Origin of the sequence: Flavobacterium litorale (assembly GCF_019613795.1) — a bacterium.
GTDB classification, from domain to species: Bacteria; Bacteroidota; Bacteroidia; order Flavobacteriales; family Flavobacteriaceae; genus Flavobacterium; species Flavobacterium litorale.
The window spans coordinates 1662501-1777843 of the sequence record NZ_CP080429.1 but is presented as its reverse complement, the minus strand read 5'-3'; the positions used below and the strand labels follow the sequence as shown (position 1 = coordinate 1777843).

Annotated in this window: 98 protein-coding genes (1 of these 98 only partly in view); 50 read left to right on the top strand and 48 right to left on the bottom strand. The window is 36.0% G+C overall.

All coding sequences use genetic code 11. The annotated features are described in order from the left end of the window. From folE to lgt, 4 genes are all read left to right on the top strand, one after another. Window positions 1-505: the 3' portion of a GTP cyclohydrolase I FolE gene (gene folE / locus K1I41_RS08040; protein WP_220639850.1), read on the top strand. The gene continues 167 nt to the left of window position 1, outside the view; only the last 505 of its 672 coding nucleotides appear in the window; its start codon lies beyond the left edge, outside the window; the stop codon is at window positions 503-505. 35 nt (window positions 506-540) lie between these two features. Next, window positions 541-2022, top strand: coding sequence for a cysteine--tRNA ligase (gene cysS / locus K1I41_RS08035; RefSeq protein WP_220639849.1), 1482 nt, complete (start codon window positions 541-543; stop codon window positions 2020-2022). Window positions 2023-2027: 5 nt separating this feature from the next. Beyond that, complete coding sequence (gene yidD / locus K1I41_RS08030; RefSeq protein WP_220639848.1) at window positions 2028-2279, top strand: membrane protein insertion efficiency factor YidD; 252 nt, start codon at window positions 2028-2030, stop codon at window positions 2277-2279. 64 nt (window positions 2280-2343) lie between these two features. Continuing rightward, window positions 2344-3285, top strand: coding sequence for a prolipoprotein diacylglyceryl transferase (gene lgt / locus K1I41_RS08025; protein ID WP_220639847.1), 942 nt, complete (start codon window positions 2344-2346; stop codon window positions 3283-3285). A 76-nt stretch (window positions 3286-3361) separates the two neighbouring features. Here lgt and K1I41_RS08020 read toward each other — a convergent pair whose 3' ends face one another. The 10 genes from K1I41_RS08020 to K1I41_RS07975 form a co-directional block, all read right to left on the bottom strand. Then, the gene (locus tag K1I41_RS08020; protein WP_220639846.1) at window positions 3362-4162 is read right to left on the bottom strand and encodes an energy transducer TonB family protein; all 801 of its coding nucleotides are present in this window, start codon (window positions 4160-4162) and stop codon (window positions 3362-3364) included. 6 nt (window positions 4163-4168) lie between these two features. Beyond that, window positions 4169-4561, bottom strand: coding sequence for an ExbD/TolR family protein (locus K1I41_RS08015; protein ID WP_220639845.1), 393 nt, complete (start codon window positions 4559-4561; stop codon window positions 4169-4171). A gap of 2 nt (window positions 4562-4563) precedes the next feature. After that, on the bottom strand, window positions 4564-5271 hold the full coding sequence (locus K1I41_RS08010; protein WP_220639844.1) for a MotA/TolQ/ExbB proton channel family protein: 708 nt from the start codon (window positions 5269-5271) through the stop codon (window positions 4564-4566). A 152-nt stretch (window positions 5272-5423) separates the two neighbouring features. After that, on the bottom strand, window positions 5424-8399 hold the full coding sequence (gene secDF / locus K1I41_RS08005) for a protein translocase subunit SecDF (RefSeq protein ID WP_220639843.1): 2976 nt from the start codon (window positions 8397-8399) through the stop codon (window positions 5424-5426). 138 nt (window positions 8400-8537) lie between these two features. Continuing rightward, on the bottom strand, window positions 8538-9473 hold the full coding sequence (locus tag K1I41_RS08000; RefSeq protein ID WP_220639842.1) for a malate dehydrogenase: 936 nt from the start codon (window positions 9471-9473) through the stop codon (window positions 8538-8540). Window positions 9474-9509: 36 nt separating this feature from the next. Further along, complete coding sequence (locus K1I41_RS07995; protein ID WP_255566901.1) at window positions 9510-10535, bottom strand: DUF6588 family protein; 1026 nt, start codon at window positions 10533-10535, stop codon at window positions 9510-9512. Then, window positions 10516-12462 (bottom strand): DNA topoisomerase (ATP-hydrolyzing) subunit B, encoded by a 1947-nt coding sequence (gene gyrB, locus K1I41_RS07990; RefSeq protein WP_220639841.1) that lies wholly within the window; start codon window positions 12460-12462, stop codon window positions 10516-10518. The genes K1I41_RS07995 and gyrB overlap by 20 nt, the downstream gene beginning before the upstream one ends. 188 nt (window positions 12463-12650) lie before the next feature. Continuing rightward, window positions 12651-13103: a hypothetical protein gene (locus tag K1I41_RS07985; protein WP_220639840.1), complete on the bottom strand. Its 453-nt coding sequence runs from the start codon at window positions 13101-13103 to the stop codon at window positions 12651-12653. 61 nt (window positions 13104-13164) lie between these two features. Then, window positions 13165-14916: a porin family protein gene (locus K1I41_RS07980; protein WP_220639839.1), complete on the bottom strand. Its 1752-nt coding sequence runs from the start codon at window positions 14914-14916 to the stop codon at window positions 13165-13167. Window positions 14917-14947: 31 nt separating this feature from the next. Further along, a complete protein-coding gene (locus tag K1I41_RS07975) occupies window positions 14948-17962 on the bottom strand; it encodes a tetratricopeptide repeat protein (RefSeq protein ID WP_220639838.1) in 3015 nt (1004 codons plus the stop codon). Window positions 17963-18151: 189 nt separating this feature from the next. Here K1I41_RS07975 and K1I41_RS07970 point away from each other — a divergent pair, with 189 nt between their 5' ends. Further along, complete coding sequence (locus tag K1I41_RS07970; protein ID WP_220639837.1) at window positions 18152-18835, top strand: cell division ATP-binding protein FtsE; 684 nt, start codon at window positions 18152-18154, stop codon at window positions 18833-18835. A 27-nt stretch (window positions 18836-18862) separates the two neighbouring features. Continuing rightward, window positions 18863-19747, top strand: a complete 885-nt coding sequence (locus tag K1I41_RS07965; RefSeq protein WP_220639836.1) for a glycosyltransferase family 2 protein — start codon at window positions 18863-18865, stop codon at window positions 19745-19747. Here K1I41_RS07965 and K1I41_RS07960 read toward each other — a convergent pair. From K1I41_RS07960 to K1I41_RS07950, 3 genes are read right to left on the bottom strand one after another with little or no spacing between them, the layout of a single operon-like run. Next, complete coding sequence (locus tag K1I41_RS07960; protein ID WP_220639835.1) at window positions 19744-20829, bottom strand: glycosyltransferase family 4 protein; 1086 nt, start codon at window positions 20827-20829, stop codon at window positions 19744-19746. The genes K1I41_RS07965 and K1I41_RS07960 overlap by 4 nt on opposite strands. Beyond that, a complete protein-coding gene (locus K1I41_RS07955) occupies window positions 20826-21236 on the bottom strand; it encodes a sugar 3,4-ketoisomerase (protein WP_220639834.1) in 411 nt (136 codons plus the stop codon). The genes K1I41_RS07960 and K1I41_RS07955 overlap by 4 nt, the downstream gene beginning before the upstream one ends. Then, complete coding sequence (locus K1I41_RS07950; protein ID WP_220639833.1) at window positions 21233-22048, bottom strand: glycosyltransferase family A protein; 816 nt, start codon at window positions 22046-22048, stop codon at window positions 21233-21235. The genes K1I41_RS07955 and K1I41_RS07950 overlap by 4 nt, the downstream gene beginning before the upstream one ends. 43 nt (window positions 22049-22091) lie before the next feature. On the opposite strand from K1I41_RS07950, the gene K1I41_RS07945 reads away from it, so the two are divergent. Continuing rightward, window positions 22092-23231 (top strand): glycosyltransferase family protein, encoded by a 1140-nt coding sequence (locus tag K1I41_RS07945; RefSeq protein WP_220639832.1) that lies wholly within the window; start codon window positions 22092-22094, stop codon window positions 23229-23231. Between the two features lie 53 nt (window positions 23232-23284). On the opposite strand, the gene K1I41_RS07940 is transcribed toward K1I41_RS07945, so the two are convergent. The 4 genes from K1I41_RS07940 to K1I41_RS07925 all read right to left on the bottom strand — a co-directional run bounded on the left by K1I41_RS07940 (window position 23285) and on the right by K1I41_RS07925 (window position 28537). Continuing rightward, entirely contained in the window at window positions 23285-25246 is a 1962-nt protein-coding gene (locus tag K1I41_RS07940) for a S8 family peptidase (RefSeq protein WP_220639831.1), read from the bottom strand. Window positions 25247-25254: 8 nt separating this feature from the next. After that, entirely contained in the window at window positions 25255-26178 is a 924-nt protein-coding gene (locus K1I41_RS07935; protein ID WP_220639830.1) for a hypothetical protein, read from the bottom strand. Window positions 26179-26271: 93 nt separating this feature from the next. Then, window positions 26272-27558: an O-antigen translocase gene (locus K1I41_RS07930; RefSeq protein WP_220639829.1), complete on the bottom strand. Its 1287-nt coding sequence runs from the start codon at window positions 27556-27558 to the stop codon at window positions 26272-26274. A gap of 10 nt (window positions 27559-27568) precedes the next feature. Beyond that, window positions 27569-28537: a GNAT family N-acetyltransferase gene (locus K1I41_RS07925; protein ID WP_220639828.1), complete on the bottom strand. Its 969-nt coding sequence runs from the start codon at window positions 28535-28537 to the stop codon at window positions 27569-27571. A 173-nt stretch (window positions 28538-28710) separates the two neighbouring features. On the opposite strand from K1I41_RS07925, the gene K1I41_RS07920 reads away from it, so the two are divergent. Next, window positions 28711-33063: an FIDD domain-containing protein gene (locus tag K1I41_RS07920; RefSeq protein WP_220639827.1), complete on the top strand. Its 4353-nt coding sequence runs from the start codon at window positions 28711-28713 to the stop codon at window positions 33061-33063. Window positions 33064-33117: 54 nt separating this feature from the next. Continuing rightward, window positions 33118-34389 carry a MutS-related protein gene (locus K1I41_RS07915; RefSeq protein ID WP_220639826.1) on the top strand — a complete coding sequence of 424 codons (1272 nt, stop codon included), beginning with the start codon at window positions 33118-33120 and terminating at the stop codon, window positions 34387-34389. Here the strand turns inward: K1I41_RS07915 and K1I41_RS07910 are convergent, their stop codons facing one another. After that, window positions 34390-34995, bottom strand: coding sequence for a trimeric intracellular cation channel family protein (locus K1I41_RS07910; protein WP_220639825.1), 606 nt, complete (start codon window positions 34993-34995; stop codon window positions 34390-34392). Then, complete coding sequence (locus tag K1I41_RS07905) at window positions 34995-35738, bottom strand: RDD family protein (protein WP_220639824.1); 744 nt, start codon at window positions 35736-35738, stop codon at window positions 34995-34997. Before K1I41_RS07905 ends, K1I41_RS07910 begins: the two co-directional genes overlap by 1 nt. Before the next feature lie 23 nt (window positions 35739-35761). On the opposite strand from K1I41_RS07905, the gene K1I41_RS07900 reads away from it, so the two are divergent. From K1I41_RS07900 to K1I41_RS07830, 15 genes are all read left to right on the top strand, one after another. Next, window positions 35762-36742, top strand: a complete 981-nt coding sequence (locus K1I41_RS07900; protein ID WP_220639823.1) for a stage II sporulation protein M — start codon at window positions 35762-35764, stop codon at window positions 36740-36742. Beyond that, complete coding sequence (locus tag K1I41_RS07895; protein ID WP_220639822.1) at window positions 36726-37670, top strand: hypothetical protein; 945 nt, start codon at window positions 36726-36728, stop codon at window positions 37668-37670. The genes K1I41_RS07900 and K1I41_RS07895 overlap by 17 nt, the downstream gene beginning before the upstream one ends. After that, a complete protein-coding gene (locus tag K1I41_RS07890) occupies window positions 37663-38412 on the top strand; it encodes a DUF4129 domain-containing protein (RefSeq protein WP_220639821.1) in 750 nt (249 codons plus the stop codon). The genes K1I41_RS07895 and K1I41_RS07890 overlap by 8 nt, the downstream gene beginning before the upstream one ends. Before the next feature lie 3 nt (window positions 38413-38415). Beyond that, entirely contained in the window at window positions 38416-39609 is a 1194-nt protein-coding gene (locus tag K1I41_RS07885; RefSeq protein WP_220639820.1) for a DUF4350 domain-containing protein, read from the top strand. Window positions 39610-39641: 32 nt separating this feature from the next. Then, window positions 39642-40688: an AAA family ATPase gene (locus K1I41_RS07880; protein WP_220641836.1), complete on the top strand. Its 1047-nt coding sequence runs from the start codon at window positions 39642-39644 to the stop codon at window positions 40686-40688. Further along, on the top strand, window positions 40688-42019 hold the full coding sequence (locus tag K1I41_RS07875; RefSeq protein WP_220639819.1) for a DUF58 domain-containing protein: 1332 nt from the start codon (window positions 40688-40690) through the stop codon (window positions 42017-42019). The genes K1I41_RS07880 and K1I41_RS07875 overlap by 1 nt, the downstream gene beginning before the upstream one ends. A 37-nt stretch (window positions 42020-42056) precedes the next feature. Further along, a complete protein-coding gene (locus K1I41_RS07870) occupies window positions 42057-42845 on the top strand; it encodes a TrmH family RNA methyltransferase (protein WP_220639818.1) in 789 nt (262 codons plus the stop codon). A gap of 117 nt (window positions 42846-42962) precedes the next feature. After that, a complete protein-coding gene (locus K1I41_RS07865; RefSeq protein WP_220641835.1) occupies window positions 42963-45182 on the top strand; it encodes a RelA/SpoT family protein in 2220 nt (739 codons plus the stop codon). A 131-nt stretch (window positions 45183-45313) separates the two neighbouring features. Continuing rightward, a complete protein-coding gene (locus K1I41_RS07860) occupies window positions 45314-45766 on the top strand; it encodes a Fur family transcriptional regulator (protein WP_220639817.1) in 453 nt (150 codons plus the stop codon). A 104-nt stretch (window positions 45767-45870) separates the two neighbouring features. Then, window positions 45871-47142 (top strand): adenylosuccinate synthase, encoded by a 1272-nt coding sequence (locus K1I41_RS07855; protein ID WP_220639816.1) that lies wholly within the window; start codon window positions 45871-45873, stop codon window positions 47140-47142. Between the two features lie 131 nt (window positions 47143-47273). Further along, on the top strand, window positions 47274-48932 hold the full coding sequence (locus K1I41_RS07850; RefSeq protein ID WP_255566900.1) for an OstA-like protein: 1659 nt from the start codon (window positions 47274-47276) through the stop codon (window positions 48930-48932). A 66-nt stretch (window positions 48933-48998) separates the two neighbouring features. Continuing rightward, window positions 48999-50195, top strand: a complete 1197-nt coding sequence (locus K1I41_RS07845) for an aspartate aminotransferase family protein (protein ID WP_220639815.1) — start codon at window positions 48999-49001, stop codon at window positions 50193-50195. Window positions 50196-50297: 102 nt separating this feature from the next. Next, on the top strand, window positions 50298-51695 hold the full coding sequence (locus K1I41_RS07840) for a tetratricopeptide repeat protein (protein ID WP_220639814.1): 1398 nt from the start codon (window positions 50298-50300) through the stop codon (window positions 51693-51695). 149 nt (window positions 51696-51844) lie between these two features. After that, window positions 51845-52588: a shikimate dehydrogenase family protein gene (locus K1I41_RS07835; protein WP_220639813.1), complete on the top strand. Its 744-nt coding sequence runs from the start codon at window positions 51845-51847 to the stop codon at window positions 52586-52588. Window positions 52589-52735: 147 nt separating this feature from the next. Continuing rightward, entirely contained in the window at window positions 52736-54811 is a 2076-nt protein-coding gene (locus K1I41_RS07830) for a DUF349 domain-containing protein (protein WP_220639812.1), read from the top strand. Window positions 54812-54847: 36 nt separating this feature from the next. Here K1I41_RS07830 and mazG read toward each other — a convergent pair whose 3' ends face one another. From mazG to def, 3 genes are all read right to left on the bottom strand, one after another. Next, entirely contained in the window at window positions 54848-55621 is a 774-nt protein-coding gene (mazG, locus tag K1I41_RS07825; protein WP_220639811.1) for a nucleoside triphosphate pyrophosphohydrolase, read from the bottom strand. A 79-nt stretch (window positions 55622-55700) separates the two neighbouring features. Next, window positions 55701-56147 (bottom strand): DUF5606 family protein, encoded by a 447-nt coding sequence (locus K1I41_RS07820; protein WP_220639810.1) that lies wholly within the window; start codon window positions 56145-56147, stop codon window positions 55701-55703. A gap of 54 nt (window positions 56148-56201) precedes the next feature. Next, window positions 56202-56789 carry a peptide deformylase gene (def, locus tag K1I41_RS07815; protein WP_220639809.1) on the bottom strand — a complete coding sequence of 196 codons (588 nt, stop codon included), beginning with the start codon at window positions 56787-56789 and terminating at the stop codon, window positions 56202-56204. A 191-nt stretch (window positions 56790-56980) separates the two neighbouring features. Between def and K1I41_RS07810 the strand changes: the two genes are divergently transcribed. Beyond that, entirely contained in the window at window positions 56981-59182 is a 2202-nt protein-coding gene (locus K1I41_RS07810) for an FUSC family protein (RefSeq protein ID WP_220639808.1), read from the top strand. Between the two features lie 11 nt (window positions 59183-59193). Here K1I41_RS07810 and ruvX read toward each other — a convergent pair whose 3' ends face one another. Next, on the bottom strand, window positions 59194-59601 hold the full coding sequence (gene ruvX / locus K1I41_RS07805) for a Holliday junction resolvase RuvX (RefSeq protein ID WP_220639807.1): 408 nt from the start codon (window positions 59599-59601) through the stop codon (window positions 59194-59196). Window positions 59602-59985: 384 nt separating this feature from the next. Between ruvX and K1I41_RS07800 the strand changes: the two genes are divergently transcribed. Then, entirely contained in the window at window positions 59986-60801 is an 816-nt protein-coding gene (locus K1I41_RS07800; RefSeq protein ID WP_220639806.1) for a 2,3,4,5-tetrahydropyridine-2,6-dicarboxylate N-succinyltransferase, read from the top strand. 9 nt (window positions 60802-60810) lie between these two features. Next, window positions 60811-62682 (top strand): glycosyltransferase, encoded by a 1872-nt coding sequence (locus tag K1I41_RS07795; RefSeq protein ID WP_220639805.1) that lies wholly within the window; start codon window positions 60811-60813, stop codon window positions 62680-62682. Here the strand turns inward: K1I41_RS07795 and K1I41_RS07790 are convergent. Both K1I41_RS07790 and K1I41_RS07785 read right to left on the bottom strand, forming a co-directional pair. Next, the gene (locus K1I41_RS07790) at window positions 62642-63460 is read right to left on the bottom strand and encodes a glycosyltransferase family 2 protein (RefSeq protein ID WP_220639804.1); all 819 of its coding nucleotides are present in this window, start codon (window positions 63458-63460) and stop codon (window positions 62642-62644) included. The two genes, K1I41_RS07795 and K1I41_RS07790, sit on opposite strands and share 41 nt — an antisense overlap. Before the next feature lie 52 nt (window positions 63461-63512). Beyond that, entirely contained in the window at window positions 63513-64277 is a 765-nt protein-coding gene (locus K1I41_RS07785; RefSeq protein ID WP_220639803.1) for a lipopolysaccharide kinase InaA family protein, read from the bottom strand. Window positions 64278-64368: 91 nt separating this feature from the next. Between K1I41_RS07785 and K1I41_RS07780 the strand changes: the two genes are divergently transcribed. Further along, window positions 64369-65223: a glycosyltransferase gene (locus tag K1I41_RS07780; RefSeq protein ID WP_220639802.1), complete on the top strand. Its 855-nt coding sequence runs from the start codon at window positions 64369-64371 to the stop codon at window positions 65221-65223. Between the two features lie 9 nt (window positions 65224-65232). Continuing rightward, window positions 65233-66030, top strand: coding sequence for a glycosyltransferase family 2 protein (locus K1I41_RS07775; protein ID WP_220639801.1), 798 nt, complete (start codon window positions 65233-65235; stop codon window positions 66028-66030). A 5-nt stretch (window positions 66031-66035) separates the two neighbouring features. Here K1I41_RS07775 and K1I41_RS07770 read toward each other — a convergent pair whose 3' ends face one another. Next, entirely contained in the window at window positions 66036-66896 is an 861-nt protein-coding gene (locus K1I41_RS07770) for a glycosyltransferase family 17 protein (protein ID WP_220639800.1), read from the bottom strand. A gap of 85 nt (window positions 66897-66981) precedes the next feature. Here K1I41_RS07770 and K1I41_RS07765 point away from each other — a divergent pair, with 85 nt between their 5' ends. The 6 genes from K1I41_RS07765 to K1I41_RS07740 all read left to right on the top strand — a co-directional run bounded on the left by K1I41_RS07765 (window position 66982) and on the right by K1I41_RS07740 (window position 72347). Then, a complete protein-coding gene (locus K1I41_RS07765) occupies window positions 66982-67905 on the top strand; it encodes a glycosyltransferase family 2 protein (protein ID WP_220639799.1) in 924 nt (307 codons plus the stop codon). Window positions 67906-67912: 7 nt separating this feature from the next. Further along, entirely contained in the window at window positions 67913-69019 is a 1107-nt protein-coding gene (locus K1I41_RS07760) for a DegT/DnrJ/EryC1/StrS family aminotransferase (RefSeq protein ID WP_220639798.1), read from the top strand. Between the two features lie 7 nt (window positions 69020-69026). Further along, window positions 69027-69602, top strand: a complete 576-nt coding sequence (locus tag K1I41_RS07755; RefSeq protein WP_220639797.1) for an L-threonylcarbamoyladenylate synthase — start codon at window positions 69027-69029, stop codon at window positions 69600-69602. After that, window positions 69602-71050, top strand: a complete 1449-nt coding sequence (locus tag K1I41_RS07750; protein WP_220639796.1) for a CCA tRNA nucleotidyltransferase — start codon at window positions 69602-69604, stop codon at window positions 71048-71050. The genes K1I41_RS07755 and K1I41_RS07750 overlap by 1 nt, the downstream gene beginning before the upstream one ends. A gap of 4 nt (window positions 71051-71054) precedes the next feature. Further along, window positions 71055-72074 (top strand): COX15/CtaA family protein, encoded by a 1020-nt coding sequence (locus K1I41_RS07745; RefSeq protein WP_220639795.1) that lies wholly within the window; start codon window positions 71055-71057, stop codon window positions 72072-72074. Window positions 72075-72164: 90 nt separating this feature from the next. After that, window positions 72165-72347, top strand: coding sequence for a CsbD family protein (locus tag K1I41_RS07740; RefSeq protein WP_220639794.1), 183 nt, complete (start codon window positions 72165-72167; stop codon window positions 72345-72347). A gap of 84 nt (window positions 72348-72431) precedes the next feature. On the opposite strand, the gene K1I41_RS07735 is transcribed toward K1I41_RS07740, so the two are convergent. The 10 genes from K1I41_RS07735 to K1I41_RS07690 all read right to left on the bottom strand — a co-directional run bounded on the left by K1I41_RS07735 (window position 72432) and on the right by K1I41_RS07690 (window position 85369). Further along, window positions 72432-73190 carry a LytR/AlgR family response regulator transcription factor gene (locus tag K1I41_RS07735; RefSeq protein WP_220639793.1) on the bottom strand — a complete coding sequence of 253 codons (759 nt, stop codon included), beginning with the start codon at window positions 73188-73190 and terminating at the stop codon, window positions 72432-72434. A gap of 55 nt (window positions 73191-73245) precedes the next feature. After that, the gene (locus K1I41_RS07730) at window positions 73246-73566 is read right to left on the bottom strand and encodes a 2TM domain-containing protein (RefSeq protein ID WP_220639792.1); all 321 of its coding nucleotides are present in this window, start codon (window positions 73564-73566) and stop codon (window positions 73246-73248) included. 5 nt (window positions 73567-73571) lie between these two features. After that, the gene (locus tag K1I41_RS07725; protein ID WP_255566899.1) at window positions 73572-73883 is read right to left on the bottom strand and encodes a 2TM domain-containing protein; all 312 of its coding nucleotides are present in this window, start codon (window positions 73881-73883) and stop codon (window positions 73572-73574) included. After that, a complete protein-coding gene (locus K1I41_RS07720) occupies window positions 73874-75223 on the bottom strand; it encodes a 2TM domain-containing protein (RefSeq protein WP_220639791.1) in 1350 nt (449 codons plus the stop codon). Before K1I41_RS07720 ends, K1I41_RS07725 begins: the two co-directional genes overlap by 10 nt. An 11-nt stretch (window positions 75224-75234) precedes the next feature. Beyond that, window positions 75235-75858, bottom strand: a complete 624-nt coding sequence (locus K1I41_RS07715; RefSeq protein ID WP_220639790.1) for a hypothetical protein — start codon at window positions 75856-75858, stop codon at window positions 75235-75237. Between the two features lie 128 nt (window positions 75859-75986). Then, complete coding sequence (locus K1I41_RS07710; RefSeq protein WP_220641832.1) at window positions 75987-78140, bottom strand: TonB-dependent receptor; 2154 nt, start codon at window positions 78138-78140, stop codon at window positions 75987-75989. Between the two features lie 151 nt (window positions 78141-78291). Then, the gene (locus tag K1I41_RS07705; protein WP_220639789.1) at window positions 78292-79140 is read right to left on the bottom strand and encodes a hypothetical protein; all 849 of its coding nucleotides are present in this window, start codon (window positions 79138-79140) and stop codon (window positions 78292-78294) included. A gap of 80 nt (window positions 79141-79220) precedes the next feature. Then, window positions 79221-80189, bottom strand: coding sequence for a hypothetical protein (locus tag K1I41_RS07700; protein WP_220639788.1), 969 nt, complete (start codon window positions 80187-80189; stop codon window positions 79221-79223). A 113-nt stretch (window positions 80190-80302) separates the two neighbouring features. Then, a complete protein-coding gene (locus tag K1I41_RS07695; RefSeq protein ID WP_220641831.1) occupies window positions 80303-83743 on the bottom strand; it encodes a methylmalonyl-CoA mutase family protein in 3441 nt (1146 codons plus the stop codon). A gap of 147 nt (window positions 83744-83890) precedes the next feature. Beyond that, complete coding sequence (locus K1I41_RS07690) at window positions 83891-85369, bottom strand: catalase (protein WP_220639787.1); 1479 nt, start codon at window positions 85367-85369, stop codon at window positions 83891-83893. 271 nt (window positions 85370-85640) lie between these two features. On the opposite strand from K1I41_RS07690, the gene K1I41_RS07685 reads away from it, so the two are divergent. Further along, window positions 85641-86357 carry a DUF4197 domain-containing protein gene (locus K1I41_RS07685; protein WP_220639786.1) on the top strand — a complete coding sequence of 239 codons (717 nt, stop codon included), beginning with the start codon at window positions 85641-85643 and terminating at the stop codon, window positions 86355-86357. Between the two features lie 162 nt (window positions 86358-86519). On the opposite strand, the gene K1I41_RS07680 is transcribed toward K1I41_RS07685, so the two are convergent. Beyond that, a complete protein-coding gene (locus tag K1I41_RS07680; RefSeq protein WP_220639785.1) occupies window positions 86520-87317 on the bottom strand; it encodes an ABC transporter substrate-binding protein in 798 nt (265 codons plus the stop codon). A 12-nt stretch (window positions 87318-87329) separates the two neighbouring features. Further along, the gene (gene pyrF, locus K1I41_RS07675) at window positions 87330-88148 is read right to left on the bottom strand and encodes an orotidine-5'-phosphate decarboxylase (protein WP_220639784.1); all 819 of its coding nucleotides are present in this window, start codon (window positions 88146-88148) and stop codon (window positions 87330-87332) included. A 268-nt stretch (window positions 88149-88416) separates the two neighbouring features. Between pyrF and K1I41_RS07670 the strand changes: the two genes are divergently transcribed. From K1I41_RS07670 to K1I41_RS07655, 4 genes are all read left to right on the top strand, one after another. Further along, entirely contained in the window at window positions 88417-89937 is a 1521-nt protein-coding gene (locus K1I41_RS07670) for a hypothetical protein (protein WP_220639783.1), read from the top strand. A 10-nt stretch (window positions 89938-89947) separates the two neighbouring features. Beyond that, entirely contained in the window at window positions 89948-90553 is a 606-nt protein-coding gene (locus tag K1I41_RS07665; protein ID WP_220639782.1) for a DUF6705 family protein, read from the top strand. A 139-nt stretch (window positions 90554-90692) separates the two neighbouring features. Then, window positions 90693-91241, top strand: coding sequence for a hypothetical protein (locus K1I41_RS07660; RefSeq protein WP_220639781.1), 549 nt, complete (start codon window positions 90693-90695; stop codon window positions 91239-91241). A gap of 218 nt (window positions 91242-91459) precedes the next feature. Then, a complete protein-coding gene (locus tag K1I41_RS07655) occupies window positions 91460-91879 on the top strand; it encodes a hypothetical protein (RefSeq protein WP_220639780.1) in 420 nt (139 codons plus the stop codon). Between the two features lie 30 nt (window positions 91880-91909). Here the strand turns inward: K1I41_RS07655 and prfA are convergent, their stop codons facing one another. Then, complete coding sequence (gene prfA / locus K1I41_RS07650; protein ID WP_220639779.1) at window positions 91910-92983, bottom strand: peptide chain release factor 1; 1074 nt, start codon at window positions 92981-92983, stop codon at window positions 91910-91912. An 82-nt stretch (window positions 92984-93065) separates the two neighbouring features. Continuing rightward, window positions 93066-93440, bottom strand: a complete 375-nt coding sequence (locus K1I41_RS07645; protein ID WP_220639778.1) for a Fur family transcriptional regulator — start codon at window positions 93438-93440, stop codon at window positions 93066-93068. A gap of 91 nt (window positions 93441-93531) precedes the next feature. Here K1I41_RS07645 and K1I41_RS07640 point away from each other — a divergent pair, with 91 nt between their 5' ends. The 4 genes from K1I41_RS07640 (at window position 93532) to K1I41_RS07625 (ending at window position 96456) form a co-directional block, all read left to right on the top strand. Beyond that, entirely contained in the window at window positions 93532-94434 is a 903-nt protein-coding gene (locus K1I41_RS07640) for an NAD(P)/FAD-dependent oxidoreductase (RefSeq protein WP_220639777.1), read from the top strand. A 34-nt stretch (window positions 94435-94468) separates the two neighbouring features. Further along, window positions 94469-95287: an AraC family transcriptional regulator gene (locus tag K1I41_RS07635; protein WP_220639776.1), complete on the top strand. Its 819-nt coding sequence runs from the start codon at window positions 94469-94471 to the stop codon at window positions 95285-95287. A 65-nt stretch (window positions 95288-95352) separates the two neighbouring features. Continuing rightward, window positions 95353-95862: a DUF6265 family protein gene (locus K1I41_RS07630; RefSeq protein WP_220639775.1), complete on the top strand. Its 510-nt coding sequence runs from the start codon at window positions 95353-95355 to the stop codon at window positions 95860-95862. A 30-nt stretch (window positions 95863-95892) separates the two neighbouring features. Next, a complete protein-coding gene (locus tag K1I41_RS07625) occupies window positions 95893-96456 on the top strand; it encodes a pentapeptide repeat-containing protein (RefSeq protein WP_220639774.1) in 564 nt (187 codons plus the stop codon). A gap of 1 nt (window position 96457) precedes the next feature. Here K1I41_RS07625 and K1I41_RS07620 read toward each other — a convergent pair whose 3' ends face one another. From K1I41_RS07620 to K1I41_RS07610, 3 genes are all read right to left on the bottom strand, one after another. Then, entirely contained in the window at window positions 96458-98785 is a 2328-nt protein-coding gene (locus tag K1I41_RS07620; protein WP_220639773.1) for a hypothetical protein, read from the bottom strand. Beyond that, the gene (locus K1I41_RS07615; protein WP_220639772.1) at window positions 98745-99776 is read right to left on the bottom strand and encodes a hypothetical protein; all 1032 of its coding nucleotides are present in this window, start codon (window positions 99774-99776) and stop codon (window positions 98745-98747) included. The genes K1I41_RS07620 and K1I41_RS07615 overlap by 41 nt, the downstream gene beginning before the upstream one ends. A gap of 133 nt (window positions 99777-99909) precedes the next feature. Beyond that, entirely contained in the window at window positions 99910-101370 is a 1461-nt protein-coding gene (locus K1I41_RS07610; RefSeq protein ID WP_220639771.1) for an aminoacyl-histidine dipeptidase, read from the bottom strand. A 100-nt stretch (window positions 101371-101470) separates the two neighbouring features. Between K1I41_RS07610 and K1I41_RS07605 the strand changes: the two genes are divergently transcribed. The 5 genes from K1I41_RS07605 to K1I41_RS07585 all read left to right on the top strand — a co-directional run bounded on the left by K1I41_RS07605 (window position 101471) and on the right by K1I41_RS07585 (window position 106768). Next, a complete protein-coding gene (locus tag K1I41_RS07605; protein ID WP_220639770.1) occupies window positions 101471-102532 on the top strand; it encodes a DUF3810 domain-containing protein in 1062 nt (353 codons plus the stop codon). A gap of 43 nt (window positions 102533-102575) precedes the next feature. Then, the gene (locus K1I41_RS07600) at window positions 102576-103070 is read left to right on the top strand and encodes an RNA polymerase sigma factor (protein ID WP_220639769.1); all 495 of its coding nucleotides are present in this window, start codon (window positions 102576-102578) and stop codon (window positions 103068-103070) included. A gap of 7 nt (window positions 103071-103077) precedes the next feature. Next, window positions 103078-103719, top strand: coding sequence for a DUF8845 family protein (locus tag K1I41_RS07595; protein ID WP_220639768.1), 642 nt, complete (start codon window positions 103078-103080; stop codon window positions 103717-103719). Window positions 103720-103730: 11 nt separating this feature from the next. Next, window positions 103731-104588, top strand: a complete 858-nt coding sequence (locus K1I41_RS07590; RefSeq protein WP_220639767.1) for a TraB/GumN family protein — start codon at window positions 103731-103733, stop codon at window positions 104586-104588. A 74-nt stretch (window positions 104589-104662) separates the two neighbouring features. Further along, a complete protein-coding gene (locus K1I41_RS07585) occupies window positions 104663-106768 on the top strand; it encodes a TonB-dependent receptor domain-containing protein (RefSeq protein WP_220639766.1) in 2106 nt (701 codons plus the stop codon). Window positions 106769-106826: 58 nt separating this feature from the next. Here K1I41_RS07585 and K1I41_RS07580 read toward each other — a convergent pair whose 3' ends face one another. From K1I41_RS07580 to K1I41_RS07565, 4 genes are all read right to left on the bottom strand, one after another. Continuing rightward, entirely contained in the window at window positions 106827-108116 is a 1290-nt protein-coding gene (locus K1I41_RS07580) for a T9SS type A sorting domain-containing protein (protein ID WP_220639765.1), read from the bottom strand. 1 nt (window position 108117) lies between these two features. Next, window positions 108118-109260: an autotransporter outer membrane beta-barrel domain-containing protein gene (locus tag K1I41_RS07575; RefSeq protein ID WP_220639764.1), complete on the bottom strand. Its 1143-nt coding sequence runs from the start codon at window positions 109258-109260 to the stop codon at window positions 108118-108120. A 185-nt stretch (window positions 109261-109445) separates the two neighbouring features. Beyond that, window positions 109446-110249 (bottom strand): lysophospholipid acyltransferase family protein, encoded by an 804-nt coding sequence (locus K1I41_RS07570; protein WP_220639763.1) that lies wholly within the window; start codon window positions 110247-110249, stop codon window positions 109446-109448. Window positions 110250-110292: 43 nt separating this feature from the next. Then, window positions 110293-110931, bottom strand: coding sequence for an NUDIX hydrolase (locus K1I41_RS07565; RefSeq protein WP_220639762.1), 639 nt, complete (start codon window positions 110929-110931; stop codon window positions 110293-110295). A 54-nt stretch (window positions 110932-110985) separates the two neighbouring features. Between K1I41_RS07565 and K1I41_RS07560 the strand changes: the two genes are divergently transcribed. Continuing rightward, window positions 110986-111429, top strand: coding sequence for a DUF4268 domain-containing protein (locus tag K1I41_RS07560; protein WP_220639761.1), 444 nt, complete (start codon window positions 110986-110988; stop codon window positions 111427-111429). Window positions 111430-111486: 57 nt separating this feature from the next. On the opposite strand, the gene K1I41_RS07555 is transcribed toward K1I41_RS07560, so the two are convergent. Continuing rightward, window positions 111487-114747, bottom strand: coding sequence for a T9SS type B sorting domain-containing protein (locus K1I41_RS07555; RefSeq protein WP_220639760.1), 3261 nt, complete (start codon window positions 114745-114747; stop codon window positions 111487-111489). Window positions 114748-115343 lie beyond the last annotated feature (596 nt).

The following is a 115343-nucleotide window of genomic DNA, read 5'->3' as shown; positions in this document are numbered from 1 at the left end:
GGACGATAGTATTAAAGGTACTCCCAACCGTGTGGCCAAAATGTTTGTAACAGAGATATTTGGAGGTTTAAACCCGAAAAGAAAACCGAGCTCCTCTACTTTTGATAATAAATACAAGTACGGGGAAATGTTGGTAGAGAAGAACATAACGGTATACTCTACTTGCGAGCATCACTTATTACCCATTGTTGGTAGAGCTCATGTGGGTTACATATCTAACGGTAGTGTAGTAGGACTATCTAAAATGAACAGGATTGTAGATTATTTTGCAAAACGCCCGCAAGTACAAGAACGTCTTACAATACAAATAGTACAAGAACTTAAAAAAGTACTTAATACAGAGGATGTAGCGTGCGTTATAGATGCTAAGCACCTGTGTGTAAACTCACGTGGTATACGCGATATTGAAAGCAGTACTGTTACTGCCGAATTTGGCGGTCAGTTTAAAGATGAAAAAGTAAGAAGGGAATTTTTAGATTATATTAAGCTCGATACACAGTTTTAATATATCTTGCGTTACAAAAGCAAACGTATTTTAGCATGCACTTATATCAAAACCAAACGTTAAAGATATACAACTCTTTAACTGGAGAGAAAGAACTTTTTAAACCCATACACCAAGGTAATGTTGGCATGTATGTATGTGGCCCAACAGTATACAGTAATGTACACCTTGGTAACTGCCGTACGTTTATCTCTTTCGATTTGGTTTTTCGCTACCTTAAACACTTAGGGTATAAAGTGCGCTATGTTCGTAATATAACTGATGTAGGACATATTGAAGATGATGCTGACGAGGGTGAAGACAAAATTGCAAAAAAAGCACGTATTGAAAAGTTAGAACCTATGGAAATTGTACAGCAGTACGCTGTAGATTTTCATCAGATAATGGAACTTTTTAACGCCTTTCCTCCTAGTATAGAGCCTACTGCTACTGGACATATTATTGAACAAATACAAACCATACAAAATATTATTGATAATGGTTTCGGTTACGAGTCCGAAGGCTCAGTTTACTTTGATGTTGTAAAGTTTAATAAAGATTACAACTACGGGAAACTTAGCGGACGTAATATTGAAGATATGATAGCCAATACCCGTGAGCTATCGGGACAGACGGAAAAAAGAAATCCGCAAGATTTTGCACTTTGGAAAAAAGCCGAACCGCAACATATTATGCGTTGGCCTTCGCCTTGGGGCGACGGATTCCCAGGTTGGCATTTGGAGTGTACAGCTATGAGCACCAAATACCTTGGTGATAACTTTGATATACATGGTGGTGGTATGGATTTAAAATTCCCGCACCACGAATGCGAAATTGCACAAAACGAAGCAAGCACAGGCAAGTCGCCCGTTAACTATTGGATGCATGCCAACATGCTTACGCTTAATGGCAAAAAAATGTCAAAATCTACAGGGAATAATATATTACCCCGCGAAATATTTTCGGGTAACAACACCATACTAAGTAAAGCTTTTAGCCCATCTGTAGCCCGCTTTTTTATTATGCAGGCACATTACAGAAGCATCTTAGATTTCTCTAACGATGCCATATTAGCTGCCGAAAAAGGTTTTAACCGATTAATGGAGGCGTTGGACAATTTAAAAACGATAAAACCTAGTGCAACATCCTCATTAGATATCGCTGCATGGAAACAATCTTGCTACGATGCCATGAACGACGATTTTAACAGCCCTATACTTATTGCACAACTGTTTGAGGCCGTTCGTTACATTAACCTAATAAAAGAGGATAAAGAAACTATTACCGCTAGTGACTTTGAGGTACTAAGCAAAACATTAAATGCCTTTGTATTTGATGTACTCGGACTTAAAAAGGAAACAGAGAATAATAGCAATAACGATAAGATGGAAGGCTTAGTTACTATGCTTATAGGCATGCGAAACGAAGCCCGTGCCAATAAAAATTTTGCACTCTCTGACCAAATAAGAGATAAGCTTAACGATTTAGGTATTGCTATTAAAGATACTAAAGAGGGTACTACTTTTTCAATACTATAAATAATATGAAATTGGGTAAAATAGCCATACTACCTTTTGTAGCATTGGTGCGCTTTTACCAGCAAGGCATATCTCCCTTTTTACCTTCTGCGTGCAGGTACTCCCCTACCTGCTCACACTACACTATTGAGGCTTTACAAACACATGGTTTGTTTAAAGGCGGATGGCTAGCCACAAAACGTATACTAAGTTGCAACCCTTGGGGTGGAAAAGGGTATGACCCCGTACCTACAAAAAAATGCAACCATAAACATTAGTAGTTTTTTATAGGTAGTAAAAAGCATTTATTTAAATTTACAACAAAATATTAATCGTATAAAAATGGCACACGCTTTAAGCATTGTTTGGAATCCTTCGGAAGGTATAGATCTCGGTTTTTTTATGATACGCTACTACAGCCTAATGTTTGTAATAGCCTTTGGTTTAGGATGGTATTTAACTAAAAAGATATTTGACCGCGAAGGTGAGCCTGTAGAGATGTTAGATAAGTTATTTATTTACACCCTAGTAGCTACACTTTTAGGAGCAAGGTTAGGGCATGTTTTCTTTTACGATTGGGATTATTTTAGCCAACACCCCGAAGAGATACTACTCCCCTTTAGGTTTAAACCTGAGTTTGAATTTACTGGGTTTGCAGGGCTTGCAAGCCATGGTGCCGCTATAGCCATTATTATTACTATGGTATATTACAGCAAAAACATAATTAAAAGACCTTTACTATGGGTGTTGGACAGAATTGTAATAGCTGTAACTAGCGGTGGTGTTTTTGTACGCTTTGGTAATTTTATGAATTCTGAGATACTAGGCGAAAAAACCGATAAGAGCCTAGCTACTGCAGTAAAGTTTGTTAGGAGTGAGGACGACATGAGTAAGTCCAAAGCCATGAGCATCACCAAAACAAATGATTACAACCAAGCGTACAACCTTATTGAAAAAGACCCACAGTTTTCGGATGTATTAGCAGGCATACCCTATCGTCATCCAGCACAATTGTATGAAGCTGCAGGTTATGTTATTGTGTTTATTATTATATACTACATGTACTGGAAAACCGATGCTCGTAAAAATCGTGGGCTTATATTTGGTACTTTCTTGGTATTGTTATGGACGGTACGATTTATGGTGGAGTTTGTAAAGAAAAGCCAAGGTGGCTTTGAAGGCGAAAATCCAATACTGTTAACAGGGCAATGGTTAAGCATACCCTTTATACTAGCAGGAATTTACTTTATAGTAACTGCAAAAAACCGAAGAGAAACGTTATAATTTTCCACATAACATTGCTACAAACAAAAACCGCCCAATTGGGCGGTTTTTTAGTTTAAACTATTTACTATTTAACTTATTCTGTTAACTTAAAGTTGTACTCTATTGTACCTACCTGCTTGTCGGCATCGCCTTCATCAAACTTAGCATTTAATGCCGCAGCTCGGGCTTGGTCTTGTAAGCATTTAGCCGTATTTGTAGTGCCTCTGGCACCTGGCGTAGCCGATGTTACTTTACCATTTTTATCAACTGTAATTTGTACTACTACCTTACCCTGCTCGTTACAGGTATAATCAGGGTTAGGCAATGCTAGTGCTTTACGCCCTTCAAGGTTATATTTACCTTTGCCTGTTCCTGTAGTACCTCCGCCTTGACCATAACCTCCACTAAGGCTACCATCTACTTTACCAGCATCACCAGGCTTATCATCTTTACCTTGTCCTCCTTCTGATTTTCCATCTGATTTTGGACCATTTAGGATGCTCGACAGGGCATCTGTTGTACTTTTAGAGGGTGTTGGTGGTTCAGGGTCTGGTTTGGGTTTTACAGGCTCTTCTTTAGGCTTTTTTTGTTCTTTGGGTTTTTCCTTTGTAATTACAGGGGCATCATCAACGTCTTGCGTTACTACATCATCTACCGTAGGGGTAGGCTCTGTAGGGGTCGATTCTGTAGGTTGTGGTGCCGATTTTATCGGTTCGGTAGGTTGTACATCGCCCATACCCGTATCAGTAGTACCAAAGTTAATGGCAATACCGTTTTCGGGTGGCGGATCCATGTAGGTCATTCCTAAAAATAGGCACAAAAGGAGGAGCAGCGCAAAAATGGCTGCCGTAATACCAAATGATTTTTTTTCTTCTTTTGTTTCCAAATATTTCATAACCACTTATTTTGGGTCTACTGCCAATACTATTTTATACTGGTTTCTGTAAGCTATATCCATAACTGCAACTGCTTTCTCAATAGGTACGCCTTGTTCTGCACGTAGCACTATCGCTTTACCTTCTGTACCAGAAAGCAAGCCTGTGAGTGTTGCTTCTAAATTATCAGCAGCTACAGGTTCGGTATCTATATAATACTCTAGGTCTTTTGTTATGTTTACCGATACGTTTTGGTTATTCTCGGTTCTGCCTTTTGCTTTTGGTAAGTTTAGGTCGAGCGCACTGGTAGTAACCATAGTAGAGGTAATCATAAAGAATATCAATAACAGGAATACAATATCCGTCATTGATGACATATTAAACTCGGGTGTTACCCTATTTCTACTTCTAAACTGCATAATTATACGGGGTCGTTTAACAGGTCTAGAAACTCTACTGCAGTAGCTTCCATCTGGTTTACAATTTTATCCGTTTTAACTACAAGGTGGTTGTACCCTATGTAGGCTAATACACCTACTATAAGCCCTACTACAGTTGTAGTCATGGCGGTATATATACCACCAGCCAAAAGGTCTATTTGTATTTGCCCTCCGCCCTTTTCTATCTCAAAAAATACTAGTATCATACCTACTACGGTACCCAAAAAACCAATCATGGGTCCTGCACCCGATATAGTAGCTAGTATACTTACGTTTTTCTCCAAATTATATATTTCTAGCTTACCTGCATTTTCTATAGCTGTATTAATATCTTCTAGTGGTTTACCTATGCGCGATATTCCTTTTTCTACTAAACGTGATACGGGTGTGTTGGTGTGTTGGCAAAGTAGCTTAGCACTATCAAAACGTCTGTTGGTAATATGGTCACGAATTTGGTTCATAAACCCTTTATCTATTTTAGAGGCTTCTTTTAGTGCCAATGTTCTTTCGATGTACAAATAAATGGCTACGAACAATAGTACTGCAAGCACAATTACAATAATCTGCCCACCAATACCACCACTAGTTAGTAAATCCCAAATAGATAATGTTTTTTCAACAGGTTCGCCTCCTTCTAAAAGCGCTTCGTTAGCTACTGCTAGGCTGTCGGGATCTTGAATGTTTAGCATAGAAAAATAATACTTTAAATTGTTTTATAATTTAACGCTAATATAGCTTAAAAATTGTTTTTATGCACATTGGTATGCAGTAAGTACTATATAAACAAAAAAACCTGCTTAAAAAATAAGCAGGTTTGTAATTTTAGTAATGTGCTATTTGTTTATTCGGTAGCAGTAGCATCAACCTGTGGGTTGCGCTCCTCCTCCATTTTAGCTTTATCTTTTTCCGATACTGTATCTACTAGTATTGGGGTTGCAATAAATAGTGATGAGTATGTACCTACTAGGATACCTACAAGCATTGCGAATATGAATCCTTGTATTGACTCGCCACCAAATATAAACATGATTAATAATACGAATATTACCGTAAGCGATGTATTAATTGTTCTGGCAATGGTAGCATTTACTGATGTATTTACTACTTGTTTAAATGTACCTGGCATTTTGCTAGCAAGGAACTCTCGTACCCTATCAAACACAATAACGGTATCATTTAAGGAGTAACCTATAACGGTTAGTATGGCTGCAATAAAGTGCTGGTTCATTTCCATTTGGAATGGTGCAAACTTATAGAATGCAGAGTAGATACCTAGTACTATAATAACATCGTGTGCTACGGCTGCAACGGCACCAAGGCTGTACTGCCATCTTCTAAAACTTATCATTAGGTACAGGAATACCATAGCTAACGAGCCTGATACTGCCCAATACGAATTGGTTTTAATATCGTCTGCAATAGTAGGTCCTACTTTTGCCGCTTGCATTATACCTACTTCTTTACCTTCGTAAGTGTTTACAAATTGGTCGTATGTAATATTGTTTGTGTAATGTTTTTTAAGGTTATCATACATTATTCTGTTAACTTCTTGGTCGGCTTCAATACCGTGCTCATCTACTTTATACTTTGTTGTAATACGTAGCTGAGATGATTCTCCAAATACTTTAACATCTACACCGCTATTAAAAGCCGTTTCAGAAGAAAGATCGCTCTTAATCTCTTCAATAGGTGCTTCCTGCTCAAAGCGTACTTGGAATGTTCTACCTCCTACGAAATCAATACCTTGGTCAAGACCATTGGTAAAGAATGAAACAAAACTAAGTGCTATTAATACTGCAGAAACAGCATAGGCAATTTTTCTTTTGGCAATGAAATTAAAGTTGAAGTTTCTGAACCAGTTTTTAGATAATTTGGTATCGAAGGTAAGGCTTTCGTTTTTACCCATATCTAAAAGCATTCTTGTTATAAATATGGCTGTAAATAAAGAGGTAACAATACCTATAAGTAATGTAGTTGCAAAACCTTTTACTGGACCTGTACCAAATAATAACAGTACTAAACCTGTTAGGAATGTGGTAACGTTAGCATCGGTAATGGCAGACATTGCTCCTTTCCAGCTAAATGCAATTTTAATGGATTCGTCTACTGTTTTACCCGAGCGTAATTCTTCTTTCGCCCGTTCGTAAATAATTATATTGGCATCTACGGCGGTACCCATAGTAAGTACAATACCTGCAATACCTGGTAATGTAAGTACAGCACCTATACTTGCAAGGAAACCAAATAGTAATAAAAGGTTTACAATAAGTGCAATGTTGGCGTATAAACCAGCTTTACCGTAGTATATCATCATCCATAGTGAGATTAATAATAATCCTACTACGGCAGAGTTAATACCGTTATCAATAGCTTCCTGACCTAATGATGGTCCTACTACTTCTGATTGTATAATATCAGCAGAGGCAGGAAGTTTACCTGCTCTTAATATGTTAGCTAAATCTTCTGTTTCTGAAATATCAAAAGAACCTGAGATTACAGAGTTTCCTCCAGAAATTGCTCCTGTGGTAACACTTGGTGCAGAGTATACTACATTATCGAGCACAATGGCTATATAGCCTTGTTCTGAAAATGCTTTTCCTGTCATTTTCTCCCAAATTTGTGCTCCTTTAGTATTCATCTGCATTTCTACAGATGGTTTACCCAATTGGTCAAAAGTAGCTCTTGCCCCTGTTATAACGTTTCCGCTTAATTGTGGTATGTTTTGTCTGTTGCTTTTTAATGCATAAAGGTCTAAACTATCTTTAGAACGTTTTGCATCCTCTTTACCCCAAGCAAAACGTGCAAAACGTTGCTCGCCTGTTAATAATGAGCGGATATCCGAACGTTGCAACCAACTGTTAATTTTAGCAGTATCTTTTACAGCAACTTTACCAAGTACTGGACCTCCTACAATTTGTAATTTATCAAATAACGGATTGTTAGCCTCTTCAGTAGCTGTAGAGTCTTCAGCAGCATCGGTAAGTAAAGCATCAATATCAGAGGCTGGTTGCTCCTCATCTGTAGTAACTTTTTCTTCTTCTTTTTCTGTTTCTTTTAGCGTTTGGTTGGCTGCAAATAAAAAGTTTTGCATATCGGTTACTCTGTATGCTTCCCAAAACTCTAATTGTGCTGTACTTTGTAGTAGTTTTTTAACACGGTCTATATCTTTAGCACCTGGTAATTCTACCAATATTCTACCCGATTCTCCTAAACGTTGGATGTTGGGTTGTACTACACCAAATTTATCAATACGCTCAGAAAGTACTAAGAAGGCACTATTTATTGACTCACTTACTTTTCTTTTGATAACATTTTTAACTTCCTCATCAGTCATTTTAATGTTAACATCATCTCCCATTATTCTGTTGGTAAACAGCTCTGGAGAAGCAAGTTTAACGCTACCGTTAGACTCTTTATCAAAAGCAATAAAAAAAGCATCTATATAATCCTGATTACCTTGTCTTTCCTCAGTCGCTCTATCCAACGATTTGTTTAAAACAGCGTTAGACGAGTTATTGGCAAGCCCTTTAATGATATCTTTTACAGATATTTCTAGAATAACGTTGATACCTCCCTCAAGGTCAAGTCCTTTATTTATTTGCTTATCTCTTACTTCGCTATAGGTATATCCTAAAACTGGATAAACTTCTATATCTTTTATCGAGTCTAAGTATCTGCGTTCTGCCTTAGCATCGCCATTAGCATATTCTTTCGCATCATCTTGTATTCCGTTAGAAACGAATGTAAAAGAAAGCTGGTAAATACATACTAGCGCAAGTAAAATTGCGAAAAATTTAATGAGTCCCTTATTCTGCATTGGTACTAAAAATTAATTATTCCATTTTTTAAAAACGAGCAAATATATAATTTACCCAAAGATTAAACAATATATTTGCTAATTATATCTTAAAAAAAAGGCTGCCATTGGCAGCCTTAAGTTTTCTGGTTATATGCGTTACGCTAATACTGATTTTAGCGCATCGTTCATATTGCGTACAGCGTCGGCACTTTTACTAAATAATGCCTTCTCTTTATCATCAAGATTAACATCTACTATAGCCTCTATACCGTTTTTACCAATAAGGCAGGGTACACCCATACATATATCTTCTTGTCCGTACTCCCCTTCTAGTAACACAGAGCAAGGTATCATTTTCTTTTGGTCGTTTAATATACTGTCTACAAGGTACGCTACTGATGCTCCTGGAGCATACCAAGCCGAAGTACCTAGTAATCCTGTAAGTGTAGCACCTCCTACCATAGTATCGGCAGCTACTTTATCCAACACATCTTGTGCAAGGAAATTAGATACTGGGCTACCGTTGTATGATGCAAGTCTTGTAAGTGGTATCATAGTAGTATCGCCATGTCCACCAATAACCATACCTTGTACATCATTAGCAGGTCTGTCCAAAGCTGTAGATAGGAAGTATTTAAAACGTGAACTATCTAGTGCACCACCCATACCTATAATTCTATTTTTAGGTAATCCTGTAGCCTTTAGTGTTAAATACGTCATGGTATCCATTGGATTAGATACTACTACAATAATTGCTTCTGGTGAGTGCTCTAATACATTATCTGATACTGATTTTACAATTCCTGCATTTATACCTATAAGCTCCTCACGCGTCATGCCTGGCTTTCTTGGTATACCCGATGTAATTACTACCACATCACTACCTGCTGTTTTCGTATAATCGTTAGTACTCCCTATAACTCTGGTATTAAAACCAGTAGTGGTAGCACATTGCATAATATCCATAGCTTTACCTTCGGCAAAACCCTCTTTAATGTCTAGTAAAACGACTTCGCTAGCAATACCTCTATACGATATAACATCTGCACAGGTAGCTCCTACATTACCGGCTCCTACAATTGTAACTTTCATATTAAAATGTCTTTTTAAGAAATTGGTTAATTTTTATTAAAATAAATATTGCAAAGAAATATTTGTGTTTACAAATTTACCAAAAGCAAGGATAGATTGTATAGAAAAATTATTAATTTTATAAGAAATCGAGCCTTCTCCTATATAATTTACCTTTGTTTTGTATATTTCGCGTAACCTAACGTTGAGTACTTGTTGTAAAGGCAATAGCTCTTCTATACTTCCTTTCTCGCCTCCTACAGCATATTCTATATCACTTGTAGTTATTATAAAACCTCCCATAAGCTCAAAATCGCCTAACTCTTTAGCGCCGTTTAATTGGAATTGCCACGTATCTACAAGCCCATTTATTTCGCTTATACCGAGCGTACCATAATTGGTTTCGATATCTAAAAAATTAAACGAAACTTCTTCTTTAGAATATCCTGCTAAAATGGCTAAATGTATTTTTTTACTCTCCAAGCTTTTAAAGTAATTGCTAATATTGTGTTTTAGCCCCACTCCGTATACTTGGTAGTTACTTTTTTTAAGCCTTACTTTTGATGAGTACTTTACAATTACCTCAGTATCGAACCACAAGGCTAAAGAGGCTTGCAAGTAAGGGTATACTACTGTTTGCATATCGATGCCTTGAGGAGTTTCTAGACGCACCTCATCATCTCCTAATTGCCCCGATAAATACACTTGATTATCGTTACCCAGAGCCGTAGGTACAGTTGCTGATGTTCCTTCTTCTAACTGAAAAAAAGTAAAATCGTTGTTGTTAATGGTAAACTCCCTATCGCGCTTAGGCGTAAAAAAGATATTGGTATGAATACCTACAGATACATCCCAAAGCTCATGCGCCTGCGGTGTGGTAACCCAACCCGAAACGGATTGGTATATGGCAGCATCAGTAGCGGGTGTTATGTATTGGTCCGAAAAAAATAGGGCATCGTTAATTAGATGCCCCATTTGTTCTATAACAGCAGTATCCGACTGCGCTGTAACTTTACCTGTAGTAACAAGTAAAGTTGCAGTAAATAATACGGTATGTATCGACTTACGCATCAATATTCGCATAGGCTGCGTTTTTCTCTATAAATTCTCGTCTTGGCGGTACTTCATCGCCCATAAGCATCGAGAATATTCTGTCTGCTTCTGCAAGGCTATCAATATTTACCTGACGTAGTGTTCGGTATTCTGGATCCATAGTAGTATCCCAAAGCTGCTCGGCGTTCATCTCTCCAAGACCTTTATAACGCTGAATGTTGGCACTACCGCCCATTCTCTCGTTAATCATATCCCGTTGGTTGTCTGTCCAAGCATATTCTTTCTTATTTCCTTTTTTAACTAGGTATAAAGGTGGTGTTGCTATATAAACGTGTCCACTCTCTATCAATTCCTTCATAAATCGGAAGAAGAACGTAAGTATTAGTGTAGAAATATGGCTACCATCAACATCGGCATCACACATAATTACTACTTTGTGGTAACGTAGCTTTTCTAGGTTAAGTGCCTTGCTATCTTCCTCTGTACCTACGGTTACGCCTAATGCAGTAAATATGTTACGTATCTCTTCGTTTTCAAATACCTTGTGTTGCATAGCTTTTTCAACGTTAAGTATTTTACCGCGTAAGGGTAATATGGCTTGGAAAGCTCTGTCTCGACCTTGCTTTGCTGTACCCCCTGCCGAGTCTCCCTCTACAAGGAATATTTCGCATTTTGCAGGGTCTTGCTCCGAACAATCGGATAATTTACCCGGCAATCCGCCACCGCCCATAACGGTTTTACGCTGTACCATTTCGCGTGCTTTTTTAGCAGCGTGGCGCGCTTGTGCAGCTAATATTACTTTTTGTACTATTAGTTTAGCATCGTTAGGGTTTTCTTCGAGATAATTCTCCAGCATTTCAGACACTGCCTGGCTTACAGGAGCAACAACCTCACGGTTACCTAACTTGGTTTTGGTTTGCCCTTCAAATTGTGGCTCTTGTACTTTAACGGATATAATAGCGGTAAGCCCTTCACGGAAATCATCTCCTGATATTTCGAACTTCAGCTTATCCAACATACCAGAACTATCGGCATATTTTTTAAGGGTATTGGTAAGCCCTCGTCTGAATCCAGAAAGGTGTGTACCCCCCTCGTGGGTATTAATGTTATTTACGTACGAGAATATATTCTCCGAGTAGCTTGTATTGTATATAAGGGCAACCTCTACAGGGATGTCGCCTTTATCGGTTTCCATACTAATAACGCTAGATGTAATCGGCTCGCGATTACCATCCAGAAAACGTACAAACTCTTTTAGTCCTTCATCAGAATGAAAAACTTCTGACAAATACTCACCCTTTTCGTTTTTCTCACGCTTATCTGTAAGTGTTACCGTAATGCCTTTGTTAAGGAAAGATAACTCACGCATACGTGATGCAAGTGTATCGTATGAAAACTCGGTAGTTTGTGTAAATATAGAATCGTCAGGATAAAAAGTTTGTATTGTACCTTTTTTATCTGTTGTTCCTATTTGTTTTACAGGGTATAACGATTTACCTCGCTCGTACTCCTGCTCGTATATTTTACCGTCTCTGTAAACGGTAGAGCGCATGTGTTTGGATAATGCATTTACTACTGATACACCAACACCGTGCAAACCTCCAGATACTTTGTAAGAATCTTTATCAAACTTACCGCCCGCACCAATTTTGGTCATTACAACCTCTAGTGCCGATACGCCTTCTTTTTTATGTAAATCTACAGGGATACCACGTCCGTTATCTTCAACGGTTACAGAATTATCTTCGTTTATAGTAACGCCAATAGTATCGCAGTAACCTCCCATAGCTTCGTCAATGGAGTTATCTACTACCTCGTACACTAAATGGTGTAAACCACGTACGCCTACGTCTCCAATATACATGGAAGGGCGCATCCTTACGTGTTCCATTCCCTCTAGCGCCTGAATACTATCTGCTGAATAATTATGCTTCTTTATTTCTTCATTTTCACTCATAAAAAACGGGTCTTAACGAAATTTTAAGTTTAACGAACAAATATAACAAAACACAAGGGATAATGCTATTTTTAGACCTGTTTTGATGGTTGAGTTATTAACAATTTATTAATAATTGATGCAGGTTGAATTATATTACGAGCCTCGACGTAAATATAATAGCAGGCTGTTTAAATTATTGTAAAAAATTAGGCTATAGCTTTAATACAATATGTTGTTGTACCAATCTCAAAACTATCTCCTATTTTCATACCCATAACTTTACTTCCTAATGGCGATTGTGATGATAGGGCAATTATAGTATGCCCATCTACCGTTATTTTGGGTAATGCTAGACTAATAAACAAGTACATGGTATTGGCTTTTACCAAGCCACCTATGGCTATTTTATTATGAACAATTTTAGCATCTATTTTTTCGAGAAATGCTTTTTGTTGTAGTATTTCACCTAATTTAGCATTTAGTTTTTCCTGTTCTAAATGCATCATCGATAAGGCTGTTTCGTGCTTGTCGCCTGCTGAGCCTTTGGCATCGTTTTTAGCATCTTCGGTAAGGGCAGCAATCATATCTCTAAAAGCATCCTCCCTGTCCTGTACTTGCTGCTTATAATAGTGTACTACTTTTTGTTTTAGGTCTTGCATTAGTTTATAAAACCTACAAGGACTTAAAGACCTTGCAGGATTAGATTATTTTGTAATTACATTAAAAATTAAACTTGTACGATGCTCCTAGCATAAATTGGAAGCTCTGTACGGGATAATTTACCCATCGCTGATAGTCTTGGCTTGCTATATTGTTGAGCCTTAAAAACCCTGAAAGGCGCTCGTTATAATTATAACCTACATTAGCATTAATATCAAAAAAGCTATCAAGTGTTATAACTTCATTAGAACCTTCTGGCGTTGCATCTAAAATTCGGATTATATCTTTTCTTTCGCCCACAAAAAATAAATTAGCACCTGCGTACCATTTTTTGGTAATATCTACATCTAAAGTAGCTCCTATTTTAATTTCGGGTAAATTCCAAGCTTCTTGTAAATCGGTATCGTAACTGTAGTACGTACCGTTAATACCTGCACGTACCGTTTTAGAAAAATCGGCTTTTAACTCCCCAAAGAAACTAATTGTTGTTAGTTTGTTGTACACTACATTAAACGAATTGCCGTATTCGTACCCCTCAAACTGAGAGGGTGTAAAAGCAGATGAAAGAATATTATTTACAAAAAAGGCTCTGTTATCTTCATTCATATACGAACCACGAACGTTGTACGCTACGTTACTGGCTAACTTACCTTTTAACCCTACATATACATCATACTGTTGGTCGGTTGGGGCTATACCAAATGTTGGTGATACAAATGGGTTTTCCATAACAAATTGTTCGTAAGAGTTTTGCCTTAACTCACCCTCTGCACCTGCATAGGCTACCATAAGGTCGCCCACTACTTTGTATGAGGCTTGTACTTGAGGGTAGATATAAAAGTTACTATCGCTTTCGCCATTGGTGTCGCCTATACTGTAAAAAAGGGCTGCTCCTAAATTAACCGATAAATCGTCGCGCTGAAATATTATACTTGGTTTTGCACCAAAATTAAAGTAGCTATAATCTTGCCCCTCCTCGGTTAGGTAGCCTTTATTGAATGTTGTACTTACATAATCGGCAATAACATCCAATTTTATTTTTTCGCTCATCACACTCACGTCGAATGAGGGGTTGAGTATAAATCGGTTTTCTGCCGAATCGAAAGCATCCCAAAAACGTTTAAATTGTAACGAAGCTCCTTCAAAAACACTTTCTTTCATACTAATATCTCCTGCTATGTTTAGGGTATGGTAGGTTTGGGTTTCATCAATCCCCTTAACAGCATCTTCGGTAAATGTTACATAATCTACAGGTAAACCGTACCAATTATAGGTTTGGTTTTGGTAACCTAAATCGGCATTCCAGCTGTAACCTTGTTGCCTGTTACCGTACGTAAGGTCGATACCTGTGTTGTAATACTGGTCGTCCAATACAATATCGTCAATACCACCTTGCGATGATAGGTGGCGTAACATACCGCCTATATATTCGTTTCTGTTTAAGTTTTCGGTAGCAAAAAGTTCGGCATTTATAGTACCATAATTACCAATACCTAACAAGGCATAGTTATTAAACAGCTTTTCGCGTTTAGGGCGTTCTACCCCCGCTGCTTTACCTTTTGCTGGTGTAAAGGTTGAGGCTACTGGAAACGAAAAAATATTGTACTCTATAACTTCTTTTTGCATATTCTCGTCGTCCTCTATTACAGGGGTTTCCTTTACCTTAAAAGCGTCGGATACCGTTGGTGTATAGGGGCGCACCACATTTACCACTTCTGTACCTATATTTTCATCTTTCTTTTGCGCATGTGTAACCTGAAAAATTCCTAATGTTACAAGTATTGCTATAGTATATCTGAATTTGATTTTCATAATCAATAATTATAAGATGCTTGGATTAAATTTAATTTTGGATTGATGAGTTTCGTTTCGCCTCTTCTGCTTTAATGGCATCAAGCTCTGTTTGTGCCTCTGCTATCACATCAGGATAATCGGTAAAGTTTTTAACGATACTTTCCAGAATGTAAGTAGCCTGGAAGCTATCGTTTAATCCGTAAAAGTTTTTAGCCATTACAATAAGCCCCTTTGCGCCAAAGTATTTGTACCCCGAGTAATCTTTAGAGAGTTGTTGTACCGATTGGTTGGATGCTTCGTACTTTCCGTCTTTATTTTTAAAATAAGCATCGTAATACAAGGCTTCGGCTGCAAGTTCGCCTTTAGCAATGGTAAATAATTTGGCGTAAGCTGTTTTGGCTTTTTCCATATTATTTGTTTTTACTGCCGAACGTGCAATTATTATTTGGGCATCACTTTTAATCCTGTCCTCAATTTTGTCATTTGCCATTACCTTTTCAGCATATACTACAGCATTGGCGTACTCTTTTTGGTCGTAGTAACTCTTCATTAAGTTGGACTGTGCAAAGGTTACGTTTTGCGGGTACTCTGCTTCTGTTTCCAGTCGTTTTAATACTGGAATGGCTTTGGGGTAATCGTTATTCTTTAAATGTATTTGCGATAAGCGTGCTAAGGCTTGCTCGGTAAACTCATTTCGAGATTTTGAGATTACAAATTCATAATGCGGTACAGCATTGTTTTCTAATGCGTCAGAAAAATAGGCTTGCGCCAGATAAAAATGTGCTTTTAATAATGAAATACCATTTGGAAACTTGGCAATGTAGCTGTTTAACGACGATATGGCTTGTTTGGTGTTGTTTTGCAGGTATTGCTTTTCAGCAGCCTCAAAAGCAGTATTGTCCAAATCAGCATCGCTAACATCAACAAAATTGAGTGTTTTTACCCACGCGGCATACTCATCGGTACGCCCGCTATCTACATAAATTAATCGTGCTGTCGATACGGCTTCCATAGCTTCGGGTGTATTCGGAAAATCGGCAACTACTTTCTTAAACTTAGCAAGTGCTTTATCGTCCTCCTTAGCATTGTAATAAATTAATGCTTCACGCATTATTGCTCTGCTTACGTACGAGCTATTTTTATAATTGGTAATAAGCCTATCGTATGTTTGTATGGCTTTGCTTGTATTGTTCTCGGTAACGTAAGTATTCCCTAACTCGTACAGTGCATCATCAGCATACTTGGATTTTGGATACGATTGTACAAATTTGGTAAGGTCTTCTATCTTTTTTTCATTACGTGCTACAAAACCATAACTAATTGCTTTTTGGTACAACGCATAATCGGCATCAATACCTTTCATATCAATTGCCTTATTGTAGGCTTCCATTGCTGGCCAATATTTACCCGAAACAAAGTGGCTGTCGCCCAAACGTAAATACGCGTCGTTTAAACGAACGTTGTCGTTTTTATTGGTATCAATATACGTTTGGAAGTGTTTTGCGGCTTGCTCATACTCTTTAAGTTTAAAATAGGTATACGCTATGTTGTAATTAATGTTTTTATACTCGGGTGTGCCTTTTGCTTCGGCAAACTGCATGAATTGTTTAAAACTTAGTAAAGCCTCACTAAACTGGTCTAGCACATACTCCGTTTCGCCTTTCCAGAATGTAGCACGCGCCGTAAATCGAGCATCGCGTCGCTCTGCCAACGATTTTTTAAATAAATCGTAAGCGGCTTGGTAATTGCCATCGGTGTACAACTCCATCCCTCTGTAAAAAGCTACTTTTTGGTATGCTAATCTATTTTCGGGCGATTTATTTTTTTCTAAAAGTGTAAGGGCTTCTTTATAGTTTTTAGAGGTAATGTACGAACTGATTAATAGGTTTTGTACTTCTTGCTTAAAGGGCGTTTGCGGATATTTGGATATAAAGGAATTTAGCACCTCAGGTACACTTTGGTAAGGGTTACCAATTTCGTAGCTTAATTTAGCGTAGTTTAGGTAAGCATCCTCTTGTATTTTAGCATCAAAATCCATTTCAGATGCATTTTTAAATGCATTAAGTGCCTGCTGTTTTTTATCGGTTTTTAAATAGCTTTCTCCTAAGTGGTAGTAGGCGTTTTGTGCTACAGCATCGTTACCGCTTACAATTTTATTAAACTCGGCAATAGCACTTTCATAATCGCTTTGCATGTAATAAGCATAACCTAGCTGGTAAAAATCGGTATTGTTCCAACGCCCTTTTTTACCTCTGTATTCTTTTAAATACGGTATAGCATCATAATACTGCTTTAAGTTAAAGTAACTCTCTCCTATTATTTTATTCAGTTCCGATTTTTCTGCAGGACTGGATTTTGCCAACTGCTCTTTACCTAAATCAATTGCTTTTTGGAATTTACCCAACTTAAAATTCATATCTGCCTGAAAATAGGACATCTTCTCTTTGTACCTATCTTGGTCTTCTACCTGCTCAAAATAATCAGTAGCATCTTTATAGTTATCACTCTCATAGGCTATAAAACCCAAATAATATTTTGCCTGCGAGCCGTATTCTTTAGAATTAATAACTTTATTCAGGTACTTACTCGCCTGCTTTTTATCGCCCGCTTTAAAATAGCCATATCCTTTCTGGAAATTGTAACGCTCTTTATCGGTAGTACTCATATCGCCCTCATCAACTTTTTCGTACCATTTTAGGGCTTGCGCGTACTTACCTTGCCCAAAATAATAACTTGCTACCTCTATATACGCCTGATTTTGCTTGGTACTGGTAGGGTAATCCTCAACAAAATCCTCCATAAGCATATCCGCATTCATTTGGTTAAGTCGTATGGCGCAATTGGCAATATAATAGGCACAGTCTGATTGCACCTCCATATCCTGATTTTGTTTCTTTGTTTTTTCAAAAAGTATTTGTGCTGCCTGATATTGTTTTTGATTGTAGAGCACTACACCTTTTTCAAAATCTTTAAGGTCGTGCGTATAAATGCTGGACTGTTGTGCCGAAACGTGTATGCCATAAAGGGATACGGCAATTAGTAATAGCCTGTTTATTTTGCGCATAAGTTGTTATTTTATTAGGATAGCCAAATATATCAATTCTTATTTGTATTTAACGGATGTTAACAGGGTTTTAGTATCGCAATTGTAAATTGTACAGCAGCAAGTAGCAGAGCTTTTTGGTCTCTGAAACAAAAATTTTGAATACAGCCGTTATCTTACTACTTTTACCACACTAAATACGCCCTATATATGTTGCAACCCGTATTATCGTTACAAGATGTTACCGTTTACCAAGGTAACAATGCCGTACTTACTAACGTGAGCTTAGAGGTTAATTATGGTGAGTTTATTTACATAATTGGTAAAACAGGTACGGGCAAGAGTAGCTTTATGAAAACGCTATACGGCGACTTACCTTTAAAGAAAGGAAGTGGTTATTTTGTAGATTACGATTTATCTAAACTAAGAGAGCGCGATATACCTTACCTCCGCAGAAAAATAGGTATTGTATTTCAAGACTTTAAGCTACTCCCTGATAGAAATGTGTACGATAATTTGCTTTTCGTGCTTAAAGCTACAGGATGGAGCGAAAAGCGCGAAATGGAGGTAAAAATAAACGAAGTACTGGATAAAGTGGGCATGAAGAATGCCGTACACAAAATGCCCCACCAAGTATCGGGTGGTGAGCAACAGCGTATAGCAGTAGCGCGTGCTTTATTAAACGACCCTGAAGTGATTTTAGCTGATGAGCCTACTGGAAACCTCGACCCACAAACCAGTGTTGAGGTTATGCAACTGCTTAGGGAAATTAACCAAAATGGTAAAACTATAATTATGGCAACGCACGATTATGCTTTGCTAATGAAATTTCCATCTAAAACACTTAAATGTGATAGCGGTACACTCTTCGAGGTGGTACAGCGTACTGTTTAGTAACTTATTGCACATTCGTAGTCGCCTATGCTATCCATACTAATACCTACTTACAACTATAATGTACTGCCGATGGTAGAACAATTATACAGGCAGGCAGAAAGTTGTAACATAGCCTACGAAATACTTGTTTTTGATGATGCTTCGGCAGATGAAATTCAACAAGCAGAAAATCAGAAAATAAACCAGCTCCCGCACTGTAACTATACTATTTTACCAAAAAACATTGGGCGCAGCGCCATACGCAATTTACTTGCCCAAAAGGCAAATTACGATTGGTTACTGTTTTTGGATGCTGATACTATACCTGTATCTGACACGTTTATTAAGAATTATTTGCCCCATTTAAATGATGATGAAAAAGTAGTATACGGTGGCATTAAATATCAAGAGGAAAAGCCTGATACCGATAAACTCTTACGGTGGGTATATGGCAACGAGCGTGAGGCGCTACCTGCCGAAGAGCGAGTTGAGAATCCTCATTTATCCTTATTAACCTTAAACTTTGCTATAAAAAAAACAATTTTTAGTAAAGTGGCGTTTAACGAAACCATACCCAACTTACGCCATGAGGATACGTTGTTTTCTTACGATTTAAAACAAGAGTTTATAACGGTTGAGCATATTGATAATGCCGTGTACCATTTGGGGTTGGATACGAGCAGTATATTTATAAAAAAATCGGAAGAAGCCGTTATAGGCTTAAAATATCTTTTGGATAATAATCTTTTAGGAAAAGACTATTTGCGCCTTACTAAAATGTATTATAAACTAATTAAATGGCACCTAAAACCCATTGCAGCTTGGTTTTTTGGCATTTCAAGAAAAACATTCATCCGAAACTTTACAAGTACTTACCCTTCCATGTTTTTATTCGATATATATCGTTTATGCTATTTGTGTTCGCTTTAGTTTTTTACTAAGCTCTTAAACAATGTATCCCATTGTTCCATAATGGGCGCTATAGCAAATTGTTTTGCTTTTTGTATAGCATTTTTTCCCATTTCAATACGAAGTTCTTCATCTTGAATTAGCTTTTCTACTGCACTAGCAAAAGCCTCAATATCGCCATCCGTTATCAGTAAGCCATCTTTACCATCTGTTATAATATTTTTAGGTCCTACAGGGCAATCAAAAGCTACCGAAGGTACACCACAAGCTGCAGCCTCTAATAGTACCATCCCAAACCCCTCATAACGTGAGGCTAAAAGGTTAATAGAAGCTGCCTCAAAAACTGCTTCTACATTGGTGTTTGGTTCACAAAATAATACGTTTTTGGTTATATTAAGCTCCTCAGTAATTTTAGATATATCATAATCAGTATTTGAATCTCCATAGATTTTTAAAGTCCAATCAGGGTGTTTATCAACTACAATCTTCCATGCCTGTAACATTCTATCATATCCTTTTTCGCGCACCTGCCTACCTAAGGCTACAGCTATTTTGTTATGCAAATTACTAACGGAGGGATTTACAATCCAAGTAGGGTTTGGTATTACGTTAGCATTATTTAGCTTCCACTCTTTCAACCCTGAATTCGTCAATACAACAAATTTATCGTAACGACTAGCGTAATGTTGCATGTACTTACTAACCAAGCCTTTAAAAATACCATACGAGCTTAGTATAATTTGTTTGGAAACGTGCATTTCGTAAACTACAGGATATTGGTGTTTGATGAATTTGGGCAACAAAAAACTTTTAAGCCCATTATCGCACATTACTATAATATTTGGATTCAGTGCTTTTAATGTCGATTTGATAAGCTTTTTGTATGATGAATAGTAACTCAACAAAGAGCGATTGGGAGTTATTGTAAAAATTTTTATATCCGAATGGAAATTGTAACGTATAGGTTCTTCTGTTTTTGCATTAGTAACTATTATAGTAACATCATAATTTTTATGAGCAACTAGATAATTAGCTTTAATGGCTAAAATACGCTGGATACCACCTGCTCCACTAATTGTATTTGTTATATAAACAAGCCTCATTTTTTAGATTCAAGAAAAGCATCAAAATCACGTATATAGTCCTCCTCCTTAAAAACATCCGAAGCTATTACCAAACATACCGCCCCAGACGAAAAATTTTTAAGTTCTCGCCAGAGTCCTTGCGGTATAAGTAAACCTTGATTAGGGCGATTGAGCATAATTTTTTTTTCAGTAATCCCATCATGAAATACAACATCAAAACTACCACTAATTGCAATCAAAAATTGTTGTAAATTCTTATGGGCATGTCCTCCTCGCTCGGCACCGCTTGGTACATCGTACAAATAATAAACTCTCTTAATATCATAAGGTAATGTATTACCCTCAATAACCGAGAGGTTGCCTCTAGGATCTTCTATACGTGGTAATTGTATTAAACTTATGTTTTGTACGGTGGTTTCTTTCATTCTGTAACTTTTTTATACTCTTGCGCTCCTTTTCTAAAAATTCGATAATAGTGTAAAACAGAACGCAATTTTATGTTCTTTTGTTTTACTTGGAAAAATAAAAATACGATTGTCCATAGCAACGACATTGAGCCAAACATTTTTTTAGATAATGCACCATTAATAAAGTAATATCTATCACTGCCAGAATCCCTACCAGAGCAATCGTCAGGATGACTCACAATAAATTTAGGATAGTAGGCTATTTGCAGCTTTTTCTTTCTCACATTGTCCAAAAAAGCTTGCTCCAAACCATTACCAAATATAGCACCTAAACCAAAATTATCATCAAAAAAAGCCTTGCTCTGTTTCAGTTTCTTAATATTAACTACTAGCTCTATCGAACTAACATTCATTATACCAAAAATTGAAAGGTTTTTTATCGGAGAATTAGAGTATTCATTAAAAGGTATATCATCGGTTTTTGCCGCTTTAAACTTTACAACGGCAGCATCTGGAAACAATTTAAATCCGTTATCTATACTATTTAATAAATCATCTCTAAATATAACATCATCATCAGTAAGTATAGCATAAGTAGTGGTAATATTAGCTATTGCCATATTTCTACTGTTTGCTAATCCTCTTTCACTTGTATTTATTACCGTAATGTTGTTGTAAACTGATTGTAATTGCCGCTTGCTATCTGTTTGATTTACAATTAAGACATTGATACTTTTAAGGATACTTTTAGGAATTATAGCATCTAAAAAAATGAGATTTTCTCTAAACATAGTAGCTATAGCAATGGTAAGAGAATCTGCAGTAATCATTTATAATAGTATATTTGAACAAATATAAGATAATTACATTTACATGAAAATTTTGCTAATTGGCGAATATAGCAGGTTACATAATTCACTTAAGGAGGGTTTAGTCAAATTAGGACACGAGGTAACTATAGTAGGTACTGGCGATGGCTTTAAAAATTATGATATTGATTACTCTATATACCCTAGCTTTATACTCAAATGGTGGTTATTTACTAAAATAAAAAATGGGCTTAGTAAGACCATTGGTTATAATGCCGAAATGACTGAAAAGGGTATTCGGTTTTACAAATTACTTCCCAAACTAAAAGGTTATGATCATGTTCAGTTGATTAATTCTGATGCTGTTCAAACACACCCTTGGCTAGAAATAAAATTGTATAAAAAATTATTACAGCAGAGCAAGCAAATGAGCCTTTTGATTTGTGGTGACGAAACACCTATTGTAGATTATAATTTAACTGGAAATCTTAAATATTCTGTACTTTCAGCTTATTTAGAAAACTCTAGACTAAAGGGTTTGTTTCAGTACTCACTAAAATATACTAAAAAAAATTACCGTAGGTTATTTGAGTGGGTAAAGGATAGAAGCAACGTTTTAATAACTTCTGATCTTGATTATGAAATCCCGATGCAACGTATGGGTTATACCACACATTTTATTCCGAACCCCATAAATACAGATCTAGTCAAGTATAATCAACCTGAAATAAGAGACAAAATTGTTATTTTTTTAGGTATAAACAGACTTAGTTACATTAAAAAGGGTATCCGATTCTTTGAGGAAGCACTAAAAATAATTGAGCATAGATATAGCGATAGGGTTGAGATAATAATTACTGAAAATGTGCCCTACAAAGAATATATAAAGCTATATGATGGCGCTCATATATTGTTAGATCAAGTTTATGGATACGATCAGGGATATAATGCTCTAGAGGCTATGGCAAAAGGTAAGGTGGTATTTACAGGTGCAGAGCAAGAATTTACAGCGCATTACAGACTAAAGGAACGTGTTGCAATTAATGCATTACCTAATACAGAAAGTATAGTACAGGAGTTATCTTTTTTAATAGAAAACCCTAAAGAGATTGAAGCAATTAGCAAAAGGGCACGTAGCTTTATTAAAAAAGAACATAACTATATAAAAATTGCCGAAAAGTATTTGAATACATGGTTTGAATAAAAAAGCCAGCAATGCTGGCTTTTTCTATTATTACTGTAATTTAGTTTAGTCGCTTAATGCTTTACAAACTTAATTGTTTCAGTATAATTATCAGATGATAGCTTAACTATGTACATACCTGCTGAAAGTCTTGGTACAGATATCGTAAAACGAGACTCCTTCTCAGTACTCTTATAAACTGCTTTACCATAAACATCGTAAACTTCAACTTGAAGAATATCTTTAATAGTACCAGTATAAACTATCTCAAACGTACCGTTGTTTGGATTTGGATATAGTTTACTCGCTAGAGATGAATCGTTTATATTTTGAATCCCTGTGGTTTTCTTTTTGGCTGCCCCTGGACGATCTTCACCACAGTAACTTGGAATTTCTCTTAGTTCACATACGTCTATATTCGGATCGAGCTTCAAATCAATGTAACCATCTGCATTCGGTTTAAAATCAGTATCTGACAATACTTCTATTTCACGCCTTGCAGTAAAATCAGCAGTACACTTGTCTCTAAAAGTTTGATTAGATATGGTAAGTTTATTATTAATGTGCGAGAGGTTAAAATCAAACCTGTAAAAGTCATGACCATCTATAACTGCATTGCCTGTAGCAGATTTCATTTCATGTGTAAATTCTACAGCATCTCCCGCTATAAGACCTCCTGCTCCAGACTTACCTGCAAAAATCTCGTTACCAGGTATAATTTCAAGATTTTTAGATGTCAATTGTAAAACATCTTCCGCTTCACTAGGCCATAAACAATTGTTAACTGAAAGCATCAAACCTATTGTTCCCGCAATATGAGGTGCTGCTGCTGATGTACCACCATTTGCCTGATACTCGATAATATTCTGTACAGCATATTCATAATATCTAAACAATCTGTAACCTGGAGCACATATGTCAACATCTTCGTTAGTTGTATGTGCCGTTTCTTTGAAGCCAAATACCTCACCATTATAATTTTCAGCTGCGTTTTGAGGTATTAAGTCTTTTACGAACCTAGATACTACTCCATACTCTGGAGGGTATGAATCTGTTGTTTCAACACCCCAATCATTTCTGTGGTTAACCGAAAGTACTGAAATTACATGGTTATATGATGCTGGGTAATATTTTAAACCGTTAGGGTAAAGATAACTAATATTATCAGCGGTATAAAATTCGCTTCTATTACCAGCACCTGCTACTAAAATTACTCCATAGCAATCATGTAACTCGTTGATCACAGCTTGATGTTCAGGAACATAATTATTAGCACCAAGATCGTGTCCTGATGTTATCCAACTCATATTAATAACTTGTACCCCATTAATAGCTAAATCTAAAAGACCATTATAGCTACCAATTGGTGTATTTATAATGGTACAATTTGAACAGACACCCACCATACCATGTGCATTATCACCTTGTGCTGCCGCAAAAGCTGCTACATTAGTACCATGACTACTGGACGAACTTCCATTAAAGCCTAAATGAGTTGTTTTAAATTTGAGATCATTACCCGTAATATCAACTTTTGTATCGGATATACCTAGTATTATATCCGAAGAACCCAAACTATAGTCCCAAGCTTTAGGAACACCTATGTAATCTAAATTTGATAAATCCGCTACACCTGAGTTTGGAAGATTATTAGACGTACCATAATCATCTGTATAGGTATCTAATAGCTCATACTCCATTCCAGTAATATCAGTATATTTTGTATACTTACGTGGAAACTTTTTTAGTACGTCGTCAATTAACGATTTATTGTAAGTTGACAGAGTAAATACATTCAGATTTTTCAACCAAGTTGAACTAGGAAAAGATTGACTAAATTGAATAATCTTATAGTTGGAGAAAAAACTTCTCTCTTCATCATTATCTCCAACATACTTATAATATTCACCATCTTTCTGAAATTTAGGAGCCTCAGAATAATGATTCACGTGAATATAGTATGTATATATATTTTTCTCTTGGCTATGCGACAACGAAAAAAATAATCCGCAAATAATTATAAAAATATTTTTCATAATTATTCTTAATTGATTTCTGCTTTTAACTCCTGAACTTGTTTGTTTAGCTCAATAGTATATAATGTTAACTCTTCTATTTTTTGCAAAAGTAGTTTATTCATTTCACCAAGCTCAATACCATTTTCTTCAACTTCTTTAGCAGACGGAATGTCAATAAGATGCCCTTTTTCTTCAATATGTTGCTCCACCTGTTCTAGTGTTGGTAAAGCATAATCTTCTTCAAAAACATAATCTGCCCAGGTAGTATAAACTTTTACCCTGTTAGCTCTAACATTACCATTTACAGATAAACTATAATTATCAGTACCGTCAGTATAAGAAGTTGTGCCTATACACATATACGTATTAACTTTAGGCATTACTACTGTTATGTTACTACTACCATCGTCGGTTACTCCAAAGTTTACTTGTTGGGTACTATCATACAAATTCATATAGGAGCCACCAGCATTATCTGCCCAAAACCTGTATCTAGACCTGTAGTTTCTGTCTTGAACAGTCATAAAAACAGCACCGTTAGGTAATAGGTTAGATTTTGGATAATCGTAAAAACCAAAAGTTCTAGCCCCTGTTGTGGGGTTTAACAGAGCCCCACCAGCAATAACTCTGGATTTATTGTTCATTTCATCTGAAGATGCGAATGTCTCATACTGAGATGCACTGGGGAAATTACCCTGAAAAATGCTAATATTTGCTTTTAAATTGCCAATAACATCTAAAGTCTCAGTAGGTGTAGTGTTATTTACGCCTATGTAGCCTGTAGTTCCATTTATAAATAAATGACCAAATGTTGACTGAAAATCTAAATTTCTTCCGGATAAACTAACATTACGATTAGACGTTAGCACCCCATTTGAAGTGTAAATGGTTTGAGCAGTTATTATACCGCTACCAGCAGCAAACATTGCCGCAATAAAAAAAATTTTCATGTTTAATATTTTAAATTAGTGAACGTGTAGGGTAAACTTAATAAAAAAGGGCAACTACCTCAAAGAACGACAGTAAACTTTAGGTTAAAAACCCTATTTATTCGATATAAAGAGCTTTTTCCTAAAATAAAAACCCAATACAAATAAATAAAGCATGTATGTAATGGCGTGCCCCATAACTGCGCCTTCTGCACCGAATAATCTTATAAAGTAGTGACTAGAAAAATATAGAATAACGTACGATGTTATTTCTGTAATAATAAAAGCTTTAGTCATTTTTTTAGCAAAAAACTCGTAACCCAATATTAATGCTATTACTTTTAAAAAATCACCTATTAACTGCCATAAAAATAAATCAGTCATTGGCAGAAAATCATCATTAAACAATAAACGAACTATGAAGTTACGAAGTAAAAATATAGTTAGTAATCCTAAACCAAAAATAGGAACTATTGTTTTATAATAGCTCCAAAATACATTGTTTGTTTCTTTATTTGTTTTTGCAGCCGAAAGTTTTGGAAAAAAATAAACCGTTAGTAATGTTGAGACAAACATGAGATAAAAAAACGAAATTCGACTCATAGCTTCCCAAAAACCAGCCTCATTAGCACTATGGTCATCAATAATATGTGTACGTATCGAAATAGCAACCAATGGTCCTATAGCTGTAGTTACCAAACTCATTAAACTATAGGACAATAGCCCTTTTAATATTGAACTGTCAAACTTTTTAATATGCAAAAATGAAAAACTTCCTAATTGTTTTTTAAGAAAATAAAAAGAAGCTAAAAACATAAGAGAGGGTGAAATTACTAACCCCAGTAATGCCCCTGGCACATTTAATTGCCAGATTAATATTGCAGATAATAATACTCCTGTTACATTACCCCAAATATTAATTTTTATAACTTCTTTATAGCGTGTTAACCCATTAAGGATACCTACAAAAACTAGATTACCGATATACCATGGTAATGCTAAAATCATTATCCTAAAAATCCAATCGTATGTATGCTCATCACCAAAAAAAAGAGTATTTAATGTATCAGCAAAAATGACTAATATAATACTAAGTACTATAATTGCAGCAAGTACACTGTAAAAAACGGTTGTTATTACACGCTGTTTTTTGGGATCGTCGTTTTCATTTTCGGCAATATATTTTATAATTCCATTCTCAAAACCAAGTGTACCAAATACTTCGGCTTGTCGTACAAAATTCCTAAAATTTCCTACCAACGCCAAACCTGCCGGTCCTAAAAAAATAGCAATTATTTTTGATGCTAATAATCCTCCAGCAATCTTTATCAATACACTAATGGTATTAAGTGAAGACACTTTAAAAATAGGATTATCTGTTATCTGCTTCAGAAATTTCAAGTATAAGCTTTTAAATTAAAACGGTATCTAGTAACCCAAAATTAGCAGTATCTATCTCGTAAAAGTCCTGTATTATAGTTCTGGCTCCAAAACTTTCTTTCCAGAATACTAGTCCATGATTGAGTTTTAGTCCTTGCTCTTCTGTAGAGGGTCCAAAATCAAAATATCTTTTGTCAGCAAATAAATCAATAATGTGATTATACAAATAATCAAGACTACCAAGTGCATTACGATCTTCTTCTCCTGATATGTATTGTGGGTGTGCTACGGTATCTGTAAGGTACACAGTTGTGCCTGCCACAATTCTATCGTTATCATATACATTAAAGTGGCGTATTCTATCAGGAAACTTGTTATGTAAATATATTATTTCTTCCAAACTATGTACAGGTTTTACTTTATGCCTATGTTGTAAATTAGGGATAAGAATTTCCTCCCAAAACAATTTAAAGTTCGGCTCCTCTGCTATACTAAGTCCATTTTTAACACCGCGCCTAATAGCTTCTTTTCGGGACTTAGTAACGGGTAATAAGTTATTTCTATCTATTACTGACAGCCCATCCCTACGCGATAACGTAGCATTAAGCAAAAACAAAACATACTCTTGCTCCTGTGCTGGAAATTTGTGATAAATAGCGGGCACGGGTTTTACATGCAACGTAGTAATAGTATTATTGGCAAGATATTCTAGTAAAATCCTATATAATACAATAACATCAGCTAGTTTTGTTTTGTTACCATACAACAACCCTCCGTAAGTAAGTCCTTTATGGGAATGCACTACGCCCCCTTCCCTATTGGCAGGAAAAACAGCAACAAGCTTTTCATTATTAAATAATAGTAACGAGAAATCCTCAAATCGGTCGCTATGGTACTCCATATAATCCCTATGGAAAAGAAAAGTTCCATTTTTAGTCTGGGCTATAAAATCATTCCATAAACTATAGTGAGAAGTAGTGTATTGCGCTATGCTGTACATTAAGTTTGGTGTAAACGAAAAGAGATGTTTCTAGTTTTTGGTAAAAATATAAAAATATTTAGCCGTTTTAAGCAACGTAACCTATAAACGTACACATTAAACCTATATTGTTTTACTTAAAAATTTGGTTTTATTAAATATTTGCTAATTTTAAAGAAAAAAAGCCAATTGCCGTGAAAAAAAAACTACCCTATCTGCTTTTGCTGCTTTTTGTAGCTTATTTAGGATATGCACAAGATATAGCACTTTACGAACAGTTTAACGGAAGGTACGATTTTACGTTTGTGGGTAATACGCTTAATCCTGCAGAAAACAACCCCGAACCTACATGTACCATTTTCACTTCTTCTTCGGCAGATTTAAACTTGGGTGCTAACGACCAAGTTGTTGCAGCCTATTTATATTGGGCAGGCTCGGGTACTGGCGATTTTGATATTGAATTGAATGGAAACCCTGTTACAGCATCGCGCGATTTTCCGTTAAGTGCTTTAAACACTGATGGGTTAACCCGTGATTATTTTAGTGCCTTTGCAGATGTTACTACGCAAGTACAAACTACAGGTAACGGTACGTATACCGTTTCGGAACTCGATCTTACGGCAGAAGTAGCCGACCCTTTGTACTGTAATATAAAAACCAATTTTGGAGGGTGGGCAATTATTGTTTTTTACTTTAATCCCGATTTACCACTAAACCAAATTAACCTATACGATGGTATGCAGTATGTACCATCATTTATAAATATTAGCCTACCTAGCCTTAATGTAATAGATAACGAGGGAGCTAAAATAGGTTTTTTGGCTTGGGAAGGGGATGCCTCATTAGCAGTTAACGAAACATTGAGCATTAATGGTAACCCGCTTAGTAACGACCTAAACCCTGTAAATAATGCCTTTAATGGTACAAATACTGTAACAGGCGCCACTGATATGTACAATATGGATCTTGATATTTACGATATACAAGATAATATAGCCATTGGTGATGAAACTGCTGAGATTACGCTCGAATCGGGACAGGATTTTGTGATGGTAAATGCCATTGTTACCAAATTAAACAGCCAGTTACCCGATGCTACCATTAGTATTGATAATATTGCTCGTGAGTGTAATTCGGGTGCTGTAGTATTAGATTATACTGTTTTTAACGTAAACAGTACCGAAGTACTCCCAGCAGATACCCCCATTGCATTTTATATAGAGGGCAACTATATTGGTGGCACAACAACAGTAGCCGAAATACCCATTGGTGGAAACGAAAGCGGTACGTTTGTACTAAACATACCAGCGGGCACCCCTATAGAATACGAAATACTAGTTGTAGTAGATGATGTAGGCGACGGTACAGGTGGCATTGTTACAGAAACAGACGAGACTAATAACAGCATCATCTTAAACGAAATACAATACGTTTCGCCACCGTTAGAGCAGCCTGACGATTTAATTGAGTGTGATACGGGTGCAGGTTTTGGCGTATTCGATATATCGGTTTACGAAGCGGAACTTCCAAATGAGGATACTGATAGTATCACATTCTACACCTCAGAGGCAAATGCCAATGTACCCGAAAACGCAATACCCTCGGCAGATTTAGTTAGTTTCCAAGCAACCGAAAATCCACAAGAAATATTCGTACGCCTCGAAAACGAACAAGGCTGTGTTAGTATTACATCATTTTTATTAGTAACAGACGATTGTTTGTACCCCGATGGTACCATTGTTATCAATACTATCGAGAAAACCTGCGATTCGCGCGTCATAACCATATCCTACACCGTAAATAATTTTAATAGCGACGATTTTTTACCCGCAGGTACGCCCATAGCTATTTATAATAACGGAGTATTTATAGGTACAGGAGCAACAACTCAAGATATACCCATTGGAGGTACCGAAAACGGAACTGTAAACGTTACCGTGCCTGGTACATTGCTCGATATTAATATTACTATTGCCATAGATGATATAGGCGATGGCACAGGAGAAGTAATTGAAACCGATGAAACCAATAATAACAGTGAAGTCGTTACTGACACCTTATGGGTATCGCCAGAAATAACGGAAGAACTGGACGATATTACCGAATGCGAAACCGATAACGGTACCAACATAGGTATATTCGATTTTTCAGGTTACATTGCATTATTACAACAAAACGCTACCGATGTAGTTACTTTTCATACCAATCAAGATGATGCCAATAGCGGGGAAAACGATATTGATACACCTGATAATTATACCTCATCGGGCGATAATCCGCAAACCATATACGTACGTTTAGAAGATGAAAACGGCTGTTTTGATACCACTACTTTTGATTTAATAGCCGTAGATTGCCTTTTCCCTGATGGAACTGTAGTTATAAACGATATTATTAAAACCTGCGATTCTAGGTCGGTAAACGTACAATATACTATTAACAACTTTAATAGTTTTGATGTATTACCCGCAGGTACACCCATTGGTATTTACTTAAATGGCGTAATGGTAATATTTACATCTACAATACAAGAAATACCTATAGGAGGAAGTTTAAACAGCAATATAAATGTCTCAATACCAAACTCAGCAGGGTTAAATTTTGAAATTACCATAATTATTGATGATTTAGGCGACGGTACAGGTGAAGTAACTGAAACCGACGAAACCAACAATAGTTTTACTGTAAACGATACACTCTGGATATCGCCCACATTCCCGTTACAACCCGAAGATATTACCGTTTGTGAAACCGAAAATAACTCCAATATTGGTGTTTTCGACTTCTCGGAATACGAAACATTGTTGCAAAATGCAGCTACCGATATCATTACATTTCATACCTCGCAAGAAGATGCCGATGATGACGTAGATAATATTGAAAATCCCGATAACTATACCTCGTCAGGCGATAATCCGCAAACCATATACGTACGATTGGAGGATGAGAATGGCTGTTACGTTACCACCACATTCAACTTAATTGCCGAAGATTGCTTGTTTCCAGATGGTATAATTGCAGTAGAAAACACGATTAAATCGTGCGATTCTCGTACTATTACAATAGACTATATTGTAGGTAACCCTGATAGTTTTGATGTACTCCCTGCCAACACACCCATAGCCATTTATAGTAATGGTGTATTGCTAACCACTACAACCACAACAGCAGATATTGCTATAAACGGTACCGAAGCGGGTACTATTAATGTAACTATACCCAACAACATACCACTAAACTTTGATATTACCTTAGCAATAGATGATACGGGTAATGGCAGCGGTATTGTAACCGAAACCAACGAAGATAATAATACTGATATTTTTAACGATACACTTTGGGTGTCGCCTGTGTTACAACAACCTGAAGATTTAACCGCTTGCGAAACCGATAACGGCAGTAATAGTGGTATTTTCGATTTTTCAGGGTATGAGGAAAGCCTAAAAAATAACTCTACAGATATCGTACGTTTTTACACCACACAAGAGGATGCAATTACAGGCGAAGATGCTATTACAAACCTTTCGGCATACCCATCTACCAGCAACAACCAAACTATATATGTACGCTTAGAAGATGAAAATGGCTGTTTTACCACAGGGCAATTTAACCTTATTGCTATAGATTGTTTGTTTCCAGATGGTACTGTAAGTATTGGCGACATTGCAAAATCGTGTAACTCCAGAATTATAAACGTAGCCTATACCATTAATAATTTTGATGCTTTTGATGTATTGCCATCGGGTACACCTGTTGCTATTTATGCCAACGATGAATTTATTGATTTTACTGAAACATTACTCGATATTCCTATAGGCGGTACAGAAGGGAGCATTATTACGTTAACAATACCTGACGAAATCCCCCTGACTTTTAATTTGTCGTTTGTAGTGGATGATATGGGCGATGGCACAGGTATAGTACAGGAAATGAACGAAGATAATAACAACACAACTGTTACCTTCTCATTAATCGTATCGCCAGAAGTACCACAGCCCCAAGAAGTAACAGCATGTAACGAAGGTTTTGATATTGGTACATTTGATTTTTCTGAATACGAAGAAACATTAAAAACAAACCCTAATGATGTTGTTTATTTTTACCATACAGCAACTGATGCTAACCAAGACAGTAACCGAATAAGCAATACTAATGCTTTTAAAAACACAAGCAACCCACAAGAAATTTTTGTTCGGGTAGCCAATGGCGAATGTTATGCTACAACATCGTTTTTGCTGCGTGCTATAAAATGCCCACCCACAACATTTAACTACGTTACACCCAATAATGATGGCTACAACGATCGGTTTTTTGTAGAAGGGTTACGCAATATATTCCTCAACTTTAAAATGAGCATATACAACCGCTGGGGTAGTTTAGTATGGACAGGTAACCATAGTACGGAGGACTGGGATGGTATTGCCGATGTAGAGAAAGTAGGACCACAAGATAATACGGTACCCGTAGGTACTTACTATTTTGTATTAGAATTAAACGACCCTGAATATCCTGAGCCTATTGTAGGTTGGGTATACGTAACGAAGTAATTTTTTTCTGTATTTACCGTTTTTAAAATACGATTAGTTTTTATAAATATTTTTATGCAGGTAAAAGACCTTAACATTAATACCGATATTTTTGAACTCTTTAATTCTACATGGAATGAAGACGCAAAGGCTAAGGTAAAAGAAATGGTTATAACACCTTTAATTACAAAGGAAGAGGTTATTTCGAGGCAACTAATCTTGAAAGGCTTTCTTTCAAACATCAGTGTTTTCAAAGATTACTCCTATTCTAAAATCGATTTTAGAGAAGTGAATTACTTTATGCAAAAGTATACTGATAAAGAATACTTACCCAAGAGATTATCTTTAAAACTCCTTTTATCTAAAAAGAAGTACTATCGTTACAAATCACACTGTATACAAGTAATATTCTTGTATCATAGATTACATAATCTATACGTAAAAAAACTTAATCTCGCTGAATTTCCAGAAAGTTATAAGGATGATATACGTACAATTGATAATTTCTTTAATAGCTTACGATTAGATTATCATGAAGAATTAATACGTGATGGTAATTTTAAAATAAAAGATATTAAGCGATTTATAATGATAATTTCAGAACGAAAAAAGCGAGATGAAATAGCCTTATTCCAAAAAAAATTTACTGAACTTGAAGCGTATATCTCTATAAGTTTAGGCATAAATATTTGTAAATTTACCTTCCCAAAAATAACTAATGAGAAATTCTATTTAGAAGAATTTTATCATCCTTTATTAAAAAAACCTGTAAAAAATTCTATTAAGGCTTTTAGCAATGTAAACTTACTCACAGGCCCTAATATGTCAGGTAAATCTACATTGCTAAAAGCTATAGGTATTTGTGTGTATCTAGCCAATATTGGTTTTGCTATTCCTGCAAGAGTTGCTCAAATTCCAAAGTACGGTAATATTTCTGTTTTCATCAACCTAAACGATGATTTACAGAGTGGCTATAGTCATTTCATGACCGAAGTTATTAACCTTAAAAAGGTTATAACTGTAGCAAAAAATAAAAAGTGTTTTGCTGTATTTGATGAACTCTTTAGAGGTACTAATATTGATGACGCGTTAGAAATAAGTGGCACAACATTAAAGGGAATGCTAAATTTCCCTGATAGTATGTTTTTTGTTTCTAGCCATTTACATCAGTTGGTAACCTATCCAGAAATATCAAACGACACTATATCCTGTTACTATTTGGAATGCGACCTCAAAAATGATGTCCCCACGTTTGTTTATACTCTAAAACCTGGTTGGTCGGATATTAAAATAGGTAGAATATTATTTGAAAAAGAAGGATTAAATGAATATTTACTAAACAAATAATTACTGCTCTCGCTCTAAAGAGGGTAAGGATAATTTATAGTATACTACCAATAATCGTACAAAAATCATTACCGCAGGTGTTAGTAAGTACACTATACTTTCGGGTACGTTTAGCTGTAATAACACAAAAAATACCGTACCGCCCAGTATACAAACAGTAGCATATACTTCTTTTCTAAAAATAACGGGGATTTCGTTACAAAGTATATCGCGTATTACACCGCCAAAGCAAGCCGTCATGGTACCTAACGCAATACAAATTGTGGGGTGTAAGTTGGTTTCCAACCCTTTTTCTAAACCTATTAGGGTAAAAACACCAAGCCCAATAGTATCAAATAAAAATAACGATTTACGGAGCTTTTCCAACTTCTTTCGGAAAAGAACAGCAATTACAAAACTGGCAATAATAGTATATACATAGTTTAAATCGAGCATCCAACCTACAGGTGTGCGCCCAATTAAAACATCGCGTAATGTACCCCCTCCTACTGCTGTTACAAAAGCAATAACAAAAACGCCAAACGGATCCATTTTTTTATTCATGGCAGTAAGCACACCAGATATTGCAAAAGCAAGCGTTCCGAAAAGATCGAGTAAGTAAAACATTACATTTTTTGGGTATAGTAATTATAATCATTCAGTACCGTTTCAATAAAAGCAGTAGCGTTTGCCGATACTGATTTTATACCCGTAACCGATTCTACTTTATCTTGCAATTTTTGTATCATAGCCCAATCCGCAGCTCGTAAACTCGTTTCATACGTTTCTTTAATAATTCGCACATCATTATCGCTTAGCTTTATAACTAACGAGTAGGTAGGCACATAATCATTATTCAGTTCGCGTAAAATAGTATGGTTTATATTAATATTATTTTTAAGACTAATAACTGCCGTACCAGCGGCTATATCGCCTAAGCGTTGTGTTTTTTTATTCACTAGCATGGTTATAAGCCCAATAAAGCTAAATACACCTGTAACCTCAACAATTCTAAAAATCCATCGAATTAAATAATCGCCAAACCCCGCTTGGTACCCATCTATTTTTATCACTTTTATCTTCATTACCTTTTTGCCAACGGTTTGCCCCTCCATAAAAGTTTCCAACAAAAGAGTATAAAACATAACAGGTAAAAAGAATATGGAATATACCGCGTTTTGAGACCAATAATCCAGTTCCGATAAGTAATCGTTAAAGCCCGTAACATCAAAAATAACAGCAACTAAAATAATGTAATACGCAATCCAGAGCACAAAATCGAGCAGGTATGCCAGTATGCGCTCACCAACCGATGCAGCATTAAAATTTATATTCACATTTTGTGTAGTAGTTATGGATAGTTCTGACATATTTTATATTTTAGCCTTATACTATGAGAGAAGTTGCTTTTATAAAACAAAATAAAGAAAAATGGCTCGAATTTGAGCAGGCTATTTTTGGTAAAGCTAAAAAAAATCCTGATGAATTAGCAAGTCTTTACATTCATTTGGTAAACGACCTCTCGTATGCACAAACCTACTACCCTAAAAGCAAGACGGTTACCTACCTAAACCATATAGCATCGGTAACGTATCAAAAAATTTATAAAACCAAACGCGAGGAGACTAACAGGCTGGTTTATTTTTTTAAAACCGAAGTGCCGCTTATTGTATATCAAAACAGGCGTTACGTATTATATGCTTTTATATTATTCTTTTTATTTGTTGGTATTGGTGTGGTTTCGGCTGCAAACGATGCTTCTTTTGTACGATTGGTAATGGGCGACTATTACGTAAACATGACTTTGGAGAATATTGAAAATGGTAACCCTGTTGCTGTTTATAAAAGTGGGAGTAATTGGGGCAGCGCTTTTGGCATAACATTAAACAACCTCAGAGTAGGCATTATGTCGTTTGCTTATGGCATATTAGGCGGATTTGGTACGGGCTATATATTACTACAAAACTGTATTATGTTAGGCTCTTTCCAATACTTTTTTTACGAACAAGGTGTTTTTTGGGAAAGTGTTAGGGGGATATGGATACATGGGGCTATGGAAATTTTTGCTATAGTGATAGAGGCTTCGGCTGGCTTTGTTTTAGGAGCATCAATACTATTTCCGAAAACGTACTCCCGAATGAGTTCGCTTAAAATGGGGTTTAAAAACGGAATAAAAATAGTGCTTAGTACTATGCCTTTTACCTTTGCAGCAGGCATGCTGGAGGGATTTGTTACACGCTACTCGCCCGATATGCCCCGCGCACTTAATATTTTTATTATACTATTTACACTAGCACTTATATCGTGGTATTTTTTAATTTATCCGTTTGCAGTAAATAAAAAAGTAAACAAAGCCAATGTTTCAACTCTATAAAAAGCGAAACTTTAATAGCCTTATGAACGATACCTTCATGTTTTTTAGGATGATGGGTAAAGATTATTTTGGCAATTTTATTAAAATAGCAGGAGGTATTTTACTGGTGTTATTGGTACTGGTTTACCTTGCAGGCGATATATACTTTGAAAGTATTTTTACAAGTGGTGTACAAGGCGTAGACAACAATAATATACTCACCAAATATTTTGATGATAACCTTGCCTACTTTATTACCATTGGTTGTATTATAGCACTATTAATAGTAATAATAACTGCAATAAGCTATGCTTTTCCTGTAGTTTATTTAAAATTACTGGAAAATAAAAAAAACACTACTACAAAAGCTATTTTAAAAGGGCTTAAAAGCAATACGTGGAAAATTATAAAATTTCTACTCTTCTCACTTTTTACGTTTTTACCTATAGCTACTATAGTATTAACGCTATCGGCACTACTTATTGTTATACTTATAGGCATACCCATAGTAATTATAATGTTTGCATTTATAAACTGTTGGATATCATTAGCCTTTTACGATTACCTTAATAACAATTCGAGTTACTTTGAGGCTATGGGAAATGCCTGGAAAGCAGTTTTCTCAAACTTTTGGACGCATGTAGGCGTTACAACCATCTTTTATGTTATAGTATATACAGTACAAAGTATTATATCTGTTGTAGTATATATTATAATAGGAGCTTTTACCATGATGAGTTCAAATAAATACGATGGTAGTAGCACAGATACAGCTTCTACATTAGGACAATTGCTATTAATTAGTACGCTATTATCGGTACTACTAAGCTATTTACTAAACAACCTAATAATGGTAAATCAGGGTATTATTTATTATAGTGCCAGAGAAGCCGATGAAAACAATTCGTTACACGCAGATATTGACTTAATTGGGAATGACCTTGAATAAAATACTTATATATCTGCTACATTTGGCAATGCCAGTGCTTTATGCTACCCCTACTGTACAAGATACTATTGCTACAGAAAAAAAAGAGGTAATTACGGTAGCGCAAGACAGTACTTTGGTTACAACTGAATATACTTTTACAGAAGGTTTTAAAAATAATTATACTGATGATGCTTTCCAGTACGAGCCTAAAACAAAAGCGAAAAATGATTGGGATCGATTTTGGGAATCTGTAGCAGAATTTTTTGATAGTTTATTTAAAACAGGAGAAAAATCGGAAAGTTCAGGAATAGGCACTTTCCTTACTTATTTTATAGCAGGTGCCATTGTATTATTTGCAGTATACATGATAGCACGTGCTGTATTGAATGAAGGAGGCGGATGGATATTCGGAAAATCTGCAAAGAAAATAATAGTGCAAGATATTGATGGCGAAGATATACACGAAATGGACTTCCCGTCGTTAATAGAAACCACAATTGGCAACGAAGATTATAGGCTCGCCATACGCTACTATTATTTATGGCTATTAAAAAGATTATCTGAAAGAGAAATCATCGAATGGCATTACGATAAAACAAACTCTGAATATGCTTACGAAATAAAAAATACCGATTTACGAGAAAAATTCCAGTACTTATCGTATGTATACGATTATAGCTGGTATGGCGAATTTCCAATCAACGAAAATGCTTTTACAAAAGTGCGAAAAGTGTTTCGCGAAACCTTAAATACGTTATAAAAGATGAATAAGCAACTCACCATTTATATCGTACTACTTGTAATTACACTAGGGATAATTATAACCATAGATGCCAATAAACCCAAACCTATAAACTGGGAGCCTACTTATAACACTAAAGATAAAATTCCGTTAGGATTGTACGTATTAGATAATGAAATTGACGGACTTTTTAAGAACCAAAAAGTAGAGCGGTTTAACATTACACCCTATGAGTTTTTTGACGCTACTTACGATTATGAAACAAAAAAATACAACGCTAACGGGACACTTATAAATATTAGCGAAAAAAATGAACTTGACAGAGAATCGGTAAATGAACTGCTCTATTTTGCAGAGCACGGCAATACCGTACTAATGAGCATGAAAACGTTTCCAAACGTGTTGCTCGATACGCTTAACGTAGTTACTGATAGGGGTTATTATATAAAAGATTCGATAGCAGTATACTTAGATACGCCAGTAGGTACACCTAAAAAACACTTTTTTAACGAAGGCGCTGGTCTTGATTATTTTAAGAGTATCGATACACTTACTACCACTGTATTGGGTTACCAAAGCTACACCAACAAAACACAAACCAATTTTATTAGCGTACCCTTTGGTAAAGGCAAGTTTTTACTGCACACCCAACCCGCAGCTTTCACCAATTTTTATCTGCTAAAAAACAACTATCATCAATATGCTGAGGGTATACTCGGGTATGTACCACAACAAGATGTGTACTGGAGTACAGGTAGTATTTATAACAGTCGTGTTTCAGGCTCAAAATTGCGCTACATGCTGGAGCAACCAGGGTTTAAGTCCGCTTTCTATATAGGGCTAATAGCCATCTTAATTTTTATAATTTTCAATGCAAAGCGTAGGCAACGTATAATTCCCGAAATTCCGCCTGTTAAAAACACAACTATCGATTTTGCCAAAACCATAGGTAACTTATATTATCAGGAGGGTAACCACCACACCATAATAGAAAAGAAAATTATTTACCTCCTCGAAAAAATACGTAACGATTATCTTATCGATACACACACGTTAGATGATGCATTTATCGAAAAATTACAGCTAAAAACAGGCAAACCCATTACGGATATACAAAAAGCAGTACATTTAATAAAAAAACACAGGCACCAGTTTGAGAGCACCGATGCCGATGTAATAGCTATTAATAAAGCCATTGAAAAAATAGGATTATGACAGATTTTGAAAATACAAATCCAGAAGGCAATATGCCCGAAGAGCAACAGCAAGCCCCTATAGCAAACCACACAGCAAGTGATGTAACTACAGAGCAGGAAAATGATAACATTAACTTCCAGTCGCGACTGGATTTAGAGGAGTTAAAACAAGGTATTACTGCTATTAGAGCCGAAATAAGCTCGGTAATTGTAGGGCAGCATAAAATGATCGATCAACTTTTGGTAGCCATACTCGCCAACGGTCATGTATTGCTCGAAGGGGTACCCGGTGTAGCCAAAACAATTACAGCAAAATTGCTGGCAAAAACCTTATCGTTAGATTTTAGCCGAATACAGTTTACACCCGACCTTATGCCGTCGGACATATTGGGTACATCGGTATTCGATTTATCAAAATCTACTTTCGATTTCAAAAAAGGACCTATATTCTCCAATTTCATATTAATTGACGAAATTAACCGTGCCCCAGCCAAAACGCAGGCTGCACTATTTGAGGTAATGGAAGAACGCCAAATAACGGTAGAAGGAGAAACCTACAAAATGGAAGCTCCTTTTTTAACCATTGCCACACAAAACCCTATTGAGCAAGAAGGAACCTATCGTTTACCTGAGGCGCAACTCGACCGTTTTTTGTTTAAAATTACTATCGACTACCCTAACCTCGATGAAGAGATTACCATACTACAGCGCGAAAACGCGCTGCAAAACAAGGGTAAGCTACAAAACATAAAAGAAATACTATCGCAGCAAAATATAATTAAGTACCAAGAGTTGGTAAAACAAATTGTTGTAGAGCCACAACTTATAGAATATATTGCCAAAATTGTAAGTAACACGCGCGAAAATGGCTTTTTATATCTAGGCGCATCGCCACGTGCCTCTATTGCAATACTAAATGCGGCAAAGGGATATGCAGCACTTAGGGGCAGAGATTTTGTAACGCCCGAAGATATTAAGGACTCGGCAATACCCGTATTACAACACCGCGTAGTAGTAGCGCCAGAACGCGAAATGGAAGGCTTAACAAGCCCCGAAATAATAACACAAATAATTGATAGCGTAGAAATACCCCGTTAATGAAATTTTTTAAACGCCTATATCTCAATAATTTCTTTTTCTACCTCGTTTCGGGTATCGTAGCCTGTTTTATAGCAGCCTATTTTTTGCCAGTGCTGTACAATGCCACGTGGTTATTGGTGTATATACTGTTAGCATTTTTAGTTATCGATATTTTGCTTCTTTTTGCTACCAACCAACGTTTTGAAGCAGAGCGAGAAACTGTAGAAAAATTTTCTAATGGTGATGATAATAGCGTTACCATAAAAATGCAAAGTGGGTATTCGTTTGCTGTAACTGCAAAAGTTATTGACGAAATACCAATACAATTTCAGGTACGCAATTTTAGTATCTCACGAAAAGTAAAAGCAGGCGGTACTAAAAGTTTTGAATATAAATTACGCCCTCTAGAACGTGGCGAATATTACTTTGGTAGACTTAACATTTACGTACGCTCGCCTTTACAGCTAGTATCACGTCGCTTTACTTTTGGCGAAGGGCAAATGGTGCCTAATTACCCATCGTATATACAACTCCGTAAATACGACCTCATCGCATTTTCAAATCAACTATCACAATACGGTTTAAAAAAGATACGAAAGCTAGGGCATACTATGGAGTTTGAGCAAATAAAAGAGTATGTATCGGGCGACGATATTCGTACCATAAACTGGAAAGCCACAGCCAAGAGAAACCAATTAATGGTAAACCAGTTTCAGGACGAAAGGTCGCAAAATGTATATATGGCTATAGATAAAGGGCGTGTTATGAAAATGCCTTTTGAAGGATTGAGCCTTTTGGATTACGCTATTAACGCTACGTTGGTACTTAGCAACGTAATTTTAAAAAAGCAAGACAAGGCAGGTATGTTTGCTTTCTCCAAGCGTGTAGAAAATCGGGTAGCTTCCGAGCGTCGTACTTCACAAATGCAGCGTATACTGGAAAGTTTATACAACATTAAAACCGATTTTTTTGAAAGTGACTACAGTCGATTATATGCTGACATTAAAAAAAATATAACACAGCGTAGTCTTATACTGCTATACACTAATTTTGAAACGTTAGATGGGCTTAACCGCCAACTACCCTACCTAAAAGGTATTGCAAAAAACCACTTGTTAGTTGTTATATTTTTTGAGAATACAGAACTCGACTCGCTTATAAACAAAAGTGCAACAAACGTACAGGAAGTGTACGATAAAGTAATTGCCGAAAAGTTTGCCTTTGAAAAAAGACTTATTGTAAACGAATTAATGAAATATGGTATTTATTCGGTACTAACAAAACCCGAAAATTTAACTATTGATAGCATTAATAAATATCTCGAAATTAAAGCAAGAGGGGCATTATAATTTGTAGCTAACTTTGCTACCCTTAAAAAAGCTAGGCATGAAACAAATTACAAGCATACAAAACCCCTATATAAAGCAACTCGTACAGCTACAAGAAAAAGCCAAAGCACGCAAACAATCGGGTACGTTTTTAATAGAAGGGCAACGCGAAATTATGCTTGCCAACAAAGGTGGGTATGGTATAGAAACTGTACTTTTTGTACCTGAGTTAATTACTGAGAACGAAGTAACACGATTAGGCGGACGCAATGCAACGTACATCGAAATATCAAGAGAAGTATACCAAAAGCTAGCCTACCGCGATACTACCGAAGGTGTTATTGCAGTAGCACAGTCCAAGACACTTAGCTTGGAAAGCTTAGAATTAGGAAAAAATCCACTTGTTGTTGTAGCCGAAGCACCCGAAAAACCAGGTAATATTGGCGCATTATTACGTACTGCCGATGCTGCAGGTGTTGATGCCGTTATTATTGCCAACCCAAAAACCGATTTATACAACCCCAATATAATACGCTCTAGTGTAGGCTGTTTGTTTACCAATGCCATAGCTACAGGTACCACAGCAGAAGTAATAGCCTATTTAAATAGTAATAACATCGCTATGTACTGCGCCACACTACAAAATGCAAACCCTTACCATGTTGAAGATTATACTACTCCTACTGCCTTAGTAGTTGGCACAGAAGCTACAGGGTTAACACAGGAATGGCGCGAGGCTGCCAAACAGAACATAATAATCCCGATGCAGGGCGAAATCGACTCTATGAATGTGTCGGTAGCAGCAGCAATACTTATTTTTGAAGCGAAACGACAACGCGGTTTTTAACATAACCTCTCCAATAGTACTCTAGCATTTCTAATAGCTATTATTTGTTTATAATAACTACTCAGTTGTTGTTAATCACAAATCATTTGCCTAATTTTAGACTATTGAACTATGAGTATGACAACAATAGATATTGAGCAAGAAAATAAGGCAATAGCCAAAGAATATAAGGAGCTTCTCCGCATTAGTTACCAAACACTTAGTATCGACGACAAAAAGCTAATCCGAAAAGCTTTTGATGTTGCTGTAGAAGCACACAAAGACCAGCGCAGGAAATCGGGAGAAGCCTACATCTTTCACCCTATTGCTGTGGCAAAAATTGTAGCGTCAGAAATTGGACTGGGTGCAACCTCTATTGCTTCCGCCCTGCTCCATGATGTAGTAGAAGATACTGATATTACCGTTGAGGAAATAGAAGACTTATTTAACCCCAAAGTAGCACAAATTGTAGAGGGATTAACTAAAATTGCTAAGGTAAAAACCGATCAAGAAATATCCATGCAGGCGGAAAACTTTCGCAAAATGCTACTCACATTAAATGATGATGTTCGGGTAATACTCATTAAAATAGCCGATAGGTTGCACAACATGCAAACTATGGAGGCTATGGTAGATTATAAGCAAGCCAAAATAGCATCAGAAACATTATACATTTATGCCCCTTTAGCGCATAGGCTAGGATTATACAACATAAAAAACCAACTTGAAGACCTAGGGCTTAAATATACTGAACCTGCCGTATACAACAGTATATTGAGCAAAATGAAGGAGAGCAAAGAGGAGCAAGATGCTTATATCGAATCGATATCGGAAGTATTAAAACAATCTCTTGATAGTGAGAATATAGAGTATGTAATAAAAGGGCGTCCAAAATCCATATACTCCATACGGCGTAAAATGCTCAACCAAGGGGTTACGTTTGATGAGGTTTACGATAAATTTGCACTCCGCATTATATACAAAGCCAACCAACAGGAAGAAAAGTTTCTTGCTTGGAAAATATACTCTATCGTTACCGACCACTACCGCCCTAGCCCTAGCCGATTGCGCGACTGGATATCATCGCCAAAATCTACAGGGTATGAGGCACTCCACATAACTGTTATGGGACCTAAAGGACGCTGGGTAGAAATACAGGTACGTAGTGAACGTATGGACGAAATAGCCGAGAAAGGCTATGCAGCACACTACAAATACAAACAGGGTAGCGACGGAGAGCATGGACTGGAAAAATGGCTCAACCTACTAAAAGAAGCACTAGAGAATACATCCAGTAACGCTGTTGATTTTGTAGAAGATTTTAAGTTGAACTTATATTCCAAAGAAATTTATGTGTTTACCCCTAAAGGCGAAATTAAATCGTTGCCTAAAGGTGCTACATCACTGGATTTTGCTTTTAGTATACACTCAGAAATTGGTTTGCATACTCGGGGTACACGCGTAAACGGGAAATTAGAGCCTTTAAACCATGTACTTGCCAGTGGCGACCAAGTGGAAGTAATTACATCTGCCAACCAAAAACCCAACCCAAACTGGTTGGACTACGTTACTACATCCAGAGCACGGAATAAAATTAAAAGTGTACTTAACGAGAGTACTAAAAAAATTGCCGAAGAAGGTAAAGAGCTACTAAAACGTAAGCTACGCCACTTAAAAGTTACACTTAACGAGAATACCGTAAACGAACTTGTTAATTATTTTAAACTCAAAACAAGCCTCGATCTTTTTTACCGTGTAGGTGTGGGTACTATTGATAACCAGCAGCTAAAAGATTTTGCTGCGATGAAGAGTAATACCCTTGTAAACTTCTTTAAAAATAAAATTAAGCGTACCCCTAGCGTACCGCAAGAGCAACTTCAAAAAGAGGAGATTAGCCGTAACTACGATTTACTGGTTTTTGGTAAAAACGAAGATAAGCTCGATTATAAATTATCCAATTGTTGCAACCCAATACCAGGCGATAAAGTTTTCGGGTTTATAACTATAAACGAGGGTATTAAAGTACATAAAAAAGATTGCCCCAATGCCATTAGGTTACAATCTAACTACGCCTACCGTATTATTACTGCCAAATGGATTGATTCTTCTCAAGAAGAGTTTAAAGCCACCATCAAAATTACAGGGATGGATACCTTGGGGCTTACCAATGCCCTTACAAAAGTGGTATCCAACATTATGCACGTAAACATACAAAGCATTTCACTCAGTGGCGATGCAGGTGTTTTTAACGGTCAGTTAACTGTAATTGTACAAAACAATACAATACTGAAAAAACTAATGGATAACATTAAAAAAATAGACGGTATTGACAAGGTAACTCGGATTCCTAATAATTGATGAACAACAATACAAATCGTAAGTTTTAGTATATAAGCTAAGTCATTTGTGGGCATAAATCCATTACATTTAAACAATAATATTTTACTTCAAAAAAATTAGATTATCTTTGTCTTTTGACACCTATTATAATGGACAACAATAAAAATCAGGAAATTGTAAAAAACGTCTTCACTAAGTTTTTAGAGGATAAAGGGCACCGAAAAACGCCAGAGCGTTATGCCATACTTCAGGAAATTTACAATAGTGAAGAGCATTTTGATATTGAATCGCTTTACATAAAAATGAAAAACAAAAACTATCGTGTTAGCCGTGCAACGCTATACAATACGATAGAATTATTGTTGGGCTGTAATTTAGTTAGGAGACATCAGTTTGGACAAAACCAAGCACATTATGAGAAATCGTACTTTGATAAGCAACACGACCATATTATAATGACTGATACGGGTGAAGTTATAGAATTTTGCGACCCCAGAATACAGTCAATCAAACAAACGATAGAAGAAATTTTTGGTATCGAGATACACAACCACTCGTTATACCTTTACGGAAATAAAAAGCAACCCGCTACTGATGAGTAATATTAAGTAACGAGTTGCAATAACGGCAAACCAACCCTGCAAAGGATTGGTTTTTGTTTTTAGAAAGAAACAATAACTACATATAAACAAACAACTATATAGTAATGACAGTAGATTTGCTGCTTGGACTACAATGGGGCGACGAAGGCAAGGGAAAAATTGTTGACGTACTCACAGCTAAATACGATATTATTGCCCGTTTTCAGGGAGGGCCCAACGCAGGGCATACCCTAGAATTTGATGGTATAAAACACGTTTTACGTACAATACCATCGGGTATTTTTCACGAAAAATCCATAAATATAATTGGCAATGGGGTTGTAATGGATCCTGTTGTTTTTCAAAAAGAAATAGAGGGCTTAGCTAAATTTAATATCGATATAAAATCGAGGTTATTAATTTCGCGTAAAGCACATTTAATACTACCTACACACCGTTTGCTGGATGCAGCATCAGAAGCAGCTAAAGGAAAAGCCAAAATAGGCTCTACATTAAAAGGTATAGGTCCTACCTATATGGATAAAACAGGTAGAAACGGTATTCGTGTAGGCGATATTGAACTAGCTGATTTTAAAGAACGTTACAGAGCTTTGGCAGACAAGCACCAATCGATGATTGCGTTTTACGATGTAGATTTACAATACAACTTAGAGGAATTAGAGGAAGAGTTTTTTACAGCCATAAAAGCACTTAAGGAACTTACTTTTATTGATAGCGAAGCTTACCTTAACAATGCTATGAAATCGGGTAAATCTATACTTGCCGAAGGTGCACAAGGCTCGTTATTGGATATCGACTTTGGTACATACCCGTTTGTAACCTCATCCAACACCACAGCAGCAGGAGCTTGTACGGGTTTAGGTATTGCACCTAACCGCGTGCAGGAAGTATTTGGTATTTTTAAAGCCTATACGACTCGTGTAGGTAGTGGACCGTTCCCTACAGAACTGTTTGACGAAGTAGGCGATGCTATGGCAAAAATGGGTAACGAGTTTGGTTCGGTTACAGGGCGTGCACGCCGTTGCGGATGGCTCGACCTTGTTGCTTTAAAATATGCCGTACAAGTAAATGGCGTAACACAACTGTACATGATGAAGGGTGATGTTTTAAGTGGTTTTGATACCCTTAAAGTATGTACTGCTTACAAATACAAAGGCGAAACAATAGACCATTTGCCATATAACATAGAAGCAGAAAACGTAACACCCGTATACGTAGAGAAAAAAGGCTGGGAAGCCGACCTTACAGGAATGAGTGCTTACGATGAATTACCTACTGAATTTAAGGAGTACGTAGAGTTTATTGAGAAAGAACTGGAAATACCAATAAAAGTAATTTCGGTAGGTCCAGACAGGACACAAACTATAACAAAATAAAAAAAAAGTGCTTTGAAATTTCAAAGCACTTTTTTTATACAATTTATGTAGTATTGCCTCGTTATGCATAAGCAAACTACAACAAAGCTATTGTAATGTATTTTGCGTAAATTTGCAGCAAATTTTATATTTTGAAAAAACTCCTACTATACATAGGGCTGGCATTTATAGTTTGTACTGTAGCAACAGCACAAAAAACCAAAAAAATACGACTTATAGATACGGAGCATCTTGATGGTAACGAAAGTGAAATACCTGGTGCGGTTGTATTTACTGGCGATGTGCAGTTTGAGCATAACGGAGCTACCATTTGGTGCAATAAAGCCTACCTTTTTGAAAAAGAAAACTATGCTAAACTTTTTGGAGATGTTCGTATTATTCAAGGCGATACGATACACATGAACAGCCAGTACGCCGAATACAATGGCAATAAAGATTTTGCCTTTGCAAGCGGCAACGTAGCCATGAAATCGCCCGATATGCGGCTCACTACAGATACGCTCTATTTTGACAGAAGATCACAACAAGCCTATTACAACTCTTACGGTACTATTGTAAACGAAGATAATACCCTAAAAAGCAAATCGGGACGGTATTATATTAATCAGAAAAAATACCAATTCCTTACCGCAGTAACGCTTACCAACCCAGAATATGTATTGCAATCCAATCATCTGGATTATTATACCAACGCGGGGCATGCCTATGTTTTTGGTCCTACAACAATTACTAGCGAGGAAAACTATATTTATACTGAAAAAGGGTTTTACGATACCAAGAAAAACTTAGCCCGACTGCTTACAAATTCATACATTAAATACGATTCGCAACGGATTGAAGGCGATAGTATTTATTACGATAGAAACAGGGATTTTTCATCGGCTACCAACAACGTAAAAGTTACCGATACCGTAAACAAATACAACGTTAGGGGGCATTATGCCGAAGTTTATAAACAAAAAGACTCTTTATTTATTACCAAACATGCGGTGGCAGTTACCCTTGTAGAAGAAGATTCACTATACACCCACGCAAAACGTATTGTAATAACAGGTAAAGAGGGCGAGCGCGTTGTTAGGGGTTACAACAAGGCACGTTTTTATAAAACCGATATGAGTGGTAAGTGCGACTCGATACACTCGGATGAAAAAAGAGGATTAACACAACTTATTCGGAACCCTGTAGTATGGAATGGCGATAGCCAAATGACAGGAGATATTATACACCTTATATCAAACACCGAAACAGAAAAAATAGATTCGTTAAAAGTAATTAATAACGCCTTTATAATACAAAAAGATACTTTGGGCACAGGGTACAACCAAGTAAAAGGGCAAAACTTGTATGGCAAGTTTAAAGACAATAAACTTTACCAAGTAGACCTGATAAAAAATACTGAAAAGATTTTTTACATGTACGATAAAGGTCAGCTCACAGGTATAGATAAAGGAGTAAGTAGTAAAATACGTATGCGACTCAAGGATAATAAAATAAAATCGATACGCTCTATTAAGAATCCTGAGAGTAAATCCTATCCATCGTCGGAATTACCCGAAAATGTTAGGAAATTACGAGGGTTTATATGGCGTGGCGATGAACAGATAAAAACCAAAGACGATATATTTCCGTCCGAAGAAAAAGAACTACACGAGCAAATTGTAAATAAAAGCAAAGCTGATAAACAAGAGGCAGACGAGCCTATGGAGGTGCTACAGGAAACATTAGATTACGATAAAAACAATCCGAAAGAAGAAAAGCCTAAAACGGTACAACTCACTCCATCGCAATAGCAAAATTTACAATCCGAATAATTTTATAATTATAGTACACTACCCTAGGTGTAACATCATAAATACATGATTAACGATTTTTACAAGTATCAGGCACAAACTTCGCTACATCCGCTAGGTATGGAGGTTTCCCATGCCGAAGGCTCATACATATACGACACCAATAATAAAGCCTATCTCGATTTTGTGGCAGGCGTATCGGCTGCCAGCTTGGGGCACAAACACCCACGTGTTAATCGGGCAATAAAAAATCAACTCGATAAATATTTGCACGTTATGGTGTATGGCGAGTATGCACAGCACCCCGCCACCGAGTTTTGCAAATTACTAGCACAACATTTGCCGCCACAACTCAGTAAAACCTACCTAACCAACTCGGGTACAGAAGCTATAGAAGGTGCATTAAAATTAGCTCGCAGGGTAACAGGTCGTAGCCAGTTATTGTCCTGCAACAACGCCTATCACGGTAATACTATGGGCGCAATGAGTGTTATGGGGTTTGAGGAGCGTAAACAAGCTTTTAGACCGTTACTCCCCGATGTTGATTTTATTACATTTAACAACGAAGAGGATTTGAATAAAATTACCGAAAAAACAGCAGGAATACTGCTCGAAACCATACAAGGTGGTGCTGGTTTTATACAGCCCAAAAATAACTTTTTAAAAAAAGTACGTGAGCGTTGCAACCAAACAGGCACAGTAATGATTCTGGACGAAATACAGCCAGGTTTTGGGCGCACGGGCAAACTATTCGGTTTCCAAAACTACAATGTAGTACCCGATGTAATTGTAATCGGTAAAGGTATGGGTGGCGGTATGCCAGTAGGCGCATTCACCACATCGGCAGAAATGATGGATACATTGAGCCACAATCCTAAACTTGGGCATATAACCACCTTTGGGGGGCATCCAGTTATTGCGGCAGCATGCCTTGCTACTTTACAGGAATTGACTGAAACTGACATTATGGCGCAGGCTTTGGAAAAAGAAAAACTGTTCCGAAAATTATTAGTACATCCACTTATAAAAGAAGTTCGCGGTAAAGGGCTTATGCTAGCAGCCATGACTGAAAACGCAGAAATTACTAATAAAGTGATACTTCGCTGCCAAGAAAAAGGTCTTATCCTTTTTTGGTTACTTTTTGAAGAATGTGCCATACGCATAACGCCACCGCTCACCATATCGGAAGAAGAAATAACTAAAGGATGTGGCATTATTATTGAAGTTATGAGTGAAATACTTGATGAACAGCAAGAAAATTAACAAGTAGTATTGTTAATTAAATTGTTCAAAACAATACAGAATAAATTCTTTTAGAGCGAAACATTGAGTAACTTTAAGAAGGATAATTTAAACAATAGGAGTATGCATTTGAGCCACGAAGAAGAAGATCATAGTTTATCCTTAAAAAAGTTCGAATCGATGTTGAAAACCAACAAAGTTTTGTTCTTTGATTCCGAAGAGTTTGAAGATATCATACTTCATTACCTCGATAGCGGAAAGGTTAATTTAGCCAAAAAAGCCTTAAAACTAGGTTTGGAGCAACACCCCAGAGCTACAGGCTTAAAATTAGTACAGGTAGAGCTTTTAGTATTTGACGACAAGCTAGAAATAGCAGAGCGTTTATTAAATGAACTTTATGCCTTGGAGCCTACAAACGAAGAAATTTACATCCAAAAAGCCAATATATATTCCAAACGAGATAACCATACTAAAGCAGTAGAGTTTTTAAATGTTGCTTTACAATACACAGATGATTATGCCGATGTATACTCGCTAATTGGTATGGAATACTTATTTATGGATAACCTTGAAATGGCAAAAGATAGTTTTATTAAATGCCTAAACGAGGATACAGAAGACCATTCGGCATTATACAATGTAGTATACTGTTTTGATTTTCTTGACCAAAATAAAGAAGCCGTACAGTTTTTAAATGGTTTTATCGACCGCAATCCCTATAGCGAGGTAGCATGGCACCAGCTAGGCAGGCAGCATTATACCTTAAAAGAGTATAACGAAGCACTGCGTGCTTTTGATTACGCCACGCTTATTGACGATAGTTTTTTAGGTGCTTTTCTTGAGAAAGCGAAAACACTAGAGAAACTTGCCCGATATGATGAAGCTATTAATTGCTACGCCGTAACTATGGAGTTGGATGATCCTACGTCGTTCGCATTATTACGTGTAGGTAAATGTTATGAGCGTTTAGAGAATTATGAGAAAGCATTAGAGTTTTATAAAAAAACGGTACACGAAGACCCATTGTTAGATAAAGCATGGATTGCCATAACCGATTTTTATATCCGTCGTCAAAACTACCAAAAGGCGCTATATTACGCCCGAAAAGCAATTGGTATTGATAATGAGAACAAACGCTACTGGAAACGTTATGCCGTTATTAACAAAGAGCTCAACTTCCATGAAGAAGCAGAGCAGGGCTACCGCAAGGCAGTAGAGTTTGGCGATAACGAACTAGATACATGGTTATTTTGGGTAGATACGCTACGCTTTATTGGCGAAAATGAATCGGCAATAGCCACATTGCTACAAGCTACAGAGTATTATCCAGAGGAATATGAAATTGAATACCGATTGGCAGGGCTATACTTTATGGGTAGTGAAAGCGAAAAAGGTATTTTCCATATGAGTAACGGGCTACGCCTAAACTATAAAAATCATGTGTTATTGGAAGAGTTTTTTCCAACAATATGGAACTTTAAAACGGTACAAGATATTTTAGCACAGCACCGAACAAAATAATTATTTTAACAATTACATAAACCCAGCAAATAATAGAAATACTATTTTTGTTGGGTTTTTTATTTGTACCTGTATAGAGTTATCGTTAAAATGCATACTAAAATCAGTACAAAATCATAAAACAATAGGATAACAACAAAACATACCTGATGAAAAAGAAAAAAAAGGTTTTCGGATTAATAGGTCGTAACATCGACTATTCTTTTTCGGCGGGATACTTCAACAAAAAATTCAAAAAAGAGAAACTGAAACAATACACATACAAAAACTTCGATATCGAAAGTATAGATGATTTAAAAGTTATTCTTTCAGACAACGAAAATATTAAAGGGCTAAATGTAACCATACCCTATAAAGAGGCAGTACTCCCCCTATTAAATCGTGTTTCTAAAAATGCAAAACGTATTGGCGCAGTAAACACCATAGTAGTGGGTAAAAAAAAACTAAAAGGGTACAATACCGACCATTATGGTTTTAGGAAAGCCATTAAACCCATGGTGCAATCGCGGCATAAAAAAGCATTAATACTGGGTACAGGTGGCGCCTCAAAAGCAGTGGCGTTCGCACTGAAAAGGCTAAATATAGAGTACGATTTTGTATCGCGTACCAGTAGCGATGTGGTGTATGGGTATGATGATTTGGATGCAGCCATTTTCGCAGAGTATCAAATAATAATTAACACTACGCCTGTAGGCACATTTCCTAACATAGAAGAATGCCCACCTATAAACTACAACCTATTTACACCAGAACACATTGCTTTTGATTTAATATACAATCCTGAGGAGACAACTTTTTTAAAACAAGCCAAAGCAAACGGAGCTACAATACAAAACGGGAAGCAAATGCTTGTTTATCAGGCAGAAAAGGCTTGGAAAATTTGGAACCGATAATTGGGTAACCTATTGTAATTAAGGATTTTATTTATTTTACATTAAAAAAATATCAAATACTAGGTAAATTGATGTTTTCCTTTGAATTTTAAGTTGCCTTTACTATCTTTCGCAATCAAAGTAGTATAATTATTAAGCATTTACACAATGTTAGAAGAAAAGAATGATAACCTGCAAAATGCAGATGGAGATTCAATTACAGGAGCTGGAGATACCTTCGAGAATGGCTACCTGCCTGGTAGTAAAATTGAGGATATAGACGAGGATATAGACGATGCAGAAGATATAACATCTATCCACCAAACAGAAGGACAATTGCCTTTTGCACCTGAAGAAATGCTAAATAAAGGTAAGGCAAAGCCTGACGGTGAAGCTGATAACGAACGTACTGCTGTAGATGTTATTGACGAAAGTAATGCCGAAGATGATGAAAATGGCACTGCTAAGGAAAAAGAAGAACTTCCTGAGTTGAATTACGAAGCACTTTCTATGGAAGAGCTTGCTGACGCCTTAGAAAAATTTGCTCAGGCTGAAAATGTAATGTCGGTAAAAGGAGCTATAGAGGATATTCGCAAAGAATTTTATGCAAAGTACAACCATCTTATAGAGGAAAAAAAAGAAGAATACAGTAATGAGAATGACGGCGAAACTGATGGTTTTGAGTATAATTTTCCACTAAAAGGTAAGTTTGATACTATTTATTACCAGTATAAAGACAGAAAGAACAACCACTTTAAGAAAATACAAAACGACTTACAGGGTAATTTAGAAAATAGGCTTGCTATTATTGAGGAACTTAAAAACCTTGTTGATAGTGATGAGAACATGAAAGAAGCCTTAAAGCATGTAGGTGAACTTCGTGACAGATGGAAAAACGCAGGACCTATACCGCGCGATAAATACAACCATGTTTGGAATAATTTCCACTTCCATATGGAGCGTTTTTACGACCACCTTCATTTGGATAGGGAAACAAGAGATATGGACTTTAAGCACAACTTAGAGCAAAAAGAACGTATTATTGTCCGTGTTGAAGAATTGCTTAACGAAGAGGATATTATTAAAGCGTTCCGCGAACTACAGTCGTTACACAAAATGTGGAAAGAGGAAATAGGACCTGTATCACGTGAACACCGTGAAACGATTTGGAATCGTTTTAGCGAATTAACAAAACAACTTCACGATAAACGTGAAGCCTACAATGCTACGTTACGAGAACGTGAAGAAGAAAACCTAAAGAAAAAACAAGAAATTATAGCGCAAATTGAAGCTATAGCGCAAGAGCCTGTAACTAGCCACAATGGTTGGCAAGGACAAATACAAAAAATTGAGGCATTGCGTACTGCATTTTTTAATGCGGGTAAAGTACCTATGGAGGTAAACGAAGCTACTTGGGCAGCCTTTAAAGGTGCCGTAAGAAACTTTAATAGCGTTAAAAATGCTTTTTATAAAGAAATCAAAAAAGACCAACAGGACAACCTGAATAAAAAGCAGGAATTGGTAGAAAAAGCACAGTCGTTAAAGGATAGCGAAGATTTTACTGCCACTACACCTGTAATGAAGCAAATACAAGAGGACTGGAAGAAAATTGGTCATGTTCCCAGAAAATACTCTGATGCGTTATGGAAAGAGTTTAAAGCGGCTTGTAACCACTATTTTGATAGGCTCCATGCCAAGCGTAACGAAGCCAATAAAGATGAAATAGAAGCCTTTGATAAGAAGAAGGAATATTTAGAGTCTTTAAAAGAATTTGAACTAGTAGGCGACCATAAAACCGACCTTGATGCGATTAAAAAGCATATTGATAACTGGAAGGCTATAGGGCGCGTACCACAAGCCAGAAGGCATATTGAAGGGAAATTTAATAAGATACTAGATGCTTTGTTTGATAAATTAAGTTTATCGAAAAAAGAAACGGAAATGGTTAAGTTTAATAACCGTTTAGAACACCTTGCAGAGAATGAAGATAGTCGTAAAATGCAGAATGAACAGATTTTCATTATGCGTAAAATAGACGAGGTAAAAGGTGAAATACTGCAATTGGAAAACAACATTCAGTTTATATCCAATGCCAAGTCAGACAATCCGTTTTTAAAAGAAGTGCATAAAAATATTGACCGCCACAAAGAGGATTTAAAAATGTGGAAGGAAAAGCTAAAACAACTGCGTGCTTTTAACAAACAACAGGCAGAAGCTGATAATAACGGCGAAAACGATAACTAAACAAAAAAAGCGACTTTAAAAGTCGCTTTTTTTGTTTTACAGCTTTTTAGCATCGTTCCAAAACACATCCATCTCGGCAAGTGTCATATCAGCAAGTGGTTTACCCAGCTCATTAGCTTTAGCTTCGAGGTACTGAAAACGTTTTATAAATTTTTTATTGGTACGCTCCAAAGCATCTTCTGGATTAACATCCAAAAAACGTGCATAATTAATCATCGAAAAAAGAACATCGCCAAACTCAGCCTCAATTTTTTCCTGATTGCCCTGTTCTACTTCATCCTTAAATTCTTGCAACTCCTCCTCTACTTTATCCCAAACCTGGTGCGAGGCTTCCCAATCAAAACCTACGCCTTTTGCTTTGTCTTGTATACGGCTTGCCTTTACTAATGCGGGTAAACTTTTAGGCACACCCTCTAACACCGATTTTTTACCCTCCTTTAATTTTAGCTTTTCCCAATTCTGTTTTACCTGCTCTTCATTTTCTACCGCTACATCACCATATATATGTGGGTGACGGTGTATTAACTTTTCACAAATTTCGTTAGCAACATCAGCAATATCAAAAGCTTCTTTTTCGCTACCTATTTTGGCATAAAAAACAATGTGCAATAGTATATCGCCCAACTCTTTTTTAACTTCCTGCAAATCGTTATCCAGTATGGCATCACCAAGCTCGTAGGTTTCCTCTATGGTAAGGTGGCGGAGGCTTTGCAGGGTTTGCTTTTTATCCCAAGGGCATTTCTCCCTAAGATCGTCCATTATATCCAGTAGCCTGTTAAAAGCATCTAGTTGTTGCTGTCGTGTATTCATTTGTTTTTTTGTAAAAATAAAAAATCCTGTTGCTTAAAGGTAGCAACAGGATAAATTATTGTTATCTAAGATGTTTTTGTTACTTGTCAGATTCTTGCTCTGTTTCTGTAGTTACAGCTTCTTCTGTTTCTTCAGTAGGTTCTTCTATAGTTACAAGATCTTTCGCCTGTAACATATTATACCAGTTTATTATTTTTTTAATATCAGAGGCATATACTCTGTCTTCATCAAAATCGGGCATTACCTCACGGAAATAAGCTATAAGTGTAGCATTATCTTCTTTATGTGATATGGACGGACCTTTGTCTTCCTTTTTTGCAATAGCAGTAAAAACTTCCGAAAGGCGTACTTCTCCATCATAGGTATATACTGATATTTCAGATAGTAAACTTACGTTACTACGCAGTCCTACTGTTATCTTTTTTCCGTCTGTTAATGATTCTGCAACAAATCCTGTACGGGTTTGTACTTTTAAAGCATATAGTCCTGGTTTCCCAGAAATAGCTAATATTTTATCTATACTCATCGTCATTTTTTTTTAAGGGTCACAAATATGCAATGTTTGCACTTAAAAACAAAATTATCTGCCTCTTTTGGCAGCAAATTTCATTTTATAATCAGGGCGTATCTTACCCTCAAGTATGTTTTGAAGTTTCTTTTTTATCAATCGTTTTTTAAGCGACGATATTTTATCGGTAAATAATATACCCTCAATATGGTCGTACTCATGTTGTATTACTCTGGCAATCAAACCATCGTAAACATCAGTATGTTTTTTAAAGTCCTCATCGTAATACTCTATCGTAATTTGTTCCTGTCGGTAAACATCCTCACGAACATCGGGTATACTAAGGCAACCTTCGTTAAAGCCCCATTCTTCGCCATCCTCTTTAACTATAGTGGGGTTAATAAACGTTTTTGTAAATCCTGCTAATGCCTCCTGCTCTTCTTTACCCAGAGTTTCATCTTCACTAAAGGGTTTGGTATCAATTATAAACAAACGTATGGGTAGCCCTACTTGCGGTGCAGCAAGCCCAACACCATAAGCGTTATACATGGTCTCGTACATATTGGCAATAACCTGTTTAAGCTCAGGGTAATCTTTAGTTATTGCTTCGCCTTGCTTTCGCAACACAGGATCGCCATATCCAACTATTGGTAATATCATCTTTGTGTTTTTAGTTTTATAACCGCCGTATTAGTAGCCAATCAACAGCTAAATAGTGTGGGCAAAAATAGTGAATTAAAAATAATTTGTATAAGTATATACCGTTCCAAATGCTAATTTTTTGCAAGAATTACGGGTTATAAGCCATAATGGTAATGCCGTTTAGTACCTTTGCAGTACTAGCAAAATAAATGATACAAAAAGTAAAACAATTTACCGATAGCACTAACTTTACCAAGGCACTTACTGTTACGTTTGCAGCAGTGTTACCTGTAATTATACTATCGCAATTTGGTTTATTTGAAACTGGATTTGCTTTGGCAATTGGCGCAGTACTTACCTACCCTGCCGATATTCCGAGTAATATAAAACACCGTACACGAGGATTATTAACAGCATCACTCATCGTGGTTTTATGTACGCTAATAGCCAACCTTACCTACGTTATACCCTTACTATTTTACCCAATAACCATAGTGTTAGTCTTTTTCCTTTCAATGATATCGGTTTACGGGCAAAGGGCTACAATGGTATCGTTTTCTGGGCTACTTGCCATAACACTTGCTAGCGGACACATTCATTACGGGTGGGATATATTGGAGTATTGCTTACTTATATGGGCTGGTGGCTTTATTTATACAGCAACCTCACTACTATTTAATTACTTGAGCCCGCACCGCTATACTGAATTGCAGCTAGCCGAATGTTTAAAACTAACTAGTAAGTACATGAAGCAACGGGGGCATTTATGGGATATTGATGCCAACCGAGACGAGATTACCCAAAAGCAACTTTTTTTGCAGGTAGAGCTAAATACCAATCACGAAAATTTGCGTGAAGTATTGTTACGCCGAAGTTCTAATGCGGGTAACTCCAACCGTAGCCGTAAAATGCTCCTCGTATTCATATCGTTATTAGAAGTGTTAGAATTAGCACTGTCTACATCTTTCGATCACAGCAAACTACATCAAAAGTTTAGTACATCGCCCAAAGTACTCAGCACTTACCAAAATTTGGCTTATAATATTGCCAAGACCTTAAGAAAAATATCAAAAAGCCTCGAAAATAAAAAGGAGTATAAGGCTAAACATAAATTATTGCGTGATCTTGAAAAGTTTGAGCAAGCAATTCAGGACTACAAAAAGGCACGAGGTAAAGCAGCAGCAGATGTATACTTACTTACTAATATGTTGCACTATGCCGAAAAGCAGATTGAAAAGATTAAGGTTATAGAGCGTGCTTTTACCACCAAGACATCGCACAAGGATATGCAAGGACGTGATAAGGATTTAGAAAAGTTTTTAAAGCCCGAATATTATCCTTTACACACACTAAAAGAAAACTTAAGTCTATCGTCTACTATTTTCAGGTTATCACTACGGCTTACTATTACAATAGCTATAGGCTTTATAATTGGCGGATTATTCCCTTTACAAAATGTATACTGGATATTACTTACTATAGTGGTTATTATGCGCCCTGGTTACGGGCTTACCAAACAGCGGTCGTACCAGCGGATTGTGGGTACGGTACTCGGTTGTATTATTGCTTTTGGGCTACTTGCTGTTTTAAGTAACACTTTTGCAATAGCAGTATTAGCAATAACCTGTATGCTATTAGGGTTTACATTTACTGCCATAAACTACCGTATTGGAGCTACATTTGTAACCGTTTTTGTAGTATTTATATACAGTATGCTAAACCCTGATGTTAACGAGGTAATACAATACAGAATAATAGATACTGTTATAGGGGCTGGGCTGGCTTTTATTGCCAATTACTTTTTTTGGCCCGCTTGGGAGTTTATACAGCTCCCTGTGTTTATAAAAAAATCGATAGAAGGCAATCGAAACTATTTGGAGGAAATAGCATTGCTATACAACAAAAAAGGAGAAGTACCCACCTCCTACCGTGTTGCCCGAAAGAATGCGTTTATCGAGGTGGGTAACCTAACGGCATCCTACCAACGTATGACGCAAGAACCTAAATCCAAACAAAAGCAGCAAACACAAGCCTACAAATTGGCGGTGCTTAACCATACGTTATTATCCTCCTTGGCATCTTTGGGTACTTACATACAATCGCACCAAACGTCAAAAGCATCCGATGCGTTTAACGTAGTAATACAAGCTGTTATGCGAAACCTAAATTATGCAATAGCCATACTAAACAATGAAGAAAATACAGCCGTAACAGAACTGGAACAAACCCAAGAATTGGATGCACGCTTTACAGAACTCAAACACATACGCCTACAAGAGTTGCAAGCAATAGCACTAACCGATAAACAGGGTTTTAACGAGAAAATGCAAGAAGCACAACTTGTAATTGAGCAATTGGTATGGTTAAACAATTTATCTGAAAAAATTGTAAAGGCTAGTAAGCAATTGTAGTATCTATTTTATCATTTCCGTGACAAATAATCCTGTAGCATTATCGTTGCAGCAATTTCGTCAACAAGGGCTTTATTTTGGCGTTGTTTCTTTTTTAATCCGCTATCAATCATGGTCTGGAAAGCCATTTTACTCGTAAAACGTTCATCTACCAATGCAATAGGCATATTTGGAAATGTAGCTTTAAATTTTTCTATAAAAGCAGCTATAATGGGTGCACTCTGAGAGGGTTCATTATTCATCTGTTTAGGCTCTCCAATAAGTACCTTTTCTACACGTTCGTTTGTAAAATACTCGGTTAGCCAAGTTATTGCCGTTTCGGAGGGTATTGTAATAAGCCCCGATGCTATTATCTGCATTTCGTCGGTAACCGCTATACCCGTTCGTTTTTGTCCATAATCTATCGCAAGTATTCTCATGTGTAGTACTATTTAAGGTAGGCGTAATTATACCAAACTATTGTGCATTGTATGGTTTAAAGGCACCTTTTACAGTTTATTGGTATAACAAAAATACATTAAATACCAGCTTGTTGGTAATTTCAGTACTATTTATTCAGCATATAACACTAGCAAACCACTATATACCAGCTATATAAAATAGCATGTAACCACTAAAAACACAACCTAATAATTATTACACTAAAGCAACAAAAAGCCTTTACTCGCTAACAATTTTTTATTAAATTTAGATAATCACTCATATATGTATAACCAATTGAAAAGTATTCGTACTTTACACATGCTATTTGATAGTGATAATTTAACCAGATTGCTATCTTTGCCCAAAATGAAAAATTTGCAATGAATACTTTACAACCTATAATAGAACAGGCTTGGGAAAACAGGCAACTTTTACAGGAAGACAAAACCATAAAGGCAATACGAGAAGTTATCGAATTACTCGATAATGGGTCGTTACGCGTTGCCGAACCTATTACAAATGGATGGCAAGTAAATGAGTGGGTTAAAAAAGCCGTAGTAATGTATTTCCCGATACAAAAAATGGAAACATTAGAGGCTGGTATTTTTGAATATCACGACAAGATGCCATTAAAACGCAACTATGCGCAAAAAGGCGTTCGGGTAGTACCTAATGCTGTAGCACGCCACGGAGCCTACATATCAGCGGGGGTTATATTAATGCCCAGCTATGTAAATATAGGAGCGTATGTAGATGAGGGCACTATGGTAGATACTTGGGCAACAGTAGGTAGTTGTGCACAAATAGGTAAAAATGTACACCTAAGTGGTGGTGTTGGTATTGGAGGCGTATTAGAGCCTTTACAGGCAGCCCCCGTTATTATAGAAGATGGTGCTTTTATAGGCTCCAGATGTATTGTAGTAGAAGGCGTAAAAGTAGAAACAGAGGCAGTATTAGGTGCTAATGTGTGCCTAACAGCATCTACAAAAATTATAGATGTTACAGGAGATGCTCCTGTAGAGATGAAGGGTATTGTACCCGCACGATCGGTAGTTATACCAGGTAGTTATACTAAAAAATTTGCAGCGGGCGAGTACCAAGTGCCCTGCGCATTAATTATAGGTAAACGCAAACCATCGACCGATTTAAAGACCTCGCTCAATAATGCCTTAAGGGAATATGACGTAGCGGTTTAAAAACTGATAATGAGCGGAAACAACACTAAAATATCTGCCCTCGCTATTATTTATAACGAGGAACATAACATACGGGAGTACCTTAACAATATGGCTTTTGCCGACGAAATTGTGGTGGTAGATTCCTATAGTACTGATAGCACTCCTACTATAATTAAGGAGGAGTATCCGCATGTGCGTTTTTACCAACGTGCTTTTGACGATTTTTCGTCGCAACGTAATTATACTTTAGAACTTGCAACGTACGATTGGGTTACCTTTTTTGATGCCGACGAGCGTGTTACAGAAAAGGGAATTCGTGAAATTGTAGATACCATAAATAGTAACCCCGAAGAGGTTGCCCTTTGGGTTAAACGTGTTTTTTACTACCAAGGTAAACCGCTTGTAAATAACAACTTTAATGAGGATAGAACGGCTCGGGTATTCCGAAAATCGAAATGCCGTTATTCTGATAAACTAGTACACGAGAAGCTGACTATTGATGGAAAAAGCAAAGTACTTAAACACGCTATAGAGCATTACTCGTTTATTAACAAAAAAGACTTTTTAAAGAAACGATTACAATACTCTAAACTAAAAGCAAGAGAGTTTTATAACGAAGGGGTTACCACCAATATATTCCACTTTACGGTACGACCAGGTTTCCGATTTTTTAAATATTATATCCTAAAGTTCGGTTTTGTTAATGGGCGTCGTGGTTACGAAATTGCACGCATACTAGGGTACCATGTATACATGCGTTATGTGTATTTACGAGAAATGAATGCCAAACGCAAAAAAATATTGGTTATACAACAAAAAATGATTGGCGATGTATTAGCAAGTACAAGCATTTGCAATACGTTGAAAAATGAATACGAATGTTCTCGCATAGATTACCTTGTAAACACATTTACAACCCCCGTAGTAGAAAACAATCCAAATATTGATAATATTATTCCTTTTGAGGATGAATACCGCGATAGCAAGCTAAAATTTTTTAAATTTTTAAGGTGCATACGAAAAACTAATTATGATATTGTGGTTGATGCCTATGCAAAATGGGAAAGCGGTATTATAACGTCGTGCTCAGGCGCTAAATCTAAAATAGGCTATAAAAAGTGGTACACCTCATTTTTTTACAATAAAACGGTAGAGCCCGACAAAACAGTTTCAGGCTCAGCGTTATACCACCGCATGCAACTTGCCGAGGCCGTAACAGGCAAAAAGCACCCTATAGTATATCCTAAAATATACCTTACAAATGAGGAGCAGCAGGAGGCGAGAAATAAGATGAATGAGCAACTGGATTTACAGCTCCCAGTAATAATGATAAGTGTTTTGGGTAGTAATGATATTAAAAGCCTACCTGCCGCCGAAATGGCTAGGGTAATTGATAAAATTAGCAGCACTTGCAATGCGCAGCTACTGTTTAATTACATACCATTGCAAACAGAAAAGGCTAAGGAAATATACAACTTGTGCCAACCTAAAACGCAGGATAAAATATTTTTTGATTTCTATTTTAATGATTTAAGGGCTTTTTTAGCAGTATTAGGGCAATGTAGCGCACTTATAGGTAACGAGGGTGGTGCTGTAAACATGGCGAAAGCATTAAATGTACCTACGTTTACAATATTTTCACCGTGGATAAACAAAAATTCATGGAACATGCTTACGGATGAGGATAAACACAAGGCATTACATTTAAGGGATTATTTCCCAGAAATATATGGCGAAAAGCATCCTAAAGAGTTTAAAGACCAATCGTTGGAACTGTACAAAAAACTAACGCTAAATTTATTTGAAAAAGACCTTGAGGTATTTTTAGCTTACGTGATGCAGCAAACAGAAACAAAAACTACTTCTCACCCTTCACTATCCCGTAAGGAGTCCATTTAATTTTCTTTTCTTTTACTTCTTTACGTATGGCTAAATTAGCAGCAAGCGATTCGGGTGTTTTATACCCTCTACTATGGTCTAGGTGCAAACAAATAGCTTTATGGCGTATTTGCTTACCCATTACACCGTAATTTTCTAAACGCTCGCCAAATTCGCGGTCAGGACCACCATATTTCATGCGTTCGTCATAACCATTTATAGCAATCATATCTTCTTTAAAACCCGAAGAGTTACAATTGTTAAACGATGGCTTGGTAGTTGTAACAGTATCTAAAACCGTAGCCAATACGGGTGATGCAGTAAGTTTTAAGGTTTGCGAAAAACCCAATTTATCAATACTTTTTAGCCATTTAACGTCAAAGCAACGTTTACTCAGTATATCGTCTTTAGTAATAGCTTTACTGGTACTCATGGGGAGTTTACAGTATCCTCCTGAAAGAAATCTACCTTTCTCGGCAAACTTGGCATGTACTTCCACAAAATCTTCACGCGGAATGCAATCACCGTCCGTCATAATAATATATTCGTTGGCAGCCTCTACAATGGCAATATTTAGTAGCTCCTGCCTGCGATACCCTTTATCTTCGTGCCAAATGTGTCGTAGGGTAACAGGGTAATTAACAGCATAGCGGTCTATCAGGTCTTTTGTAGTACTGCGTGAACCATCATCGGCAATAATAACTTCAAAACCCTTATAAGTCTGGTTGCTATAGCCTATAAGCACTTTTTCCAGCCATTCTTCCGCATTGTATGTACTAACTATTACCGAAATTTTCATGTGTTTGCTTTTTATACCGTTGCTTTAAAACAACGGGCAAAGGTAGTTAATTTTATTTTTTTCGTAGTCCAAGTTTACGCTTAATGGCACGCTTGCGGTGAAACCTATTGGCAAAATACTGGGTGTGTTTTACCATTGGACGGAATACCTCATTGTACGTGCAACCGTATAATTTAGCATACTCATCACTCATTACCGTAATTAAGTCGGTTTCAGGTGTAAGTTTTGCCATATTAATAACGCGCTGCTCTAAATTCATTTTGGTATGAAACTGCATACGGTTAAGGTCTACCAAAAAAAACTCGTATTGCTCATGCCCTACTTTTTTTATTAGTGTATTACCAGGTGTATGGTCTAAAAAAGCAATACCTTTTTCGTGTAGCTTAAACGTAAATTGGGTAAATTGGCGTAGTATAATTTCGTGTTCAGGGTAATCCGTTACTTCAATAAGTTTCCTAAAAGTAAGGTCGGCTTCCAACTGCTCACTCATATAATAGCTATCTTTTAGGGATAATCCCACCCTATTCTCAAAATACGCGATAGGTTGTGGTGTACCAATACCATTTTGTAATAGTATATTGGCAAACTCATACGAACGTTGTGCTTTCGATTTTCTGAAAAATCGGTACACTAATTTATTTAATACATTAGGAACTTTAAACGATTTTACGTTTACGGTAGTATTGCCCAACTCAAATAGCTTGATTTTGTTTCGTTTACCATCGATAAACAAAGTACCCTGTGTAGTAAAATTTTCGATTATGGCTGTAATTTCTACAGACTTGTTCTCAAAATCAGGGTGTATAACGCTATTCATAGGCAATTGCTATTTTTAACAAAAGTAACCATTTGCATTTTAGACTTCAAATAATTGCTTTATTTTTACCAAATAATCCATAAACCCACCTATGTTTAGTCATTACCTCATTACCCGTTTTAATTTAAAAAATCCGAAGTGGGACGTTACCAAAAATAACGAATCGTTACTAACGGATGAGTGGCTGGAACATCGTTTGTGGCTTTTCGAAAACTTTTGCTTCCCATCGGTAACTGCACAAGCCAATAAAAATTTTACATGGCTTATTTATTTTGATGTAACTACAACTAATGAGTATCGGGAAAAAATTGAAGCTTTAATTGCTGGGCATAGCAACATAAGGTTATTTTACATTGAGGGCATGCCTGCTTTTTATCCTGAGATAAAAAAACGGATAACTGCCGAAACGAAAGACGTGCCTTACCTTATTACATCGCGTATTGATAACGACGATTGTGTGAGCAAAAATTTTATAAGCGAGGTACAAAAGCAATTTAACCAACAGGATTACAGGGCAATTGATGTTATAAAAGGCTATTCGTTACAGATAAAACCCGATATTATGTTGGGTAAAAAGGAGCATATTTTTAATCCGTTTATTAGCCTTATCGAAAAGAATGACGACCCAAAAACGGTGTGGCTTAACGACCACAACCATTGGAAGAAGGAAACACGGGTTACACAGGTTACGCATACACGCCTATGGATGTCTATCATTCACGAAAAAAACAAAGTAAATGAGTTTGACGGTTATGGCAACATAGCATGGAACGATATAAAAAATGAGTTTATTGTTTCGCCTACCATGGAGGCAAACATTAGTAAAAATATACTACCGCATAGCCAATGGGCTTGGACAAGTTTTAAAAATGCATTGTATGTAAATTGGGTACTATTCAATAAAATGCTCAAAAAAGCGTTGGGTATCTACAAGATTAAATCATAAATTGCCGATATGCGAAAACTACCTACTTCTACCCTTGTAACCCCTACCTATAACTGGCCTGAGGCATTGGAACTGCTTTTATTAAGCTTATTGAGGCAAACCCGCCTACCAGACGAGATTATTATTGCCGATGATGGTTCTACAGCCGAAACTAAAAAAGTAATTGATAAGTATAAGGAAAAGTTCAGTGTGCCGTTAATACATGTGTGGCACGAAGATAAGGGAAACAGAAAACCTGCTATAATGAACAAGGCTATAGCACAGGCAAAAGGTGATTATATTATTGAAATTGATGGTGATATTATAATGGAGAAGCATTTTGTAGAAGACCATTTACGCTTTGCCGAACAAGGAATGTATTTATTTGGTTCGAGAGTAAACATTAAGCAAGAAAAATTACCCGAATTATTTGAAAAACAACTTACTCATTTCAGCTTTTTATCTAATGGTATAAAAAAAAGAGGGCGTACACTACGTGTACCTTTCCTTATGCAATTTGCAAAACCTACAGAATTACGCTCTAAAAAACTTAGAGGTTGTAATATGTCTTTTTGGCGAAAAGACTTTTTAGCAATAAATGGTTTTAATGAAAACCTTGTAGGTTGGGGCATTGATGATTCCGAAATGATACAACGTCTTCACAACCTTGGTATACAAGGCAAAAGACTAAAATATAGCGGTATAGCCTACCACATTTACCATAAAGAACAATCGAAAAGCCATATTGACGTAAATAGAAAGATTGAAGAAGAAACTACTCTAAAAAAATTGACGTATATTGAAAAAGGGGTTAGCCAGTATCTATAATAATTCTATTTATGTATAGGCATAATATAATCGGAGAAACGTTTTTTTACATCCTCTCTGTTTAAGTATTTCGGTAGTACTTCCTCAGGATTCGCTATTTCAAATTCCATATCACGCCCAAATAAATCCCTACCCTCTTGTATCTTTTGGTTTATAGCGGCTTCATTTTTAAATTCTTCAAAATTATATTCGGTATGCGAAAACGATTCTAGCTTCTTCTTAATCATTTCCACCCCTCCCATATAAGTAAAGTGCCAACCTGCATTGGGTAGTATTTTGTATACTTCGCCTTTTCGTTTGGTGCGCATAATAGTTTTACGCAAACGATACGGTTTTTTCTTTAACAACTTGTAAGGTAGTAAAGCAGTGCAGTGCCATATTCCGCTTTCAGATTCTTTTTTATCCATAAGGCTGCCAGCATCATATACTATCTTATTATTAAAAAAGAACATAAACATATCCATTTTAAGTCCATAAATTTCATTTATACCTTTTGCAATACGTTCTTTTAATACAGAAGCACGGGGTATTTCATCAACATCCGATATCATAATAATATCATCAGGTTTACAACCCTTAAGCCCTTTTACAACGCTATCTCTTTGGTAAAACTCTAACTTCCAAGGAGAAAAAGGATTAATTATTGGTATAAACAACGGATAACTAGTAAGTTTTATATGAATAATCTTATCTAAAAATTTAGAAAAACGTTCCTTATTTTCTTCAAAAATAAATGGCTTTGGATTGTTCTGAAATGTCCTATCGGCTTCTACTAGCACAAATTTATCTACAATATCATTAAGCTCATTAAGTCTTACTTCTAAAATATCTAATTCATTAAAGAAAATGAAACAATCGTATACCATTGGTTATTTTTTGGTAAAAATAACTTATTTTATACTTACTTTGCACCTACATATATAATAATTTGTATAGCAATAAGCAGCCCATATGTTTGATATAGCAGTAATTCTAATTAATTATAATTCCAGCAAATACACTTTAAATTGTATCAAATCGGTTATAGCAAAAACCGCTACAAATATTAATTATCAAATTATAATTATAGACAACTGTTCTAAAAAAGATGATTTTGATGTCCTAGAGCAAGAATGTACTGCGCTTGGTTTAGAGCATTTAATACTTGTGCGAAGTAAAATAAATACTGGATTTGGAGCTGGTAACATGATGGGCGTACACTATGCCAATGCAAAATATTATGCTTTTTTAAATAACGATACACTATTTAAAAATGACTGTTTTACTATATTAAAAGATGCTATAGAACAAAATTCTGAAATTGGTATTGCAGGCGCACAGGCATACAATCGTAACGATAATTTTATGGTATCGTTAGACCATTATGCTTCTCCTTTACGTGAAATAATAGGACGCGGATTTTTAGAAAAAATAAACAGTAAAAAATATCCAAAACGTAAAAAGAGATATAACAAACCTGTAAAAGTTAATTTTATACCAGGTAGTTTTATGTTTATAAAAGCTGCTAATTTTGATGAAGTGGGCGGTTTTGATAGCAATATTTTTTTATACTACGAAGAAACCGACCTTTGTAAAAGACTTGCTGCAAATAAAAAATTTGCCTACCTGATACCGCGGGCTGAGTTTTTACATTATCATGGGGCAAGTACCGAACGCTCTATAGCTATAAAAAAAGAACTTAAGATATCATTGTTGTATGTAATACGTAAACATTATGGGTTGGCGGGTTTTAGTGTTGTGTGGTTGTACCTTACTATTAAGTACTTTTTTAGTAGTATTGTAAAACCCAGACATTGGAGTTTATTTTTCTTACTCCTTAAAGGTGCTCACATATCAAATTCGCTCAAACAACAACAAAAAATAAATACTGAATAACGCCATTATGGTAAAATTCCTCGACCTCCAAAAAATCAACCTCCAGCATCAGGAAGAAATAGAAAACCGACTTCTTACAACTTTTAGGAGTGGTTGGTATTTATTTGGTACAGAGGTTAAGCAATTCGAGAAAAACCTTAGCATTTACATTGGCGCAAAACATGCTATAGGCGTAGCCAACGGGCTGGATGCACTTAGGTTAATATTTAAAGCCTACATTGAGCTTGGTGTACTGCAAAAAGGCGATGAAGTTATAGTGCCCGCTAATACCTACATAGCATCGATATTAGCCATTACAGATAACGATTTAATTCCTGTACTGGTTGAGCCTGATAGTGATAGTTATAACATTGATATTACTAAGATTGAAAATAAAATTACACCCAAAACCAAAGCCATACTAATAGTGCATTTGTACGGGCAAGTAGTTTTCTGTAAAGCATTGCAAACACTCGCTATAAAACACAACCTAAAAATAGTAGAGGACAATGCCCAAGCCATTGGTGCAGCATGGAATGGCGTAAAAACAGGGAATCTTGGTAATGCAGCAGGTTTTAGCTTTTACCCAGGTAAAAATTTAGGGGCATTGGGCGATGCTGGCGCAATAACTACAAACAACGATGCATTAGCAGCAACAATACGTGCTATTGCCAACTACGGCTCGGAAGAAAAGTATATTAACAAATACCAAGGTTTAAATTCCAGATTGGACGAGTTACAAGCAGGCGTACTCAATGTAAAGCTACCCCACCTGGATAACGAAAACCAAAAACGCAGGGAAATTGCAACGTACTACAATAGGCATATAAACAACCCTAATGTAATACTGCCTGTTGTACCAAAAAACGAAACTGAACACGTTTGGCATTTGTATGTAATACGCACCAAGCATAGGGATGCACTGCAACAGTATTTAACCAAAAATGGAGTACAAACCCTAATACACTACCCTATACCCCCGCACAAACAAGCGGCTTATAAAAATTGGAATAACCTATCGTTGCCAATAACAGAGCAAATACATAACGAAGTATTGAGTTTGCCCATAAGCCCCGTATTAACGAATGACGAAATAAAAACGATTGTCAGAATACTAAATAATTTTGAAATCTAGATACACTATGAGTCAACAAAACATAAATACCGAAGTACATAACGCATTCGAAGTCATTAAAAATGGAGGCATCATCCTCTACCCTACCGATACCGTTTGGGGTATTGGCTGCGATGCCACAAACGCCGAAGCTGTAAAAAAAATATATGCATTAAAACAACGTGAAGAAAGTAAGAGCATGATTGTGCTGATGAACAGCGACCGCATGATGTACAATGTATTTAAAGAAATACCCGACGTGGCTTGGGAGCTTATAGAATTGAGCGATAAACCTACTACCTTAATACTGGATAATCCCAGTAATGTAGCCCAAAATATTATAGCAGCAGATAACACCTTAGCCGTACGATTAGTAAAAGAGCCTTTTTGCTATAAACTAATGGAACGCATGAAAAAACCATTAGTATCTACATCGGCAAATGTAAGTGGTATGCCTACGCCAAAATCTTTTAAAGAAATCGACCGTCATATTTTGGACGGAGTAGACTATGTCGTAAATTTGCATGACGAAAAAAATGCCGCAAAACCATCCACTATAATCAAGTTAGGCAACGATTTACAGGTAAAAGTTATTCGCCCTTAATGAAGGAAACTATTTCATACAAACAAGCATTAGATAACAACATATTTAATATCATCTCGCAAGCTGCAAACCAACTTAATGTAGACACCTATGTTATTGGTGGTTTTGTAAGAGATTTTTTACTTAAAAGAAATTTCAAAAAAGATATTGATATTGTTGCCGTAGGCAGCGGTATCGATTTGGCACAAGCAGTAGCAAAACTGTTACCCAACAAGCCAAAAGTACAGGTATTTAAAAACTACGGTACGGCAATGCTACAATACGAAAATGCACCTAACGATTTTATAGCCATTGAATTTGTAGGTGCTCGTAAAGAATCGTACCAATGGGAAAGCCGAAAACCGCTTGTAGCAACAGGTACGCTTGAGGACGACCAAAATCGTCGAGATTTTACCATAAACGCACTAGCACTTTCGTTAAATAAAGAGGATTTTGGAACATTAGTAGATCCTTTTAATGGCGTTGATGATTTACAACACGAAATAATCCGTACACCATTAGCCCCCGATACTACCTATTCGGACGATCCGTTACGTATGCTGCGCGCCATACGCTTTGCAACACAACTCGGTTTTACCATTGAGGAAGAATCGTTACAGGCCATAACACGCAATAAAGAGCGTATCAGCATCATATCGGGCGAGCGCATTGTAGATGAGCTCAACAAAATATTAATGACGGATATGCCCTCTACAGGCTTTAAACTATTACAGCAAACAGGTTTACTGCACATTATATTACCCGAACTTACCGCACTACAAGGTGTAGAAGAGGTAGAAGGGCAAACCCACAAAGACAATTTTTACCATACACTTGAGGTGGTAGATAATATAGCACCCAATACCGACGATGTATGGCTACGATGGGCAGCACTATTACACGATATTGGAAAAGCACCCACCAAACGCTTCCATAAAAAAATAGGTTGGACGTTTCATGGGCATGAATTTTTAGGAGGCAAAATGGTTAAAAAAATATTTACCCGCCTACACATGCCACTAAACCACAAAATGAAGTTTGTGGCTAAAATGGTAATGCTAAGTTCGCGTCCTATTGTGTTGGCGCAGGATATTGTGACCGACTCGGCAGTACGCCGATTAATATTTGATGCGGGCGACGATGTGGAGAAATTAATGACACTTTGCGAGGCAGATATTACCACTAAAAACCGTACAAAATTTAAAAAGTACCGTAAAAACTTTGAAATTGTACGCAATAAAATTGTAGAGGTAGAGGCACGCGACCATGTGCGTAATTTTCAGCCCCCCATTACAGGAGAGGAAATTATGGAGATTTTTAACCTAAAGCCCTGTAGGGAAATAGGTACGCTTAAAGAGGCGATTAAAGAAGCAATACTAGAGGGTGAAATACCTAACGAGTACGAACCCGCATATAAGTTTATGATGGCAAAAGCCAAAAAGATGGGATTAAAACAACAACAAGAGTAGGGTTATGAAAAGGAATAAGGCTGTTATTACATGGTTACTGGCAGGATGTGTACTGGTATTTATTATGGTAGTTGTAGGAGGTATTACACGGCTTACCAACTCAGGATTATCGATGACGGATTGGCATTTGGTTACTGATACGTTTCCGCCAACAAGTGAAGAAAAATGGAATGAAGCGTTTGAAGAATATAAAAAATTTCCTGAATATCAAAAAATCAACATTCATAACGATTTTACGATGGACGATTATAAGTTCATCTACTTTTGGGAGTGGTTTCACCGCTTTATCGGTAGGATAATTGGTATCGTATTTATAATACCCTTTATTTATTTCCTCATCCGAAAAAAACTAGATAAAGCTACCATCAGCAAATGCATTATTTTGCTACTAATGGGTGGTTTTCAGGGTTTTTTAGGCTGGTTTATGGTAAAAAGCGGGCTAATAGACCACCCCGATGTAAGCCACTATAGGCTGGCACTACACTTAACCTTTGCCTTTATAACCTTTGCGTATACGCTTTGGGTGGCGTTGGACCTTATTTATCCCGAGCGTAAAACACCTGTTACTACCCTAAAAAAAATAGCACGTGTAGCACTTGTAATTTTAATTATACAAATTATATATGGTGGTTTTGTAGCTGGGCTTGGCGCAGGTTTAGTACACAACACTTGGCCGTTAATGAGTGACGGGCAGTTGGTGCACGATAGTGTATTTATCGAGAAAAAATCGTTATTGCTTAATCTTACTGAAGGTAAAAGTGGCGTGCAGTTAGTACACCGTACTATAGCATATATTGTGGTTGGTATGATTGTATTTTTATACATTAAGAGTAAAAAATTCAACCTTAACCAACAGCAAAAATCAGGTTTAAATGCTTTAGTAGTTATTGTATTTATACAATTTGCACTAGGTGTTTTTACGTTGTTACTACGCGTACCGTTGTGGTTAGGACTAGCACACCAAGTAGTAGCTTTCTTTTTACTTTCGGCAATGGTATACACGCTACACCGATTGAGCAAATAACATTTGTGATAACCTTAGCAGGGTGTTAGGAGTAATTTTAGATTTGAGGTTGTAATTTTACACTATTAAATAACTAAAAAACAATATATTATGCCTAACGAACAAGAAATTAAAGGGAACTGGAATGAGTACAAAGGTAAACTGAAACAAAAATATGGTGAGCTTACTGATGATGATGTAACGTACCAAGAAGGTAAGGAAGATGAGATGTGGGGACGCATTGAGCAAAAAGTAGGTAAAACTAAAAAAGAAATAATGTCACTTTTTGACTAAACCGCTTCTTCCTCCTAAAAATACTATTAAAATAAATAGGGCTGTTTATATAAACAGCCCTATTTATTTTATGTATGGTATGCATTAATTACCAAGCCACTGCCTAAAATCGTTTACACGCTCTCGACTTACAATAACCTCATCATTATTGTAAGTAGGTAATACCACTTTAAGGCGCGAATTGGTATATACTACAATATCTTTAATAGCATCTATATTTACAATGTATTTTCGGCTTACGCGATAAAATCGCTCCGAATCCAATTCGGTTTCCAATTGCTCCAAAGTAGTTTCCAACAAATAATCTCTATTATTAGTAGTGTGGATGTAAGTGCCCTTATTTTCACTAAAAAAACATTCGGCATCATCTACATTTATCATTTTAAGATGTTGCCCCATTTTAATTGTAAATCGTCTTTTATAGCTCTTTTCAAGCGGATTTACTAGCATTTTTTTTATCTGCTCAAAATCTAACGATAGGTTTTGTTGTTGTGGTAAACTACTACGGTATTTGTTTATAGCAACCGCCAAATCATCCTCGTCAATTGGTTTTAAAAGGTAATCAATACTATTAAGTTTAAAAGCACGTAGCGCATACTCATCATAAGCCGTAGTAAAAATAATAGCACTGTTTATATGCACTACCTCGAATATCTCGAAGGATAAGCCATCTGATAGTTGTATATCTAAAAATATTAATTCAGGATGCGGGTTTTTCTGAAACCAATCTACAGCTTCCTCTACCGAATGCAACATGGTATCTGCAACTACATTTAATTTCTGCAATTTGCGCTGTAGTAATCGGGCTGCAGGTTTTTCGTCTTCAATAATAATAACGTTCATAACAATTATTGTATGATTAATTTTTTGAAAGCAATGTATTTATAATTAGTTAGTATTACTCCCATTTTTTATTTTCACGAGCATCTCCTGCCATCATTTGCGTAATTTTTTGTTCTTCCCAATTACTCCCCAAAAATAATAAGATACCAAATACGCCAAACGTATGGAAAGCAAGCCCTATACCCCAAAAAAATGCAGTACTAAAGGTGCTAAAGGTTAAAAAGTCTTGCTCTGGCTGTAAATTAACCCATTTTGAGGTAATTAAAAATCCGTTTACTACAAGGTAGGCAAAAAGGTGTATAAAGTAACCGCGTATGGCTTTCACTTTTTTTCTGGCACGCTCATAACGCATTCGCTCTTCAAATGAATTTTCCATAAGTGTTATTGTTTTACAATTTTGTTATTCTCTTTTTCCATGAGTTGCTCAATTTTGCGTTTCTCCCAATCTTTACTCAAAAACGGAAAGTCTCCAAAAATAGCCATACCGTGTACCAGCAGCCCAATACCTCCCCCTATGGCAGAGTACCAAAACCAATAATAATTGGGCGTATAGGTAAGGTTAATGTATATAAGTATTGGTATTACAATACAGTAACCAAATAAGCCACCATAAAAACCTTTTATAGCATTTACTTTCTTTTCTGCCCGTCTGTAGGCTTCTTGCTGATTGTAATTATCCATTATTAACGCCATTTATTTTGTTGTTCTTTTTCCATATACTCCTTAATTTTTCGCTCTTCCCAATTTTTGCCCATTACAGGAATAAAATTAAATACACTCATACCGTGTACTATTACGCCTATTCCCCATCCCATGGCAGGGTATAAAAACCATAAATGCTGCGGAGATGTTATGAGGTTTAATATTGCTATTCCTATTATTACAATTATATAAGATGTTAAATGACCGTAAAAGCCTTTTATATCTTCTACTTTTTTCTGCGCTTTGTAGTAGCTACTCTCATTATCAGTGTATGTTTGGGTTTCCATAATTGTTACTTGTTTTGTTAGTATGGGTAATTTTACTGTAAAATGAGTTTTGGTTTGGGTTATAATCACTTCTCGTGAGCTTATAATGGCGTAACGACTTATTATGTTTTGGAGCCCAACACCTTTTCGGCTACTGAGTACCTCTTTCTTTCTAAAATCATTTTGTACTACCAAATAGCCATTCTCCTCATATATTCTAATTTCCAATGGTTTTTTCTGGCTTACAATATTGTGCTTTATCGTATTTTCTAACAGTAATTGTAAGGATAATGGTACTACTTTAGCCTCGGGGTTGGATATTGTTTCGGGTAGCTGAAAGAAAATACTATTCTCAAAGCGCATCTTTAAAAGGTTCATGTACGTTTTAGCAAAAGCCAATTCCTCTTGTATGCTTACCAACTCTTTATCACGCTGCTCTAGTACATAGCGGTACACTTTGGATAACGATGTGGTAAAACGTTGGGCATTATCTGGGTTTTCTTCTATTAGAGAACTTAATACGTTTAGGCTATTGAATAGAAAATGAGGGTCTATTTGATTTTTTAGGGTTTCGAACTTTGCCGAGGCTGTACCTGCAATTATTTTTTGTTGTTTTACTTTATTTTCCTGATAGTTTTTGTATAAATAGAACAAATGAATTACTAAGGTTACTACTGCCGTAATAATCATCGAAAAAATATAATTCGATAGCGTTTCGCCAGCTGTAAACTCTTGTAGTGACTCTCCTTCTATTACAACATCTTCAAATAGTCGTAAAAAAACAATACATGCTAATGATACTATAAAAGATGCCAAAAACCCTATTAACACGCGCTTTACCGACATTTTTTTGCTATTATAAGCTTTATCTATAGCAATAAAAACAGTAGCATTTGCGCCATAAAGTGTAAAGGTATATAGCATGGTGTAAAGAAAGTTTACAAGCAAATAATAGTCCCATGCTAGGGTATGACCTGAAGTTAATTTGATAATTAGGATTACTATAAAAATTAGTATCCCAAGTAGTATTGCTTTAAAAAATTCTTTTAGTACTATTTTACCCATTACGGTTGCTATTATTTATTACATTTTTGTAACTGCTGCTCTGCTCTATCCAATCCCCAACTCGGATAAAAAGGGGTTGGTGCTTTAAAGGTAGCAAAAAGTTCTACAGCGCGTTTTACATCCTCGCACATTGCAGTAGTGTCGTTACCAAAATAAGCTGCCGTACCCATATCAAATTCTGCTTTAGAGAACACCACTCTCGGATTCTCTGGTGCAATTGCTAGTGCTTTGGCGTATATTTCATTTACTTTACCCGATAATTTCATACCATTCGTCATAGGGTCATACGTAATCCAAGCCGTATGTATCATGGCTTGCATAACCATTAGCTCGGGGTTGTTAGTACTGATTAGCGCGGCTTTGTCCTGTGCTTGTTGTGCCTTGCCCAATAGTGCAGCCATTTTATCCTTATCTTTTGTTTGAAAAGCGGTTGTAGTGTTTACCAAAGCCACATAATAAGAGGGCAACCAGTTTTCCTTTTCGGCAGCAGCAATTCTTTCAAACAAAGCCGCTGCCTCCGTATTTTTACCTTCGCCCCATAAGGCAAAGGCTTTTTGCATTCCTGTTTCGTATTGCGACTGTGCTGTTACTGCTGTGCATACTAATAAAATAAATGTTGTTACTAATCGTATCATAATGTAAAGTTTTAAATGATTGTTATAATTTGATGGTACAAAGATGCCAACTTTGCAGCCTGTATTAAAAAGTGTTTTACTGAACTGTATTATTTTGAGGATGAGTTGTTATTGGGGTAGAAAACAATTTACAAATTCTCCAACTGATTGGTTTTCTTGTCGGTACTAATGGTCCAGAAGAAACCAACGAAAAAGAATCGGTCGGCAGGTTGCCTTATGGCTTCTCTGGCAAATTGCCCATTGGTATTGGGTGTATTGGCATAGTTGTAACCAAATACATTATCGTTACCCGTAACGTTGGATATAGAGAAATACACTATTTTTTGCTGACTTAACAACCAAGCCCAGCTTATGCTAAGGTTATTAAAGTTTTTTGTTTTCCCATTCATAAAAGCAACTTCGTTTGGATTATCAAAGGGTCTACCCGAATTGAAACTATGTGTTATACCAACTTGCGATTTTAAGCTTTCTATCCAATATTTTGTAACTACCGAAAAATTGTGTGTTGCGATGTAGGACGGCGTTACTGATGTTTCGTAATTCCTGTAATACCGTTCACTATCTATGTAGGAATATGATACCCAATATTCTAGGTTTTTAAGGGTTTTATTGTCCCTCCAAAACAAATCGAGCCCCTTTGCAAAGCCATTACCGTTATTATTAAAAGTTGTATTAAATTGAGGCATATTGGTATTAAACTTAACCAAATCATCGTAATCTTTATAATAACCTTCTGCTCTAAACGTACATCCATTGTAGTTGTACATATAATTTAAAATGTAGTGGGCTGTTTTTTCGTATTCAAAATTTTTAAAGTATTTTAAATAGTCCTGCCTTGGCGTTTGGTAGAAATCACCATATGCTAACGAAAACTGCCCTTTCTCCCCTACCTTATAGGCTAAAGCAGTTCTAGGCTCGATAGTTGCATCGTTTACAATACTTGAATACGAACTTCTGAGCCCTGCTTTTAGCGCTAAATCTTTCGAAAAGAAAATATCTGCTTCAGCATACAATGCACCTATCGAGTTATAATACCCGCTAAGGTACATAAAGCCCGTTGGCTCGTTATAGTCTTCATTAAAATCGGTAATAAAATAATCTGCACCAAAAGCTAACTTAAATCGGTTGGTGAATTTCTTTTTCAATTTTAGTTTCATGTGCGAACTGTGTTCGGCATTGGTAACACTATTCGCATTAAGTCCTATATCGTTGTGCCCATAACCGTAGCTAAGCCCTGTGTGTACCGACCAATAGTTACCCAAAATACCTTTGTAGGACGTATTAACATACAAATTACTATTATCGATACCTGTACGAACGGGTTGGAGGGTATTAATATCGTTTTGGTTCAAACTAAAATCAGCATGATCAAAAGCGGCATACGCTTTAAACAAACCATTAGCAAATTTGTATCGGTACACCGTTTCTCCAGATAACGATTGGTACGGCTTGTTCCAGGTAACATTTTGAGGGATTAAATCCTGATAGGGTTCTAAATTAACGTATGCCATGTTAAAACTAAGCGAGCTTTTATTCCATTTTTGTGTATTACCTAAACCAAGCCCTACCGTCATTAACGATATATCGGTTTGCTCCTGTACAGGTTCATCAATAGTATTTAATAGTAATATACTCGATAGTGCTTCGCCGTATTCTGCTGAATATCCACCTGTAGAAAACGTCATCCCTTTAAACAAAAATGGCGAAAACCTACCACGTGTAGGCAAGTTATTGGCTGCTGCGCCATACGGTTGTGCTACCCGAATACCATCTACAAAGGTTTGGGTTTCATCAGCCTCGCCACCACGTACAAAGAGCCTCCCGCTTTCGCCAACGGTTTGTGTACCTGGCAATGTTTGTAATGCAGCAATAATATCGCCTGCGCTACCTGCTGTAGTAACAATATCTAGCGGTTTTAAAGCAGTAACTTTGGTATTATCGCCTGCCGAAAATGTACCTGCTGATATCACGACGGCATCGAGTGTATTTACATCTTCACGGAGTTTAAACGTTTGTGTTTTGTAGTTTTCTATTACAATATGTTGTCGTACTTCTTCAAACGATAAAAATGAAATAACGAGTATTTGTGACCCTTTTGTAGTAGTGGTAAAAGAGAAAGTACCATCTTTAGCCGAAGTCGTTCCGTCGTACGTTCCATCAATATAAATATTGGCAGCTATAATAGGATCGCCTTTACTATCGGTTACTTTACCCTTTATAGTCGTTTGAGCTGTAATAGTAGTTACCGTAAAAAGAATAAGGAATGTAAGTACTGATTTTATCATGCTGGTTGTTTTTGATAGCACAAAATTGCACTACGCTACATACCTTTCATAAAAAAACCTACTGAATTGTAAAATGAGTGTGACGAATTGTTTTAGAAACGAAAAAGCCTTCTCAATCGAGAAGGCTTTTCTAATTTTATATCATAATCTATTCGTAAGAATAATAATACTGTATAGATAGTTCTCCGTTATTGAAACTCTCTATTTTAGTAGGATAACCATCTTCATCAAGTTCATACTCAAACGTAGTATTACCATTATCATTTTGAGCAGAAAGAATGTAATAAACTTTAGGATTAGAGATCCCTCGATTCAATAATGCAGAGTTTATTTCAAAATAATTATTTTGATTGGTATTGTCTTCAATAACATTTATTGTTGTATAGGTGAAATTTGTAGTTTGGGTAACATAGGATCCATTTATGTAATTAGTATATAATTGAGTAACTAAATTTCCACCTTGGTATTGACCTTCAAAGATAGTGGGATTATCTCCATCATGAGTAACTTTATATACTAAATTATTATTAATAATATCGTAAACATATGTCTTAGGTGCTTGAGGTTGTACACTAGACGTTTCAGTTTCAATTATTTTATTTAGAGTATTATAATCAAAATTTTGTTCTGATGAATATGATGGAACTCCATCAGAAGTGTATTGCGTTTCTATTAAAATGAGCTTTCCTAAATCATCATATTCTAAGATTTGATTTGAAGTTTCTTGAGTATTGAAATTTTCAGAATATCTTTCAGTCAAATATCCTTCCTCATTATAAGTATAATAGTTTTCAAAATACAACTGATTGTTATTATAAAGGTATCTTTCCGTAAGCCTGTTGTTTTCAAACTTATTTAATTCAATTTGCTGTCCATCAATTACTTTAGAGATTTCTTTCAAATGTTTTTCAACTGCATCATTATATGTAGTAGTATCATCCGACGAACAAGAAATAAAAAATAATATTATAAAAGAAAGTAGTAATCTGATTTTCATAATTAACTGTTTTTTAGGAGCGCAAAAGTATCATTAAATTTCTTCTAATCAAAAAGCCTCCTCAATTGAGAAGGCTTTTTTTATTCATAATAAGTAATACGATGCTCAACGTAAATCTCACCACCAGGTATTATCGACTGAACTTTTATAGGATATCCATCACTATCAAATTCGTATACTTTTGTATGCGAGGGGTGCCCCCAATAAATTCCATCACTTCTTAAAAACTGAATAGGATAATTAATCATCCTGTCTGATACTCCACCGTTAAATAATGCTGCATTAGCTTTGTTACTACCAAATAAGTTAGTTTCTAAACCTAGGAACACAGAATTGCTAGTAATATTTGAATAATTATACTCTCCTCTAACTTCAGTTTCTGTATCATAAACATAACTTCTAAGGATTGATTCTATGTACGAAGCTGTACTCTCATCATATTGAAATTTTGAAATTGAAATGATATTACCATTCTGATAGGTAGCCTCTATAAATTCTGAATTCTCTGATGATCCTGTTTTGTAAACATAACCTTCATCATCTAAATACATTATTGATTGACCCGAATAATATTGACCTGGACCTGAATCAGTATGAGAATGAGTATAAGATTCAATAATTTGGTTAGAATTACTATAATCAAAATCTGAATGATCTATAGTTTGAGATACTCCATTTGAACTTTGAGTAATCCTATTCTTGGAAATCAATCTACCTAAAGTATCATACTCAAACGTAAAGTCAGTAGTTCTATCTGAATATATCATCTCCATTTCCATTAATCTACTTTCATTATCGTAAGTATATAAAACTTGTATATTAAAACTTCCATCACTATTATAACCTGAATAATGTTCAATGGGAACTCCATTTTCATATTTTTTCAATCCTACGTAAATTATTTCCCCGTCTAAATTAGTTGAGTACTTTGCAATTTCTTTTATGTGTTTTTCAACCGTATTGTTTTCATCAGTGGGTGTAGTAGTATCATCTGATGAACAAGAAATAAAAAATAACATGATCAAAGAGAGTAGTAATCTGATTTTCATAATTCATTGTTTTTTTAGGAGCGTAAAAGTATCATTAATTTCCTATAATAAAAAAACCACTCTGAATTAAAGTGGGTTTTTTATTTATAATTAAATTTTAAAAAATCAAATAATTACATATTCCTCCTGTACTGCCCGCCTACTTCGAACAATGCTGAGGTAATTTGCCCTAACGAACATACTTTTGTGGCTTCCATAAGTTGCTCAAAAATATTTTCGTTTTGTATGGCTGTTTCCTGTATTACTTCTAGTGTTTCTTTTACCTTTTGGGCATGTGCACTGTGCAATGTTTTAAGTGTTTCTATCTGGAATTGTTTTTCTTCCTCTGTAGCACGAATAACCTCTAGCGGTACTACGGTAGGCGAACCTTTACTACTCAAGAACGTGTTAACGCCTATAATAGGAAACTCTCCTGTATGTTTTAATGTTTCGTAGTATAAACTTTCTTCCTGTATTTTACTACGTTGGTACATGGTTTCCATAGCACCTAATACACCTCCGCGCTCTGTTATGCGATCGAACTCCGTTAATACGGCTTCTTCAACTAAATCCGTCAACTCTTCTATAATGAATGAGCCCTGAATTGGGTTTTCATTTTTAGCTAACCCCAATTCTTTATTGATGATAAGCTGAATTGCCATAGCACGGCGTACACTTTCTTCGGTAGGGGTAGTTATCGCCTCATCATATGCATTAGTGTGTAACGAGTTACAGTTATCGTAAATGGCATACAATGCCTGTAGCGTGGTACGGATATCGTTAAAGTCGATTTCCTGTGCGTGTAACGAACGACCTGATGTTTGTATGTGGTACTTTAACATCTGCGCACGCTCGTTAGCACCGTATTTATTTTTAAGGGCTTTTGCCCATATTTTACGTGCGACACGACCAATTACGGCATACTCAGGATCGATACCATTACTAAAGAAGAAGGACAGATTAGGTCCAAAGGCATTAATATCCATTCCTCTACTCAAGTAATACTCCACATAAGTAAAACCATTAGCTAACGTAAACGCTAATTGGGTAATAGGGTTAGCTCCTGCCTCGGCAATGTGGTATCCTGATATAGAAACCGAGTAGAAATTACGTACATTATTGGTAATAAAATACTCCTGTACATCGCCCATTAAACGTAGGGCAAACTCCGTAGAGAAAATACAGGTATTTTGTGCTTGGTCTTCTTTTAAGATATCAGCCTGTACTGTACCACGCACTTGGCTTAGGGTACGGGTTTTAATTTCAGTGTATACATCAGCAGGGAGTATCATATCTCCCGTAACCCCCAATAACATTAACCCTAATCCATCATTACCCTCTGGTAAGTCGCCATTATAACGAGGACGTTCAACACCTTTATCAGCATATATCTTTTTAATTTTTGCTTCAACTTCTTGCTCCAATCCGTGTTCTTTAATATAAAGCTCACATTGCTGATCGATAGCAGCATTCATAAAGAAACCTAATAACATTGGTGCAGGACCATTAATCGTCATACTTACCGATGTCATGGCATGAGCCAAGTTAAAGCCAGAATATAGTTTTTTAGCATCGTCCAGGCAGCAAATAGAAACTCCTGCATTACCAATTTTACCGTAAATATCGGGGCGGAAATCAGGGTCATTACCATATAGTGTTACACTATCAAATGCTGTAGATAGTCGTTTGGCAGGCATACCTAAACTTACGTAATGGAAACGCCTGTTGGTACGCTCGGGTCCTCCCTCGCCTGCAAACATACGGGTAGGGTCCTCTCCTTCACGTTTAAACGGATATAAGCCCGATGTAAAAGGGAATTCTCCTGGCACATTTTCCTGCAAACACCAGCGTAGTATATCGCCCCAAGCCTGATATTTTGGTAGGGCAATTTTTGGTATTTGTGAGTGCGATAACGACTCGGTATGCGTTTTAATATTTATTTCTTTGTTGCGTACTTTAAACGTATATACTGGGTTTTTATATTTGTTAACTTTATCTTCCCAGTTTAAAAGAATTTCCCAATTGTAGGGGTCTAAATCCATTTTTACACGATCAAACTCTTTCAGTAAAAGTGATGATAATTCCTGTTTACCATCTTGCCCTTCAGCTTCATTTAAAGTAATTGAGTCTTCATCAATACCATGTTTTGCCATTGCGGGTACTTTGCCCGTAACCGACTCTATGGTTTTATAAATACCGTATAATTTCTGAGCTACTTCTTGTTGTGATGTTGCTATGACATCGTACTTACGATTGTTCTCTGCAATTTCGCTAAGGTAACGGGTACGATTGGGTGGAATAACAAATATTTTCTCACTCATTTCGCGGGTAATCTCAAAAGTCGATTGCAAATCGGCTTCTGTTTTCTCCACTATGGTATCCATTATCTTTTTGTACAACGTATTCATTCCCGGGTCGTTAAACTGAGAGGCAATAGTACCAAATACGGGTAAAGTCTCAGGATCGTCGTGCCAAAGGTTATGGTTACGCTGGTATTGTTTTTTAACATCACGAAGCGCATCTAGCGAACCACGCTTGTCAAACTTATTAATAGCAACAAGATCAGCAAAGTCGAGCATATCAATTTTTTCTAACTGTGTTGCTGCCCCAAATTCGGGCGTCATTACATATAGTGATACATCAGAATGTTCTAATATCTCTGTATCGGACTGCCCAATACCTGATGTTTCAAGAATTATAATATCGTATTTTGCCGCTTTAAGCACCTGTATGGCTTCGGCAACATATTTAGATAGTGCTAAGTTACTTTGGCGTGTAGCTAACGAACGCATGTATACCCTTGGGTTGTTTATGGCATTCATCCTGATACGGTCGCCCAATAAAGCACCCCCTGTTTTACGTTTTGATGGGTCTACCGATATAAGACCAATTGTTTTCTCTGGAAAATCGATTAAAAAACGACGTACCAACTCATCTACTAATGATGATTTACCTGCGCCACCTGTACCTGTTATACCAAGCACGGGAATTTTTGAGGTTTCGTTTTTCTTATGAATGGCATCTAATGTTTCCTTTGCTATTTCTGGAAAATTCTCGGCTGCCGAAATAACTCGTGCAATAGCTGTTGGGTTTTTATCTTCAAGATGGTTCGCTTCGCCATTAAGTTTATCCCCAATAGGGTAATCGGCACGTTGTACCAAATCGTTAATCATACCTTGTAGCCCAAGCTCACGACCATCGTCGGGTGAGTAAATACGGGTAATACCGTAATCGTGTAATTCTTTTATCTCTTCGGGCAGAATTACACCGCCGCCGCCGCCAAATATTTTAATATGTCCCGCTCCTTTTTCTTTCAGGAGGTCGTACATATATTTAAAATACTCGTTGTGTCCGCCTTGGTACGAGGTCATTGCTATAGCATTGGCATCTTCTTGTATAGCAGTATTTACTACTTCCTCTACACTGCGGTCGTGCCCTAGGTGAATTACCTCTACGCCTGTGGTTTGTATAATACGGCGCATAATATTTATGGCTGCATCATGTCCGTCAAATAACGAAGCTGCGGTAACTATTCTAACTTTATTTTTGGGGGTATAAGGCTGTGCTTGTTCCATCATTGAGATATCTTCAATATTAAGCACGCAATTTACGGAATTATTAAAAATTTCAAAGCAGATTGCAGGTATAAAAATAGATATAACAATTATACGTACAAAAAAGCCTCTGCAATGCAGAGGCTTAATTTATAAAGGGTTTTATTTTTAGGTAAACATGCTCATATCTACATCAATGTTTAGTCCTTTAGCTATAGCCGTACCCAAGTTTACATCAGCTCTAAACCAATGGCAAAGTTGCCTGTTTATAATCTCTTCTTTTTTGGGTCCTGTAATACCATTCATAGCACCAATGGTGTTGCTTATAGTATTTTGCTTGGCATCGTCCGTCATTAAACGGAACAGGTTACCTGGTTGTGTGTAATGGTCGTTTTCATTTTCTGCATTACGGTCATACCAATCAGCTATACTGCTTTCCAACCCCTGTGCAGGTTCTTTATAACTTTCATCTATTGTTATATCGTCAAAACTATTCGGGAAATAATTGGGCTTACTACCTCCGTTGCCATCAATACGCATAGCACCGTCGCGCTGGTAATTGTTTACTGCAAATGGGCAACGGTTTACGGGTATTTGCTCATAGTTAGCCCCCAACCTGTAACGGTGGGCATCGGGGTAAGATAACAGTCTGCCTTGTAACATTTTGTCTGGCGAGTACCCAATACCATCTACGATGTGTGCAGGTGCAAACGCAGATTGCTCTACATCTTGAAAATAATTATCGGGATTACGATTTAGCTCTAACACGCCTACATCTATAAGCGGATAATCGCCATGCGGCCATACTTTGGTAAGATCAAATGGGTTAAGATGGTACGTTTTCGCCTCTGCCTCCGGCATTACCTGTATTTTCATGTTCCATTTCGGAAAGTTACCTTCGGCTATATTTTCAAAAAGGTCACGTTGCGAAAAATCAGGATCTTTACCCTTCATTTCCGTTGCTTCAGCATCGGTAAAATTTTTAATGCCTTGCGCGGTTTTAAAGTGGAATTTCACGTAAAAACGCTCATTATCCTTATTAAGTAACGAAAAGGTATGGCTCCCATAACCATTCATGTGCCTGTAACCATACGGCGTACCCCTATCGCTCATTAATATTAATACTTGGTGCAAACTCTCGGGGTTTAGCGACCAGTAATCCCACATCATGGTAGGCGACTTCATATTGGTTTGCGGGTCGCGTTTTTGGGTATGAATAAAATCGCCAAACTTTTTAGGGTCTTTTACAAAAAATACGGGCGTATTATTCCCTACCAAATCCCAATTGCCATCTTCGGTATAAAATTTGAGTGCAAAACCACGCGGGTCGCGCTCGGTATCTGCCGAACCCTTTTCGCCTCCTACGGTAGAGCAACGAAGCAGTATATCGGTTTTTTTTCCTACTTCCGAAAATAATTTTGCTTTGGTGTATTTTGTAATATCGTTGGTTACCGTAAACGTACCAAAAGCAGCCGAACCATTGGCATGCACTACCCTTTCGGGGATGCGCTCTCTGTTAAAATGCGCCATTTTTTCGTGCAGTATGTAATCTTGCAATAGTATCGGACCACGAGGTCCTACCGTTTGCGAATCTTCGTTTTCAACATAAGGTCTGCCAGACGATGTTGTTAGTTTATTATGTTTCATACTATATAGGTTTTTAAGTTAGTACCATAAAATTACAATTTAAATGCTACGGTTTTAAAAAACTATATTGTTTATTACTATGAGTAAATAGCACCCCTCTATTGAAATAATTTTTACTACGTTTAAAATACTTCTGTAGTATTAAAGAGAAGTATAATTAATGTAATAGCATTATGAGAAGAGGAGATAGATACAAATTTATTGTCCAGAACTTCCAATTTCGTAAAAAAAGTAGTTGCTTTACAGAATTAATAACCAAAAACAATTATTTATGAGAAGAGTACTTGTTGTTACCCTCACTTTTGTACTGTTTACCCTATCGGGATGTGCCGAATTACAACAAATAGCATCACAATTACCCGATGCAGGTGGTGTTGGACTAAGTAATGCTGATATTGCAGCAGGACTAAAAGAAGCACTTGATAAAGGTATTGACAAGCAGGTTGCAAAATTGACTAAAACAGATGGCTTTTATAGAAACCAAGCTGTAAAAATACTATTACCACAAGAATTACAAGACGTAGATAAAACGTTACGCAAAATTGGCTTGGGTAATCTTGCCGATAAAGGGTTGAAGATGATGAACCGTGCTGCCGAAGATGCGGTTAAGGAGGCTACCCCAATATTTGTAGATGCTGTTAAAAACATGACGTTTAACGATGCTAAAAACATCCTTATGGGTGCCGATAATTCGGCTACGAATTACCTGCAAAGTGCTACCTCAGCACAATTGTATACCAAGTTTAACCCCGTTATAAAATCGTCTTTTAATAAGGTAGGAGCCGATAAAGTGTGGAGCAGTATAATCTCTAAATACAATACGGTACCTTTTGTAGAAAAAGTAAATCCAGACCTTACGGATTATGTTACTAATAAAGCACTAGAGGGTGTGTTTACCATGATAGCAGTAGAGGAAAAAGAAATACGTACCGACATTAACGAGCGAACCTCTACGTTACTGAAAAAAGTATTTGCCTTACAAGACTAAAAAAGCATAGTAATTTCATTTCCAATAACATATCATAACATAGACTTAACAAATAATCAAAATTTAATTATTTATTTTGCACTCAAATAAAATGAGTTATCTCATATTTAGTTAGGGTTAGTTAGAAAAATGCCGATATTGTATGATATCGGCATTTTTGCACTATGCTAAGCGTTCCTGTAATTGTTTAAAATAAGGGAATGCTTTTACCATTCGGCTACCATACCACGAAAACATTTCACCATCTACAAAAACCGTTTTGGCGTGGTGGGTAAAACGTCCTACCTCAAAAGCATCTTCCTCTTTAAACGGGTAAGGCTCAGAAGATAATAATACCACATCAGGGTCGCCTTGTATCCGTATTTTCTGTATTATTATTTCAGGATACCTACCTCTATCCTCGTAAATATTACTAAACTTATTGAGTTTCAGCATTTCGTTAATAAACGTGCCCTTCCCTGCTGCCATATACGGATTTTTCCAAATAAAATAGGCTGCTTTCTGTACGGCTTTATTTTCCATAAAAGCGGCAAAATCAGTAACTGCGTAGTTTATTTTATCAATCCAATGCTGGGCAGTAGTACGTACAGCAAACAACCTCCCGAGTTCGGCAATCATATCCAAACTATCCTGTATCGTAGCAATATCGCTAACCCACACTGGTGCTATTTCGCGTAAGGCGGTTACCATCTCTTCGGTATTCTCCTCTTTATTAGCAATAATAATATCAGGGTTTAGCAGTCGTATTTTTTCAAGATGCACCTTTTTAGTGCCCCCAATTACCTTTTTAGTCGATTTTAAATGATACGGATGTACGCAAAATTTGGTTATACCAATAATACTGTCTTCCAAACCCAAATCGAACAATAATTCGGTTTGCGAAGGCACTAACGATATTATGCGCTTTGGTACAGCATTTACTATTATTGTATTGCCAATTTGGTCGGTATATCTTTTCATTAAAAAGCTTTGTTAGTTATTGCGGAGTAGCTGTGCCATTTGCTGTTGCATTTTTAGTGCTTCTTGCTGTGCTGCTTTGGCAAAATTTTCGTCGTTACCTGCGTAAATAATTCCTCTGGACGAGTTAATAAGCAAACCCACCTTATCGTTCATTCCGTATTTGCATACATCTTCTAGGCTGCCACCTTGTGCCCCTACTCCAGGCACTAATAAAAAGTTATTGGGTACTATTTTGCGTATTGCCTCAAAATAATCTGCTTTGGTAGCCCCTACTACATACATTAGGTTCTCGCTATTCTCCCACGTTTGCGATATAGTTAGTACCTTTTTATACAATTCTACATCATCTACTTTTTGCGTTTGAAAATCGAAAGCTCCCGCATTAGAGGTTAACGCTAACAGTATGGTAAATTTATCTTTTACAGCAAGAAAAGGCGAAACACTATCGCTACCCATGTATGGTGCAACAGTAACCGAATCGAAATCCATATCCTGCAAAAATGCTTTGGCATACATTGCTGATGTGTTCCCAATATCGCCACGTTTGGCATCAGCAATGGTAAAAATATCAGGATGCTTCTCATTCAAGTAATTAATCGTTTTTTCTAACGATTGCCAACCTTTTAAACCGTGTGCTTCGTAAAAAGCGGTATTGGGTTTGTAGGCTACAGCTAAATGATGGGTAGCAGCTATAATAGCTTTGTTAAATTCAAATATCGGATCTTCAGCAGTTAATAGATGCTTTGGTATGCGCTCCATATCGGTATCGAGCCCAATGCATAAAAACGACTGCTTTTTTTGTATTTGGTTGTATAGTTGTTGTGTTGTCATTCAAATAATTATTTCTGCAAAAATAAAGAATGTATATTGTATTTCGACGTATTAAGTATACTGAATCGTAAATCCAGTTAGTCGCTAAAAAAATTACTATCAATCCCAACCTTTATAATAAAAACCAACTCTATATTTATATCAGACAATATAAACATATTTGTTATCGTTAATTTATTGAAGTATTGTGGTTAAATAATTAATTTTAAATTTTTTTTACGACAATTATTTCTATTTTTACTAGCCAATTAAAAAATTATTTCAAAGCATGAAATCTTTCCTCCCAAAAGTAAGCTTAATAGTTATAGTACTATTATTTACGCTATTTACCAGCTGTGAAAAAGATGACAACTTTAGCAATGAAAATGCTTTAGGGCAAAAGCAAGCTCCTACTTCAAGAATTTTAAAAGGTACAGAGGCAACTGCTGCCATTGCATTGTACCACGAACAAATAGCAAAAGGTTACTCAAATGCTAGCGGTATGCAGTTAAAGGCTGGTGTACCATTTACATTAGATGATAGTGAAGTACTTGAAGTACAAGACCGTTATGGGAAAAGACATTACACGTATAGGGTAAAACATCCGCGTGATAGCGAACGTATATTTTTTAACGTGGTTATTACTGAAAGGCAGGGATTGAAAAAAACTACTCTGATTGAATATGAAATGAATAACAGTTTTGCTAACGATTTTTATACTGGTAAAACTCGTTTTTCAGAACTTAATGGTTTTATATATGTTAATGTTATAAATAGTGATAGTGGCTACCCCTGCGACGATTCGCCTGGAGGTGGTGGTGGCATACCTATAAATGGTGGCGATGGTGGTAACCCTGGTAGTGGCGGCGGTGGCGGTGGCGGAGACAACTGGGACCCAAATGGTAATGGTAACCCGCATAATGAGTTTTTTCTTCAGCATATGTATGCACAATTAGAGATAGACCTTAATTATACGGCGAACAATAATAACGGAGGTAATGATGGCGGCGGAGATGAAAGTGGTCCTCGTTTAATTCACCGTAACCCACGAGATTTTCATTACCACCTTAGTGTACCTCCAGCTGATGATACTACCAATCCGTGTGGCGAAGGCGAAGACTTTGGGATACTAGAACCCGTGCTAGTAGAGTTTATAACACCAGAACAATTGTGTAACGAGCTAAAAGCAAAATCACAAGACCCAAACTTCACAGCTAAAATGAATGAGCTAAAGAATAAAGCAGGTATCCAAAATTTTGAATCTGCTCATACATTATATCAAAATGCAGGACATGGATTACTCATTTCTCCTGAGTTTAAAGGAAATCCGAACACAGCTAACGGTGGGCAGGTCTCCCTACAGATACAACAATCGTCGTTTGAAACACCTACAAATGCTATAGGATTCATACACTGTCATTTAGATAATGGTACTACTTATAAAATATTTTCTTATAGCGATATTGTTGCACTAGCTAAAATAGCACAAACCTCCAGCCGACCAACTGCCGAATTAGCTATATATGTAACTACAGCAAGCGGTACTTTTGCATTAAAAATTAGTAATAGAATGACGTTTAGTGCAAATGCCGACTTAATGGAAATGAGTGCTGTCTTTAAGGAGAAGAACTTTAAAAGGAATGTAAAAATAAACATGTCAGTCAGTGACCAAGTAAAAGGATTTCTCAAATTTTTGGAAGCGGACGAACTTGACAGCCTAATTAATCTTTACCAGCAAGATAGTAATGGCGATTGGAAAAAATTAGAACTTAACCAATTTGGTACAAGTGTAAATTCAACTAACTGTTAAAAACTAAATTATGAAACTATATAAAGTATTATTTACATTACTTATATTCAATTGTGTAATAGCACAAGAACTACCAATAACGAGCTATTCCTCATTCGCAGATTTAAGTGATAACGAGAACGATATCAAAAATGGTAACTATACTGTTGATACAAATAACGAACGTGATCAATACGTAGGCACTTGGGAATACAATCAAAATGGTATTACATTTCAAGTGAAAATAGAGAAAATAGATCAATTCCTCAATAAAGCAGAACATAACGGACAAGTTCATTCATATAATTATGCTGATGTAGTTACTTTTAAATACAAGTTGATAAAAAATGGGATAACTATTCATGATAACTTAAACTACACCTTTACAATAAACGATATAATACCGACTGCCACTAAGGAAACAACAGATAATTTTTTATATGGTGGATTTTTAGATTACAATGGTCAAATTATGGCTACAGTCATTATTACCAGACTAAATAGTATTCCTGAAAAAATCGACTTTAATGTAAGCCCTATGGCGTATTATCTGTTACAGCCTACTGAAAACTACATTGAGGGACAGCAACTATTTTTTATACCTACTGGAAATATTGAAATGACAAAAATTGATTAAAAATCTTGATCTAAAAATCCTGCAGTTAGCAGGATTTTTAGTTTTTAGTCATAAAATTTATCTCTTTATAAATAATTCTAAAATGAGAAATTTAGTTCTATACATACTACTATCTACTATTACAGTTTCATGTACTAACATGAAAACAAACAAATCTAACGCATTAAAAAACCAACCAATAATAGATTATATAGAATCAATTATTGAGAAAGACTCGGTTATACTTGTACATGAAAGGAAATTAAGTACAACACGTACTATAAAAACGATGGAGATAGGTAGATTACCTGATAAAGTATCTCGAAAATATGCTGCCAATTTTTTAGAATCAGAATATTATAGAGAGGATTTATGGAAAGTCTTAACTGATAAATATGCTCGTGATACTATTGCGAGAAAGTGGGGTAAAAATGATTTTACGTTTTCACATGAATTAATATCTAATGAATATGTAAAAGAGGTATTTTTTAACCCCAAAACTTATGAAAAAAAGGTTATAAGAAGAGTCTTTTCATTTTCAGATATTTTATATTATGATGAAAATCAATATGCCTTGTTTTCTATAAGAATAGCTGGTAATATAGTATTTTCAGACAGTATTGAAGACGCACTTATAATAATGAAGAGGAAAGATGGAAAATGGGTAATGGCTGATAAAATGCAAAATAATGTATTTGTTAATCCTTAATATAAATACCGATCTCGCAAATTAGCAGGATTTGTATATCGTTACTTAAAAAATGAGAAATCTAGCTCTATACATACTACTACCTACAATTACAATTTCATGTAGTAGCATAATAAAAAAATCAACCCATAGTAGATTATATTGAAACTTTAGTTCCAAAGGATTCTGTTATCTATATACATGAACACAGATTGCCCTATGACCGTGCTATACGAACAATGGAAACGGGTACTATGCCAGATCCAGTTTATGAAAAATATGCTGTTAACTTTTTAGAATCGGAATATTACAAAAAAGATGCTTGGAAAGCACTAGCCCAAAAGTATGCTAATGACACCATTAATGACAAATGGGTAAATACCGACTTTAAACTGCCACACAAAATGATTACCTATGCATACCAAAAAGAACTTTATCAAAAGAAGGTTGTTGACGTCATCATAAATCGCAAAAAAATTTTTGTGTTTTCTGGGGTAATGTATTACGATAATAATAGATATGCAATATTTTCTATAGTAATAGGTGGTAACATTATCCTTTCAGGACGTATTGAAGATGCACTCATTATCATGGAAAGAAAAGGCAATAAATGGGTGTATGTGGATAAAATGCTTAACGATGAATTTATAAATTACTAAAAATCCCGCCGATTGGCGGGATTTTTAGTTTTAGAAAACTTCGCTTTCTTTTAGTTTTTCGGTATTGTTTACAAGTTGTAACTCATCAATAACTTTTTGGATGTTGCCATTCATTACGCCATCTAGGTCATACAAGGTAAGCCCTATTCTGTGGTCGGTAACACGACCTTGCGGATAGTTATAGGTACGAATTTTTGCCGAACGGTCGCCGCTACTTACCTGAGAACTCCTTTTTGCAGCATCTTCATCTTGTTTTTTGGCAAGCTCCATTTCGTACAAACGCGAGCGTAATACCTGTAGTGCTTTATCTTTATTTTTATGCTGCGATTTTTGGTCTTGGCATTGTGCTACCAACCCTGTAGGAACGTGTGTTAAACGTACTGCCGACTTAGTGGTGTTTACAGATTGCCCTCCAGGTCCTGATGAACAGAAAAAATCAACACGTACATCGTTCATATCAATTTGTACATCAAACTCCTCTGCTTCAGGCAGCACCATTACTGTAGCTGCCGATGTATGTACACGCCCTTGTGTTTCAGTTTGTGGTACACGTTGCACACGGTGTACGCCTGCCTCAAACTTTAGGGTACCATATACGTCTTCGCCAGTAACCTCAAAAATAACTTCTTTAAAACCGCCCGATGTTCCTTCGTTAGTATCTACTATAGTAGTTCTCCAACCTTTACTCTCGCAGTATTTTGTGTACATTCTAAACAAATCACCCGCAAAAATACTTGCTTCATCACCGCCTGCTCCTGCACGTATCTCTACCATTACATTCTTCTCATCCTCAGGGTCTTTAGGTATTAGCATAAACTTGATTTCTTCTTCAAGTTTTGGTAACCTATCCTTAGCCTCATCGAGTTGCATTTTTGCCATTTCGGTCATTTCTGCATCGCTACCATCGGCTATAATTTCATTGGCTTCCTCAATATTATTGGTAAGCGCAACGTATTCGTCACGCTTTTCTACAAGTCCTTTCAAGTCTTTGTATTCTTTATTAAGTTGCACATAACGTTTTTGATCCGCTATTATATCGGGCTGAATAATAAGGTCGGAAACCTCATCAAAACGTTGTTTTATATATTGTAATCTGTCTAACATAGTCTTTTATCTGCTGTTTTTTAGCCGTGCAAAATTACGTAAAAAATTTGATACTAAAATACTGTTAGTACTATACGCATAGCTAATTGCAATTATTGCAATACCCCGTAACCCAACCTGTAGTGTTTTGCTGTTTATAGCCTTGCGGTAGGTTTACAATAACAGGTTGTGGTAAACATTCTACTTTTTGGCACGAAACGCAACGGAAATGAAAATGCTCGTGGTCGTGCTTATCCTCTTCGCAATCCAAACAAAGTGCAAAGTAATACTTTCCTTCATCCGAAAGGATACGATGTGTAATACCATCTTCACAAAAGCTATTCAGTACACGGTATATGGTAACCCTGTCCATTTTTCCTGCTACTTTGGCTTCTATCATTTCTTGGCTCAATGCCGTTCCAGATGATTTTAATACCTCTATTACCGCCTTTTTGGCAGGTGTCGATCTTCGCTTCATTTTATTTAATGCAATTATGTTGCAATAATACTAATTTTATATACATTTGTCAAACAATACAATTACTTAAATACTTTTAAAACAAATGAGCATGAAAGATAATCATTTTGAAATAATAATAATTGGCGGTAGCTACGCAGGACTATCGGCAGCAATGGCACTAGGGCGTGCATCACGCAAGGTATTAATTATAGATAGTGGAAAACCTTGCAATAGGCAAACGCCACACTCACACAATTTTTTAACGCAAGATGGCGAAACGCCTGCCGCTATTGCTGCAAAAGCAAAAGAACAAGTATTGCAATACCCCACAATACAGTTTGTAAATGATACAGCTACTGATGCCAAACCCAATAAAAACAGTTTTACAATTACTACCAAAAGTAATATTGAATATAAAGCTAAAAAAATAGTATTTGCAACAGGAGTTTATGATGTTATGCCTAACATTAATGGTTTTGCAGCCTGCTGGGGAATATCGGTTATACATTGCCCGTATTGCCATGGTTACGAGGTAAAGCAACAAAAAACAGCCATACTTGCCAATGGCGATGTTGCCTACCACTATGCCGCTTTACTGCAACAATGGACAAAGAACCTCACTATTTTAACCAATGGGGAGGCTGAATTTAATGATGAACAACTAACTAAATTAAAACAGAATAATATTCCGATTATAGAAACTAAAGTAAAAGAGTTGGTACACAAAAAGGGCAAATTAGAATGTGTTGTATTTGAGAATGGAACACAACATGATTTCCCTGTAATTTACGCCCGTACTGCCTTTAAACAACATTGCGATATTACAGAGCAATTAGATTTGGTAAACCAAGATGGTTATATTACCATAGACGAAATGCAACGCACAAATTTAAAAGGTGTTTACGCCGTTGGCGATTGTACTACACCCATGCGCGCAGTAGCTCTTGCAGTAGCTGCGGGGATGCGTGCGGGTGCTGCCCTTAACAACGATATGGCTATGGAAGAATTTTAAATTAGAATAATTGTATTTTATGTAATATTGCTACATGGAATACAACGTTTATACGCCATGTAAAGAGCTTGCCAAACAAATAAAGCTTTACTGGACTCTTGAAAGTAAAGATACTGATGCTTTGCATGAGCGCGAACGCGTTTTTCCTGATGGCTGTATTGAACTTATTTTCAATTATGGTGACAGGTTCAGAAAATACGATACCGAAAACACATTCCATATACAGCCATCCAGTTTTATACATGGGCAGTTAAAAACTTATTTTGAATTACAGGCTACTGGCAAAGTCGGCATCTTTAGTGTTCGCTTTCATCCAGCAGGATTACAGCCTTTTATAAGTTTTAATGTAGATAGTTTTACCAACACTACTTTAACTGTTAACGAGGTTTGGGGACAAGATGGAGAAACATTAGCAACTAAAGTGCTAAATTGTTGTACACACGAAGAGCGAATTAAAACTTTAGAAAATTTCCTTATAAACAAAAAACAACTTCTAAAAATTAATACCAGCCCTGTAGAGTATTGTGTTAACAAAATAATAGATACCATAGGGGCTGTAAGTACAGAAAGCCTATCTGTAGAGCTAAATATTAGTAAAAGACAACTGGAAAGACGTTTTATAGCTACTGTAGGCATTTCGCCAAAACTTTTAGCACGTATAGTACGATTTCAGCATATATTACAGCTAATAGAAAGTGAAACTTTTAAAAGTTTTACAACCGTAGCTTATGAGGGCGGATTTTACGATCAGGCGCATTTTATTAAGGATTTTAAAGATTTTACAGGATTAAATCCAAAACAATACTTCTCTGAAAATCTAGAAATGGTAAAATATTTTAGTTTTGATGAATAATGCCGTTTTTTTACAATTTTGTGATGATTTCGTTGTACATCTTTGCATTGTAAAAATATTTAATCATGAAAAAAAGAATGCTTTTGTGCACAGCTATATTATGTAGCGTTATAGCGTGTAAAAACAAGGATATACGTGGTTTGGTTGCAACTGCCAAAACAAAAACATACAAACAAATAAATAAAGCAAATTGGCTTCTTGGCAATTGGGGCAATACCTCTCCGAAAGGTACTTTAACAGAGAATTGGGAGAAAATAAATGACTCTGTTTATAACGGGCAAAGTTTTTTTGTAATTGAAAAAGATACTGTTTTTAGTGAGCGTATAATACTCAAAGAAACAAGTGGTAAACTGGCATATATAGTAAACGTAGCGGGGCAAAACGGTGAAAGGCCTGTTTGGTTTGAAATGACAGCTATAGATGATAATAAAATTGTTTTTGAAAATAGCAAACACGATTTTCCAACTAAAATTGTATACAATAATATTGGTAATGATTCGCTAGTAGCAGAAATATCAGGAATGAAAAAAGGGAAACCTGCTTCGCAAAAATTTGCTATGATACGTATTAAATAGTTTTATATCTTGGTACCGTAAAGCAGCATTATGACTATTGAAGATAAAACATTCGAAAAGATAAACTATAGTATTGAAAGCCTAGAAAGAGCGGAACACGATAACTGTACTTTTACAGATTGCAATTTTACAGGGGTTGATATGAGCAATATGGCATTCTCAGAATGTACGTTTACTAATTGCAACTTTAGCATGGTTAAAGCCGTACATACCGCGTTAAGAGATATTAATTTTGAGAACTGTAAAATGCTAGGCTTTGACTTTACAAAGTGCCATACGTTTTTACTATCTTTTACTTTTAATAACTGTAATTTAGACCTTGCTGCTTTTAACGGACTAAAACTTAAAGGGACCAGATTTACAAATTGTAGTTTGTGCGAGGCTGATTTTACAGATACCGATGTTACCAATGCTATTTTTAATGATAGTAACCTAAAAAGGGCAGTGTTCCATAACACTATACTGGAAAAAGCGGATTTACGTACCGCTACCGCCTATAGTATAGACCCTGACGTAAACCGAATTAAAAAAGCAAAATTCTCTCTGCCTGCTGTTACAGGCTTATTGGATAAATACAACATCGATATACGTTAAGCTACCTGCGTGCTTTAAAGTAATCTTCAAAATAAGTACAGCTCAACATTAAATCATCATAATAATCCCTATTTTCACTTTCTAGTTTATCGTAATACGGATTGGGGGTAGTATGAAATTTACCCGTATAATCAGATGATATATGGTTATCGTCATTTCTATGTTGGTAGTTGTACCAATTACGCTCACACCTGCCTGCCATACGTAAGCAAAGGGCTTTAAACTTATCTGTTTTTGCATTGTTATAGGCAAGCTTGTAATAATGCTTTGCCAAATTACACCCGTAGTATTCCGCTTCATCCTCAATAACCGTTTCGTTTTTTACACTACTCCAACCATAACGGCGCATCATCCAAGCGTTACCATACCACGTCATGTTATAATAGCAGTTGGCTACTAAAAAATAATAGTAATCCCTATCCTTCTCTTTAACATCTTCCGCTTTTGCCAAATAGTTAATCAACTGTTTTGTAACAGTATATTTATTAGCCTGTATAGTATCGCGTACGGGTATAAATTCAGGGGTATATTTCAAATCGTAAAACGGATTCTCATCAAAAACATTTCCTTCGCTATCTGTTCGTTCCCAAAGCGAATAATTTTTTATCCAATAAGGCTCTCCAAGCATTTCGAAAGCTGAAATGGCTGATTCTAATTTGTTTTGTCGTATGTACTTTGTTCCCAACAAATCGTACATTCTAGTTTTTTCTTCATTAAGCGTTGCATAGTACCAGTTATTAAAGGTGTTAGATGGCTGCTTGCCATTTACAACATCAATAACTTTTTTAAGCTGCTCTGGTGTATACATTGCATCAACATAACTAAACCATTCGCTATAATAATCGTAATATACAGCTCCTGCACGTTTTTTAGATTTCCAGAAAGCATACGAATTGTAAGACGAAGCATCGGTAGTTTCGCCAATTTTTGAATATAAAAAAGCGGCATCAGTAGTGTTACCTTTATACTCCAACTCGCGCCCCATAGCAAACAAAAAATGAGCATCAGCAGCGTTTTCTAAAAGTATTGGTTTTATGGCATCTTTTACTATGGCACTACCATAAGGTTGTACTGCTGTAATGGCTAGTGCTTTTATTTTGACCAACTGTTTTAAATGGCGTGGCAGAATATTGGGCAATTGCTCTAAAGCCTGTATGGTAGCTAAACAACTAGTATATTTTTGAGTAATAAACTCCAATTGTGCTTTTGCCATTTGCCAAAACTGCGGATTATGTACTTTTTTAAGGTTAGCTTTGGCAACAAAATGTAATAGTTTTTGAGCATATGCTCTATCAGATGCTACTCTACTTAATACTACTTCGGCAGATTCATCATACGAATCATCATACCCACTAACCGATGGTGTAAATAACGAATAGTATGGTGTGTATACCCAATCTTCTATTTTGTTTACTTCTCTTAATAATAAAAAATCCAACCCTTCACTAGCAGGCTCATTGGCATACAAGGCTTTAATTTGCTGTAAGGCTTTATCAGGTCGGCGTATGCCTGCAAGCAAATACACATTGGCTTTCTCCTCCTCAGTTGTAGCAAACTTTACAATGTTTTGTATTGGCATTTTATGGTTAAAGTACGTATAAACCGCAAATCGTTTATCGGGTGCATGTTTAAACACTTGTGCCGCGTAATAGGATGCCAAAGCCTCATCGGGTTCGGCAAGTGTTCTAAAATACAAGCTCCAATAGTATACAATATCTTTATTGGTGGAGTTAGCAAAATAAGTATTGTAAAGCTGGATTATTTTACCCGTATCGCCATGGTAAAAAGCCAAACGAATTGCTAAAAATACGTAACGCTTTTTTATGGTTTGGCTATTCGTTTTTTCGGCTTTAGCCAATGCCAATTTTATGAATTTATTTCTAATAGGCACTTCGGCGCGTTCGTTACGCTCCCATGGGTCGCTATAAAACGTATTTACTACCTCGCACTCTTTGGCAAACTTTAGGTAATTAATTGCTTCAACATCATTGGTAGCATACAAATAATGTATCATTTCGTTATCCGATGTACTATTAAAGTCGTTAGGATTAATAACATACACAGCATTCCGAATACTCATTATACTAACCTTGCCTTTGCAGTAGTTGTACCAAGCAGCATCGTTTGGGTTTACGTGTTCAGCATCAAATATATCTTTATCCTCAAACCAATGCGACGAATAATCGAATTCCGAATACGTTGTATAGCCGTAGTATGCTGGATTGAAAAAGCAAAAGCGGAGGTCTTCGCCAAACGGATAAAACCCACAGGCATTAGCGGTAAAGGTACTAGTTAGTAAAACCAGTATAAAAATCCTGAAGTTCTTCATGGCTATAGGTGCTTAATTGTTGTTCGTCGAGGTGAAAAAGGCTAACAGTAATTGTTCTGTCGAGTGCTATGTGCCTTTTAATTTTTTTAATTGCTTTTTTTAGGGTTTCGGTACTTATTTCTTCCACCTTTACTTTATTGCCCTTTCGGAGATAAAAATTGTTTATTACGGTATCTCGGGTTACGTTATACCATAATGGTTTTTCGGGCGAGAGTACCGATTTAACGGCTTTGGTATTGGTATAGAGTACTTTTGTAAATTGATTGTTTTGGTATACTTGCAACCACGAGTAAACGGGCAATGCAATATCCAGATGTAACGGATAAGCATCATCGGTATCGAGATAGGCTGAAAACTCATCAATATCTAAAATCGAATTTCGGTTATGGTCTTTTAAAGGGTTAATTAGGTTGTAACACATAAGCATGGCTTTATTTACGGGTGGTACGCCCATTTTATCGGGGTACTTGTACGGGTATAAACGTAGTGTGCAACTTATTTTTTTGCCCGATAGTGCTTTTATTTTCTCTAAAAAGTAAAAGTAATTATCTTTTGTAGTGGGTGTCCAATCGCAATCCATTTGGTATTCTTTCGGTTTTTTTAAGGAAGAAAACCGATAATCACTAGCGTATTTATCTATCAAAAAATTAACATTATCCGCTAGCGTATCCAAACTTCCTCTGGTGCAATTTTTAAATACTTCGTTACGGAGGTATACGGTAGGTACTAAATCTAAATTTTCGACATCGTACATGCTATACGATGTTTTTGCTACAGGTACATTACCCATTACTGCGTTTTTTTCGACTTCAAAAAACTTTACGTAGAGTTTTTGCACTTCTAACTCTGTTAAAAGCTCTTGTTCACTCTCGCTTTCCTGCCATCCCTCATTGCTTTTCCAATAATAAAAAGCACGTTCTACGTTTTCTGCTTTATGCGAACAGGATAAAAGAATAACAGTCGAGAACAGCAACAGCAAAAGTTTTTTCATATAATAATAGTGATAATTTTGTATACCAATAGTTGAGGATAGTAAAATTATGCTATTTTTCAGTACTTTTTAACCAAAACAGCCTACTTTTTGTAAAAAGCAGGCTGTTTTTATACAATAATGAACTAAAAACCTATTTTTTTGGAATGTTTGCCAATATCGCTAAAGTAAACTTCCAGTATTTTTGTGCAGATGATATACTGGCGCGTTCGTCGGGGCTATGCGCTCCTTTTATAGTTGGTCCGAATGATATCATGTCCATATCAGGGTAATGCGTACCTAGTAAACCACACTCCAAACCAGCATGGCAAGCTACTACATCTGGAGCTGTACCGTTTTGTTTTTCGTAAATTTCTTTAAGTACTTCTAATATTTCAGAATTTACGTTAGGCGTCCAACCCGGGTAACTGCCCGATAGCGTAACCTCGCACCCAATAAGCTCAAATGTAGCACGCAGTGCATTGGCTAAATCAAATTTTGATGTTTCTACTGATGAACGGGTTAGGCAAGCAACCTTTATGTTACCGTCTTTTACTATAACACGGGCAATGTTGTTGGATGTTTCTACCAAGTCCTCCATATCGGGGCTCATGCGGTACACACCATTATGTGCTGCATACAGTGCTCGGGTTAAACCCTCTTGCACGCCAAGCTCCATAACTTTAGCAGGTAAATCGGTTTTTTCAATAATTACCTCCAAGTTAGGATCAATCGTTTTATACTCTGCTTTAATATCGTTTACAATTTGCTGCATATCAAAAACAAAAGCCTCATCGAATATTTGTGAGATGATAACTTTTGCAACGCTCTCACGCGGAATAGCATTACGAAGGCTACCACCGTTAATTTCGGCAATTTGCAGCCCAAAGTTCTCAAAGCTATCAAACAATAAACGGTTCATTACCTTGTTAGCATTGGCTAAACCTTTATTAATGTCCATACCCGAGTGCCCACCATTAAGCCCTTTTACGGTAATGGTATATCCTACTGCGTTTTCTGGTACATCTTCCTCATTATATTCGCGTGTAGCGGTAACATCTACACCACCTGCACAACCTATATCAATCTCATCGTCTTCCTCTGTATCTAGGTTCAAAAGTATTTCGCCCTCTAGCAATCCACCTTTTAAGCCCATAGCACCCGTCATACCCGTTTCTTCATCTATCGTAAATAGTGCCTCAATAGCTGGGTGTGGTATATCGGTACTTTCTAGTATTGCCATAATAGTGGCAACGCCAAGCCCGTTATCGGCACCTAGTGTTGTGCCTTTGGCACGTACCCAATCGCCATCCACATACATTTCAATACCTTGCGTATCAAAATCAAAATCGGTATCGGCATTTTTTTGGTGCACCATATCAAGGTGGCTCTGCATTACTATCATCTTCCTGTCTTCCATACCTTGCGTAGCAGGCTTTTTAATAATAACATTGCCTACCTCATCAATTACTACAGGTAGGTTTAGCTTTTCGCCAAACTCTTTCATAAAGGCTATTACACGTTCTTCTTTTTTCGACGGGCGTGGTACAGCATTTAAATCTGCAAATTTATTCCAAAGTGCTTTTGGCTCTAGGTTTCTTATTGCTTCGTTCATTTATAGTATTTTAGTGTTTGTTATGCTAGTGTATAGTTTGGGTATAACTATTTGGATACAAAAATACTACTTATATTTACAATCACTATTGATTTACTAAATGAAGAAAAAGAAAATACTAACGTTGTTTTTTGTACTGCAAATTATAATTGTAAACCTACTATCGTTATTCCCAAATTTTGTCGAAAAACACTATAGTAACGGGCTTTACCCTTACATTGCAGCTACCTCCAGAAGTATTTTTGGTATTTTTAATTTCTCTGTAGGCGATGTTATTTATGGCATTGTAATTATACTATTGTTACGTTGGTTTTGGCGCAAACGGAAAACGTGGCGCAGGCAATGGAAAATTAATTTGCTAACAATAGGCAGTGCGCTATCGGTATTTTATTTTCTATTCTATTTTTTATGGGCTGTTAATTACCACAGAGTGCCCTTGAACGAGAAAATGGGTATTGAAAAAAAATATACACCCGAAGAACTTATAGCATTTACTAAAAGACTAATTAGTAAAACCAACGCTTTACACCTGCAAATAACGCATAACGATAGTATAAAGGTTACCAATCCGTATAGTGTTGATGAGATTTACGCATTAGCACCTAACGGATACGATAGTATAGCAGCGCAATTTCCTTATTTTGAATTCAAACGAGAAAGCCTAAAATCGTCTTTAATTAGTACACCATTATCCTACATGGGCTTTGGGGGCTATTTAAACCCTTTTACTAACGAGGCACAAGTAAACTATAATTTACCACTTTATAATTTGCCTACTACGACGTGCCACGAAATGTCGCACCAATTGGGTTATGCTTCCGAAAGTGAGGCTAATTTTATTGGATACATGACTTCGATTACTAATGATGATGTTTATTTTCAGTATTCTGGGTACTCATTTGCGCTAAAATATTGCCTCCGTAATATTAAAGATATTGATGAGGCAACGATGGAAAATTTACTCCCACTTATTAATAAAGGTATACTATTAAACTATGAGGAAAGCGACCAGTTTAGGGATAAGTATGAGTCGTTTATAGAAACCATTTTTAAATACTTTTACGATAATTACCTAAAACTAAACCACCAAAAAGACGGGTTAAAAACCTATAGTAAGTTTGTGGGTTTGTTGGTAAATTATTACGCTGATAAAGATTTATAAAAAAGAGTTGTAACATTTTTCAACTTTAGTACACCTATACAACATGGATTCAGTAATGGAGAAATCTTTTGTGCAACAACTTCAGGAAAATCAGAACCTGATACACAAAATTTGTAGGCTCTACACAGATAGTGAAGATGCTCATAAAGACCTTTTCCAAGAAATTACCATACAACTCTGGAAAGCATACCCAAAGTTTAGGGGCGACTCTAAATTTACTACTTGGGCATACCGCGTAGGGCTTAATACTGCTATTACATTATACCGAAAAAAGAGCCGTAGCATAAATACAATAGAGTTTAACAATACGATACACAAAATAAACCAAGAGGATTATGACTATGAGGAGGAGGAGCATTTAAAACTACTGTACCAAGCGGTACACCAACTAAACGATATTGATAAAGCTTTGGTATTTATGTACCTAGAGGATAAAGACTATAGCGAAATTGCTGAAACACTAGGTATAAGCGAAGTAAATGCCAGAGTAAAAATGAATAGAATAAAAGGAAAATTGAAAAAAATACTAAATCCGTAATAACACTATGGAACCATTAGATAAACTAAAAAAAGACTGGAAGAAAAGCGGGGATAGGTACCCCAAGTTTTCTGAAAAGGAGATTTATGCCATGGTGCATAAACGCTCTTCTTCCATCGTAAAGTGGATATTAATTATAAGTGTTCTGGAGTTTATATTCTGGATAGCACTGTCGTTTTTAATGAAAGACGGTGAGAGTCAGAAACGGATGAACGACCTGCAACTTGACTACGTTACTATACCCATGACGGTAATTAGCTACGGTATAATAATTTACTTTGTTGTTATATTTTATACTAATTATAAAAAAATAAACGCTACCGACAACGCAAGGACACTTATGTCGAGTATATTAAAAACCAGAAAAGCAGTATCAAATTACATTATTATTAACTTGGCTTACATCATAATAAGTTCTTTATTAATAGTTGTTTTATTTTTTTACTACGATCCAAATCTTATAAATGCATTACATAAATACGAAGAAGAAGGAAACGCACTAGAGTTTTATCTAATATACTTTACTGGAACAATTTTATTATTAGGAGTTATCATATTAGGAATATGGTTATTCTATAAATTAATTTACGGAATACTGTTGAAACGATTAAAAAGAAATTACGAGGAATTAAAGAAATTAGATTTTTAGAAAATACAATTATGATACAAAAAATAATTACAGGATTTATACTGTTTATAGTAACAGCCTGCTTTGCACAAGAAACAGAGAATAGCCTACTATGGAAAATATCGGGTAATGGCATTACACAACCATCGTACCTGTACGGCACCATACACATAACCTGCGATGCTACTTTAAATGAAAACGTACTTAAAGCGCTAGACGATACCACACAACTTTACTTAGAGCTGGATATGGACGACCCATCGTTACAAGCTGAGATGATGAAAACAATGATGATGAAAGATGGTACTAAAATGAGTACCCTTGCTAGCGCAGAAGATTTTGAGATTGTAAATAAATTTTTACAAGAAACGCTCGGAATGTCTGCAAAAATGATGGATCAGTTTAAACCCTCCATGGTTAATATGATGCTATTACCAAAAATGATTGATTGCCCAATGCAGTCTGTAGAAGGTGAACTGATGAAAGTTACTAGTGAGCAGAACGAAGAGGTATATGGGTTGGAAACCGTTAAAGCACAAATGGAAGCCTTAGATGCAATACCCTACGACGAACAAATGGAAGAGCTAGTAAAAACAGCTAAGGATAACATGGCTGCCGATAAAAAGAAATTCAAGAAAATGATGGCTATTTATGATAGCAAAGATTTAAATGCTATTATGGAATTTATGAAGGCAGAAGAAAACAAAATGTATGGCGACCACAGCGAGGCATTACTCGATAACCGTAATAAAAGCTGGATTGCTACAATAGAAAAAGTTGCCAAAACCACACCAACCTTTTTTGGCGTAGGTGCTGCACACTTACCTGGCAATAATGGTGTTATAAAATTATTGCAACAGCAAGGATATAAGGTAGAAGCTGTAAAATAATTTTTACAAAACCCACCACTTTTTGCCTAAAAAAAGTAACTTCGTGCCATTGTTAATACCATTTAAGCACTTTCATGAAGTTTATTATTACAGCCATCCTACTCTTTTTTACCTTTGGTTTATTTGCTCAAAACGAAACTGTTAAAGATACTGTTCAGGAAATAAGGGAGGAACTGGATGAAGTTGTAATTGGTAAAAAGAAAAAAGCGGTAGAACGAAAAGCGGATAGAACCATTTTTAACTTTTCAGACCAAGCCTATTTAAACTCAGGGTCTTTAATGGAGGGGCTTAAAAAGTTACCTGGACTTATAATTTCTGATGTAGCTGGAATGCTATACCAAGGTAAGCAACTACAGGTATTTATGGACGGACGCCCATTAAATATCTATTCTGATGAGCTTAATGCTTACTTGGAAGGATTGCCCGCCAATGCTATCGAAAAAGTAGAAATTATAACAAACCCTGGTGCCGAATTTCAGGCCACGTCTGGCGGAGCTATTATTAATATAATAACCTCCAAAAAAGCAAAAAAATACCTAAGCGCCACCTATTCTAACGGATATAGGTATACCAATTACGACAAATCTAGAAATCGATTTAATAATAGCCTTACACTAAGTGCCGCAAACAGATTATTTAGTTGGCAAGTACAAGGAGGGCAAAGCTATACCGAAAGTTACCGAGAAAGTAAATTTGTTAGTCCTGACGAAATACTCTCAGAAAATTATTCTGATAGAACCAATCGTTTTTATTACTTACAAACAGGGTTAAAGTTTGATTTTGGAAAAGACCGACTTTTAATCAACTACGATATCAATACCAATAACAATAGTACCGATGTAGATGCTATAGGTGCTGGCTTTGTGGCAAGCGATGCGAGTAAATCTGAAAGTTTTTACCACGATGTAATGCTTACCTACCAAAAACGCTTTGAAGACCCTTTTAAAAAATTAAATTTCCGATTTAATTTTAATGATAATGATAGTAATTTTAATTTGGACTCTAAAATTAACGATACTACTGTTTTAGATAATGACAGCGATCAAAATTTTTATTTGTTTACAACGGATTATTCACAACAAATAGATTTTTTAGATAACACAAAAATTAGTGCTGGAGGATTAGCAGACCATTTGGATTTTAACGCAACAAGCTTTGACATAGAAAACCTAGATTATACAAGGACTACTTTAGCCGCTTATACTGAAGTACAGACTATGTATAAAAAATTTGAAGTAATACTGGGTGGGCGTTTAGAATCGTATGATATTAAAGGAAATACGGATACCGATGATTTAATTCCTTTTAATCAGACACGCTTTTTCCCAAACGCAACAGTTCAATACAAATTAACATCACAAATTTTCTTTAAAGCCAACTACAACAAAAAAATAAACCTACCCAACACGGCATCTTTAAATCCGAATAACACGCGCTATCAAAACCCAAATCTGGGCTTTTTTGGTGACCCAAACCTAGAACCCACTATTTTTGACAATTACGAAATACAATTTAATGCTTTCGAATATTTTTTTATAGGATACTCCGTAACCGAAGCTAGCAATCAAATTATAAACCGAGTTATTAGTACCGAGAATGGTGCAGCTAGTATTTCTGAAAATTTGCCCGAAGTTACCATTCGTAACTTTAATTTTGGTATCCCCCTACCCTATATGCTATTTACAAAAGGGCTTAAAAAAACCTTAGAGTTCGATTTTAACCCTGATGAAATTAACTTTATGTACATATATGCTGGAAGCCAAAAACACGTAATACCAGGTATTAATACAAAGAGTATTTGGAGTGTTAACCTAATGTCGCAACTTATTTTACCCAAAAAAGTAAAATTTGTAGCCAACTACAATACATCCAACACAGGGGGTAACTTTTATTATTACAGATCGGAAAGACCACTTAACCAACATTTGGACTTGACCTTTTCCAGAAAATTTTTATCTGATAATCTATCTGTTTCTATATATGCAAACGATGTTTTTAATACCAACAGGCAACAATTTACAATTGTAGATACTGATTTTACGTATACGAGTAGTTACGATTCCAGAAGGATTGGTATTTCATTAAGCTATAAAATACCCACTAAAAACAAATTAGCAAAAGAAGAAGCAAACATGCTAAACGATACTATGAAGCAAGAAGATAATAAAATTGGCAATTAAAAAAGCGAGGCGTTTGCCTCGCTTTTACTTTAAACTAAACAGCTAAAATTAATACCTACTAATTTTTTACCACTTTAGTAGATGTAATATTTCCATCTGTAGTTTCAACAGATAGTATATATATACCTTTTGAAATTGAACCAATATCAATTGTATAATTATTATTGGTACTACTTGGTTTTGTTTGTAGTATTAATTTACCATCTACTGAATATAGGCTTACTTTACTTGGCGCAACATCGTTTGATATTGTTATAGTAAGCTGATTTTGTGTAGGATTAGGATATACTTTAAAACCACTCTCAGCATCATCCAATATTTGTGGAGTAGTGTCTGTTTCGTTTCCTAAATTATTTGAGTTGCCTGGTCGTAATGCAAAACTACCTGTACAACCCTCAATATAAAATCTATCTTTTGTACCTTCTAGTGCTTCAAAACCAGTTTCAAGTACAACTTCTGTACCTGCATGATAAATAGCCGAGCCTGTTCCTGTAATAGCATTGCTTGCGTATATACATATTTCAGCTTCTTGTTCATCAATCATACCAGTACCAACAGGTAAAGTTATATCAGGACAATCAGGACAACATGGTCCATCACAGATACTATCAATATAAACTGAATTAAATCCAAGCCCCTTAGCATCATCTATAACAATAAATTGAAGATTAACTCCTTGAGGATAGGTAGCAGTAGTAGTATCAATTTCAAAAGTAACACATTGCCAGCCACTATATAGTAAGTCGTTAGATGTAGTACCTGTACTTTGTAGTTCACTATCGTTTGGGTCTACCGTTAAGCAGAATCCATCAATTGAGTTTCCATTTGCTCCATCAACCAAATTTACAATGAATCTAGGTAGCTCATTATTAGGTAAGCCAATAGGGTTTGTTGCAACGAGTGAATATTTAAAACTTATTACAGGATTTGTTACTTCAAAGGCAAAATTCATCGAAGTAACACTCTTATCACCTAAGCCTGTTGTATTATCGTTTAACTTTATAGCTTTAGCGCCATCTGCCACTCTAGGCACAGCAACAGAGGGCTGCTGAGCAAAAAGATCTGGGTCGTTACCTCCCGAAATAGTCGCATCATTATCTACAATAGTAACTTTATCAGAAAAATTATTGACCCCTGTTATGCTGGCTATAGGAATGTCGGTATCCGTAGAAACATCATAATTACAAGTGGTAGTACTTAAATTTGATTTTTCAGTAAAGTTAAATTGGGGAGTTAGCCCTATCTCAAAACTACCTATAGCACATAATCGTGTCTGTTCTTGAGCAGAAATAGCACTTGTAACAAGTAACAGATTGTATAGTATAATTTGTTTTATATATTTTCTCATTTTACTCTCTATTTAGTAATTCCTGAAGCTGAGCCTTCATAGCTTCCATTTCTTTTTCTTGTGCTATAAGGTGTAGTGTAAGCTCCTCAATTTTTTCTTGTTGTAATTTTACTATATTACCAAGTTCAAGCCCTTCTTCTTCTACTTGTTTTGCAGATGGCATATTAGGTAAATGTCCGTTATCAGCTATGTATTCCTCTACTTCGTTAAGTGGCATAAGGTAATAATCGTCAGTAAAAACGTAATCTGCCCAAGTAGCCTGCGTTCTTATCCTTACTTCTTCTGCTAATATTCCGCCACGTACAAAAAGTCTGTAATCATCATAGTTTACCAATGTATTAGCAGGAAAATCACCAAAACCTGGATCTGTAGTTCCTTCAAAACCTATACCTACTCGTTGTGCGTTGAATTTTAACTCTGAATTTGTGGTTGTACTTTCGAAAACACCATAAACCAATGGACTAGTAGTACTAGAATTAGCTATATATAATTTATGATTTCCTGTTTCGTATCGTCCTGCTTGATGTCCAATAACAACATTAAGGTCACCTAAACCAGAGGTACCATCTCCTCTTCCAGACCAATAACCAAGACAAACATTTCTGCTTCCAATAGAATTTTCACCAGCTCTTGCACCCAAATACGTATTTGAGAACCCTGTAGCTGATTTACCTGTTAAGTGACCTAAATAGGAATTTCCAGTAGCAGTAGTATTTGCCTGTCCTGCTGATGCACCAATAAAAACATTATAATCAGTGGTAGAATTGATTCCTGCTTGATTTCCTAAAAAAACATTATATGCCCCCGTTTGGTTAGATTTACCTGCATTTGAGCCTGCATACAAGTTACTGTGACCTATAGTATTAGCTTCTCCTGATAGATTTCCTAAGAAAACATTATGTTTTCCTTGCAAAACGTCAACCCCTGAACCCGTTCCGCCAGTATTGCTGGTCCCAGATCTGTATCCTACAAATACATTAGACTGCCCCTCTGTATTGTTATTATCTCCTGCTTCAACACCTAAAAAAACATTGTTAGTACCATTAATACCAGGAGTTGGCGAAGTAGCTGCGTAATTGGTTTGAGCAAAACTTCCTATTGATGTTAATAAGATTGCTGTTCCTAAAAAAAGTTTTGTTTTCATAATTGTATAATTTAAAAATTGGTTACTTATTGTTTGTTTCCAATAAATTTATATACACAATTATACAACTAGCAAAAAATGACTTTTATTCGTTGAAATTCAAATAATTACGATGAAAGCATTCTATAAAAAAATAAGGTACTTATATGAGTACCTTATTTTTTTATACGCTATTTAAGTTGTAATTAATAATCCCATTGGCGTTTTTTATTGAGTTCTTCTTGTGCCTCGAGTACCTCTGTGGGGATTACTTTTAAAAAGGAAGGATGCTGCTCTATAGCATACTCCACCTTTTCGACTATAGACTCTATACTTTCGTTTTCGTAGTCAATTTCTAGTGGCTCTTTTACAATAAATGATTGTAGTATTCCTTTCTTTTTCATTCGTAACCCTTTTTTATCAAACGAACGACGAAAACCATCTATAACAATGGGTACTACTATAGGTTTATGTTGCTTTATTATGTGCGCGGTTCCTTTTCGGATGGGTTTAAAAGGCTTGGTTGTACCTTGCGGAAATGTTATTACCCAACCATCTTCTAGGGCTACTTTTATGTTTTCGGTATCGTTAGGGTTTACATCGCGCTGTACTTCTTTACCCTTTGCCCGCCAAGTACGCTCTACTGTTATAGCACCTGCATAGGCTAATATTCTAGGCAATAAGCCCGATTTCATAGTCTCCTTAGCAGCTACATAATATATATTGAGTTTTGGTTGCCAAAGGTAACCTACGTTTTTTATAGAGTCGCCACGCCCTTTTAAACTGGCATTAAAAACATGAAACATGGCAACAACATCGGCAAAATAGGTTTGGTGGTTGGATATAAAGAGTACATTTCTATCAGGTAACGCTCGTATAATTTCGGAACCTTCTATATGCAACTCATTAAACCCCCTATAACGCCTATGTGTAATGATACCAAAAGTGCGTATTAGCCATTTTTTAAGGAAGAGTATATGTCCGAAAGGATTTCTTTTAAATAACCCCATTTATAGTATTAAATTAACAGGCAAATTTACAAAAACTCCTACTTTATAGCACGTTTTTTATAGTTTCTTTAAGCTCACTCATAATCATGGCAGTAGCTCCCCAAACAAAATGTTGCTGTACTTTAAAGCCTGGTACGTTAATATTTGTGGCGTACGACGTTGTCATGGTTTTATTTACTACTATAGCATCATCCAAAAAAACATCTAAAGGCAATGCTATAATTTCGGCAACTTCTGTAGCATCGGGTACAAAATTAGGAGTGTTTGGGGCTAACCCTAAATACGGGTGTACTATAAAATTGCTTGGGGGTATATAAATTTCTGAAAAAGGCATTATTACATCTACTTCAGACGGTGATACGCCAACTTCTTCACAAGTTTCCCTAAGTGCAGTAGCTTTTAAGTCGTTATCCTTTGGCTCTACTTTACCTCCTGGAAAAGAAATTTGAGCCGAATGAACTCCTGGATATGTATTCCGTTTTATTAATGTAAGATGGGTGTTACCATCTTGTGGATAGAGCAGCATCATTACGGCTGATTCTTTAGGATTTTTGGTTTTGTAATAGTCTGAAGATTGAGAGACAAGCCTACCTTTTGGAGCCATTTTACTGTGTGCTGCAACTGCGGGTAATTGTTCTTTTTGTATTTTTGGTATGTATTTTAAAAAATCGGTAAACTGCATGAATTATAAATTACTGATTAAAGATACTCTAATTTAGAATAATAAAAATAGGTTATGTTTAGTAAGGCTGAAGCGCAAGCGATGAAAAAAGATTTTTGGACTACGTTTGCCAATACATACTCCAGAAAGTGGCTATTATACAATACTAAAATTAAAGATGTTACTTTTAAATTTTACGTTGATAATAAAAAAGCAATGGTTTTGCTGGATATTGAACCTAAAGAGGAGCACAAACGAAAAATTTATTTTGAAAAGATAGTATCGTTACAGCAACTTTTATTGGACGATTTTTTACCTGATGCTGTTTTAGAGGAAAATTATTATCTTGAAAATGGTAAGGTAATAAGCCGTGTGTGGGTAGAAAAAACAGGGATTAGTTTGTACAACCAGAAATCGTGGGCTAGCATTTTCGAGTTTTTCTATGAGAAAATGGATGCTTTTGAACGCTTTTTTTACGAGTACGAAGATTATATAAGAGGCCTTGAGATTAATACATAAAAAAATCCATTTCGGTATGAAATGGATTTTTTTATGTACTTTATTATTCTTTTATTCTTATCTAACCATAGAAAAGTGTCCTCTAAACTCTCTACCATCTTCTCTTACAGCTACAAACCAGTAATCTGTAGAGGGTAAAGCTGCACCTTGTAATGTGCCATCCCAACCATCGCTTGTAGAGCTTAATGTTGTTATGTGTTTGCCATAACGGTCGTAAATACTCACTTCAAAATTAGGTTCGGTAATAGCATGTTTTATGTACCATTTTTCGTTTACCCCGTCTCCGTTAGGTGTAAAGTATTTAGGGTAATACATTAATACTACTTCTTGTTTATCTTTTCCACAACCTGATGCATCTCTAACAAATACATCATAAACACCTGCTGGTAGGTTTTCAAACACATTGCTCTCTTGATAATTTGCTCCATCTACAGAGTATTCGTAGGTACCATTTCCGTCTACATAAACCGTTATTGTATTACTATCTTCAGTCCAGTCTGCTGTTTCAATTTTTACAATTTCAGGTTTTTCAGATGCTTTTACCTCTATTTCAGTAAAACCATCACACATTTCAGTACCGTAAGCTTTCTCTACGATTACAGAGTATGTACCTGGCTCTGTTACAAAAATACTTCTTGTAGTTTCCCCGTTAGACCAAAGGTAACTACTATAACCAGCATCTGCAGTTAACATAAGTTCAATATCATCACATACTGTACCTGTAGTTACAATTCTTGGCTCTTGGTAATCACCCACAAATAACTTAAATGATGTAGTACTGTAACAAAGGTCAATTTCGTTATGTATTAATCGTACATATATTGTTTGCCCATTAGTTAAGTTAGTATAATATTCTGGTAGTGCGTTTACAGCATTATCAGCATCTTCTTGTGTTAAGTGATATGTAATTGTGTACATAGCACTATATAATGGCCCTAAAATTTGTTCGTTTTGAGCAGTTAAATGGAACTCGCTTATTCTTAGTCCGCCTGGCTCGCCACACACCAGCATATCTGTAGGTTGTACTGCCTCTGCAATAGAAGGTAGCTCTTGGAAGTTTAACCATTGTGTAATAATATTTCCACAATCGTCTTCTACACTAAATACATATATTGCAGGCTCCAAATTTTTAAAAATATTACTATCCCCATTATCTATAGTAAATGGTTCACCGTCCTTTTTAATAATTTTATATGTTAAGTTATATCCAACGGCTTCAATATATACATCATTTGGTTCTCCAACACATGCTAAGGTAAATGCACTACCTACAGAGAATTCATCGTTGTATTCAAACTGTCCTAACTCACTAATACAAATTGTATTTTCTGAGCTACCACTACTATAGGTTTCGAATTTTTTAATCATCCTAAAAGTACCTTCAAACTTAAGATTGTTTCTTCGTTTATCGTTTCTAAATTTTATCCCTGTTTCATCATTAGGAATACTACCTTCTGTATACACTACACCCGTACGTGGGTGTACCCAATTTCCTGTTTCTTCATCCAACTTTTGTAACCAATAATTTGCTCCCTCAATACCGTTACTCTCATCAGTAACTTTAACTGAAAACGAACCACAGTTAGGAGTAAATTCAAAACTATTTTCTGATGGTGGATTGTATCCTTCTATCTCCACAACCATATCGTGCATAATTCCACAAATATCTGTAGCTTGAAAGGTGTAGTTACCTTCTGGTAGGTTACCCATGTAAAATCTGCCCGAAGCAATGTTAAAACTAGCATTATAAGGTAATGACTGGTTTAATGCTGCTGGTGCATTTGTAATTATAACCTCAGTTAGATGACCATTACGGCTTCTTAACAATACAGAGCCGAAACCTGCCTCACATGATGGTAATGTTGATTCTGTAAAATTTCTTTCTACAAAAGGTGGTACTTCTATAGTTTCTTCACGAAAGAAACCACACTCGTCTGTAAATTGAATTGTATAAAACCCAATTGGTAAATCATTTAATACTAAAGTACCAACACTATTTATATTAGAAGTTACATCTTGCGGTAAAGCATTCTCATAAGTATCAGGAGCTGCCATTATTATAGCACTAACCAAATTAGTATCAGTTACATTCAGTCTGATTCTACCAAATTCTGAAAAACAACCATTGTTTCGTGCAGCTATATTTGGTGAAGGAATTTCTAATTCTATCATAATCGACTTTGTGGCAACACGCCCACATTCATCAGTAATTTGTACTACGTAATTTCCGAAAGGAACTGGGTTTGATGCACTACCAAACTCAATATGTCCGTTAGTAAAACTACTGTTAACGTTAGCGTTGTACGATACAGGATCAAAATCTTCAGGAACACTTAAAAATTGAAGCGTAAATGAGTTATAAAATCTACCTACATCAACAACCAAATACTTATCTGCACAAGGAGCATCTGATGTAGTTAATGAAAGTGCTAAAGATGGATCTACAACATTATCATTACTCTCAAATACTTCATTACAATTATCAGTAACTTCAATATCATAATTATAAGAATTTTGTATATAACGTGGCATTACAGCAGAAATTTCTAACTGATCCTCAGGACCATTGGTATACGTTTGGTTAATAACCATCTCATTACCATCAATATCTAGAGTGTTTAATCTGTAATGTACTGATAATGGATAACCAATAGTACCTGACGAGGCATTAATAACGTGATTAACTACAATAGAATCGCAGATTGTTACAGGATCGTCAGAATATGAAGGTTCTGATATAGTAAGTTCCGAAGCCTCAATACTTAAAATATAAGTACGCACCACACCAACACCGCAATTGTTAAAGGCTCTAACGTTATAAGTTCCCGATGGCAATCCAGAAAAGACATTAGATATCTGTAAAGGTCTTACCTCAGTACCCGATATAATTTCATAGCTAGAAGCAACACCTGAAGTTACATTAACAGCAATATCACCACCCCCTGAGCAATTTTGTTCCGAAGATGAAACTGAAAAATCAAATGGAATAATATTCTCGTTAATAACAACCTGCTGCTGCTGAGAATTAGAAAATTCTCCTAAGGCCTGTATTACCTCTACTTTATAACTACCTGCTGATAAACCTCCTAAATAATTATCTACAGAAATAGAGATAGGGGACGAAACATTGGGTAATAAATACACCTTATATATTACCTCAGAACCAGGAGTTAAATTGGTAGTTGTAAAAGTTAAACTACCATTGCTCAAACAAGTTTCATCAGTAGCAGTAACTTGTAAACCAAAATCAGCTAATTGACCTCTTGTTACAGAAGAACAAAATAAAAATACGATTAATAAAAACTTAAATACTTTCATAATACATCCAATTAATTTTAGAGTTGTTTAATTACTTATAACTAATAAAAACAATTAAACTTTTCTAATTATTCATATACAAATATACGAAAAATAACATCTAAAATACTGATTAACAGATAGTTACATGTGTATTTCGTCGATTATATATGCATTATTTAAATTATGAATAATTTAGATATTACATTAAATACTGATTAACAGTGAGTTAATAATACTATGTATAAATATAATTAACCTTTAAATTGTTAAGAAAATTAAGATATTTTAATAAAAGGAGTAAATTTTAACATTTTGATTACGATAATCTGCAAAAAAAGAAGATTAACGGTAAATATGATAAATAAGTAAAAAGATAAAGAGTAAAAAATAGATGAAATAAAAGCATGTTTTGATAATACTTTTATTAATTATTCAATTATTGAACCCTAACAGATAATATTCGGGTAATGTATAAGAATATATATATTAAAATAAAATAAGTCATCGAATCAGATTGGATTTTTTAAACAAGGTAATTTATATGAATTAATGCCAATAAGATCCAAAACTATTACATACTATTTTACATAGTAACCATACAAACAAAAAAACCC

Bases quoted from the DNA above. Each gene is read 5' to 3' on its own strand.
- mazG (WP_220639811.1), bottom strand. From the start codon at position 55,621: ATGAATACACGACAGCAACAACTAGATGCTTTTAACAGGCTACTGGAT.
- K1I41_RS07730 (WP_220639792.1), bottom strand. From the start codon at position 73,566: ATGGAAAATTCATTTGAAGAGCGAATGCGTTATGAGCGTGCCAGAAAA.
- K1I41_RS07565 (WP_220639762.1), bottom strand. From the start codon at position 110,931: ATGCAGTTTACCGATTTTTTAAAATACATACCAAAAATACAAAAAGAA.
- K1I41_RS07760 (WP_220639798.1), top strand. From the start codon at position 67,913: ATGGTAAAATTCCTCGACCTCCAAAAAATCAACCTCCAGCATCAGGAA.
- K1I41_RS07795 (WP_220639805.1), top strand. From the start codon at position 60,811: ATGAGCGGAAACAACACTAAAATATCTGCCCTCGCTATTATTTATAAC.
- K1I41_RS07810 (WP_220639808.1), top strand. From the start codon at position 56,981: ATGATACAAAAAGTAAAACAATTTACCGATAGCACTAACTTTACCAAG.
- K1I41_RS07630 (WP_220639775.1), top strand. From the start codon at position 95,353: ATGAAAAAAAGAATGCTTTTGTGCACAGCTATATTATGTAGCGTTATA.
- K1I41_RS07940 (WP_220639831.1), bottom strand. From the start codon at position 25,246: ATGAAAAATATTTTTATAATTATTTGCGGATTATTTTTTTCGTTGTCG.
- K1I41_RS08015 (WP_220639845.1), bottom strand. From the start codon at position 4,561: ATGCAGTTTAGAAGTAGAAATAGGGTAACACCCGAGTTTAATATGTCA.
- K1I41_RS07700 (WP_220639788.1), bottom strand. From the start codon at position 80,189: ATGAAAATCAGATTACTACTCTCTTTGATCATGTTATTTTTTATTTCT.
- K1I41_RS07610 (WP_220639771.1), bottom strand. From the start codon at position 101,370: ATGAACGAAGCAATAAGAAACCTAGAGCCAAAAGCACTTTGGAATAAA.
- K1I41_RS07625 (WP_220639774.1), top strand. From the start codon at position 95,893: ATGACTATTGAAGATAAAACATTCGAAAAGATAAACTATAGTATTGAA.
- K1I41_RS07770 (WP_220639800.1), bottom strand. From the start codon at position 66,896: ATGGTATACGATTGTTTCATTTTCTTTAATGAATTAGATATTTTAGAA.
- K1I41_RS07905 (WP_220639824.1), bottom strand. From the start codon at position 35,738: ATGTCAGAACTATCCATAACTACTACACAAAATGTGAATATAAATTTT.
- K1I41_RS07950 (WP_220639833.1), bottom strand. From the start codon at position 22,048: ATGATTACTGCAGATTCTCTTACCATTGCTATAGCTACTATGTTTAGA.
- K1I41_RS07735 (WP_220639793.1), bottom strand. From the start codon at position 73,190: ATGAACGTTATTATTATTGAAGACGAAAAACCTGCAGCCCGATTACTA.
- lgt (WP_220639847.1), top strand. From the start codon at position 2,344: ATGGCACACGCTTTAAGCATTGTTTGGAATCCTTCGGAAGGTATAGAT.
- K1I41_RS07725 (WP_255566899.1), bottom strand. From the start codon at position 73,883: ATGGCGTTAATAATGGATAATTACAATCAGCAAGAAGCCTACAGACGG.
- K1I41_RS07705 (WP_220639789.1), bottom strand. From the start codon at position 79,140: ATGAAAATCAGATTACTACTTTCTTTTATAATATTATTTTTTATTTCT.
- K1I41_RS07685 (WP_220639786.1), top strand. From the start codon at position 85,641: ATGAGAAGAGTACTTGTTGTTACCCTCACTTTTGTACTGTTTACCCTA.
- K1I41_RS07765 (WP_220639799.1), top strand. From the start codon at position 66,982: ATGTTTGATATAGCAGTAATTCTAATTAATTATAATTCCAGCAAATAC.
- K1I41_RS07995 (WP_255566901.1), bottom strand. From the start codon at position 10,535: ATGCGAATATTGATGCGTAAGTCGATACATACCGTATTATTTACTGCA.
- K1I41_RS07575 (WP_220639764.1), bottom strand. From the start codon at position 109,260: ATGAAAACAAAACTTTTTTTAGGAACAGCAATCTTATTAACATCAATA.
- K1I41_RS07560 (WP_220639761.1), top strand. From the start codon at position 110,986: ATGTTTAGTAAGGCTGAAGCGCAAGCGATGAAAAAAGATTTTTGGACT.
- K1I41_RS07775 (WP_220639801.1), top strand. From the start codon at position 65,233: ATGCGAAAACTACCTACTTCTACCCTTGTAACCCCTACCTATAACTGG.
- K1I41_RS07855 (WP_220639816.1), top strand. From the start codon at position 45,871: ATGACAGTAGATTTGCTGCTTGGACTACAATGGGGCGACGAAGGCAAG.
- K1I41_RS07790 (WP_220639804.1), bottom strand. From the start codon at position 63,460: ATGAAAATTTCGGTAATAGTTAGTACATACAATGCGGAAGAATGGCTG.
- K1I41_RS07585 (WP_220639766.1), top strand. From the start codon at position 104,663: ATGAAGTTTATTATTACAGCCATCCTACTCTTTTTTACCTTTGGTTTA.
- K1I41_RS07665 (WP_220639782.1), top strand. From the start codon at position 89,948: ATGAAACTATATAAAGTATTATTTACATTACTTATATTCAATTGTGTA.
- K1I41_RS07555 (WP_220639760.1), bottom strand. From the start codon at position 114,747: ATGAAAGTATTTAAGTTTTTATTAATCGTATTTTTATTTTGTTCTTCT.
- K1I41_RS07595 (WP_220639768.1), top strand. From the start codon at position 103,078: ATGGAACCATTAGATAAACTAAAAAAAGACTGGAAGAAAAGCGGGGAT.
- K1I41_RS07680 (WP_220639785.1), bottom strand. From the start codon at position 87,317: ATGAAAAGATATACCGACCAAATTGGCAATACAATAATAGTAAATGCT.
- K1I41_RS07715 (WP_220639790.1), bottom strand. From the start codon at position 75,858: ATGATACGATTAGTAACAACATTTATTTTATTAGTATGCACAGCAGTA.
- K1I41_RS07615 (WP_220639772.1), bottom strand. From the start codon at position 99,776: ATGAAAAAACTTTTGCTGTTGCTGTTCTCGACTGTTATTCTTTTATCC.
- K1I41_RS07895 (WP_220639822.1), top strand. From the start codon at position 36,726: ATGTTTCAACTCTATAAAAAGCGAAACTTTAATAGCCTTATGAACGAT.
- K1I41_RS07835 (WP_220639813.1), top strand. From the start codon at position 51,845: ATGAAAAAGAAAAAAAAGGTTTTCGGATTAATAGGTCGTAACATCGAC.
- K1I41_RS07885 (WP_220639820.1), top strand. From the start codon at position 38,416: ATGAATAAGCAACTCACCATTTATATCGTACTACTTGTAATTACACTA.
- K1I41_RS07655 (WP_220639780.1), top strand. From the start codon at position 91,460: ATGGAAACGGGTACTATGCCAGATCCAGTTTATGAAAAATATGCTGTT.
- cysS (WP_220639849.1), top strand. From the start codon at position 541: ATGCACTTATATCAAAACCAAACGTTAAAGATATACAACTCTTTAACT.
- K1I41_RS07670 (WP_220639783.1), top strand. From the start codon at position 88,417: ATGAAATCTTTCCTCCCAAAAGTAAGCTTAATAGTTATAGTACTATTA.
- K1I41_RS07875 (WP_220639819.1), top strand. From the start codon at position 40,688: ATGAAATTTTTTAAACGCCTATATCTCAATAATTTCTTTTTCTACCTC.
- K1I41_RS07845 (WP_220639815.1), top strand. From the start codon at position 48,999: ATGATTAACGATTTTTACAAGTATCAGGCACAAACTTCGCTACATCCG.
- K1I41_RS07640 (WP_220639777.1), top strand. From the start codon at position 93,532: ATGAAAGATAATCATTTTGAAATAATAATAATTGGCGGTAGCTACGCA.
- K1I41_RS07785 (WP_220639803.1), bottom strand. From the start codon at position 64,277: ATGAATAGCGTTATACACCCTGATTTTGAGAACAAGTCTGTAGAAATT.
- K1I41_RS07945 (WP_220639832.1), top strand. From the start codon at position 22,092: ATGAAAATTTTGCTAATTGGCGAATATAGCAGGTTACATAATTCACTT.
- K1I41_RS07965 (WP_220639836.1), top strand. From the start codon at position 18,863: ATGCTATCCATACTAATACCTACTTACAACTATAATGTACTGCCGATG.
- K1I41_RS07695 (WP_220641831.1), bottom strand. From the start codon at position 83,743: ATGGAACAAGCACAGCCTTATACCCCCAAAAATAAAGTTAGAATAGTT.
- K1I41_RS07915 (WP_220639826.1), top strand. From the start codon at position 33,118: ATGCAGGTAAAAGACCTTAACATTAATACCGATATTTTTGAACTCTTT.
- K1I41_RS07580 (WP_220639765.1), bottom strand. From the start codon at position 108,116: ATGAGAAAATATATAAAACAAATTATACTATACAATCTGTTACTTGTT.
- K1I41_RS08010 (WP_220639844.1), bottom strand. From the start codon at position 5,271: ATGCTAAACATTCAAGATCCCGACAGCCTAGCAGTAGCTAACGAAGCG.
- prfA (WP_220639779.1), bottom strand. From the start codon at position 92,983: ATGTTAGACAGATTACAATATATAAAACAACGTTTTGATGAGGTTTCC.
- K1I41_RS07865 (WP_220641835.1), top strand. From the start codon at position 42,963: ATGACAACAATAGATATTGAGCAAGAAAATAAGGCAATAGCCAAAGAA.
- K1I41_RS07910 (WP_220639825.1), bottom strand. From the start codon at position 34,995: ATGTTTTACTTACTCGATCTTTTCGGAACGCTTGCTTTTGCAATATCT.
- K1I41_RS07860 (WP_220639817.1), top strand. From the start codon at position 45,314: ATGGACAACAATAAAAATCAGGAAATTGTAAAAAACGTCTTCACTAAG.
- K1I41_RS08020 (WP_220639846.1), bottom strand. From the start codon at position 4,162: ATGAAATATTTGGAAACAAAAGAAGAAAAAAAATCATTTGGTATTACG.
- yidD (WP_220639848.1), top strand. From the start codon at position 2,028: ATGAAATTGGGTAAAATAGCCATACTACCTTTTGTAGCATTGGTGCGC.
- K1I41_RS07690 (WP_220639787.1), bottom strand. From the start codon at position 85,369: ATGAAACATAATAAACTAACAACATCGTCTGGCAGACCTTATGTTGAA.
- K1I41_RS07590 (WP_220639767.1), top strand. From the start codon at position 103,731: ATGATACAAAAAATAATTACAGGATTTATACTGTTTATAGTAACAGCC.
- pyrF (WP_220639784.1), bottom strand. From the start codon at position 88,148: ATGACAACACAACAACTATACAACCAAATACAAAAAAAGCAGTCGTTT.
- ruvX (WP_220639807.1), bottom strand. From the start codon at position 59,601: ATGAGAATACTTGCGATAGATTATGGACAAAAACGAACGGGTATAGCG.
- K1I41_RS07570 (WP_220639763.1), bottom strand. From the start codon at position 110,249: ATGGGGTTATTTAAAAGAAATCCTTTCGGACATATACTCTTCCTTAAA.
- K1I41_RS07985 (WP_220639840.1), bottom strand. From the start codon at position 13,103: ATGCAAGACCTAAAACAAAAAGTAGTACACTATTATAAGCAGCAAGTA.
- K1I41_RS07925 (WP_220639828.1), bottom strand. From the start codon at position 28,537: ATGTACAGCATAGCGCAATACACTACTTCTCACTATAGTTTATGGAAT.
- K1I41_RS07970 (WP_220639837.1), top strand. From the start codon at position 18,152: ATGTTGCAACCCGTATTATCGTTACAAGATGTTACCGTTTACCAAGGT.
- gyrB (WP_220639841.1), bottom strand. From the start codon at position 12,462: ATGAGTGAAAATGAAGAAATAAAGAAGCATAATTATTCAGCAGATAGT.
- K1I41_RS08000 (WP_220639842.1), bottom strand. From the start codon at position 9,473: ATGAAAGTTACAATTGTAGGAGCCGGTAATGTAGGAGCTACCTGTGCA.
- K1I41_RS07750 (WP_220639796.1), top strand. From the start codon at position 69,602: ATGAAGGAAACTATTTCATACAAACAAGCATTAGATAACAACATATTT.
- K1I41_RS07780 (WP_220639802.1), top strand. From the start codon at position 64,369: ATGTTTAGTCATTACCTCATTACCCGTTTTAATTTAAAAAATCCGAAG.
- K1I41_RS07620 (WP_220639773.1), bottom strand. From the start codon at position 98,785: ATGAAGAACTTCAGGATTTTTATACTGGTTTTACTAACTAGTACCTTT.
- K1I41_RS07960 (WP_220639835.1), bottom strand. From the start codon at position 20,829: ATGAGGCTTGTTTATATAACAAATACAATTAGTGGAGCAGGTGGTATC.
- K1I41_RS07935 (WP_220639830.1), bottom strand. From the start codon at position 26,178: ATGAAAATTTTTTTTATTGCGGCAATGTTTGCTGCTGGTAGCGGTATA.
- K1I41_RS07800 (WP_220639806.1), top strand. From the start codon at position 59,986: ATGAATACTTTACAACCTATAATAGAACAGGCTTGGGAAAACAGGCAA.
- K1I41_RS07830 (WP_220639812.1), top strand. From the start codon at position 52,736: ATGTTAGAAGAAAAGAATGATAACCTGCAAAATGCAGATGGAGATTCA.
- K1I41_RS07720 (WP_220639791.1), bottom strand. From the start codon at position 75,223: ATGGGTAAAATAGTACTAAAAGAATTTTTTAAAGCAATACTACTTGGG.
- K1I41_RS07820 (WP_220639810.1), bottom strand. From the start codon at position 56,147: ATGAGTATAGATAAAATATTAGCTATTTCTGGGAAACCAGGACTATAT.
- K1I41_RS07980 (WP_220639839.1), bottom strand. From the start codon at position 14,916: ATGAAAATCAAATTCAGATATACTATAGCAATACTTGTAACATTAGGA.
- K1I41_RS07870 (WP_220639818.1), top strand. From the start codon at position 42,057: ATGAAACAAATTACAAGCATACAAAACCCCTATATAAAGCAACTCGTA.
- K1I41_RS07600 (WP_220639769.1), top strand. From the start codon at position 102,576: ATGGATTCAGTAATGGAGAAATCTTTTGTGCAACAACTTCAGGAAAAT.
- K1I41_RS07660 (WP_220639781.1), top strand. From the start codon at position 90,693: ATGAAAACAAACAAATCTAACGCATTAAAAAACCAACCAATAATAGAT.
- K1I41_RS07645 (WP_220639778.1), bottom strand. From the start codon at position 93,440: ATGAAGCGAAGATCGACACCTGCCAAAAAGGCGGTAATAGAGGTATTA.
- K1I41_RS07975 (WP_220639838.1), bottom strand. From the start codon at position 17,962: ATGCGCAAAATAAACAGGCTATTACTAATTGCCGTATCCCTTTATGGC.
- K1I41_RS07900 (WP_220639823.1), top strand. From the start codon at position 35,762: ATGAGAGAAGTTGCTTTTATAAAACAAAATAAAGAAAAATGGCTCGAA.
- K1I41_RS07955 (WP_220639834.1), bottom strand. From the start codon at position 21,236: ATGAAAGAAACCACCGTACAAAACATAAGTTTAATACAATTACCACGT.
- secDF (WP_220639843.1), bottom strand. From the start codon at position 8,399: ATGCAGAATAAGGGACTCATTAAATTTTTCGCAATTTTACTTGCGCTA.
- K1I41_RS07840 (WP_220639814.1), top strand. From the start codon at position 50,298: ATGCATTTGAGCCACGAAGAAGAAGATCATAGTTTATCCTTAAAAAAG.
- K1I41_RS07755 (WP_220639797.1), top strand. From the start codon at position 69,027: ATGAGTCAACAAAACATAAATACCGAAGTACATAACGCATTCGAAGTC.
- K1I41_RS07635 (WP_220639776.1), top strand. From the start codon at position 94,469: ATGGAATACAACGTTTATACGCCATGTAAAGAGCTTGCCAAACAAATA.
- K1I41_RS07880 (WP_220641836.1), top strand. From the start codon at position 39,642: ATGCCCGAAGAGCAACAGCAAGCCCCTATAGCAAACCACACAGCAAGT.
- K1I41_RS07605 (WP_220639770.1), top strand. From the start codon at position 101,471: ATGAAGAAAAAGAAAATACTAACGTTGTTTTTTGTACTGCAAATTATA.
- def (WP_220639809.1), bottom strand. From the start codon at position 56,789: ATGATATTACCAATAGTTGGATATGGCGATCCTGTGTTGCGAAAGCAA.
- K1I41_RS07740 (WP_220639794.1), top strand. From the start codon at position 72,165: ATGCCTAACGAACAAGAAATTAAAGGGAACTGGAATGAGTACAAAGGT.
- K1I41_RS07745 (WP_220639795.1), top strand. From the start codon at position 71,055: ATGAAAAGGAATAAGGCTGTTATTACATGGTTACTGGCAGGATGTGTA.